107 protein-coding genes and 2 pseudogenes are annotated in these 109,008 nt (G+C 32.8%); 36 read left to right on the top strand and 73 right to left on the bottom strand.

Features of this window, described 5'->3' with window-relative positions; all coding sequences use genetic code 11:
- Positions 1-36: 36 nt before the first annotated feature.
- From PTSHG_RS07825 to PTSHG_RS07800, 6 genes are all read right to left on the bottom strand, one after another.
- Positions 37-3,378, bottom strand: coding sequence for a DEAD/DEAH box helicase family protein (locus PTSHG_RS07825; protein ID WP_019108343.1), 3,342 nt, complete (start codon positions 3,376-3,378; stop codon positions 37-39).
- 2 nt (positions 3,379-3,380) lie between these two features.
- The gene (locus PTSHG_RS07820) at positions 3,381-5,354 is read right to left on the bottom strand and encodes an Eco57I restriction-modification methylase domain-containing protein (protein ID WP_019108342.1); all 1,974 of its coding nucleotides are present in this window, start codon (positions 5,352-5,354) and stop codon (positions 3,381-3,383) included.
- Positions 5,355-5,907: 553 nt separating this feature from the next.
- Positions 5,908-6,387, bottom strand: a complete 480-nt coding sequence (locus tag PTSHG_RS07815) for a hypothetical protein (RefSeq protein ID WP_019108341.1) — start codon at positions 6,385-6,387, stop codon at positions 5,908-5,910.
- On the bottom strand, positions 6,380-6,598 hold the full coding sequence (locus PTSHG_RS07810) for a helix-turn-helix domain-containing protein (protein WP_019108340.1): 219 nt from the start codon (positions 6,596-6,598) through the stop codon (positions 6,380-6,382). Before PTSHG_RS07810 ends, PTSHG_RS07815 begins: the two co-directional genes overlap by 8 nt.
- Before the next feature lie 8 nt (positions 6,599-6,606).
- Positions 6,607-7,077: a DUF2975 domain-containing protein gene (locus PTSHG_RS07805; protein ID WP_019108339.1), complete on the bottom strand. Its 471-nt coding sequence runs from the start codon at positions 7,075-7,077 to the stop codon at positions 6,607-6,609.
- Between the two features lie 190 nt (positions 7,078-7,267).
- Positions 7,268-8,488, bottom strand: a complete 1,221-nt coding sequence (locus PTSHG_RS07800) for a poly(R)-hydroxyalkanoic acid synthase subunit PhaE (RefSeq protein ID WP_019108338.1) — start codon at positions 8,486-8,488, stop codon at positions 7,268-7,270.
- A gap of 367 nt (positions 8,489-8,855) precedes the next feature.
- Here PTSHG_RS07800 and PTSHG_RS07795 point away from each other — a divergent pair, with 367 nt between their 5' ends.
- Complete coding sequence (locus tag PTSHG_RS07795) at positions 8,856-9,449, top strand: leucine-rich repeat domain-containing protein (RefSeq protein ID WP_019108337.1); 594 nt, start codon at positions 8,856-8,858, stop codon at positions 9,447-9,449.
- A 167-nt stretch (positions 9,450-9,616) separates the two neighbouring features.
- On the opposite strand, the gene PTSHG_RS07790 is transcribed toward PTSHG_RS07795, so the two are convergent.
- From PTSHG_RS07790 to PTSHG_RS07705, 18 genes are all read right to left on the bottom strand, one after another.
- Entirely contained in the window at positions 9,617-10,765 is a 1,149-nt protein-coding gene (locus PTSHG_RS07790; protein ID WP_019108336.1) for a 2-hydroxyacyl-CoA dehydratase subunit D, read from the bottom strand.
- 12 nt (positions 10,766-10,777) lie between these two features.
- On the bottom strand, positions 10,778-12,097 hold the full coding sequence (locus PTSHG_RS07785; protein WP_019108335.1) for a 2-hydroxyacyl-CoA dehydratase subunit D: 1,320 nt from the start codon (positions 12,095-12,097) through the stop codon (positions 10,778-10,780).
- 20 nt (positions 12,098-12,117) lie between these two features.
- Positions 12,118-12,936 (bottom strand): acyl-CoA dehydratase activase, encoded by an 819-nt coding sequence (locus tag PTSHG_RS07780; RefSeq protein ID WP_019108334.1) that lies wholly within the window; start codon positions 12,934-12,936, stop codon positions 12,118-12,120.
- Between the two features lie 241 nt (positions 12,937-13,177).
- Positions 13,178-14,947, bottom strand: a complete 1,770-nt coding sequence (locus PTSHG_RS07775; protein ID WP_019108333.1) for an acyl-CoA carboxylase subunit beta — start codon at positions 14,945-14,947, stop codon at positions 13,178-13,180.
- Positions 14,948-14,958: 11 nt separating this feature from the next.
- A complete protein-coding gene (gene gctB, locus PTSHG_RS07770) occupies positions 14,959-15,756 on the bottom strand; it encodes a glutaconate CoA-transferase subunit B (protein ID WP_019108332.1) in 798 nt (265 codons plus the stop codon).
- Complete coding sequence (gene gctA, locus PTSHG_RS07765) at positions 15,756-16,727, bottom strand: glutaconate CoA-transferase subunit A (protein ID WP_019108331.1); 972 nt, start codon at positions 16,725-16,727, stop codon at positions 15,756-15,758. Before gctA ends, gctB begins: the two co-directional genes overlap by 1 nt.
- A gap of 68 nt (positions 16,728-16,795) precedes the next feature.
- Positions 16,796-17,932 carry a sodium ion-translocating decarboxylase subunit beta gene (locus tag PTSHG_RS07760; protein ID WP_019108330.1) on the bottom strand — a complete coding sequence of 379 codons (1,137 nt, stop codon included), beginning with the start codon at positions 17,930-17,932 and terminating at the stop codon, positions 16,796-16,798.
- A gap of 14 nt (positions 17,933-17,946) precedes the next feature.
- Entirely contained in the window at positions 17,947-18,360 is a 414-nt protein-coding gene (locus PTSHG_RS07755; RefSeq protein ID WP_019108329.1) for a biotin/lipoyl-containing protein, read from the bottom strand.
- 42 nt (positions 18,361-18,402) lie between these two features.
- Positions 18,403-18,720: an OadG family transporter subunit gene (locus PTSHG_RS07750; RefSeq protein ID WP_238318752.1), complete on the bottom strand. Its 318-nt coding sequence runs from the start codon at positions 18,718-18,720 to the stop codon at positions 18,403-18,405.
- 419 nt (positions 18,721-19,139) lie between these two features.
- Positions 19,140-19,706, bottom strand: coding sequence for a manganese efflux pump MntP (locus PTSHG_RS07745; RefSeq protein WP_019108327.1), 567 nt, complete (start codon positions 19,704-19,706; stop codon positions 19,140-19,142).
- A 61-nt stretch (positions 19,707-19,767) separates the two neighbouring features.
- Positions 19,768-19,995 (bottom strand): glutaredoxin family protein, encoded by a 228-nt coding sequence (locus PTSHG_RS07740; protein ID WP_019108326.1) that lies wholly within the window; start codon positions 19,993-19,995, stop codon positions 19,768-19,770.
- Positions 19,996-20,091: 96 nt separating this feature from the next.
- A complete protein-coding gene (locus PTSHG_RS07735) occupies positions 20,092-20,442 on the bottom strand; it encodes an ArsR/SmtB family transcription factor (protein WP_019108325.1) in 351 nt (116 codons plus the stop codon).
- A 7-nt stretch (positions 20,443-20,449) separates the two neighbouring features.
- Complete coding sequence (gene rsmA, locus PTSHG_RS07730) at positions 20,450-21,301, bottom strand: 16S rRNA (adenine(1518)-N(6)/adenine(1519)-N(6))-dimethyltransferase RsmA (protein ID WP_026088872.1); 852 nt, start codon at positions 21,299-21,301, stop codon at positions 20,450-20,452.
- Positions 21,294-21,845, bottom strand: a complete 552-nt coding sequence (rnmV, locus tag PTSHG_RS07725; protein WP_019108323.1) for a ribonuclease M5 — start codon at positions 21,843-21,845, stop codon at positions 21,294-21,296. Before rnmV ends, rsmA begins: the two co-directional genes overlap by 8 nt.
- Complete coding sequence (locus tag PTSHG_RS07720) at positions 21,842-22,606, bottom strand: TatD family hydrolase (protein WP_019108322.1); 765 nt, start codon at positions 22,604-22,606, stop codon at positions 21,842-21,844. Before PTSHG_RS07720 ends, rnmV begins: the two co-directional genes overlap by 4 nt.
- Positions 22,607-22,614: 8 nt before the next feature.
- The gene (gene metG / locus PTSHG_RS07715; RefSeq protein WP_019108321.1) at positions 22,615-24,573 is read right to left on the bottom strand and encodes a methionine--tRNA ligase; all 1,959 of its coding nucleotides are present in this window, start codon (positions 24,571-24,573) and stop codon (positions 22,615-22,617) included.
- A 347-nt stretch (positions 24,574-24,920) separates the two neighbouring features.
- Entirely contained in the window at positions 24,921-25,859 is a 939-nt protein-coding gene (locus tag PTSHG_RS07710; protein ID WP_019108320.1) for a phosphoglycerate dehydrogenase, read from the bottom strand.
- Positions 25,860-26,762 carry an alpha/beta fold hydrolase gene (locus PTSHG_RS07705; RefSeq protein WP_019108319.1) on the bottom strand — a complete coding sequence of 301 codons (903 nt, stop codon included), beginning with the start codon at positions 26,760-26,762 and terminating at the stop codon, positions 25,860-25,862. It abuts the gene before it with no gap.
- A gap of 131 nt (positions 26,763-26,893) precedes the next feature.
- On the opposite strand from PTSHG_RS07705, the gene PTSHG_RS10135 reads away from it, so the two are divergent.
- From PTSHG_RS10135 to PTSHG_RS07690, 4 genes are all read left to right on the top strand, one after another.
- Complete coding sequence (locus PTSHG_RS10135; protein WP_019108318.1) at positions 26,894-27,433, top strand: hypothetical protein; 540 nt, start codon at positions 26,894-26,896, stop codon at positions 27,431-27,433.
- A gap of 149 nt (positions 27,434-27,582) precedes the next feature.
- A complete protein-coding gene (locus PTSHG_RS10130; protein ID WP_019108317.1) occupies positions 27,583-28,458 on the top strand; it encodes an SH3 domain-containing protein in 876 nt (291 codons plus the stop codon).
- A gap of 94 nt (positions 28,459-28,552) precedes the next feature.
- Positions 28,553-29,125, top strand: coding sequence for an RNA polymerase sigma factor (locus PTSHG_RS07695; protein ID WP_019108316.1), 573 nt, complete (start codon positions 28,553-28,555; stop codon positions 29,123-29,125).
- Positions 29,118-29,888: a hypothetical protein gene (locus PTSHG_RS07690; protein ID WP_019108315.1), complete on the top strand. Its 771-nt coding sequence runs from the start codon at positions 29,118-29,120 to the stop codon at positions 29,886-29,888. The genes PTSHG_RS07695 and PTSHG_RS07690 overlap by 8 nt, the downstream gene beginning before the upstream one ends.
- 94 nt (positions 29,889-29,982) lie before the next feature.
- Here the strand turns inward: PTSHG_RS07690 and PTSHG_RS07685 are convergent, their stop codons facing one another.
- From PTSHG_RS07685 to murA, 8 genes are all read right to left on the bottom strand, one after another.
- On the bottom strand, positions 29,983-30,831 hold the full coding sequence (locus PTSHG_RS07685) for a DnaJ domain-containing protein (RefSeq protein ID WP_019108314.1): 849 nt from the start codon (positions 30,829-30,831) through the stop codon (positions 29,983-29,985).
- Entirely contained in the window at positions 30,824-31,471 is a 648-nt protein-coding gene (locus PTSHG_RS07680) for a metallopeptidase family protein (RefSeq protein ID WP_019108313.1), read from the bottom strand. The genes PTSHG_RS07685 and PTSHG_RS07680 overlap by 8 nt, the downstream gene beginning before the upstream one ends.
- Before the next feature lie 94 nt (positions 31,472-31,565).
- Positions 31,566-32,357: an ATP-binding cassette domain-containing protein gene (locus PTSHG_RS07675; protein WP_019108312.1), complete on the bottom strand. Its 792-nt coding sequence runs from the start codon at positions 32,355-32,357 to the stop codon at positions 31,566-31,568.
- A 4-nt stretch (positions 32,358-32,361) separates the two neighbouring features.
- Positions 32,362-33,318, bottom strand: a complete 957-nt coding sequence (locus PTSHG_RS07670) for an ABC transporter ATP-binding protein (protein WP_019108311.1) — start codon at positions 33,316-33,318, stop codon at positions 32,362-32,364.
- 1 nt (position 33,319) lies between these two features.
- The gene (locus PTSHG_RS07665; protein WP_019108310.1) at positions 33,320-34,162 is read right to left on the bottom strand and encodes an ABC transporter permease; all 843 of its coding nucleotides are present in this window, start codon (positions 34,160-34,162) and stop codon (positions 33,320-33,322) included.
- Positions 34,163-34,169: 7 nt separating this feature from the next.
- A complete protein-coding gene (locus tag PTSHG_RS07660; RefSeq protein WP_019108309.1) occupies positions 34,170-35,099 on the bottom strand; it encodes an ABC transporter permease in 930 nt (309 codons plus the stop codon).
- A gap of 64 nt (positions 35,100-35,163) precedes the next feature.
- A complete protein-coding gene (locus PTSHG_RS07655; RefSeq protein WP_019108308.1) occupies positions 35,164-36,690 on the bottom strand; it encodes an ABC transporter substrate-binding protein in 1,527 nt (508 codons plus the stop codon).
- Positions 36,691-36,704: 14 nt separating this feature from the next.
- On the bottom strand, positions 36,705-37,952 hold the full coding sequence (murA, locus tag PTSHG_RS07650; RefSeq protein WP_019108307.1) for a UDP-N-acetylglucosamine 1-carboxyvinyltransferase: 1,248 nt from the start codon (positions 37,950-37,952) through the stop codon (positions 36,705-36,707).
- A gap of 156 nt (positions 37,953-38,108) precedes the next feature.
- Between murA and PTSHG_RS07645 the strand changes: the two genes are divergently transcribed.
- Positions 38,109-39,263, top strand: a complete 1,155-nt coding sequence (locus tag PTSHG_RS07645; protein ID WP_019108306.1) for an aminotransferase class I/II-fold pyridoxal phosphate-dependent enzyme — start codon at positions 38,109-38,111, stop codon at positions 39,261-39,263.
- 100 nt (positions 39,264-39,363) lie between these two features.
- On the opposite strand, the gene PTSHG_RS07640 is transcribed toward PTSHG_RS07645, so the two are convergent.
- The 10 genes from PTSHG_RS07640 to sdaAB form a co-directional block, all read right to left on the bottom strand.
- Positions 39,364-40,239, bottom strand: a complete 876-nt coding sequence (locus PTSHG_RS07640; RefSeq protein WP_019108305.1) for a DNA-3-methyladenine glycosylase family protein — start codon at positions 40,237-40,239, stop codon at positions 39,364-39,366.
- A gap of 46 nt (positions 40,240-40,285) precedes the next feature.
- Positions 40,286-40,915, bottom strand: a complete 630-nt coding sequence (locus PTSHG_RS07635; protein ID WP_019108304.1) for a redox-sensing transcriptional repressor Rex — start codon at positions 40,913-40,915, stop codon at positions 40,286-40,288.
- A gap of 109 nt (positions 40,916-41,024) precedes the next feature.
- Positions 41,025-41,207, bottom strand: a complete 183-nt coding sequence (locus PTSHG_RS07630; RefSeq protein ID WP_019108303.1) for a hypothetical protein — start codon at positions 41,205-41,207, stop codon at positions 41,025-41,027.
- Complete coding sequence (locus tag PTSHG_RS07625) at positions 41,208-42,101, bottom strand: arginine deiminase-related protein (RefSeq protein WP_019108302.1); 894 nt, start codon at positions 42,099-42,101, stop codon at positions 41,208-41,210.
- 90 nt (positions 42,102-42,191) lie between these two features.
- Complete coding sequence (locus tag PTSHG_RS07620; RefSeq protein ID WP_019108301.1) at positions 42,192-43,025, bottom strand: bifunctional 5,10-methylenetetrahydrofolate dehydrogenase/5,10-methenyltetrahydrofolate cyclohydrolase; 834 nt, start codon at positions 43,023-43,025, stop codon at positions 42,192-42,194.
- Positions 43,018-43,914, bottom strand: a complete 897-nt coding sequence (locus PTSHG_RS07615; protein WP_019108300.1) for a diacylglycerol/lipid kinase family protein — start codon at positions 43,912-43,914, stop codon at positions 43,018-43,020. The genes PTSHG_RS07620 and PTSHG_RS07615 overlap by 8 nt, the downstream gene beginning before the upstream one ends.
- A gap of 14 nt (positions 43,915-43,928) precedes the next feature.
- Entirely contained in the window at positions 43,929-44,663 is a 735-nt protein-coding gene (gene ymfI / locus PTSHG_RS07610; protein WP_019108299.1) for an elongation factor P 5-aminopentanone reductase, read from the bottom strand.
- Positions 44,664-44,801: 138 nt separating this feature from the next.
- On the bottom strand, positions 44,802-46,040 hold the full coding sequence (locus tag PTSHG_RS07605) for a dicarboxylate/amino acid:cation symporter (protein ID WP_019108298.1): 1,239 nt from the start codon (positions 46,038-46,040) through the stop codon (positions 44,802-44,804).
- 6 nt (positions 46,041-46,046) lie between these two features.
- A complete protein-coding gene (sdaAA, locus tag PTSHG_RS07600) occupies positions 46,047-46,928 on the bottom strand; it encodes an L-serine ammonia-lyase, iron-sulfur-dependent, subunit alpha (protein ID WP_019108297.1) in 882 nt (293 codons plus the stop codon).
- The gene (gene sdaAB / locus PTSHG_RS07595) at positions 46,929-47,597 is read right to left on the bottom strand and encodes an L-serine ammonia-lyase, iron-sulfur-dependent subunit beta (protein WP_019108296.1); all 669 of its coding nucleotides are present in this window, start codon (positions 47,595-47,597) and stop codon (positions 46,929-46,931) included.
- Positions 47,598-47,863: 266 nt separating this feature from the next.
- On the opposite strand from sdaAB, the gene PTSHG_RS07590 reads away from it, so the two are divergent.
- Positions 47,864-49,441, top strand: a complete 1,578-nt coding sequence (locus tag PTSHG_RS07590) for an AbgT family transporter (protein WP_019108295.1) — start codon at positions 47,864-47,866, stop codon at positions 49,439-49,441.
- Positions 49,442-49,977: 536 nt separating this feature from the next.
- On the top strand, positions 49,978-50,232 hold the full coding sequence (locus PTSHG_RS07585) for a hypothetical protein (RefSeq protein ID WP_019108294.1): 255 nt from the start codon (positions 49,978-49,980) through the stop codon (positions 50,230-50,232).
- 366 nt (positions 50,233-50,598) lie between these two features.
- On the opposite strand, the gene PTSHG_RS07575 is transcribed toward PTSHG_RS07585, so the two are convergent.
- On the bottom strand, positions 50,599-51,309 hold the full coding sequence (locus PTSHG_RS07575; protein ID WP_019108292.1) for a radical SAM protein: 711 nt from the start codon (positions 51,307-51,309) through the stop codon (positions 50,599-50,601).
- Positions 51,310-51,422: 113 nt separating this feature from the next.
- On the opposite strand from PTSHG_RS07575, the gene PTSHG_RS07570 reads away from it, so the two are divergent.
- The 9 genes from PTSHG_RS07570 (at position 51,423) to PTSHG_RS07530 (ending at position 59,719) form a co-directional block, all read left to right on the top strand.
- The gene (locus PTSHG_RS07570) at positions 51,423-51,875 is read left to right on the top strand and encodes a MarR family winged helix-turn-helix transcriptional regulator (protein WP_019108291.1); all 453 of its coding nucleotides are present in this window, start codon (positions 51,423-51,425) and stop codon (positions 51,873-51,875) included.
- Positions 51,876-51,935: 60 nt separating this feature from the next.
- Positions 51,936-52,778, top strand: a complete 843-nt coding sequence (locus PTSHG_RS07565; RefSeq protein WP_019108290.1) for a DegV family protein — start codon at positions 51,936-51,938, stop codon at positions 52,776-52,778.
- A gap of 120 nt (positions 52,779-52,898) precedes the next feature.
- On the top strand, positions 52,899-53,048 hold the full coding sequence (locus PTSHG_RS09835) for a hypothetical protein (protein WP_019108289.1): 150 nt from the start codon (positions 52,899-52,901) through the stop codon (positions 53,046-53,048).
- Positions 53,049-53,183: 135 nt separating this feature from the next.
- On the top strand, positions 53,184-54,125 hold the full coding sequence (locus PTSHG_RS07555) for a DUF2232 domain-containing protein (protein ID WP_019108288.1): 942 nt from the start codon (positions 53,184-53,186) through the stop codon (positions 54,123-54,125).
- 11 nt (positions 54,126-54,136) lie between these two features.
- On the top strand, positions 54,137-56,134 hold the full coding sequence (locus PTSHG_RS07550) for a DHH family phosphoesterase (protein WP_019108287.1): 1,998 nt from the start codon (positions 54,137-54,139) through the stop codon (positions 56,132-56,134).
- Position 56,135: 1 nt separating this feature from the next.
- Positions 56,136-56,585: a 50S ribosomal protein L9 gene (rplI, locus tag PTSHG_RS07545; RefSeq protein ID WP_019108286.1), complete on the top strand. Its 450-nt coding sequence runs from the start codon at positions 56,136-56,138 to the stop codon at positions 56,583-56,585.
- A 5-nt stretch (positions 56,586-56,590) separates the two neighbouring features.
- Complete coding sequence (dnaB, locus tag PTSHG_RS07540; RefSeq protein ID WP_187363558.1) at positions 56,591-57,952, top strand: replicative DNA helicase; 1,362 nt, start codon at positions 56,591-56,593, stop codon at positions 57,950-57,952.
- A gap of 89 nt (positions 57,953-58,041) precedes the next feature.
- Entirely contained in the window at positions 58,042-58,917 is an 876-nt protein-coding gene (locus tag PTSHG_RS07535) for an undecaprenyl-diphosphate phosphatase (protein ID WP_019108284.1), read from the top strand.
- A gap of 7 nt (positions 58,918-58,924) precedes the next feature.
- On the top strand, positions 58,925-59,719 hold the full coding sequence (locus PTSHG_RS07530; RefSeq protein WP_019108283.1) for a carbon-nitrogen hydrolase family protein: 795 nt from the start codon (positions 58,925-58,927) through the stop codon (positions 59,717-59,719).
- A gap of 70 nt (positions 59,720-59,789) precedes the next feature.
- Here PTSHG_RS07530 and PTSHG_RS07525 read toward each other — a convergent pair whose 3' ends face one another.
- From PTSHG_RS07525 to PTSHG_RS07510, 4 genes are read right to left on the bottom strand one after another with little or no spacing between them, the layout of a single operon-like run.
- Positions 59,790-61,073 carry a TRAP transporter large permease gene (locus PTSHG_RS07525; RefSeq protein WP_019108282.1) on the bottom strand — a complete coding sequence of 428 codons (1,284 nt, stop codon included), beginning with the start codon at positions 61,071-61,073 and terminating at the stop codon, positions 59,790-59,792.
- A complete protein-coding gene (locus PTSHG_RS09380; RefSeq protein WP_019108281.1) occupies positions 61,070-61,543 on the bottom strand; it encodes a TRAP transporter small permease in 474 nt (157 codons plus the stop codon). Before PTSHG_RS09380 ends, PTSHG_RS07525 begins: the two co-directional genes overlap by 4 nt.
- Positions 61,544-61,557: 14 nt before the next feature.
- Complete coding sequence (locus tag PTSHG_RS07515) at positions 61,558-62,553, bottom strand: TRAP transporter substrate-binding protein (RefSeq protein ID WP_019108280.1); 996 nt, start codon at positions 62,551-62,553, stop codon at positions 61,558-61,560.
- A gap of 2 nt (positions 62,554-62,555) precedes the next feature.
- Entirely contained in the window at positions 62,556-63,407 is an 852-nt protein-coding gene (locus PTSHG_RS07510; RefSeq protein ID WP_019108279.1) for a DUF6282 family protein, read from the bottom strand.
- 218 nt (positions 63,408-63,625) lie between these two features.
- On the opposite strand from PTSHG_RS07510, the gene PTSHG_RS07505 reads away from it, so the two are divergent.
- The gene (locus PTSHG_RS07505) at positions 63,626-64,555 is read left to right on the top strand and encodes a LysR family transcriptional regulator (RefSeq protein WP_019108278.1); all 930 of its coding nucleotides are present in this window, start codon (positions 63,626-63,628) and stop codon (positions 64,553-64,555) included.
- Positions 64,556-64,645: 90 nt separating this feature from the next.
- Here the strand turns inward: PTSHG_RS07505 and PTSHG_RS07500 are convergent, their stop codons facing one another.
- The 3 genes from PTSHG_RS07500 to PTSHG_RS07490 form a co-directional block, all read right to left on the bottom strand.
- Positions 64,646-65,287 (bottom strand): SdpI family protein, encoded by a 642-nt coding sequence (locus PTSHG_RS07500; protein WP_019108277.1) that lies wholly within the window; start codon positions 65,285-65,287, stop codon positions 64,646-64,648.
- Complete coding sequence (locus tag PTSHG_RS07495; RefSeq protein WP_019108276.1) at positions 65,277-65,552, bottom strand: autorepressor SdpR family transcription factor; 276 nt, start codon at positions 65,550-65,552, stop codon at positions 65,277-65,279. The genes PTSHG_RS07500 and PTSHG_RS07495 overlap by 11 nt, the downstream gene beginning before the upstream one ends.
- Positions 65,553-65,692: 140 nt before the next feature.
- Positions 65,693-66,076, bottom strand: a complete 384-nt coding sequence (locus tag PTSHG_RS07490) for a helix-turn-helix domain-containing protein (protein WP_019108275.1) — start codon at positions 66,074-66,076, stop codon at positions 65,693-65,695.
- Between the two features lie 206 nt (positions 66,077-66,282).
- On the opposite strand from PTSHG_RS07490, the gene PTSHG_RS07485 reads away from it, so the two are divergent.
- From PTSHG_RS07485 to PTSHG_RS07465, 5 genes are all read left to right on the top strand, one after another.
- A complete protein-coding gene (locus PTSHG_RS07485; RefSeq protein ID WP_019108274.1) occupies positions 66,283-67,638 on the top strand; it encodes a sodium/glutamate symporter in 1,356 nt (451 codons plus the stop codon).
- An 8-nt stretch (positions 67,639-67,646) separates the two neighbouring features.
- A complete protein-coding gene (locus PTSHG_RS07480) occupies positions 67,647-68,720 on the top strand; it encodes an NAD(P)-dependent oxidoreductase (protein ID WP_019108273.1) in 1,074 nt (357 codons plus the stop codon).
- Entirely contained in the window at positions 68,710-69,273 is a 564-nt protein-coding gene (locus PTSHG_RS07475; protein ID WP_148498688.1) for a hypothetical protein, read from the top strand. Before PTSHG_RS07480 ends, PTSHG_RS07475 begins: the two co-directional genes overlap by 11 nt.
- 70 nt (positions 69,274-69,343) lie before the next feature.
- Positions 69,344-70,096: an IclR family transcriptional regulator gene (locus PTSHG_RS07470; RefSeq protein ID WP_019108271.1), complete on the top strand. Its 753-nt coding sequence runs from the start codon at positions 69,344-69,346 to the stop codon at positions 70,094-70,096.
- A 325-nt stretch (positions 70,097-70,421) separates the two neighbouring features.
- The gene (locus PTSHG_RS07465) at positions 70,422-72,311 is read left to right on the top strand and encodes an ABC-F family ATP-binding cassette domain-containing protein (RefSeq protein ID WP_019108270.1); all 1,890 of its coding nucleotides are present in this window, start codon (positions 70,422-70,424) and stop codon (positions 72,309-72,311) included.
- Positions 72,312-72,590: 279 nt separating this feature from the next.
- On the opposite strand, the gene PTSHG_RS07460 is transcribed toward PTSHG_RS07465, so the two are convergent.
- On the bottom strand, positions 72,591-73,238 hold the full coding sequence (locus PTSHG_RS07460) for an aspartate/glutamate racemase family protein (RefSeq protein ID WP_019108269.1): 648 nt from the start codon (positions 73,236-73,238) through the stop codon (positions 72,591-72,593).
- The gene (locus PTSHG_RS07455) at positions 73,235-74,122 is read right to left on the bottom strand and encodes a diacylglycerol/lipid kinase family protein (protein ID WP_019108268.1); all 888 of its coding nucleotides are present in this window, start codon (positions 74,120-74,122) and stop codon (positions 73,235-73,237) included. The genes PTSHG_RS07460 and PTSHG_RS07455 overlap by 4 nt, the downstream gene beginning before the upstream one ends.
- A 97-nt stretch (positions 74,123-74,219) precedes the next feature.
- Between PTSHG_RS07455 and ypfJ the strand changes: the two are divergent.
- Positions 74,220-75,055: pseudogene (gene ypfJ / locus PTSHG_RS09375) on the top strand (KPN_02809 family neutral zinc metallopeptidase).
- Positions 75,056-75,088: 33 nt separating this feature from the next.
- On the opposite strand, the gene PTSHG_RS07445 reads toward ypfJ, so the two are convergent.
- The gene (locus tag PTSHG_RS07445) at positions 75,089-75,985 is read right to left on the bottom strand and encodes a DUF368 domain-containing protein (RefSeq protein WP_019108266.1); all 897 of its coding nucleotides are present in this window, start codon (positions 75,983-75,985) and stop codon (positions 75,089-75,091) included.
- Between the two features lie 126 nt (positions 75,986-76,111).
- Entirely contained in the window at positions 76,112-76,834 is a 723-nt protein-coding gene (locus PTSHG_RS07440) for a hypothetical protein (RefSeq protein ID WP_019108265.1), read from the bottom strand.
- A gap of 117 nt (positions 76,835-76,951) precedes the next feature.
- Between PTSHG_RS07440 and PTSHG_RS07435 the strand changes: the two genes are divergently transcribed.
- The gene (locus PTSHG_RS07435; protein WP_019108264.1) at positions 76,952-78,298 is read left to right on the top strand and encodes a DUF438 domain-containing protein; all 1,347 of its coding nucleotides are present in this window, start codon (positions 76,952-76,954) and stop codon (positions 78,296-78,298) included.
- A gap of 41 nt (positions 78,299-78,339) precedes the next feature.
- On the opposite strand, the gene PTSHG_RS07430 is transcribed toward PTSHG_RS07435, so the two are convergent.
- Positions 78,340-79,065, bottom strand: a complete 726-nt coding sequence (locus tag PTSHG_RS07430; RefSeq protein ID WP_019108263.1) for a hypothetical protein — start codon at positions 79,063-79,065, stop codon at positions 78,340-78,342.
- 126 nt (positions 79,066-79,191) lie between these two features.
- Between PTSHG_RS07430 and PTSHG_RS07425 the strand changes: the two genes are divergently transcribed.
- Complete coding sequence (locus PTSHG_RS07425; RefSeq protein ID WP_019108262.1) at positions 79,192-79,542, top strand: phage holin family protein; 351 nt, start codon at positions 79,192-79,194, stop codon at positions 79,540-79,542.
- A 46-nt stretch (positions 79,543-79,588) separates the two neighbouring features.
- Here the strand turns inward: PTSHG_RS07425 and PTSHG_RS07420 are convergent, their stop codons facing one another.
- From PTSHG_RS07420 to PTSHG_RS07360, 14 genes and pseudogenes are all read right to left on the bottom strand, one after another.
- A complete protein-coding gene (locus PTSHG_RS07420) occupies positions 79,589-79,894 on the bottom strand; it encodes a DUF4298 domain-containing protein (protein WP_019108261.1) in 306 nt (101 codons plus the stop codon).
- A 123-nt stretch (positions 79,895-80,017) separates the two neighbouring features.
- Positions 80,018-83,689, bottom strand: a complete 3,672-nt coding sequence (locus tag PTSHG_RS07415; RefSeq protein ID WP_019108260.1) for a phosphoribosylformylglycinamidine synthase — start codon at positions 83,687-83,689, stop codon at positions 80,018-80,020.
- Positions 83,673-85,039, bottom strand: a pseudogene (purF, locus tag PTSHG_RS09370) (amidophosphoribosyltransferase). The gene PTSHG_RS07415 and the pseudogene purF overlap by 17 nt, the downstream one beginning before the upstream one ends.
- Positions 85,040-85,112: 73 nt before the next feature.
- Positions 85,113-85,238 (bottom strand): hypothetical protein, encoded by a 126-nt coding sequence (locus PTSHG_RS10240; RefSeq protein ID WP_019108259.1) that lies wholly within the window; start codon positions 85,236-85,238, stop codon positions 85,113-85,115.
- A gap of 274 nt (positions 85,239-85,512) precedes the next feature.
- On the bottom strand, positions 85,513-86,835 hold the full coding sequence (locus PTSHG_RS07400) for a M18 family aminopeptidase (protein ID WP_019108258.1): 1,323 nt from the start codon (positions 86,833-86,835) through the stop codon (positions 85,513-85,515).
- Between the two features lie 19 nt (positions 86,836-86,854).
- Complete coding sequence (locus PTSHG_RS07395; protein WP_019108257.1) at positions 86,855-88,294, bottom strand: APC family permease; 1,440 nt, start codon at positions 88,292-88,294, stop codon at positions 86,855-86,857.
- Positions 88,295-88,682: 388 nt separating this feature from the next.
- The gene (locus tag PTSHG_RS07390) at positions 88,683-89,087 is read right to left on the bottom strand and encodes a hypothetical protein (protein WP_019108256.1); all 405 of its coding nucleotides are present in this window, start codon (positions 89,085-89,087) and stop codon (positions 88,683-88,685) included.
- An 8-nt stretch (positions 89,088-89,095) separates the two neighbouring features.
- Entirely contained in the window at positions 89,096-90,697 is a 1,602-nt protein-coding gene (locus PTSHG_RS07385; protein ID WP_019108255.1) for a potassium/proton antiporter, read from the bottom strand.
- A 109-nt stretch (positions 90,698-90,806) separates the two neighbouring features.
- Positions 90,807-91,088 (bottom strand): hypothetical protein, encoded by a 282-nt coding sequence (locus PTSHG_RS07380; RefSeq protein WP_019108254.1) that lies wholly within the window; start codon positions 91,086-91,088, stop codon positions 90,807-90,809.
- Positions 91,075-92,277: a pyridoxal phosphate-dependent aminotransferase gene (locus tag PTSHG_RS07375; RefSeq protein ID WP_019108253.1), complete on the bottom strand. Its 1,203-nt coding sequence runs from the start codon at positions 92,275-92,277 to the stop codon at positions 91,075-91,077. Before PTSHG_RS07375 ends, PTSHG_RS07380 begins: the two co-directional genes overlap by 14 nt.
- 28 nt (positions 92,278-92,305) lie before the next feature.
- A complete protein-coding gene (locus PTSHG_RS09365; protein WP_238318760.1) occupies positions 92,306-92,983 on the bottom strand; it encodes an ATP-binding protein in 678 nt (225 codons plus the stop codon).
- Entirely contained in the window at positions 92,917-93,261 is a 345-nt protein-coding gene (locus PTSHG_RS10120; RefSeq protein WP_238318749.1) for a P-loop NTPase family protein, read from the bottom strand. The genes PTSHG_RS09365 and PTSHG_RS10120 overlap by 67 nt, the downstream gene beginning before the upstream one ends.
- The gene (locus PTSHG_RS07365; RefSeq protein WP_019108252.1) at positions 93,236-94,246 is read right to left on the bottom strand and encodes a DnaD domain-containing protein; all 1,011 of its coding nucleotides are present in this window, start codon (positions 94,244-94,246) and stop codon (positions 93,236-93,238) included. Before PTSHG_RS07365 ends, PTSHG_RS10120 begins: the two co-directional genes overlap by 26 nt.
- A gap of 3 nt (positions 94,247-94,249) precedes the next feature.
- Positions 94,250-94,822: a GNAT family N-acetyltransferase gene (locus tag PTSHG_RS07360; protein WP_019108251.1), complete on the bottom strand. Its 573-nt coding sequence runs from the start codon at positions 94,820-94,822 to the stop codon at positions 94,250-94,252.
- 190 nt (positions 94,823-95,012) lie between these two features.
- Here PTSHG_RS07360 and PTSHG_RS07355 point away from each other — a divergent pair, with 190 nt between their 5' ends.
- The 8 genes from PTSHG_RS07355 (at position 95,013) to PTSHG_RS07320 (ending at position 102,405) form a co-directional block, all read left to right on the top strand.
- Entirely contained in the window at positions 95,013-95,498 is a 486-nt protein-coding gene (locus PTSHG_RS07355) for an Lrp/AsnC family transcriptional regulator (protein ID WP_019108250.1), read from the top strand.
- A gap of 13 nt (positions 95,499-95,511) precedes the next feature.
- The gene (locus PTSHG_RS07350; RefSeq protein WP_019108249.1) at positions 95,512-96,216 is read left to right on the top strand and encodes a response regulator; all 705 of its coding nucleotides are present in this window, start codon (positions 95,512-95,514) and stop codon (positions 96,214-96,216) included.
- On the top strand, positions 96,216-98,015 hold the full coding sequence (locus PTSHG_RS07345; RefSeq protein WP_019108248.1) for an ATP-binding protein: 1,800 nt from the start codon (positions 96,216-96,218) through the stop codon (positions 98,013-98,015). The genes PTSHG_RS07350 and PTSHG_RS07345 overlap by 1 nt, the downstream gene beginning before the upstream one ends.
- Positions 97,999-99,336: a hypothetical protein gene (locus PTSHG_RS07340; RefSeq protein ID WP_019108247.1), complete on the top strand. Its 1,338-nt coding sequence runs from the start codon at positions 97,999-98,001 to the stop codon at positions 99,334-99,336. The genes PTSHG_RS07345 and PTSHG_RS07340 overlap by 17 nt, the downstream gene beginning before the upstream one ends.
- 10 nt (positions 99,337-99,346) lie before the next feature.
- Positions 99,347-100,189, top strand: coding sequence for a two-component system regulatory protein YycI (locus PTSHG_RS07335; RefSeq protein ID WP_019108246.1), 843 nt, complete (start codon positions 99,347-99,349; stop codon positions 100,187-100,189).
- Positions 100,190-100,236: 47 nt separating this feature from the next.
- Complete coding sequence (locus PTSHG_RS07330) at positions 100,237-101,022, top strand: MBL fold metallo-hydrolase (RefSeq protein ID WP_019108245.1); 786 nt, start codon at positions 100,237-100,239, stop codon at positions 101,020-101,022.
- Between the two features lie 24 nt (positions 101,023-101,046).
- Entirely contained in the window at positions 101,047-101,793 is a 747-nt protein-coding gene (surE, locus tag PTSHG_RS07325) for a 5'/3'-nucleotidase SurE (protein WP_019108244.1), read from the top strand.
- Positions 101,794-101,967: 174 nt separating this feature from the next.
- A complete protein-coding gene (locus PTSHG_RS07320) occupies positions 101,968-102,405 on the top strand; it encodes a DUF4825 domain-containing protein (protein WP_019108243.1) in 438 nt (145 codons plus the stop codon).
- A 70-nt stretch (positions 102,406-102,475) separates the two neighbouring features.
- Here the strand turns inward: PTSHG_RS07320 and mgtE are convergent, their stop codons facing one another.
- On the bottom strand, positions 102,476-103,798 hold the full coding sequence (gene mgtE / locus PTSHG_RS07315) for a magnesium transporter (protein ID WP_019108242.1): 1,323 nt from the start codon (positions 103,796-103,798) through the stop codon (positions 102,476-102,478).
- 229 nt (positions 103,799-104,027) lie between these two features.
- Positions 104,028-104,564: a helix-turn-helix domain-containing protein gene (locus PTSHG_RS07310; protein ID WP_019108241.1), complete on the bottom strand. Its 537-nt coding sequence runs from the start codon at positions 104,562-104,564 to the stop codon at positions 104,028-104,030.
- Positions 104,565-104,948: 384 nt separating this feature from the next.
- Between PTSHG_RS07310 and PTSHG_RS07305 the strand changes: the two genes are divergently transcribed.
- Together PTSHG_RS07305 and PTSHG_RS07300 are read left to right on the top strand one after the other, a co-directional pair.
- Positions 104,949-105,377, top strand: a complete 429-nt coding sequence (locus tag PTSHG_RS07305) for a Dps family protein (RefSeq protein WP_019108240.1) — start codon at positions 104,949-104,951, stop codon at positions 105,375-105,377.
- 145 nt (positions 105,378-105,522) lie between these two features.
- Positions 105,523-106,419 (top strand): alpha/beta hydrolase, encoded by an 897-nt coding sequence (locus tag PTSHG_RS07300; protein ID WP_019108239.1) that lies wholly within the window; start codon positions 105,523-105,525, stop codon positions 106,417-106,419.
- Positions 106,420-106,515: 96 nt separating this feature from the next.
- On the opposite strand, the gene PTSHG_RS07295 is transcribed toward PTSHG_RS07300, so the two are convergent.
- Both PTSHG_RS07295 and glsA read right to left on the bottom strand, forming a co-directional pair.
- Positions 106,516-107,919 carry an alanine/glycine:cation symporter family protein gene (locus tag PTSHG_RS07295; RefSeq protein ID WP_019108238.1) on the bottom strand — a complete coding sequence of 468 codons (1,404 nt, stop codon included), beginning with the start codon at positions 107,917-107,919 and terminating at the stop codon, positions 106,516-106,518.
- A gap of 31 nt (positions 107,920-107,950) precedes the next feature.
- Positions 107,951-108,874, bottom strand: a complete 924-nt coding sequence (glsA, locus tag PTSHG_RS07290) for a glutaminase A (RefSeq protein ID WP_019108237.1) — start codon at positions 108,872-108,874, stop codon at positions 107,951-107,953.
- Positions 108,875-109,008 lie beyond the last annotated feature (134 nt).

Here is a 109,008-nt window from a genome sequence, read left to right as displayed (position 1 = left end):
AAAAAAACTGTCAGAATTAACTGACAGTTCTAAAACTTATTCAAATATTTCGTCCAATTTCTTTTCCAAATTTCTCTCTTTAGCATATTTTAGAGAATCTAATTTTTTCAAATTGTGCTTTTCTATTTTAAGGTCATCATTAAATCCCAAAATATAATTTGTCGCTATCCTATAAATAATTTCTGTAGGCGCAAGACCATAGACTTGCTTTGCAAAAATATGATTAAGCCTATCACTAGCTTTTGGATAAATTTCCTTCATCCTTTCACTTCTATAAAGCCTCTTCACTATTTCAGTAATATAAAGACCTGACTTCATGTATAAATCTATAAAAGTCTTGTCTGGATCGTCAAAGCAGCCAGGATTTTCCTTTTCCAAATAATCCACCATTTCAATTACAATTTTCTTTGGAGTAAAAATTTGATTAGTTTTTTGAGGTGGAATGTAGTCGAAGATATCTTTTTTATTATTCTCGTCAAAATAATTTGCAAGCTCTCTCTTCTTGTTCAAAAACTCTTTAACAGCGTCATCAAAAACAATTTCATCAAATAGCTTGCCCTCAAAATCTTCTTCCTTACCACTTGCCTCGTTAAAATATTTTCCACCGTCACGCAAAAACCTAAATTCATGGAGAGAAATACTTGTAACTTCTTTAAAAACATCATCGGGAATTATTTTATCAAAATTCATAAGATTAGTTTCACTAGAACCATAAGCCATGAGAAAAGATGGAATTGTTCTGGCAAATCCTCTAAGATTATCCCTAATCTCGTCTTCCTTGCCCTTCTTTTCCTCTCTCTTCTTTTCAGTTTCCACTTCACGAGTAATAGTTTCAGTAGAGCCACTTAACAAGTCTGCATCTGCCATTTTCTTTTTAATTTCATCTAACATTTTTTCATTATTTAATTCAATCTTTTTTTCATACTCTTCATTTATTTTTGTAACTTCAGCAGAACTTTTAGCCTCTTTAATTTTTTCATCTTTTTCTGAATTAATTAAGTTGTCCTCAATTTTCCAATTGCTGTATTCCTTTTGGATTATCTTTTCAGTAGAATCATTTAACTTGTTTTCAATGCTTCTCACAGTGGACTTTTTGATTTCATTTCCATAATCAGCCTTTACAGCGTCTATTAAAATACTATTTCTTGGCTCAGCAAAAGTCTTCTTTAAGATTTCGATATCCTTCTTCTCGTCTTTAAAAGACAAAGACCCTTCATGAACAGGACCAAATTTAACATCGCCAATAGTTTCTTTTACATCATCAAAAATCTTCTTGCCAAAAATTTCCCTTGACCTGCCAATAATTTTTTCATCAGGAATATTTACCTCTCCATTTTCATCAAGGTCTAAATCACTGGCAGTATTTTCGTCGATGCTAACAGGTTTAAAGTCGCGACCCTTGTCCATCTTGTCGATAATATTTTTAACTGCCTCTGGAGCGCCAAAAATATTTGAGATGTTTTTAAATAAGAAGTTTGACATAAATCCACAGTTTACAACTTCCTTGGCATAAATCCTTCGTGGAGTAATTAAAACTTTTTCAGCATCAAGAGGAATCATCTCCCCATCTTCATCTTCACCATAAACTGGGAAGAAGTTCAAGAGTTCCTTAACTTGTGATTTTCTCCTATCAGAATCACCTCTGCCCCTTGAAGTTTCAGAAGAAAGATCATTGGCAAACTCTTCGAAAATAGCTAAAGTTCTCGCTGGGTCAAAGTCAAATACATAGGCATTTTCCTTTCTGAGAGTCTTTCCATCTTCCACAAAAAGGCATGGATTTTGGGACCTAAAGGCAGCCTGCATGTATAGAGATGGACTCTTCACATTGCTAAGCATTAAAACACCAGTCCACTCTGGGATTGTGATGCCAGTAGTAAGCTGACCAACAGAAAGAGTAATAGTCTTGTCATTTTCCCTTATAGCTTTTACAACCTTGTCATAGGACTTTTCAACCTCTTCATCGTCATCAAGCTTTCCATCTCCAGCAGCAATTACAATTTCATAATCGCTAAAGACAGGATTTTCTCTAAGCTTTTTCCCCATAGCCTTGGCAGAGTCAACCCTATCCATGAGCCAAAAAGTATGATTTAATTCCTTCCTAAGTTCTGGCGTAGAGAAGGGGAACTTCTCCATAGAAGTCAAGGCATCTAAAAACTTATCAACATCATCTTCATAATAAAACTTGCCATTTTCGCGAGTTTTAAAAAATTCATTTAAATCAAAGGCATAATTTTCCCACTCGCCATCAATTTCTATGCCCTCTTTTATATTATCCCTAACAATTTCTGACATCTGGTAAGTAAAAAGATTTAACTTTGGCAAAGGATAATAAGGATTTTCTTCTTCACTGGCAGTGTCCCAATCCCTCTTTGCCCTTTGCTCATCAGCATAGGTCCAGTTGTAAATAGCATCTTGAGGGAACTTGTCATTGGCAAGAGCCTTAAAAGGCGTGCCAGAAAGATGTAGAGTATAATTTCTGTCAATATTATCAAAGGCAATATCAGTCTTATAAGTATCAACACCCTCGTGGGCCTCATCAATAATTAAAATATCCCAAAGAATTCCTATCCTATTGCCATTTTCATCTCGTCTGTTGCTAAGTTCCTTTAACTTATCAAGACTTGGATCGCCACCAAAGTACTTGGATCCCTTGATATCTTGAAGACTTACAAACTCAATAGTCCCTTTAACCTTATCAATATCAAGACCAACAAAATCTTCTCTTGAAATAACATGCTTTTTGCCATCAAGGGCAGCAACATGGCTGACAAAATAATAACCAGAATTTGCCCCCACAAACTTGAGGTAATCTTCGTACCAAGAATTGGCAATGGCAGGTCTATTAGTGACAATCAAAATATTTTTTAACCCCATCTTCATGCACAAGTCATAGGCGGAAATAGTCTTGCCAAACCTTGGCTTGGCATTCCACAAAAATTCCCCATGCAAATTATTTTTAAAATATTCAATTGTCTTTTCTACAGCATCATCTTGTTCCCTGCGCAGTGCATAGGGTATTGGGTCCTCATTGGACTCAAGGACACCCTTGTTCTCCCTAAAATCATTAAAATAATTTTTGGCAAGATTGGGATCAATCTCGAACCATTCAGTACCAGTCTTTCTCTTTACGCCAAGCTTATTTAAATAACCGTGGAAGTCCTTGTCCGTAAAAGTCTCATAACTCCCCTCATAGAGGGCATTCTTGTGCCACTTCAAATCGTACTTAATGCCAGCAGTTTGAGTTTGCTCCCTAATTCTCGTCTCCACATCTCTTTCAGTAAAGCCAATTTTAGTCCAGCCCTCGTGGTAGGAAATGCAAGGAGTAGTGTAGGCGTAACATTGTGGAATAACTTCTCTAGTAGTTTTAATATTAATCATACCTATTCCATCTCCTTAACATTTTTTTCAATAAAATCAATTTCTTCTTGGCTCAATCCATATTTCTTGTATAATTGTTGATCAATTTCTGGAATAGACTTAGACCAGTCAATGTCAGACTTATTAGTAAAGTCTTGCATTGGCACTTTTGACCAGGTTTCTTTAGTTTTATTATTTTGTGTAACCTTTTTTATTCCTAGCATCGCTCTTGCGAATTTACTTTTAATATACTTGAAACAAGCCTCTGCTTCCGCATAAGTTTCAAAATTCCCGATGCTTATAAAGGTTTGAGTATGCCCGATTAGGGGTTCCCCGATTAGGGGTGTGCTTAAAACCTCACCTATGGCACCTGAGCCATTCGCAGCTGGCAGAATGACCTTGTATACGTGGAGGTTCCCGTTATCTTCTATAAAGTCCTTTAAAACCCATTTATTAACTCTCTCGTTGTTCTGGCGACCAACGATTTGTATATAATCTTTTGACTTTTTATCACTTTCAATTTTATCGTGAAAAATTTCTTCTAATGTATCAAATATCGAGGACACTAATCTTCGTTCTTTTCCATTACTTCCTAATCTTTTTAATAAGTCTTTATAATTATCTTCAATATAATTTAGATTTAGTTTATTTTGAACATACATTAAATCTCCTATTCCAAGATTTTTCTTTCCTTCTTTCGTTTCAACCTTTTTCAAAATTGATCTTAGTTCATCAAAAGGAGTAAAAGTATCAATGCATCCAAAATTCTTATTAATGTCTCTATAAGATATTGCTACACCACCTTTAATGTCAGTTCCAGGAAATATTCTTTCACTATCTTGAATAAATTTTAAAATTTTAAAATGAGGGTCATTTAACATTTTTTCATTCCATACTCTCGGTGTAGATCCAACATTAAATAAAAATCTAGCTGGAGTTATTAATAAATTCCTTTCAGCTATTTTAAATGAATTATCCATAAAGATATTATATAGAGCATCACTTCTATTTCTCTTGTCATTATCTTCTTGATAAGGTGGATTGCCAATTACAAAATCAAATTTTTTCATTTCTTTCTCCTTATAATCTATAAATAAATAAGATTTATTCCCTCTCCAATCTTTTATCCTACAATAAGTTGTTTCTTCTCCATCCTCTTCTTCCAGTCCTCCACTTAAGAGGTCAAAAAAGTTCATCTGCCTTATGTCTTCCTTGGCTGCCCCAAAGGGAACCATGTCCGTCAGTCCGTCCATTTGCCAAATATTCCAAGAAATAATATTGGCAAGATGAAGCAAGGTTTTTTTGTCTACTTCTTCCTTCCACCTGTCTTCAAAATATTCTACAAAAGTCATTAAAATGTTAACTCTGGCAATTAAGAGATTGTCCCCCTGATATTCAAAGCCATAGGTGCTCTCTATTGCCTTTGTCGCCCACTCTATCCATTCATCCTTCCTACATGTATTTTCATTTACGATTCTCAGTTTCCTATCTAGTATTCCAATTCGATTTATTATTTCAATTTTTTCTCCAGTGGAAACATCGTATCTTGAAACTAAATATGGCGCCTCGCCACAAGTTATCTCTAGCCGTCTTGAGTCAACATATTTCTTCCAATTTTTGCCTTCTGGGAATTTTATTTTTTCGATCACCGGCTCCCAGGTCTCGCCCTTTTCTATGTTGAAGATATCTTTTTTTTGGAACCACTCTTGGTCCAGATAGTTATTCATTTCATTTACTATCCAGCCTGGAGTGAAGACCTCAGCCTTTTTTCTCGTCCTGTCAAGCTGTGCCTCTTGGCTCTTTAGGACTCTTGTCATAAGTCGAAAGCCGCTTTGGAAAATTATCTCTGTGATTTCGCTTTTGTCGTCAAATTCTCTGCCAAAGTGTTCGAAGGTATTTGTCGCCCATATTATATTTTTTTTAGTGGTCTTATCCTGTAAAAGTTTTTTCAGTGTCAGCTTTATTGGATAAAGATCGAAATCTATTAGTCTTGACATTTATTTCCTCATTCGTTTGTATTCTCTCTTTCTCTATTGTATCATCTTTGACTTTTAAATTAAATTAAAGTGTAAATCTAGTAAATTTTTTTAAATTTTTTGTGAATTTGTAATTTTTTACGGAAATTTTTCCATTTTTTTCTATTTTTTATGAATTTTTTTATTTTTTTATAAATTTTTTGCCTTTTTTTAGTTTTTCATCAGTCTTTTGGTGGTTTTTTTCATTTTTTTTTGTGATTTTTTAAAAATTCTTATTTTTTCGTGAAATTTTTTTATTTTTTATTGTACTTATGAATTTATTATGCTAAACTTATAACAGATTATTTAATACACTTTTTTAATTAATTTCCTTTTACACGCCGAGATATGCTCGGCAATTTTTTTTGCCCTTTTTTAATTAAAAGTGGTTAACTTATTGTTGCAATTTAGAAAAATTTAATTTATAAAACTCTTCAAAATTTTTGCAAAAAATATGACGTCTTGGACAAATCCACCACGTCATATTTTTAATTTATTTACTTTTAATTTTTGCGAAAACTTTAAGGCTCATCTCTTAAGTGTCCCACTCTAAAAATAATATTTCTCCCTTTTCTTCGTCTATTATTATGGCGACAAAATTCCCATACATATTTTCAAAAACATTATCAGAAGTTGCTTTGAAGTAAATTTCATTATTCAAATCAATAGATGTGTCAAAGCCTCTCTTCTTAACTGCATTGAAACAAGTAGAAATTTGAGAAATTATATTTTCATCATTTTGAACTTTATAATCTTTAAGTTCATTTTTTATATCTTTAATCTCACTTTTATCTACAGAAAATAAAATTGCAGCCTCTCCGTCTCCGTGAAAGTCTGGCTCTTTATAAAGCTCTCTTACTCTCTTCACGCTTTTAGGAAAGCTTATTCCAAATTCATTTTCTACTTCCTTTACTGACTGGTCCCTATTGTCTGAAAGTAAAAATAAAAGAGGAATAGCTGTCAGAAAAATTATAGACATAATAATTAAAATTCTTTTAAATTTTTTATCACTCATCTTTATCTCCTTGGTACCTTAAAATATCTCCAACATCACAATTTAAAACTCTGCAAATTTCTGAAAGTGTGGAAAATCTTATTGCCTTTGCCTTATTTGTCTTTAAAATAGATAGATTGGCAATAGTTATGCCAACTTGATCAGACAACTCTGTAAGAGACATTTTATTTTTTGCAAGTTCCACGTCTAAATCAACAATTATTTTTCCCATAAAACACCTCAAATCGTCAGTTCATTTTCCTCTTTCAGTATAATTCCTTCTTTTATCAAGTCGCACAAAAGAAGAAAAATTTGTGCAATTAGCATTGCAACAATTGCCCCTCCTATAAAAATTAGGTTGGTAATTGAGCCATCTAAGTTAAAATTTGTGTAAATTATAGAAAGAATTGCCAAGAAAAAAATTCCTATAAAGGAGAGGGCAATGACTTGAAGGTCAAATAACATAGATCTCTCAAAAATTTTGTCTTCCCCATATTTTTTCAGTGCAAAAATTCCAAATAAAATTGCAAGAATTAAGGAAAAAATTATTCCTTCGCACAAAAATAACATGGGATACTTCATATTCATAAACATTGGATAAATTTTTGCCATAAAACTAGACATCTTGATAAGTCCATAAAATGCTCCTGCTAAAATTATTATGGCTATAAGCAAAAGTGCTCCAATAAATTTTACTCGTAAAGATTTCATAATATCCTCCTTTGTCACGAGTATAACACAGCGTTTTATGTTTTACAATAATTATTTGTCGTTTTTCAATAAATTATTGGGCTTTTTGAATTTTTATTCTTACAATTTATTTCTTGACAAAAATATTTTAAGACATAAAAAAAGTCTGCAGGAAAACCCACAGACCTTTTTAGGAGAAGATTCTTATGTTTTATTTTGCCTTAACTTGTGCCTTTAAAGCAGCAAGTTCTTTCTTCATTTCTTCAATTTCTTTTTTAAGAGCTGCATCAACTTCAACTTTTGCTTTTTCTTCTTTTAATTTTGCAACTTCTTCTTTAAGTGCCTTGATTTCTTTTTCAGATTCATTCTTTATTCTTGTAACTTTTCTTTCTAGGCTTGACTGAGCTTTCTTTTCATCGTCAAGTCCCTTAGTAAGTCCTTCAACTTCGCCCATGAATTTTTCTGCATCGCTAGCAGTTGCAATTGGAAAATCTTTTAATCTTTCTGCGACTTTTTCCATGTAAGATTCTTTATTTTTTTCCACAATGTCTAAAACTTCTTGTGCTTTTTCTTTGTATTCATTAGAATTTACAAGTTCTTTATAGGCTTTTTCAAAATTGCTCATATAGAATTTGAAGAAGTCTGCGAAGTCTTCAAGTGATGCTTCTGTTTCAAGCCCTTCTATATATGCTTTTTGTGCTTTTATGGCTGCTTCTTGATTTTTCTTTTCAAGGAATAAATTAAAATCTAATAGTTTAAGTTCAAGTTCAAGATAATTTTCTAATTCTTTCTTAGATTTTTCTTTTTCCTCTGGACTAACACCAACAGTTGGCATTTCAAAGATTTTATCCAAAATTCCTTGATAAAATTCCTTTACATCATCAACCAATAGTTCAGGTCTGTTTTTTATTGCATTTTCATAAAATTCAATTGATTTCTTTGAATTTTCAATAGCAGGTTTTATAAATTTTTCTAAATTAAAGTTTTCAAGAATTCTGTAATAGCTATCTGGAATTAGTTTGTAGAAATACTTTTTAGACATTTCAACTAATTCATCGCTATAAAGTTCAAATAACTCAATTAATTTGTTTTGAGCTGAAACAAGATCTAAGTCCTTATAAAAATCGCCATAAGCAAGGTAAAGTTTATTTAAAAATTCCATATTCTTATTGTAGCATTCCAAAGAATCTTTATAACCTGGTACTTGGGCAAAGAAATCTTTAAAATTATTTTCAAATTTGTCGTTAATTTCTCTATAATCCTTGAAAAATTCCATTGGATTTTTGAAATTATTAACAAACATATTTGCACCAAAAGGTTTAAAATCTCCAAACTTAAAAGATTCCATAAATTTGCTATATGCTTCTTTTTGATTTTCAAAAATATTTTTCTGCATCTTCATCATATCTTCAAAAAAGTTTCTATTTTCCATTTTTTCCTCCTCTTAATACCATTCCAATAGTATTCTTCAACAACATTTTGCTTTACTAGATTATAACGAGAAATTTCAATAAGGTCAAATAAGGACTAGCTTTTCCTCTTAAATAAATAAAAATTTTAAATACTTTTTACTTCATCTTGTTTTAAATCTTTTTGTATTATATTATTACCCAAGTAAAGAGATTATTATTTATATTTCGTAACATAATTTACTTTATTCAAACTTTTAGTAAATAAGTTCTTTTTATTTATAAAAAATGTTCATCCTTTGTCTGTTTTACAACCTTCCTTTATTAATCTCAACCACTATGTTATAATGTAATTAAGAAAAAATTTATGTAGGGGAGGACGTACATATTATGGAAAAACCTTGGGAGTTTGACGATTTTATATTTAATGGCGATGTGCTAAAAGGAATGACAAGAAAGGGCAAAGACAAAATCAAAAATGAAGAATTATTTGATATGGTAGTGCCTAGCGAAGGACCTGACGGAACTAAAATTAGAGTTATTGGAGAACAATGCTTCTTCAGAAGAAAACTTAATTCTGTTGTAATTCCTGAAACTGTTGAAGAAATTGGGTACGAAGCTTTTGGTGTTAATAACTTAACTGAAGTAGAAATTCCAGATTCAGTTAAAAAAATAGATGCTTACGCATTTTACAGAAACAAATTAACTGATGTTAAAATGCCTGAAAAATTAGAATTCATTGGCGACAATGCCTTTTCTCTAAATGCAATTGGAGAAATTGAAATTCCTGAAACAGTTGAATTTATTGGAGTAAGTGCTTTCTACAAAAACAAACTTACTGAAGTTAAATTACCTGAAAATATTAAGGAAATTGACATGTATGCTTTCAGAAAAAATAACATAATGGAAGTAGAAGTTCCAGCTGGAATGGAAAAATTAGATGACAGAGCATTTGAAGAAAATGTCCTAGTTAAAAGAGACTAATAAGAAATTTACAAAAGGCTGTTGCCCCTAATGCAACAGTCTTTTTATTTTACATAATTACTTTGGATCTATAATATCTATAAGCTACTATAACCTCCAAAGGATATTATAGATCTAAAAAAGGCGCCGATTATCAGGCGCCTTAAAATTTTATTCTATAAAATTTATTACATTCTATTAAGTTGAACCATTTCGCTAAATGTTTCAAGTTGAGTTTTAACTTGACCGAAGTCAGTCATTTGTTGGTCATAACCCATCTTAATTAGTGGAATGCCAGCTTTTTCATAAGCATTCTTTAATGATGGATATTCCATTTCTTCTGTATCATTAAATGTCATCATGAATACTAGACATCCGTCTGCATCGTTATCAAGTGCTAAGTCAACAACATATTTTGGTCTCTTCCAAATATCTGGGTCGTAAAGAATTGGATCTTCGTCCATTCTTGCAAATTGATCAGCTAGAGCCATGTATGGATCTTCTATTGAAGTATCTACATCAACTTTAAGTCCTCTTGATTCACTTGCAACATCATCTGCGACTACGCAAATGTTAAAGTTGTCAAGAACTTCAAGAAGTGCTGGGTTGTCAGTTATGATACCAGAAGTTACAACTCTTGGTCCTGTGCATTCTTCTTTTGGCATTGCCTTTAATGCTTCGATTAATTCTTTAAGCATCTTGTTGTGTTCATCTTTAAGCATGTGGTAAGAAGCTTTTAATACATTACATCTGTCAGATGCTTTAATAGTCTTTGAATAATCTCCAACTAATTTGATGAATTCTCTCTTTAAAGCTCTATTTTCGTTATATACTTCGAAAGCTTTCTTTAAGTTTTCATCAGTAATTTTAACGTCACATACTTCTTCTAATCTTTCAGCTGCTTGTTTAAAGATTTTAGCATTGTAAGTTTTACCAAAGTCTTCTTTTCTATGTTGAGCGTGGTTTAAAAATACCATTGGAATTTTTCTACCAACAGAAACTTTATAGTTTTGAGAGAATGGTCTTAGAGTATCATCAAGAGTGGTTACCATTGATGCACTAAGTCCGTCAAGAGAACCATCAAGACCCATTTCCAAACATCTTAATGCTAATGAATAGTAGAATGTTGGGAAATATTCTTTTGCCTTGTCAATAGGTCCTTGTCCGCCCCAAACTCCGTAAGGAACAAGTCCACCAGCATAAATAATTTCTTCAGGTGCGTAGTAAGGGAATACTCCGACAACTTTTTTACCTTCAGCAAGGTATTTGTCAATTTGTTCTCTTCCGTTTTCTGCTATATGTTTAAATTCTTTTAATAATTCTTTTATATCAGTCATTTTGCACCTCTATTAAATTGTAGTCTTAGACCAGTCAGTTTCTTTAGTGTTTTCGAAATTAGTGTAGATTTCTTCGCCCTTAGCGATTCTATCTGCTTTTCTTTCATTCATAATTTCTACTAAACCTTGAACTCTAGTCTTGTATTGTTCTTGTGAGAAGTTTCTTTCATCAGCTTGGTCACCGTCAAAGTGAACTACTGGAATGTCAAGGTCTTCTCTCCATCTTCTTTCGATTTCAGGCATTGCTCCTGACCATGGTTTACATGATCTATTGTAGTTAACAAGTGCTCCAGAAACACCATTTTCTTTAGCCATTGTTTCTCTCCATTCAACACCGTCTTCGATACATACTGAACAAGGTGCTTTACAGTAAGCTGCAGCCATTTCTCTAACCGTTGTATATTGGAAACCAAATGCTGGTGCATATACAACTGCAGTTACGTTAACGCCATTTTGTTTTAGTGGTTCAAACAAATGTCTAAGTCCTGGCCAGCAAGGAATTCCTTCAAATAGAATTCTGTGTTCTTCTGGGTATTCCCAAGTAGAAGTTCCTTCTTTAACAGATTGTTCATATTCAGCTGCTAGAAGTTCAAAGCCTTCAGCTGCATCAATTTCACATCTTGCAGCAACGATGTCTGCCATGTGGTTGAATAGGTCAAATCCAGAAAGTGGAGATGGTTCATAAGCCATGTAAGAACAAGCTTTAAGCCATGCAGCAGCTGTTCTATTAGCAATTTTACAAGCTTCTTCGAATTTCTTTTCATCAAATTTCTTACCAGTTAGTTTTTCAAGTTGGTGAATAGCATATTCGAATTGTCCCATTAAATAATCTACTTTTTCTTCTGGTACATCAACAGTATTTTGGAAAGGAATGTCAATCATAATCATTGGAATATTGTGCATTCTTGCAATGTTTTCGTACCATTTAGTCATCATGTTACAGATGTTGTTACAACAAAGAACGAAGTCTGGTTGTGGCATCTTTCTTGAGTCAGTTGGTTCTCCAGCTGCGTAAGCAAGAGAAATTCTTGCGTAACCACAAATATCGTTATCGTATCCCATATCTTCTGCAGTTTGGCAAAGTCTTAAACCGTCTTTTTTAGCTGCAGTAGTAGCTGCGTGGTTTTCTGGATATACTGCGTGTAGTCCAAATGCCTTTGCAAGTTCAATAGGGAATTTAGATGATGACCATCCAACTAATTCTCCTCTTTTTTTTGCATCCCATGCTGCACCATAAACTCTATCTACTACATTTCTAAGAGCTTGAGCAGCAGGAATATTTCCTTCGATTGGTCTTGGTTTTTTACCAGGTATTTTTTGAATTTCAGCCATAGTTTACCTCCTAAAATAAATTATGCATTAGCTTTTTTATCTTTTAATTTTTGCAATTTACATTTTTGATATCCAAATAGCGCCGCTCCAAGAGCACCATTTAGTTGACATAGTGGCGAAGTGTGTATTTTATGTCCCGTGTTTTCTTCAAGAGCTCTTACCATACCTTTATTAAGAGCAACACCACCTGTAAACACTACGTCATCATTTAATCCAACTCTCTTCGCAAGAGAACCTACCCTTGCAGCAATTGAGTCGTGAATCCCCTTAACTATATCTTCAATCTTCGCTCCACTTGCAAGTTGTGAAATAACTTCTGACTCAGCAAAAACTGTACAAGTAGAAGAAATACTTACATCTTTTGTAGATAATTTATCTAACTCTTCAAGCTTAGAAACATCAACTTCAAGAACTTTAGCGATTACATCTAAAAATCTTCCAGTACCAGCAGCACATTTGTCATTCATAATAAAGTTTTCAAGCATACCATTGTCTCCAATTTTTAGAGCCTTGGCGTCTTGTCCACCAATATCAATGATTGTGCGAACATTTGGAAATAAGAAGTAAGCACCCTTTGCGTGACAAGAAAGTTCAGACATTTGGAAGTCAGCTTCTTCAAGAGCTGTCCTACCGTAACCTGTAGCCATTACATAGGAAATGTCTTCCTTTTTCATGTTAGCATTTTTGAGAGTCTCACTAATTGTTCTTGATGGGCCACTTGTTCCAGCTCCAACATCAATAACAGAAGTTGAAATAATTTCCTTACCATCTTTTAAAATAATACTTTTTGAAGCAGTCGAACCAATGTCAACTCCCATTGTATAAATAGCTTCTGCCATACAATCTCCTCTTTATTTTAACATTAATATCTTACTCTTCTTAATTCTACTATACTTATGTATCTTTGTCAAAATAAGCCAAGCTAGAAACTAGAATTTACAAGGCTTGCAGAGCTTTTAAGCTTTACTATTTATTAGTTTTTTATTGTATTATTTACTTATCGTAAGTTAATCAATGACATACAAAAATATTGGATAATCCTTTTTCAGATTATCCAATAAATTGTCATCATTATATAAATTATTTAATATTATTTATTCTGTCGTAATCTCTTATAATTCTTGGAGTAAGCATTTGATGAACTGGACAAATTGAATCTGGATCTTGGTATGCACTTTCAGTAAAGGCAATAATATAATTTCTCCATAGGTTCATGTTTACTATTTCATCTACTAAACCAAATTTAGCACAAGAGAATGGTTTTGACTTTTCTGCATAGTCTTGAATCAAATCGTTCATCTTGTCAATTGTTGGTTGAAGATCTTTTCCTGCTTTCTTATCTTTTGCAAGTCTTCTTGAGTACATTGCAGTAGCAGCAGTTTCTCCATTCATTACATTGATTTCTGTAGCTGCTGAGCCAAGTGAAAATGCGTTAGTATCATTTCCTTGTGGTCCGCCAAGTACATAGTGAGCAGCTGCAGTACCCTTTCTCATTGTGATTTCCATTTGAGGAAGGTCAGATTTTTGAATTGAGTAAATAAGTGATTGACCAAGTCCTAGTAATTCAGCCTTTTCAGCATCGTCACCTACATCGATACCTGTTGTATCTTGTAGCCATACGATAGGAAGTCTGTCTCTAGCACAAAGTGTTACAAACTCATTCATCTTTATTAGACCTTGTCTATAAAGTTTTCCACCAATTGAGATGTGTTTAGGGTCATTGTAGTATTCTGGGTAACCCATTAGTAGACCTTGAACGTTAGCTACAACACCAACAAGAAGTCCATTAACTTTTGCAAGTCCAGTTACCATTTCTCTGCCGTAACCTTTTTTGTATTCCATAAATTCTGAACCGTCAAAAAGTCTTGCGATTACATCATATACATCGTAAGCTTTTTTACCATTTAGTGGAATAATTGAGTACATATCGTTAGGGTCGTAAAGTGGGTTCTTTGGTTCGTCTACTCTGAAGAATTCTCTTTGGAATTTTGGAAGCATTGAAAGATATTTTCTAATTCCTTCAAGCACTCCTTCTTCTTCAACGTAAACTTCTCTCATGAAACCAGTTTGTGCAAAGTGAACTCCAACTGATCCTGGAGGAGTTGTCTTCTTAGCATTTGCAGTTTGGTCTGCGATTTGGTTAGCTCCTTCTTCGTCGATATATCCCTTTGGATTCATACCGCCAAGGATTCCAGCTCCACCAACAGCCATGTTTGAATCTTTATGTGCAACTATAATTGTAGGCGAAATTGAGTGGTATCCACCACCAGCTGGGTTAGTACCATAAATACCAACTATTACAGGAACTCCACATTGGTTAAGTCTTGAGTTTCTATAGAATGGAGTACCGCCTCCACGTCTATTTGGATAAACTTTTTCTTGTTCGTCAAGTTTTACACCTGAACAGTTTAATATATAAACTAATGGAATTCTAAGTCTTTCAGCTGTATCTGATGCTCTTAGTAAGTCATCAGCTTGTCCAGCAATCCATGCACCTGCAAGTTTCTTGTTATCTGATGCAACGATGTAAACCCATCTATCATCAACTTTTGCAAGTCCTTTAACAACACCAGTTGTACCATGGTCATTATCGCCAGGGTTGTAAATTGTGTTTAGTGGGCACCAAGTACCTTCGTCGATAAGTTCAGCAATTCTTTGAAGAGCTGTCATTTCTCCACGTTCATTTACTTTTTCATCTGGTTTACCAGCAGCAAGAGCCTTTTCTGCAAAAACTCTTATTTCTTCTTCAATTTCTCTCAATTGATTGAAGTTTTCTTCATCAACTGCTTTTAATGGGCTTCCAATTGTCTTCATATTTTGGAAATATGAAGCAAGTGAATATTGAGTCATGTGTCCTCCTCTTATTCTTCTACAGGTCTCTTAATGAAAGCTTCGCCTGGGTCTATTTCTTCTCTTATTAATTTAATAACATCTTCGTCTGGTGCTTCAAGTTCAACTGCACGAGATACATCAATATCAAATCCTGTGTTTTCAAGAACATCTTCAGGAGAAGAAGATGGATAATATCCAGCAAGATACATTCTCTTAGTATCTTCATCAAACTTTAATATACCTTTATCAGTTACAACCATTTGTGGTCCAACATTTTCAGGAATACCTACTCTAGTTCTTCCGCCAGGACCATCAATCCAACCTGGAGAAGTAATATAGTCAACTTTATCTATAAATCTTCTCTTTTCGTGTTGCATCATAATAATAGTATTTACATAAGTTGCAATACCATTAGCTCCACCTGAACCTGTAAATCTTGTCTTAGGGTGGTGGTAGTCGCCGATTACTGTAGAGTTAACATTTCCGTATGGGTCAATTTGAGCTCCACCGATAAATGCGATCATTCTCTTCTTGTCATGTCTCCATTCATTAGCTTGGAAACCAACATAAGTTGCATTTGTCCAGTGAACTCCGCAGTGTGCCATAAATCTATTGTCACCAACTGATCTTGGAACTTCAATTGGGTCACAGTCCATAAGTCCTGATTCTACGATTAGATAACAATTAGGAGCATAAACTGCTTTAGCAAGAGAAGCACCAATTAGAGGAAGCCCTGTTCCTACAATTGCTATTTGACCATCTTTAATTTGTCTAGCAATTGTAACTGCTTGCATTTCCTTGTTTGTATAATTATCGTATCTAGTCATTATTTATCTTCTCCCTTCATTAGTACGTCTGTAGCGTAACCAAATCCTGGAACATTTCTAAGTCCGATAAGTCTTGTAGCTCCAAGTTTATTTAGGTATGCTTCATGATCTTCAACTCCATATACCCATTCATCTAAGAATGCGTTGAAGTTTTCTTCAGTCTTTGATTCAACATTGTACATCTTGTAGAAATCAGCATCGTAATCATAATAGTCATAACATTGTGAAGGGTGAGCTCCAAATGGTGCGTGAACTACTGCATCAACACAGAATCCAGGAATTTTGTTATCAGCTGCATCAAAGTTTTTAATGTATTCGTTGCTTACAAGTTCTTCGCAAGTTACGATAACTTTTTTAGCTGCAATAGCGATATCAACATCGTGGAATGTGTTACCAAGAATTCTTGTAGTTCCGTCTGGAGAAGCCATTTGTACGTGGATTATTGCAGTGTCAATTTCAGGAACTGGAGCTGCAACAAGTTTTTCTCCTTTTTTGAATGGGTTTTCTACATATATAAACTTATCATTTGGAAGTTTATCAATTTTTTCCCTTTCTTCTTTAGAGATGCCCCATTCATCAACTAGACCTGAACCCATCATTAATCTACATGGTAGGTATGGAAGTCCAAGTGCAGCTGCGTGAATTCTTTGCATTTCAACGTCTTGAGAGTAGTCTTCCATAAGAAGTTCTCCCTTTTCAACTGCTGCTCTAAATCTTCTTGAAACATTTGTATATCCTGAGTTAGCAGTGTAGCAATTTATGTATGCCTTAACTCTGCCAGCTCCAATTAGTGTGTCCCAATCTCCCCCTGCAGGTCCTGCTTCAACGATAAAATCTTTTTGACCTTGACGCAAAATTTCATTTACTGCTGCGTAAGGTTTTCTGTTAGTTGTAAATCCCCCTAGTGAAATTACATCGCCATCTTCTACATATTTTGCTATGGCGTCTTTAAGTTTCATTACTTTACTCAAGTTAAAACCTCCTTTGTAAAATATAACTTGATTGCATAAATATTCAGCTCACTATGGAGCTGAATTAATTAATGACTAAATAATATTAAGAATACACCTGCTGCTACGGCTGAGCCAATAACTCCCGCAACGTTAGGTCCCATTGCGTGCATTAATAAGAAGTTAGTAGGATTATATTTTCTACCTTCAACTTGTGATACACGTGCTGCCATTGGAACTGCTGATACACCAGCTGAACCAATAAGTGGATTAATTTTTCCACCTGTTACAATATATAAGATTTTTCCAAAAATAACACCGCCTGCTGTTGCAAAGCAAAATGCCATAAGTCCAAGAACAATAATTTTAAGAGTTGCTGGTTGAAGGAAAGTTGTTCCGTCAGCAGTTGCCCCTACTGTTGTTCCTAACATAATAGTAACAATGTTCATTAGAGCATTTTGTACAGTGTCAGATAATCTAGCTACTACTCCTGATTCTTTAAATAGATTACCAAGCATAAGCATACCAAGAAGAGGTGCTACGTCTGGAAGAAGTAGTGATGTGAAAAGTACAACTACAACTGGGAAAATTATTTTTTCTAGTTTAGTTACTTTTCTTAGTGATGTCATTACTGTTGTTCTTTCTTTTTCAGTAGTAAGTGCCTTCATAATTGGCGGTTGAATCATTGGAATAAGTGCCATATATGAATAAGCTGCTACTGCTATAGGTGCTAATAAGTGTGGTGCAAGTTGTGATGTTGTAAATATAGCTGTAGGTCCATCTGCTCCACCTATAATACCAATTGATGCTGCTTCTGGTCCAGTAAAACCAAGTTTAATAGCTACGATGAAAGCAACATAGATACCAAATTGTGCTGCTGAGCCCAATAATAGTGAAATAGGATTAGCGATAAGTGGTCCAAAGTCAGTCATTGCTCCTACGCCCATAAAAATTAGGCAAGGGAATAAGTTTGACTTAACACCATTGTACATTATGGCAAGTACACCTGATGATTGCCATGGGTCTGCCACATCCATTAAACCTGCTAGTGGCAAATTTCTTAAAAGCATTCCAAATGCAATTGGAAGTAGTAATAATGGTTCAAATTCTTTTTTAATCGCAAGATATAGAAGAATAAAAGATACGATAAACATTACCACATTTTGCCATTGTAATGATGCAAATCCCGATTCACCAAGAATCCCCTGTAATGTTTCAATTAACATATTTCGACCTCCTATTATTCAACACTTGCTAGTAATGCGTCAGTATCTACTGTTTCTCCAGCTGTTACTTTAAGTGTTACTTTACCTGCACATGGAGCTACAATTTCATTTTCCATCTTCATAGCTTCAAGAATAAGAATTACATCTCCAGATGCTACAGTGTCTCCATTATTAACATTAAGTCTAAGAACAGTTCCTGGCATTGGTGCTACTACATCTCCTGATCCGCCTGCTGCAGGTGCTGGAGCTGCAGGTGCTGCTGCTGGAGCTGGTGCTGCTGGTGCTGCAACTGGTGCAGCTTGAACTGGTGCTACTGGAGCTTGTGGTGCTGCAGTTAATGATGTTGGAGTAAGAGATGAATATCCTCCTCCAACTTTTTCAACTTCTACTTCAAAAACTTTTCCATCTACTTTAACTTGATATTTCATTAATTTCTCCTTTTCATAAATAATAGAATAATTTAAAATACTTTATTTTTTTTCGTTTATAGAAACAATTCTAAAACTTTCAACTCTTGATCTTTCTTGCATACTAATAGCTCCAACGATTGCTGCTAAAAGAGCAGGGTCCATTGAATTATCAGCTACTTTCTTTGGTGCTGCCTTAGCAGGCGCTGCACTTTGACTAGGCTTTTCATCGTCAGTCTTACCTTGAATACCTCCAACTATTTTACTAATTATTAAAATTGCTATTAGTAGAGAAATAAGGGCCAAGAAAACTACACTAAGTCCTGTCAATGCTACACCAAAGGCCTCTCCCATGGTAAGAGTAACATCTCCTAACATCATCACACCTCCCAATGTGTTTTTCATATTACGGAATCCATTCCAGCTTTTAAGATTATTATAGCAAAGACCTAAATTTAATTCAATTAAAATCTCTATGTATGATTAATTAATCTAAATCTTTTGCAAATTAATTATACATGAAAATATGAGTAAAATAAAGGAAAGCCTTTTTATTTATTTTCTCAAAATAAACAATTTTTATAAATTTTTTAATATTAATTACATTTGTTAAAAAAAGATTTAATTATACTATATTTTTTTAGAAAAAATGCCTTTTAAAGAAAAATCTTTGACTAAATGAAAATTTTAATATTTATCCTTTAATTTTTTTTATAACTCATCCTTAAAAATTTTGATAAACCTATCTAACAAAAAACTCCCCTATCTTTATTGATAAGGGAGTTAAATCAAATTTTAAATTAAATTGAAAGTAATCCAAGGTGCTCTACTAAAATTTTTATACCTAGCAAAATAAGTATTAAGCCGCCTGTTATTTCTGCCTTGTCCTTTAAAGTTACTCCAAATACCTTACCTATTCGTACGCCAAAAAAAGAAATAACAAAAGTTGTTATGCCAATGACAAAAACAGCGAGGGATATTTTTATCTTTAAGAAGGCAAAAGATACTCCAACTGCAAGAGCATCTATAGAAGTCGCAATAGCAAACATGAGTAAATTTTTTAAATTAAGTTTGTCTTCTTCAATTGTACAAGTCTTATCTATTGATTCTCTTATCATATTAACCCCAATAATTGATAAGAGGACAAAAGCTATCCAGTGATCTACTGCTTGTAGTTTTTCTGCAAAAATCGAACCCAATAGATAGCCTATAAAGGGCATTAGCGCTTGAAAAACTCCAAAAAATAGTGCGATAACAAAGGATTTTTCTAAAAAATTTTTTCTAACAGCTAGTCCTTTACATATTGCAGCTGCAAAGGCATCCATAGAAAGTCCAACTCCAACTAAAAATACTGATACTAAATTCATCTTCACTCTCAAAAAAAATAGATGCCCCCATAGCATCTATTTTTCTTTTTATTTTTAAAAATTATTTTAATAATTCGTCTAATCTATTTTTGTCGAAGCCAACGATTTGTTCATCATCAACACAGATTACTGGTACTCCAGTGTATCCCATTGCCATTAATTCGTTTCTTGCTTCTTTGTCAGTTTGTACGTTCTTTTCTTCGAAGTCAACTTCTCTTTCTTTTAAATAATCCTTTGCCATTGTGCAATAAGGGCAAGTGTTACTTGTATATACTGTTACTTTACTCATTTTATTCCTCCTCATTACTTATTATATTATACTCCAATAGTATAAGTGAATCAATTCTTTAAATTTCTTCTGTAAATAAATATACTTGAATTTTAACTATAACCTATGCTTTGCGTGTTCTAGCCCATCTTTAAATATACAAAGTACGTGCTCATCATCTAGTGAGTAGTAGGCTCTTCTTCCTTTTCTCTTTACCTTGATTAAACTCTGACTTCTCAAAAGTGCAAGTTGATGTGATATTGAAGACTGACTCATGCCAAGTAATATTGCAATATCAGACACGCATAGAGGTCCATTCATAAGGGCATAGATAATTTTTATCCTAGTTGGATCAGATAGGGACTTAAATATTTGTGAAATTATATCTATTAAGTCTTCTTCCTTGTTAAAATTAAAAATGTCTTTTTCAATCTCTTTTGAGATTTCATCTATATATTTTTCTTTCATTTTTTTATCACCCCACACTTTTAAAATTTAAGCTCAATAATATAAATTCTTCCAGATTTAGAGTTTCAGCCCTTCTTCTCTCATCAATTCCACTTAGCTCAAGGGCTCTTTTTATATCATCTTTAGTGTAATTTAATTTTGAATTAGAAAGAGAATTTAAAATTGTCTTTCTCCTAGTTGTAAAAGCTGCCCGCACAACTTTAAATAAAAAGTCTGTGTCAACTTCTTCTCTTTTTATCATCTTCAAGTTTACAACTGCCGAATCAACATTTGGCTTTGGCATAAATACCGAACTCGGCACTTGAAACTTGTATTTACAATCTGTGTAATAATTAATAAAAACAGATAGTGAGCCGTAATCTTTGTTGCCAGGCTCAGCCGCAAGTCTCTTTGCAACTTCCTTTTGTACCATTACTGTTATAGAAATTAAATTGACATTAGCTAAAATTAATTTTTCAATAATTGGTGTTGTAACATAATAAGGTAAATTTGCAACAACTTTGAATGCTTCATCGCCAAATTCTTCTTGAGTAAACTTTTTTAAATCTAAGTCCAAAAAATCTCCATAAACAACTTTTACATTTTCTATGTCTAGTGTTTCCTTATGAAGGTCCCTTAACTTTTCGTCAATCTCAACGGCTAGGACTTTTTTTGCTCTTAAAGCTAACTCCTCTGTCAAAGTTCCAACTCCAGGACCAATTTCAAGTACATTGTCATCTTCAGTTATTTCAGCTGAATCTGCAATTTTTCTCACTATATTTCCGTCTATTAAAAAATTTTGACCTAAAGATTTTGTAAATCTAAATCCATATTTTGTAAGGATTTCTGAAAGCTTGCTTGGTTTATATAATCTATCTATGGGAATTCACTTCCTTCATTGCATCTTCAAATTCTTTTCTTGTTATTCCAAAGGAATTTAACTTGTGAAGAGTCTTTTTTCCATTTCCATATCCTATTTTTAAAATCTCAGAGAGTTCCTCTCGCCTTCTACTTGCGTCATCAGAATTAATAAGTCTATTTTCAATTAAATCATTCATTGTATATTCACTTGACGCGTCAGTTTTTGTAGCTCGAGCCGCCTTTAGTGCCTTTAAAATCTCTTCAGGAGAGGCATTTTCTACTCCAATGTCTCCATGTTTTGTTGACACACTTTGAGAAAGGTAGGCGTGTTTTGCACTTGGAATTTCTTCGGCAATCCTCTTTCTAATTTGAGAGCCCATGTAGTCTGAGTCTGTGAAGATTATTATGCCCCTTTTCTTGTCCATCTCTTTTAAAATATTTATTAATTTTCTGCCAAAGGCAAAGCCATGAGTTGTAATAATCTCTGCGTCTACTGCCTTTTTAATGGCAATCTCATCGTCACGACCCTCTGCGACAATTACTTCTTTAATTGTCATTTTCATATTCCAAAAAACCTCTTTGTATTTTCTCCTGTAATTCTTTCAATTTCCCTTGCTTCCATTTGTCTCAAATCTGCAATGTATTGGCAAGTGAATTTAACAAACTTAGGCTCATTTCTCTTTCCCCTATGTGGCACTGGAGTCATATAAGGACAGTCAGTCTCTAATAGAAGTCTATCAAGGTCTACTGCTTTTGCCACTTCCTTTGGAGTCTTTGCATTTTTAAAAGTAACTGCTCCACCAATAGCAATATAGTCGCCCATCTTTAAATATTCTCTCATCATGTCAACGGATTGAGAAAAACAGTGAATTAAAGCTGTAAAATCATATTTTTCGTGAGCTTCTTTTAGAATATCAAAGGTATCCTTAGCCGCTTCACGAGAGTGAATTACAATATTTTTATTTAACTTTGCCGCAAGCTCAATTTGTCTTTTAAAAACTTTCTTTTGAACATCTCTTGGCGAAAAATCATAATAATAGTCAAGACCAATTTCTCCTATTGCTACAACTTTTTTGTTCTCTGAAAGCTCAATAAGCTTCTTCTCGACCTCATCATTATAAGTGCTTGCTCCATGTGGATGCACTCCTATTGCCGCATAAATATTTTCGTTTTTATTTGCAAGTTCCACAGATCTTTCTGATGAAGGAAGATCTGAAGAATTATTTATAACAAGTTCTATCCCATTTTCACTTAAAGACTCGATGACCTCTATCCTATCCTCATCAAAAGCTTCATCATCTAAGTGGACATGTGAATCTATCATAATAACTCCTAACTAACTTTTGCTCCTGATTTAACATCAGATAAAGTTGATGTAAGGCTTAACTTACCATCATCATCTACTGCAGCAAGGATCATTCCATTAGAGTCTACTCCTCTTAACTTAATTGGTTTTAGATTTAAAATCATAAGTATTTTCTTGCCAATTAATTCTTCTTTTTTGTAGTATTCTCTTATGCCAGATACGATTTGTCTATCCATATTGCCAACCTTTAGCTTCAAAACATAAAGTTTATCTGCATTAGGATGGTCTTCTACATCAACAATTTCTGCAACTCTAATATCAAGTTTTGCAAAATCTTCTATATTAATTTCTTTTTTTATATCTTCTTTAACTTCCCCTTTGGCTTCAGTCATAGTTCTTGACTTCAAAAGAGCAATATTTTCTTCATTAAATCTTTCAATTTCTTCTTCAATGTCAAGTCTTGGGAAAATAACTTCGCCCTTATTTACCTTAGTTCCATCTTCAATTAAGCCAAAGACTCTTGCATCATCCCAGTTTATTTCGCTTGAAACGCCAATTTGTTCTCTTATTTTTAAAGAAGTGTCTTTGATAAATGGATAAATTAAAACAGAAACAATTCTAAGACTTTCTGCCAAGTTATATAAAACAGTGTTAAGTCTATCTTTCTTATCTTCATCTTTTGCAAGCTTCCAAGGTTCAGTTTCATCAACATACTTGTTAGATCTTCTGATTAATTTCCAGATTGACTCAAGAGCTACAGAAAATTGGTAGTGTTCCATAGCTTCTTCAACTTCATCAACAACAGAAACAGCAAGATTTTCAAGATCGTCATCTACATCTTCTCTAATGCCCTTGTCCTCGATAACTCCATCATTGTACTTAGAAAGCATAGAAACAGTTCTAGAAAGAAGATTTCCAAGGTCATTGGCTAAATCAGAATTAAGTCTTTGCATGAACTTTTCAATATTAAAGGAACCATCAGAGCCAAAAGAAAATTCTCTTAGCAAGAAATATTTAAGTGCATCAACGCCATAAAGCTTGATAATTGGCTCTGGATAAATAACATTTCCCTTAGATTTACTCATCTTGTCATTGTCAAACAAAATCCAGCCATGACCAAAAACTTTATCAGGAAGAGGTAAATCAAGTGCCATTAAAAGAGCAGGCCAAATAATAACATGGAACCTCATAATTTCTTTGCCAACAAAGTGAACACCAGCTGGCCAATAAGAATTAAACTTTTCCTTGTCAGTGCCATAGCCGATAGCAGTCAAATAACAAGCAAGAGCATCAATCCAAACATAAACAACATGTTTGTCATCAAATGGAACGTCAACTCCCCAGTTAAAAGTAGACCTGGAAACAGAAAGATCTTCAAGACCATCTTTGCCTTCAAAGAAATTTTTAACCATTTCATTCTTTCTAAAGGCAGGCTCAATAAATTCAGGATGATCTTCATAATATTTTAAAAGTCTATCCTTGTATTTTGAAAGTCTAAAGAAATAAGATTCTTCATGAGTTAGCTGAGTTGGTCTTCCACAATCAGGGCAAGTGTGACCTTCCCCAACTTGTGCCTCAGTCCAAAAAGCTTCACAAGGAGTACAATAATAGCCTTCATATTTTCCCTTATAAATGTCGCCCTTATCGTAAAGCTCTTGGAAAATATTTCTGACATCTTCTTCGTGATCCTCATCAGTAGATCTGACAAAATAATCATAATCAATGTCCATCATAGTCCAAAGTTTTTTAATATTTTTTACAATGCTATCAACATATTCCTTTGGCTTCATGCCAAATTCCTTAGCCTTCTCTTCAATCTTTTGACCATGTTCATCAGTGCCAGTAGTAAAGAAAACATCATAGCCTTGCATTTTCTTAAATCTCTTAACACAATCAACTGCAACAGTACAGTAAGTATGACCAATGTGAAGATTATCACTTGGATAATAAATTGGCGTTGTGACATAAAATTTCTTATTACTCATAAAACCTCCATAAAAAAACCCAATCCGCATGGATAAGGTCTTGGCAAAATCTGTCAATATTCCGATAAAATTCTATTATTATTAAAACAATTATAACTGAAATCGCCTTTAAAATCAATTTCGCCAATGCTTTCACTAGATTTTTTCTAAGTTTCATTGTTTATAAAAAAATCAAACAAAAAAGGACGACACTCTATAAAGAGTCTTGCTCACGTCGTCCTTACTCCAAAATGGGAGTACATTAATTATACATTTTTTTAAAATTAAATCAATAATATATTTTGATTAGATGTAAATCTACACATGAAATGATTCTCCAAAAAATCTTAAATTTCTAAAAATAATTTTTAATAACCCTTATCGAAGTCTACTATGTTTTTGAAGTCGCCATCATTTTTTAGTGCCTTTAGGTTTTGGTAGGCTGTTTCAAATTGTCTTCTGCCCAAGTCTTCACAGGAGAAGGAAATGTGTGGATAGATGTAGACATTGTCCATGTCCCAAAGTGGCGATGACTCTCTAAGTGGTTCTTCTTCAAATACATCTAGGGCTGCTCCTCTCACTTTTCCAGATTTCAGTGCCTCTACTAGAGCCTTTTCATCTATTGTTACTCCTCTGGATATATTTACTATAACCACTCCATCTTTTAATTTTTCAAACCTGTCTCTATTTAATATGTGATGAGTTTTTTCTGTTCCTGGAAGACACATTATAATGTAATCCATGTCGGCAAGAATCTCATCAAGTTCTTTTATTGAATAGACGTTATCAAAAGGCTCAACCTTTCTTCCACTTGTGTTAAAGCCATTAAGCTCAATATCAAATCCCTTTAGTCTCTTTGCTCCTCCTATAGAAATTGTTCCTGTGCCCATGAAAAGTGCCTTTTTGCCATACAAGTTGTGGGAAAAGCTCCTCTTCTTCCAAAGTTTTTCCCTTTGATTGTCTATGTTTTTTCTGTCTTCTTTGTCAATTTGAAGAAGTCCATAGACAATCCACTCGGCAATAGGATCATCGTATGCCCCGTTATTGTTAGATAAAATTATTTCTTTTTCCTTAATATACTCTAAGTCTAAAAAGTCAATTCCAACTGATGTAAGAAAAATATATTTTAAATTTTTGTGATTTTTGTAATTTAATTTTTCCAAATTTATTGCGCCAATTAATATGTCTTCGCCATAATCTTCTTTCTCATTTGGATTTTTTTCATCATAGCCAATAACTTCATATCCAAGATTTCTTATTCTTTCGCCATATTTTTTTGCAATGCCTTCCCCTAATAATACTTTCATTTATTCCTCCGCAAATTTCTTTATGATTTTCAAAACACAATTATATTTATCTGTCATTACTGAGTGTCCACAATCATCTAATTTTCTAAATTCTGCTCCTATTTCATTTGCCAAAAATTTCCCATCCATATAGGATATTATTTTATCTTCATATCCATGTAGAACTATAGCTTTCTTCTTAAGCACTCCTCCGACATATCTATAATTTCTCAATATTGCCGCAACTTCGTCCAAGTTCCTCTGCATTGCTGCTGATTCTACATTTCTCTCAAATTCTTTTTCCTCTGGCATTTTTATATTGTAGATAAAAGTTTTAAAGAGAACTCTTATATTTTCTTTTCTTAATTCTTTTCCTGTCATGCCCATGCTGGCAAAAGTATCCTCAATTAGGCTCATGTTAAAAGTCATTAGCCCTTTAAATATTTCCAAATTCTTTTTAGGATTTATAAAGTCAAAATTATTTAGATACTCGTGAAAATTATTTGTAAGAATGTCTGCTCCATTTGTTGAAAAAGATGTGTAGCCAAAGGGTGCCAGTAATATTTGATTTTTTATTCTTTCTCCTATAACTTTATCCTTTGCCAGTTCAAGAGCAACTCCTCCACCCAAAGACCAAGACACCAGTGTAAAGTTTTTTATATCAAGTTTTAAAATAAATTCTTTGATGTCGCTTACAAAGTCATCTATTGAATTAATTTTTCTATTATAGGAGCTCTTGCCATATCCCCTCATATCAGGGGCAAATATGTGACAGCCCTCCAAATTTTTTATGATTTCAATAAAACAAGAAGATGAGTACATATTTCCATGAATAAATAAAATGTTTTTGTCAGCTTTGTTTTCATTTTCCAAATAAAAAAGGTCCTCGCCATTTACTGTAATTATTTTTTCTTGTAATTTCATTTGGCACTCCCCTTGCTAAATTTTTCTATACTTAAATTATATGCTAAAGGCTTAATTTAGTAAATAGAAGCCATATTGTAAAAATTTTTCAAGTAGATTATAATTAATTAATAATATAGAAAGGAGTCTTTATGAGTTTTTTTAGAACTTTGCCAACTAAACTTAGTTTCAATACAAGTGAAAAAATTCAAATTGCAAATGCAGAGCTCACAAGTGGAGACTTTGCCCTTGCAATAGACATATTAAATGGCGAGGACTCTTATGTGACTAACATAGAATTTGCCGTAAAGTTTAAGTCAATTGAGAAGTCTTACTTATTTAACGGAAGAGAGTTTTATTTTTCCCAAGCTGTAAATATTGAGCCTTACACTCGCTACTTCTTGGATCCTTTTTTGTTAGACGAAAGATTTTATGAAGCTAGAGCAATAGATATTTATATTTCAAAGTACACAGCCAATGGAAAAACTTATACCTTGGGCGAAAAAAAAGAAGAGATGAACCTTCCTGTTATCCCTGAAAAGAAACGTGCTCAAATCAAGGAAACTCTTGGCGATGGTATTAAAACTTATGGCGAAAATCAAATTGACTTTTGGCGATGTGCCTGCGGTTTTATAAACGAAAAAAAAGCAGTGAATGTGGTTTTTGTGGCAGAAATAAAAACTTTGTCTTAAACAGTTTAACTGAACCCCTAATAAATTCAAAAATTTTAAATATAATCGAGAACACAAGGTCAGCTTCAGATATAAACTTAAAAACACTAGAAACTCACTTAACTCAGACAAACCTTTCAAAGATAGCTCCAAATACTGAGAGCCTTAAAATGGACAGAACTAACGAAGTGAGCACAAAAAAGCCAAAGAAATTTTCTGCAAAAACGGTATTCTTCACAATAATTTTAATAATTATTGTGTCAATAACTTCAATAATTATATTTAATTTTGCAGTAATATTCAGAAATGAAAATAGAATTGCTGATGCAAAGGGTCTTGCCCTAAGTGGAGAATATCAAGAGGCTCTAAACTTATACAAGGAAGCTACTAAAAACAAGACAAGTCCAGAAATTGCAAGCGAAATGGAAAGTTTAAAAAAATTAGTTCAATCTGATGGATTTTTTAAAGAAGGCATAAACTTATATAAAGATGGAAACTATCTTGACGCTGCCTATAATTTTAAAAAAGTTATTCAAGAAGACGAAAAAAATTATAAGGCTGCCCAAGACAAACTCCTTTCAATAGAAAATATTGTCTTGACTAATGTTAAAAATTTCTACCAAGAAAATAGATTTGAAGAGTCCCTTTCTCTAATAAATTCCTACCTTGTAGTTGTGCCTGAATCTGCAAAGGCGGCAAGTCTAAAAAAAGAAATTGAAAGCACAAAGACTATTGACTTAAATAAAAATACAGAGCAAAAAGAAAATTTTGAAAAAGATAACGACTACACAGATGCCGCACAAACTGCCAAAAAATCTTCTGAACTCCTTCACACTTACAGAAATGTTGCAACAGAAAAGGCAAACCTAAGAAGGGAAGCAAGTGTAGATTCTGAAATTATCAAAATTTTGGAAAAGGGAACTGAACTCTATGTCTTAGAAACAAAAATCGAGCAAGGCGAGAGAATTTGGTGTCATGTAGAAGTCAAAAGCAGTATATCTGGCGAAAATATAAATGGCTGGATTTCAGATAAAACTTTAAATTAATTTCTCCACTTAGGTGGAGATTTTTTTTTGAAAAAAATGAACCTTTTCGCATCCTAAATAGTCTTATAAGTAGATGCATCCAAAGGAGGTTAAAATGAATCCCCAAAAATTTAAGATAGAAAATTTTAAAAAATTAAAAAAGGGCGACAAAGATTCCTTTGATCTCCTCTATGAAGAATACTACTTAAGCTTGTACCGAACTGCCCTTCTAATCTTGGGAAATAGACAGGAGGCAGAAGATGTCCTCCAAGACACCTTCCTTTCTATTTACAAAAACATAAATAACTTGAAGGAATTTAACAAATTAAGACCTTGGATTTTTTCAATTTTAAAAAATTCTTGCTACACTAGATATAACAATAGAAAGAGAGAATTTCCCCATGAATTTGTTTTGGAAAAGGCTGACTCAAAGCTTATTTCAAGTGGAGAAGATGAATTTGTATTAAATAATGAAGTTGAATCAGCCCTCTTAAAATTAAATCCAAAGGAAAGAGAAGTCCTAGTCCTCTTTTATTACGACGACTTCTCCATAGAAGAAATCGCAAAGATTTTGAAGACCTTTACGGGTACAGTTAAGTCTAGACTTTTTAGAGCTCGAAAAAATTTAAAGAAAGAAATAATGAAAGTCGACCAAGACTTTGGAGAGAAGGAGAGTATTTATGAATAATTTTAATAATTTTGATGAGTATATAAAAGACAAATTAGAAAAAAGTGTAGAAAATTCTGCTCCTTCTGCTTACCTCAAAAATAAAATTGACTTAGAAATTAAGTCAACAGAAGAAAAAGGAGAATTTAAAATGAAAAAACGATTTGTATTAGTGGCAGCTGCTGCCCTTGTACTTTCTGTTGGTGTTTTTGCAGCAGGAAAAATTACTGGAACAATTTCATCTTCAACATCATATTACAACTACACAACTTACACTGATCTGGCTAAGGCAGAAAAGAAGGCTGGCTTTGACGTAGAAGCACCAGAAAGTTTAGGAGATTATAAGTTTGATGGAATCACAATGGATAATATAGCAGATATTGATGATGCTGGAGCAAAACTAAATAAGAGAAAGGCAATTGATGTAGACTATAAAAATGCTGATGGAGATATAGTAATGCTCTCAATTGACAAACGTCCCGACAATATAAAAACTGTTGATGAAGAGTTTTATCATGAGATGAGGGATATTAAGGGCGTGCCAGTTTATTACTCAAGACTGGAAAGTGTAGTTTTACCCGATGAAAAAGATGCAACAAAAGAAGAACTCGAAATATCAAAAAATGATCCTTTCTTTAACCTAGCCATTGGATCAGATAAAAGAGAAGAATCAACTTCAAAGCACCTAATCTTTGACTACAAGGGAGTCCAATATGCCTTAATGGCTGGAGATGATATGGACATAAACGAATTTTATAGGATGGCAGAAGAAATTATAAAATAATTTTATTGGATAACAGATAGTTTTATAAAATTTTAAAAATCTAAAGACCTACAAAAAAAGGACCCGCTCGGTCCTTTCTTTTTGTCTAAAATATTTAATTTGCACCAGACATTTTTTTATACATATCAATGTTTGAGTCATTTAAAAATTCGTAGGCTGCATTTATTTCTTGGAATTTTTCCTTGGCGCCCTCTTCTTTGTTTAAGTCAGGGTGATATTTTTTTGCCATCTTTCTGTAGGCAAGTTTCACTTCATACTTGTCTGCAGAATAATTTACACCGAGAGTGTCACAGGCTTTTTCATATTGATCCTTAAATCCGTAGCTTCCTCCTTTTGATTGATTTCCATAAGATCCACCATAATTATTTCCGTAAGAGCCTTGATTTTCATAAAATCCGCCATAAGCTTGCTGTCTAAAAAATTCATCAAACTGAGAAAAGTCGTCGAAGGTCGTCCAAGTAAATCCTCCAAAATCTTGAAATCTCTCTCTAAACTCTTCCTCTCTCTTTTTTCTTCTCTCTTCTTCTTGTCTAAGTCTTTCCCTTTCTTTTTTCTCCCAATAAGCTCTGCCATAGCCAGAAATACTTTCGAATTCATTAGCCTTACCAAGTAGATAATGATCTGCCCTATCGTAGAAAAATTCTGTTACCATATAATGTATGTATTTCAAAAAAGATTCTGACACATTGCCAAGTAGTGGCACGATTATAGCAAGCATTATTATAGTTGAGAGCCACTTATTTCGTGCAAGACCCTGCCAGGCAAAGGGATTTAAAAGTAATATTATTATTAAACATCCACCCATTGAAATTACATACAAGAAAAATCTTCTTATTGCTGAAAATAAATCAACAGCAATATTTACTACTACAATTAAAAAAGTTAAGATAAGGTCAAAAAATTTGCCCAAACCCTTATAAAAATATCCTAAAAATTTATTCATTTTGCTTCCTTTTTCTGTATTCTTCTAAAAATTTATTGTCTTCAATGACAAGTCCCCACTCGTTGGCAAGAAACTCCAAGTGATGAGTAAACTCGTGGAGGAGAACTTCCTCTAACTTTTCTTTTAAAATCTCCCTTGATGAGTAACGATATAACTCCATAAAGGAGCCGTAATAAATTTTTATCATATTCCCAAGGATTGATCTTTGATACTCGCCCAATATGATGAGATCTTCCGCATAGGCTTCATCGTGAAACTTTGTCTCTTCTGTAAGAATTATACCACCATTAAGATGCTCGTAGGCGTAAGATGGAATACTTTCACAAATTTCCTCCAAGATTTCCTGCACTTCATCAATCCTATCCAAGTAGTAGGAATCGTATTTGTCTTCACTGTCTAATTTTTGTTCTTCTCCTGCTTCTTCTTTGTTTTCTTCTTGTTTATCATCTTTATTCTCGTCATTAGTCTCATCTATTAGATTTTCTTCTTCATTTAGCTTTGGAAGTTTATCATTATCACTTGAACTTAATTCTATATCATTTTCTTTTTTATAATAAAAATCTTCAATTACTTTAATGGGAATCTCAATGTTATTTTCATTATCACTTATATAAATTTTTTTACCATCTTCATCAAGCATCTTTTCCCCTCCAAAAATAAAAAACTGTAGAATTCTACAGTTTTATCTACATTTATTTAATTATAATACCCCGAGAGAAAAATTTCTACACATCTTACACTTTAGCGAGGGTCTTGCCTGGAACTGCTGACAATAATTTTTTTGTGTAGTCTTCTCTTGGGTTTTCAAAAATTTCTTCGGACTCATTGTACTCCACACAATTTCCATGATACATTACAAGAACTTCTTCAGCAACATGCCTAACAACAGAAAGATCGTGAGAAATAAAAATCATTGATAGGCCTAAATCTCTTTGCAAATCTTCCATCAAATTAATTATTTGTGCCTGAATGGAAACATCAAGGGCAGAAGTTGGCTCATCTGCCACAATTATTTTTGGATCAACTGCAAGAGCCCTTGCAATAGAAATTCTCTGTCTCTGTCCTCCAGAAAATTCGTGGGGATACCTCTCCATGTGATATTCTGATAAGCCACAAATTTCCATAGTCTCAAGAACTTTTTTGTAAATCTTTTTCTTGTCTTTTTCGCCCAAAAGATTTCTTATCCCCGATGCAATTATGTCCTTACATTTTTTTCTTGGATTAAGTGAAGAATAGGGGTCTTGGAAAATCATCTGCAGGTCTTTTCTATATTTCTTTAGCTCTTTTTGATTTTCCTTTAAAATATTTTTGCCCTTATAGATTATTTCTCCACTTGCATCTGGATAAAGTCCCATGATACACCTTGCAAGGGTTGACTTCCCTGAGCCACTTTCGCCAACAACTCCAAGTGTGTGAGAAGTTTTTAAGTCAAAAGAAATATTATCAACTGCTTTAAAGCTTTTGCCGCCGCTAATTTTAAATTCTTTGTTTAAATTTTTAACTTGTAAAATTATTTTGTCGCTCATTCTATCACCTATACAAAAAGCAGGATACCTTGTGACCATCAATGTCAATTTCTTCAGGAATTTTTTCCTCGCAAATTTTCATCTTCTCATCACATCTGTCGCAGAAATAACAAGACTCAGCTAAATCAATTGGATTTGGAACTGAACCTCTTATTGTGTATAGCTCGTCTTTTTTCTTGTGGACAGTAGGTATTGCCTTAATTAGTCCTCTTGTGTAAGGGTGGAGAGGATTTTTAAATATGTCCTCTGCCTTCGCTCTTTCCACAACTTTACCTGCATACATTACATTTACATAATCGGCAATATCTGACACCACACCAAGGTCATGAGTAATAAAAATAATTGAAGCCTTCATGTCTTCCTTTAACTTTTTCATTAACTCCAAAACTTCCTTTTGAATAGTAACATCAAGGGCAGTTGTAGGTTCATCTGCTATTAAAAGTTTTGGCGAGGAAGAAAGAGCCATTGCAATCATAATTCTCTGTCTCATACCTCCAGAAAGTTCGTGAGGGTAAGAGTTGTAGACGTCCTCTGCCCTATCTATTTCAACTTTTTTTATCATTTCAATAGATTTTTCTTTCGCTGTCTTCTTATCTATGTCAAAATGTGTCCTAAAAACTTCAGACATTTGGTAGCCAATTTTTAGGGCTGGGTTAAGGGAAGTCATTGGTTCTTGAAAAATCATAGAAATTTCGTTGCCTCTAATGTGTCTTAATTCTTCTGGCGAAAACTCTAAGAGATTTTTGCCTTCAAAATTTATCTCTCCAGAAATTTTTTCGAGAGAGGATTTGTCAAGAAGACCCATAATTGCAAGTGAAGTCACAGATTTTCCTGAACCACTTTCTCCTACTATGGCAGTTGTCATTTTTTCACGAGTATTTATATTAACTTTATTTACAGCTTTAACTATCCCTTGTGAGCTTTTGAAAAAAACTTCAAGGCCTTTTATTTCTAATAACATACTACCTCCTAAATTTTGGGTCAAAAGCATCTCTAAAGGCATCGCCAACAATATTTAATACCAAAATTGTAAGAGCTATTGCCAGACCAGGGAATAAGGTTATGTGTGGATAATTTCTTATATAAGCTCTCCCTTCAGAAAGCATTTGTCCCCACTCTGCTTCTGGCGGCATAATTCCCATACCAATAAAGGAAAGTGATGCTGCAGACAAGATTGCAGTTCCAACACCAATTGTCGCTTGCACAATTATTGGTGCAAAACAATTAGGAAGAATTTCTGCAAAAATTAATTTAAAAGTTTTTACACCAGCAAGCCTTGCCGATTCAATATATTCTAAATTTTTCACAGACATAACTTGACTCCTCACAATCCTTGCATAGGAAGGAATTGAAGATAGAGAAACTGCCAAAATTAAATTTTTCATTCCTCCACCTAGCGCTGCTGCAAGGGCGATGGCAAGTACAAGCTGTGGAATAGATAAAATCGTATCCATAACTCTCATAATTATGGCATCAAAAATCCCCTCATAGTAACCTGCAAGGGCACCAATTATTACTCCAACTACTGTTGAAATAACAACTGATGTGAATCCAATCTTAAGTGAAACTTGTGCTCCATGAAGAACTCTCGAAAAAATGTCTCGTCCAAAATTATCTGTTCCCATTAGATGTTCACTACTTGGCTTCAAAAAATTATCCTTGGGAAACTGCTCTGTGTAGTCATAAGGCGAAAGTAGGTCAGCAAAAAGTGCAGCAAAAATTATGAGGATTAAAATTCCTAGTGCCACCACAGCAATCTTATTTCTACTGTAATATTTAAAAAATGTTTTTAATCTCTTTAACATGTTTCACCTACTTGTATTCTGCCTTTATTCTTGGATTTATAAAGCCGTAGAGGATGTCAACAATAATTGAAATCACAGAATAAACTATGGCAATAAGCATTATTGCACCAAGGATTATCGGATAGTCACGAGTTTTTATGGAGTCTACCATTAACCTTCCAATGCCTGGAATAGAAAAAATTGTTTCTGTCAAAATACTTCCACCTAGAAGTCCGCCTGCTTGAAGACCAATGGTTGTTACTACAGGAATCATCGCATTTTTAAGGGCGTGGACAAAAATAATTTTTGGCTTAGAAAGTCCCTTTGCATAGGCAGTCCTGATATAGTCCTTGTCAAGAACATCAAGCATTGCAGATCTTGTCATCCTCATAATTACAGCAGATGATTGAAAGCCCAAGGCAAACCAAGGTAGTATCATGTGTTTTATGGAAGAAAAACCTGAGGCAGGAAAAACTTTTAGCTTTGTTGAAAATACAATTATAAGTAAAAGTCCTGACCAAAAAATTGGCATTGCAAGTCCAATCATGCCAAGGGCTGTAATCATTGAATCAATAAAAGTATTTTTCTTTAATGCTGCTATTACTCCAAAAATTATGCCAAAAATTATTGCGATGACAAGGGCTCCGCCTGCAAGTTTAATTGTAGTCGGAAAAACTCTAAGTAAGGCTTCAGACACCGACCTGCCAGAATGATAACTTGTGCCAAGGTCAAAGTGAAAAATCAAATTTTTTAAGTAGTTTAAATATTGAACCAAAAAAGGCTCATTAAGTCCCAAATTTTCTCTTATGGCATCAACTGCTTCCTTTGTTGCGTTAGGTCCTGCCACTGCGAGAGCAGCGTCTCCTGGCGACAGGTAGAGGAGCAAGAAGACTATAAAGCTCACTCCAAGAAGTGTGGGTATCAATATTAAAAATCTCTTTAATACATATTTAGTCATATCTAATCCTTTCTCTGTAGAAAAGACAAAATTCACCAAAGAAGACCTTGGTGAATTTTAAAAATTATTTTTCTAAAAGTGTTACATCTTTAAGTTCTTGTGGATATTTTGGAAGAAGATCAAGACCTTCTACTCTATTAGAACCAGCAACAAGTGTCTCGCCATAGCAGATATATAGCCATGGATATTCTTCATTAATAAGCTCTTGAGCTCTCTTATAAATATCAGCTCTCTTTGCTTCATCTATTGTTGAAAGACCTTCTTTTATTAAATTATCAAGTTCTTCATTGCCAAAGAATGTGACATTTGGCTCTTTTCCTTTATTTTCAGAATGGAAAGGTTGGAAAAGTTCATAATGTGCATCTACAATTGATGGGTTCCAACTCATGATAAACATATCATGTTCCTTATTTCTAACAGCATCTACAAAGGCACCCCATTCAAGTCTTTCTACGCTAAGTTCAATTCCATAATCCTTTAATTGGTCTTGCATCATAGTTGCAACATTAACTCTTTGTTGGTTGTCAGAAGTATAAATTTTAAGATTTGCTCCCTCTCCAAGACCTGCTGCAGCAAAAAGTTCCTTTGCTTTTTCTTTATTTACTTCATTTGCTTTTAGTGAATCAGCAATAGAATACGTGAAGTTAGGGTTTATTGGACTTGTTGCAAGTTTTCCACTGTTCATGTAGACAGTTTCAAAAATTGTCTTAGTGTCAATTGCATTTACCATAGCTTCCCTGGCTTCTTTCTTATCAAAAGGAGCCTTAGCTACGTTAAATCCAATAAAGTGAATTGAATTATCTAATCTTCTGTAAAGCTTTAAATCTTTATTTTCTTCTATATTTGAAATTTCTGCAGGGTCGATTTTATATGCAAGGTCAACTCCACCACTTTCAAGCTCAATAATTCTTTGTGAAGCTTCTGGTATAACCTTCATTTCGATACCAGAAATACTAGGAGCATCGCCCCAATAATTTCCATTTACAGAAAAAGTTGCGTGGTCATTTTGAATCCACTCATCTAATACAAAAGGTCCTGTTCCCATTGGTGCATTAGTAAGATCTGCTCCACCTTCTACATAGGCTTTAGACACAATAGACACAGCTGGATGTGAAAGTGAATTTAAAAATGCTGCATCTGGTTCACTTAGTTTAAAGGAAAAAGTTAAATCATCTTCTTTGTTATAAGAATTAGCATCAATTTTCCCATAAAAAGATTTATATCTGTCACTTGCTGCTGCTCTTTGAAGAGTAAAAATTACATCATCAACTGTAAGTGGGCTTCCATTGGAGAACTTAACTCCATCTCTAAGTTTAATTTTAAAAGTTTGTGGGTCTGGGTTTTCAATTGATTCTGCAAGTGAATTTACAAGTTCGCCCTTTGCATTTCTCTTTACCAAAGTGTCATAAACTTGAATTAAAATATTTTCTTCATAGTCATCAGAAAGTGCAGTTGGTTCAAGTGTTGTAGTATCTTCTGAAACTGCAACTTTTAAAACTTTACCTTCAGCACTCTTTTCTTCCTTGTTGGAGCAAGCTGTCATAAAAAGTGCAAGAACTAAAAGCATTCCTATAATTATTTTTTTCTTCATTACCATCGTCCTTTCTATATTCTCCTTATATCTGCTCCAAGATTTCTAAATTTCTCTTCGATTTTTTCGTAACCTCTGTCAATGTGATGAATTTCAGAAATTTCTGTTTCTCCTTCGGAAACAAGTCCTGCAAGTATAAGAGCAGCTCCTGCCCTCAAATCAGTTGCAGCAACCTTGGAACCATATAATTTACTTTTACCCAAAAGAATAGCTTCTCTATCTACTACTTTAATTTTTGCACCCATTTTCTTTAGCTCCTCTGCGTGCATAAAGCGATTTTCAAAAACTGTCTCAATAATAGAGGATTGTCCATCAGCTTGAGTTAAAAGCGCCATAAATTGTGCTTGTAAATCTGTTGGAAAACCTGGATGAGGAAGAGTCTTTATTTCAATTGGTTTTATCTCATCATTACCAATTACTCTCACAGTATCATCTTCTTCAATTACCTTTGCCCCAGTTTCTTCTAACTTTGCAATGACTGGTTTTAAGTGAGAAGTGATGATGTTTTCGATTGTGATGTCTCCGCCAGTAATTGCAGCTGCCACCATAAAAGTTCCTGCTTCAATTCTATCTGGTATTACTTGATGAGTGCAGCCACCAAGTTTTTCAACTCCTCTAATTCTAATAGTGGAAGTTCCTGCTCCCATTACCTTAGCACCCATTTTATTTAAAAAGTTTGCTAGGTCAACAATTTCTGGCTCCATTGCACAGTTTTCCATAACAGTTTCGCCTTCAGCTAAAACTGCAGCAGTCATAATATTTTCAGTTGCTCCCACTGATGGGAAGTCCAAGTAAATTCTTTTGCCAACTAATTTGTCACACTCTGCCTTAATCTCGCCGTGAGTCATCTCTATGCTGGCGCCTAGTGCCCTAAAGCCCTTTAAGTGCAAGTCAATTGGCCTTGAGCCAATGTTGCAGCCACCAGGCAGTGAGTTGTAAGCCTTGTTTAATTTGGCAAGAAGTGGTCCCATAACAAGGAATGATGCCCTCATCTTGCTCATGAGTTCGTAATCTGTTTTATAAGAATTAAGTCCACTTGGGTCAATAATAAGTCTACTTCCATCTTTTTTTATCTTAAGACCAAGTTTTCTCAAAACTTCTGTAATTATTTCAACATCTTTAAGAGCTGGAACGTCTTCCAAAATTATTTCTTCTGTGCCAAGAATTGTGGCAGCTAAAATTGGAAGAGCAGCATTTTTTGCACCTGATATTCTAACATTTCCCTTTAAAGGGCCATTTGGTTTTACTAAAATTTTATCCAAAAGGATGCCTCCTATGTTTTTATTTATAACGATTGATATTTTATCTATTATTGATTTTATTATATCATAGACATCTTGAATATTTAAGGAATTTAAAAGACTGCTCTTATTAAAAAAATAATTTATGTTAAAATTAAAAACAAAAGGGAGGCAATTATGAGAGAATTTATTCAAGAAAAATATAAAAACATCAAAGATTCAATTTATTCAACTGACTATTCAAGCATATATCCTGACTTTATAAATTTTGCCTTGGGCGACCCTGACATAAGAACTCATGAGATGATAATAAAGGAAGCTTATGACTCACAAATGAAGGGCTTCACTCACTACGAAGACCCACAAGGCTACTTTGGACTTAGAGAAGAAATTGCCAAGGCATACTGGGAGGACTACAGAGTAAAATGTGACCCAGAAGAAATTTTAATTACCATGTCTGGCACAGAAGCCCTATATATAATTTTAGAGGCAATCTTAAATCCTGGCGACAAAGTCATTGTGCCTTCTCCCTACTTTAGTGTCTACCCTGACCAAATTGAAATGACAAAGGGTCTTCCTGTAATTTATGAAACAAAATTTGAAAATGATTTTAACCTTGAGCCAAGAGAAATTGAAAAATTAATCACTGCAAAAACTAAGGCTATAATAGTTAACACACCTAATAATCCAACGAGCGCTGTCTATAGTGACGATACACTAAAAGAAATTTATGAAATGGCAAAAAAATATAATATTCTTGTAATCTGCGATGACATCTACACAATTTATTCCTACGAGAGTAAATTCAAGCCCATGATTGCCTACAATAAAGAATTTAAAAATGTAATTTCAATTTCATCTATGTCAAAGGACTTTGTCATGACTGGTTGGAGACTTGGTGCCATCCTCGCCCACAAAGACTTAATCAAAGCCATGACCTATATCCACGAGAACATAGTCTATTCAGTGCCAACAATTTGCCAACACGCAGGAGCTCTTGGCATTGCCAATAGAAAAACAATTTGCCCACCCCTTTATGAAGAATACAAGGAGAGGATGTATCTCGCCTACGAGAGGCTAAAAAAATTAAATCATGTAGAAGTCTTAAAACCTAAGGGAACTTTTTATATCTTTCCAAAAATTTCTGTGCCTGGCATGACTACAAAGGAAGTTGTAAGAGAAATTTTAGAAAAGGCTCACGTTAATTTAATTGACGGAGAAGCCTTTGGACCAGCTGGCAAAGGATTTATAAGAATTGCAGTTACAGTTAATAAGGAAAAGATAAATGAAGCCTTCAATAGAATTGAAAATTTAGAAATTTTTAAAAAATAATACTGAACCGAAATTCAGTATAACAAATGCAAAATAAAAGCTCTTAGAGGAATTTTTATAATTTATATTCCTCCAAGAGCTTTTTTATTTTTAATCTTTATTACTTTCCCAACTTGTTTTCTCTGCCGTAGTAAAACAGATATTGATTGGCAAAGCCTGCATTTTTGCCAAAGACTTCACGCCCACGCATTGCTATTTTTGACTTTGGAGTAACTTCTTTTAAATAAAGTTCCTCCATAACTCTCTTTATCCAAACATCAACTGGAAAGGATTCCTTTCTGTCAAAGGCAAAGAGAAGAATGCAATCGGCAACCTTTGGACCAACTCCTGGAAGTTCTTGAAGAGTACGTCTTGCATCTTCAAGCTCCATATTGTCAATTTCATCTATATTTACTCTTCCATCCTTTATTAAATTTGCCGTCTCTACTATTCTCACGTCGCGAAAGCCAACTCTTGCAAATTCACGAAGGTCCTCTGGTCTTGCGAGGGAAAGTTTTTCGGCACTTGGGAAGGAATAATATTTTCTATTTTCGTCTTCTCCGAGATAATCTCCATACATTTCAGATATTTTTTCAATTGATTTTTTTATTCTTGGAATTTGATTATTTGCAGAAATGATAAAGGAAATTATTGTCTCAAACTTATCTTGATTTAAAATTCTTATGCCCTTGCCATAATCTGTTGCATTTTTCATCACTTCGTCCTTGGCAAGTTCTTCAATGACATGTTTGTAGTCGCGTGAAAGGTCAAAGTAATTATAAAAGATTTCATCAAAGGAGTTTTTATCAACTCCCTTTAAGAAAACTTTATCGCCAACTTTTTTTGCATTGGCAACTTTCCCATGCGTTATAAAAGTGAAAGAACCGTCAGCTTCTTCATACCACCTAAAGGCTTGACCACAAGTGAAAATATCTCTTGGTTCAAACTCATTTAATTCACTTATAAGGCAATAATCTTCATCAAAATTTATCTTCATAAAAAAATTTCTCCCATAAATAAAAAACCTATTAATAAATAATAGGTCAGCTAATTTCTTTCATAAAATAAGAAAGCGTTAGAAGAGAATCATTGAGTCTAATATTTTCAACAACTACACCTTCTGGTCCCTTTAAATCGTAGGGGGCAAAATTCCATATTCCCTTAACGCCTGCATCTATAACTTTTTTTGCCACCTCTTGGCAAAACTCCTTAGGCACAGTTATAATTGCAACATCAACTTTCTCATCTCTTATGTATTTTTCCAAGTCCTTCATATTTCTGACTTTGATTCCACTTATATCTTCAATGTTTTCCTTTACATCAAAAAGAGAAATTACATTAAAACCAGAATCCCTAAAACCATTGTACCTTGCAATAGCTTGTCCCAGTCTGCCAGCTCCAATGACAATACTCTTATAAGACTTATCAATGCCAAGAATTTTATCCACTTGCTCCTTTAATGCCTTTGTGTTGTAGCCATAACCTTGTTGACCAAATCCACCAAAGTTATTTAAGTCCTGTCTAATTTGCGATGCGCTAAATCCAGTTAGACCACTTAGCTCTTTGGAAGAAACTCTCTCAACTCCACTGTCGATTAATTCTTTTAAATATCTATGATAAACTGGCATTCTCCTTATAACAGCTTCAGAAATACCCCTTGAATTCTTAGGCAAATCAACACCCCCAATTTGTTTATATTATAACAATCTTTTATCTTTTTGTAAATTAAAGGTAGATTTAAAATTAATAAGTCTTTATAAGAGAAAGACAGGTCCTATAAAGTTACTCGCCTATAAAATATGCAATTACCAAAATTATTGCGGCTGGAACTATAATTAGACTCGATAAAAGCATAAGCAAATTTTCTAAATTTTTTTCTTTCTTATAATTCTCTAACTTCTTTGGAATTTGAAGTCCAAAGCCAAGAGCTATAAGTAGATATGCAAAAGATCTTAATTTATTCATCTAAGCCTCTGTAAAATTTTCTGCAATCATACATCTTATAGAACCGCCACCATACTTTGCTATTGTTCCAACATCAATTGGAAGAAGTTCATCGTATTTTTCAATTGTCTTTTTGTGTTCATCAGTCAATGAATCATAAGCCGCCTTTGAAATCACTAAAATATTTTTATCTTGTCCCTTTAACTCAATGGAGTTTGCTACAAAATTATTGAATTCATCTTCTGAAAGAGAAATTATTTCCTTGCCAGATTCTTGTAAGGACTTTATTACATCCTCTCTATTTTCAATTATTAAATCATCTGCAATTATTGCAAACTTTTCAGCAATCATCATAAGTACATTTGTGTGATAAATATCAATATTCTTATCCTTTGACATAAAATAAACGGGCTTTAGGTTGAAAGTCTTTGCAAATTTTAAAAATTCATCCTTGTCACATCTTTTTGATAGACTAGCATAGGCAATATCATTCCAGCTATCAATTACTATAGCGCCTGTCCCCTCCAAAACTTTACCTTCATTATTTCTAAAATCTACTACTTCCATTTTCTCGAAATCAATAATTTTTTTAAGCTGTGGCAAAATTTTCTCATATTCTTTGTTTCTATTCTCTGCATACATTTCTGAAATGAAAATTTTCCCTGGAAAAGTAACAAATACATTATTTGGGAAAATTGAATCTGGTGTAGTATCGTCAAAATCTTCTATAATATCAACATGAATATTATTTTCACGAAGAATATTAACTGCATCATCAAATTCCTTTAAGGCTTTATTTTTTATTTCATCTTCTGCACTTTCTTTAGGACGCTCTTGGTAAACATTGTCCTTTGCTGTTTCTTTATTAAATTTAAAGGCATAAGGCCTAACTAAAATTACTTTATCTGTTATCATTTTATGCTCCTTTTCTTCATTATAACAAATTTTGAAAAGAAAAAACTCTCCAAAAATTTGGAGAGTCACAAATTTATTAATCGTCTTAACTTAAGCTTCATAAAATTTTATTACATTTTCAATTAAAAGAAGATTTGTAATATTACCTATGCCTCCTGGCACTGGTGAATATGCCTTGATTTTTCCATTGACAGACTTCTCATCAAGGTCGCCACGATATTTTCCATCTTTATTCTTTGATGTGCCAATGTCAATTACAATTGCATCCTTATTAAAATAACTTTCATCCAAAGTTTCTGCTCGTCCCATGGCTGTAAAAATTATTTCTGCATTCTTAGTATGCTTTTTTAAATCCACTGTCCCAAGATGGCAAATTGTAACCGTAGCTAAATCTTTTAACAAAAACATGGCAAGAGGTTTGCCCACGACATTGGAGTGATTAATTATAACGGTGTCTTTACCCTCTAATTCATAGCCATAAAATTTTAAAAGTTCATGAGCCGCTTTAGGTGCAAGAGGAGTAAAACCGCTAACATCTCCACTGTAAACTCTCGCCCTATTTAAAGGATGCATACAATCAACATCTTTTTTTGGCTCAAGAGCAAGAGAAATTTCTTCTTCGTCAAAATTTTCTGGCAGAGGTCTAAAGATAAGTATGCCACCAATTTTTTCATCTTCATTTAATTTTTTTATTCTCTCTATAACTTTGTCTTGACTTACATCTTTTGCAAATTCATTAGAGTAAACTTCAACGCCAAGTTTTTCCGCCGTCTTTTTTATTCCCTTTTCATAAGCAAGACTACCGTAATCATCGCCGACTCTTATAGTAGAAATAATTGGTTTAGATTTTAATTTTTTTACTTTTTCAATTAATTCATGGCTTTTTTTATCAACGTAATTCTTTGCATATAAAATTTCAGTCATTACTAAACTCCTTTGGAAGGTAGACTTCCACAGCTTTCTTTAATATTTTTATTTCAACAGGCAAACTTGGTCCCTTGTCTCCATCAATATCAATGGTAACTTCTTTATCAGATAAAGATGAAATTTTCACTTCTTTTACTGTGAAGTGTATAACATTTTTACCTTCCTCAACTTCTCCTTCTATTGAATCCCTTAATACTTCAAGCCTATCCTTTATGGTGTCCTTTGTTAAAATAAATAAATTTGCCTCGCCACTATTCATCTCTTCATTTTCAGAAGTGAATTCTAGTTTGCCAATTTTATTTGTTAATCCAACTATCAAGTGGTCCACTGAGCCAGAATAATCTCCGCCATCTGACTTTATATGGAGATTATATTCTTCTGATATCCTTAATTTTTCGATTGATTTCCTTATATAGGCAAGTCCTCCAAATTTTGACTTCTCTTCAGAGGAAACTTCGTGGATTGCTTCTGGCACTGCACCTATTGAAGCAAAGAGACTAAAAATTTTATCATTAACTTTCCCCAAGTCAATCTTTTTTGTATTTTTAAAATCAAAAGACTCTAAAGCTTTTTCCTTTTTTTCAGGTATATTTAATTTTTTTGCCAAGAGATTTCCTGTGCCACCTGGCAAGATTAAAAGTTTAGCCTTTGAAGAAATTCTATTCATCCCAAGTAAAACTTCATTTACAGTCCCATCGCCACCATAAACTCCAATGGCATCAAGGTCTTTTGTCTCTTCAACAAACTTTGTGCCATCGCCTGCTTTTTCTGTCTCCTTAATAATAATTTCGTCAAAATATTTTTTAAGCTTTTCTTCAACTTTTCCAATAAACTTTTTTCCACTTTCATTTCCAGAACTCGGATTGTAAATAAATAAAATTTTCATTTAACACCTCTCTATCAATAAATTATCATTCCACCATTAGGAGAAATAATTTGCCCAGTCATATAAGAATTTTTTTCTGAAATCATAAAGGCAACTAGCTCTGCAATTTCTTCTGTCGTGGCAAGTCTCCCCATTGGTATTTCTTCAGATAGAATACATAAATTTTCTTCGCCGATTTCCTTTGTCATTGGTGTATCAACTGCACCTGGAGCAACTGCATTTACTGTTATACCAGAGTAGCCAAGTTCCTGTGCCAGTGCCTTTGTAAGTGCATTTATTGCACCCTTTGTTGCCGAGTAATGACTCTCCATTGAGCCACCTACTATTCCCCATATAGATGACATATTTAAAATTTTCCCTGAATGTTTACTTAACATATAGGGTAGTGCTGCATGAATGGCATTATAGACACCCTTTACATTTACATCAAAAATATTATCCCAAGTTTTTTCGTCAATGTCTTGGAAAAGTGCATAGCTAGAAATTCCTGCATTATTTATAAGTATGTCAACACCCTTAAATCTTTTTGCAACTTCATTAAACATATCTTCCACTTCAGAAAAATTTGTCACATCTGCCTTTATTGCAAGGGAATCTCTACCCATTTCTCTTATTTCCTTTTCTAATTCTTTTGCTTCTTTTTCTGATTTATTGTAATTTATTATAATTCTGTATTCTTCTTTTGCAAGCCTTTTGGCAATATCTCTGCCAATACCTCTTGATGATCCAGTTATAAGTACAGTCTTCATGTCACACCAACCTTTTATCTTATTATACCAAATCTCTTAGTAATCTTTAATTACATAGCCTCTTTAATAATTATTTTATGACGCAAAAAAGCTATGTCCTTCCTTAGACATAGCTTTTTAGGTAAATATGCTTTTTTATTAAATATCTAATCTTGCTTCCTCGTCGAAGTTTTCTTCTGGAATTGGTTTCTTTACAATGTGTTTGTAATAGATTTTTTCAACTGCCATAGAAATAGCGTTATCGCCAGTTACATTGGCTGCTGTACCAAAAGAGTCTTGAGTTAGATATAGTGAAATTAAAATTGTTGCAAGTGTTCCTGATGAATCAACTCCAACTACTGGTAAGAATGGAAGTGCACTCATTACTGCTCCACCAGGTGCTCCTGGTGCTGCTACCATTGCAACTCCTAGGATTGCAATAAATTTAGCTATTAATGTAAATGAATTATCCATATTAAACATAGTTAATAGAGTAAATACACATGATGTCAAAGTAATCATTGACCCAGCTAAGTGAACTGTTGCACAAAGCGGAATACAGAATTCTCTAATTTGTCTTGTTACTCCCATTTTTCTGTTACAAGCAACATTTACTGGAATTGTAGCTGCTGATGATTGAGTTCCAACTGCTGTTAAATAAGCTGGTACTGCTGCTCTCAAACATTTGAAAGGATTTCTTCCTGTATATCCTCCAGCTACTACAAATAGAATTACCATATAAATTAGGTGTAGAGCAATGATACATAAGAATATCTTCCAGAAAATTCCTAAGATTGCAAATACAGAACCTGAATATGATAGGTTACAGAAGTTACCAAAGATAAAGAATGGTAATAGAGGTATAACGAATTTTGATAATACTAAATTTATAATTTCGTTGAATTCGTTAATTCCCTTATAAAAAGTTTCTCCGCTTCCCTTTGCTCTTAATGCTGAAACTGTAAGACCAAGCATAAATGCAAGTACAAGTGCTGCTGTAACATCAATGAAAGCTCCTAGTGGAATTTCAAAGAAAGGTGCAACTTCGTTTGCTGTTGCTTTTTGAACTTGTTCTGCAAGCTCTGGTTTAATAAAACTTGGGAATATTGTTCTTGCCATAGTGTAGGAAAGTGATCCTGCAACTAATGTAGATGCGTAAGCAAGTCCTACTGTAGCACCTAAAAGTTTACCAGCACCTTCAGATAGGTCTGCAATACCCTTAGATACAAAGGCAATAATCATTAATGGAATAATGAAGTTTAAGAACTTTCCAAATAATCCTGAGATTGTGATTGCAATTCTAGTTACTACTGCTGGACAATATTGGCCAACAAGAATACCTAGTGCAATTGCTATTATAAGTCTAGGAATAAGACCTATTTTTTTCTTTTCTTTCATTTTGATTTAATCCTCCTTAATATTCAAAAACTTAGCCCTGATACATTGACCAGTTTTTGTTCCTGCTAGCCCGCCAAGACCAGTCTCCCTAATTGATTCATGTAATAAGTGCCCAACTTCACCCATTGCCTGACAAACTTCGTCAAAAGGTACAATTGATGTTACCCCTGCAAGGGCCATGTCAACTGATATGAAAGAATTCATAACACCTGAGGCATTTCTAAAAGTACATGGATACTCTACAAGTCCTGCTATCGGGTCACAGGCGAGCCCCATTACATTAATAAGTGTAATGCTGGCTGCATTTAGTGCTTCTTCTACGCTTCCACCAAGCATTTCTACTAGAGCAGCTGCTGCCATAGCACTAGCAGAACCACACTCTGCTTGGCATCCACCTTCAGCACCGGCGAATGTTGCATATTTACCAATAATTTGCCCTATTCCTATTGATGTCAAAAGTCCATTTATCAAAGTCTCATCATCTAAACCATACTTATCTCTTGCTGCCATTAAGGCTGCAGGTATAATGCCAGAACTTCCAGCAGTTGGCGCTGCTGCAATAGTCCCCATATTTGCATTGGTTTCAGATGTGGAAAAGGCCATAGCCATAGTCCTAACTAGAAATTTGCTAGTTAAGGGCTCTTTTTCTTTTTGATAGTTGTTCATTTTTTTTGCAAAACCGTCTATCATTTTATATTCAGTATCATAAGTTTTGTCTAGAGTTTCATGAGATGAAGCTTTCATGACATCTAAAATTTCTTGAAGCTTTTTCTTCATCTCTTCTTCAGTCATCTTGAGAGTATTTGTCTCTGCCTTTAAGACTAAATCATAAAAGTGAAGATCTTCACTTTTACATACTTCTATAATTTCTTTAGCAGTATTTAGCATTTAAACCTCCACATATTTTGAAGTTAAATATCTAGAATTATTTAACAATTTATTTTTCAAATTTTCATTGGCATTTTCATCTAGCTCAACAGTTAGAGTTACAATATTAGTAAGCTCATCCTTACTTGTATTTATAGATTCAATATTGTAATTATCATCAGCTAAAGCTGTTGAAACCTCTGCTATAACGCCTTTTTGTTCATTGTATTGGAATAAAAAAGTAGGGAATTTTCCATCAAATTCAACTTTTATTCCATTTATATCAACTATAATCATGTTTCCTCCACCAATAGAGGAGCCAATTACATATTCACTTTTTCCATCTTCATAATTAAATTTTATCTTTACTGTATTGGGATGATACTCTTCTCCTAAATTCATTGGGATAAATTTATAATCTATTCCCCTCTCATCTGCAATTTCGTAAGCATTGCGGATGGAATTATCATAGGTTTTAAAACCCATTATCCCACCTAAAAGAGCCCTATCAGTGCCATGTCCCTTATATGTGTATGCAAAGGATCCATGTAAGTAAAATTCAACACTTTCATAATTGTTAGGACAAATCTTTGCTGCAACTCTTGCTATCTTGCAAGCACCTGCAGTGTGAGATGATGATGGACCAACCATTATAGGTCCAAGAATCTCAAAGGAACTGTATTCTTTCATTGATTGACCTCCCTCTTTCTAGTATATTTTAGCATAAAGTGATAAAATTGTGAATAAAATTTATAGTTCACTATTCCCGTCATTGACAAATTTATAGACATATTAGCTATCATAAATGATTGCATATTGTGTTAGAAAAAGTCATTTAATTTAATCTATTACAGTAATATAAAAAATAGTAATATTCTTAAATAATTGTTGCCAACATAACAAAAATACTATAATATTTAGTAGAGAATATTATTTTATTAATGAGGAGGATTTGAATGAAAGAACAAAACAAAAAAATTAGAGACAAAAATGATGTTGGCGGCTTTCTGAAAGGCGTAGAAAGAATTGGTAATAAATTACCTCACCCTGCCATGATTTTTGCAATACTTAGTGTAATCGTAATCATAGTATCATATTTCGCAGCAAAATCTGGCTTGAGCGTTACATATTTCGACGCAAAAGCTAAAGAAGAAGTAACTAAAGAAGCAGTTTCTTTACTTAACTGGGAAGGTCTTGCTTACATCTTTAACTCTGCAACAGAAAACTTTACAGGCTTTGCTCCACTAGGAACAGTTCTTGTGGCTATGCTCGGTGTTGGTGTTGCTGAAAACAGCGGACTTTTTAATGCAGCTTTGAAAAGGCTTTTATCAAATGTAAACCCTACACTTCTAACTGCAACAGTTGTATTTGCTGGTGTAATGTCAAATATCGCATCTGATGCTGGATACTTAGTAGTAGTTCCACTAGGAGCACTTATATTTGCAAATGCAGGTCGTCACCCACTTGCTGGTATAGCTGCAGCTTTTGCAGGCGTAAGTGGCGGTTTCTCTGCCAACTTAGCTCTAGGTACTACTGACCCACTATTAACAAATATTACAAATGAAGCCCTAAAAGCTGGTGGCATAGACTTGACTCTTGCAGCTACTTGTAACTGGTACTTCCTATTTGTATCAACTTTCTTAATCACAATCGTTGGTACTTTTGTAACTACTAAAATTGTAGAAAAGAACTTGGGAGAATATCACGGTTCTTATAAGGCAGACGAAACACCTGTTACAGATCTTGAAAGAAAAGGTCTTAGAAATGCACTTATAGCACTTATTATATTCTGCGCAATAATGGCATTTTTGATGTTCCCTGCAAACGCACCATTTAGATCTTTTGAAGAATCTAAAAATGCAATGACACTTAAAAACTTCTTAGGTCACGGACTTATACCTGGAATGCTACTACTTTTCATGATTCCTGGTATTGCTTATGGTAAAACTGTTGGAACAATAAAAACTTCCCACGACCTTGTTGATGCAATGACAAAGGCGATGAAGGGCATGGGTGGATACCTTGTACTTGCCTTCTTTGCAGCACAGTTCGTAAAATATTTCGAACAAACAAACTTGGGTCTAATTCTTGCAAAAAACGGAGCAGATTTCTTAGAGTCAATTAACTTAAAGGGCCTTCCACTATTAATTATGTTCATCTTGCTTTCAGCTTTCTTAAACCTATTTATGGGATCAGCTTCTGCAAAATGGGCGATTATGGCTCCAATATTTGTGCCAATGATGTATAATCTTGGACTTTCACCTGCACTTACACAAGTTGCCTACAGAATTGGTGACTCTTCAACAAATATTATCACACCGCTTATGTCTTACTTTGCAATGATCGTAGTATTCATGCAAAAATACGATGAAGACTCTGGGCTTGGAACACTTACATCAATGATGCTTCCATACTCAATGTTCTTCTTGGTTGGTTGGACACTTCTAATGATAGTATGGTACCTAGTTGGACTTCCTGTTGGACCAGATGCACCACTTCATGTGCAAGACATGATAACAATGTTATTTATCTAAAATAAAATATTCTCAAAAATAATCCCGGTGGAAGATTCCATCGGGTATTTTTATTATTTTTAATGTTGACATTAGCTGTTTCTTATGTTATTTTTTTATTGTTAATTTTTAATTAATAGGCGGTTTACATGAATAAAAATTTTAAAAAAGTACAATTATTTTATTCTCCGTTTCTATACTTGCATCATCCATACCTGTTTTTGCACAATCCAAAAATACTGAGGCTCTTCCTGAAATCAATGACTGTGTTAACTTCAAAGAAAAAAATTACAATGGTTCTCTCGCAAATTCAATATTAGAAAAAAACTTTGATGAAGATCTTCTTACAGATGAAGAATCTAAACTATTAGACTACTTAGTATCAAAAGAAACTAAATCCACAGAAGAAAAAGAAGAAATTTTAGAAGTTCTAAAAACTTTTAACGATCCTTATTTAAGAAGTGTAAAAAAGGTTATCTCTGTTGATAAAGCTGGAAAAGCTTTGAATATTGTAATAGATTTAGCCTTATTGGCTACTGGTGAAGGCGGATTAGCAAATGCAGGAATTAAAAAGCTCAAAAAAAATATGGCGTAGAAAAAGCAAAAGAAATAATAGAAAAAAAGTTGTTGCGAAAGTTGTAAAAAAGCTTTCTGACTGGGGTTTAAAAGGAATGCTAGCTCATGCTGGTAGATTCGCTGGAATTATAATAGACAATATTTTTGATCCCGGAATTGCAGTAGCTAAATTTATAGATAACCATCTTGATGCTAATAAAGGGAATGGCTATCTGAATGTTAATGTACCATGGTAAAAAATAAAATTATATTTATTTTATATTTTTTAATATTCATAACTTTTGGATGTATTAATTTATTTTATCCCTTAAATAAATTAATTGTACTCGCGTATAGCTTATTAACTACAATCATTTTAATCAAATGTGAAAGCATGTTTAGATTTAAAATAAATAAAAATATAAAAGACATTGCAATAATTTATATTATTTTAGTTTTGATAGATTTCTTTATAGAAGACTTTATTTCTCCCATGACATCTAACTCACCACAAAATCATGTTTTTATTTTTCTTAGTTCCTTATCTATTTTAACTATTTATAAAATATTAAAATATAATAAGTATGAATGAAAAAAGGCGCTGTTTATCTACAGCGTCTTTTTCAGCCCACACCAAAGTCTGTTATTTCAAATAAAATATCTACATTAAGGTCATCTTCTAAGTATTTATATTTTTCCACGAACCATGCTACAAGCTCATCATCTCTTTTTATATTTGTGGAGTTGTTTATAAAAATATTTACTGTTGCGTGAGAGAATTTTTTTATAATCTCCATGTCCCTATCTATCATTTCTCTTGTCTGACCTTTTATGCCTACCATGACGCAAGGCGAATCAAAATATTTTTTCACTTCTCTATAATCTTTAAAGTCTGCACCCTTTTTTAGGACTCTTTCTCTAAAATCATTGTCAAAAGTTTCTATGCCAGTTTTAAAAGTTATGGGAACTTTAAAAAAGTCTCTCATTTCATCAAGTCTATTTCTATAAATCCAGTGGGCTTCAAAAAATAATCTCTTAATATTTTTTTCTTCTACAATTCTTTTTATTTCTCTAAGAGTATTTTGTGTCAAATCAAAAACCGATGCCGAGTCAATGACTTCTAAGACTCCAAATTCTCCTGTTACATTTTTTAAGACTTCAAGATTTATATCGTCAATTTTTTTATTGTCCACTTCGTTATCCTCTATATAATCACAAAAAGTACACTTGCCCCACTTGCAAGGTTTAGCCTTTAAAAGGACGATTTCTCTTTTTGTCTTATTTGTAATTTTTGAATATCTATTAATAAAATCATCTCCTTTAAGAAATTTCATCTTTTAAAATATCTTAACACAAATATTTTATAAAATTTTTAAAAAATCAAATGTTGACATCTCAACAAGTGTTATTTATACTAAAATTTGTATCATAATATAGTGGGGTGTTTATGCTCGATAGATTTAATTACTTTTCCAATGAAGTCTTTACTATTGTAAAAAACTGGCAAAAGATAGCAAGCCAAGTCATGAGAGATTTTGGTTTAAACTCAAGTCAACTCATCTATATGCTTGCCCTATATGATAACGAAAAGCTTAATTCTAGTGAACTTGTGAAAATAAGCGGTAAAGACAAGTCTGATGTTTCGAGAAACTTAAATCAAATGATAAAATCAGGAATCGTTGAGAAAAAATCAAATAATAAAAACAACTACGGCGGATGCTTCTATCTAACAGAAAAAGGAAGATTTATGGGCTCTCAAATTAGCGAAAAAACAATAAGTTATATGGAGCTTGCCAATAAAAATATTTCAAAGGAAAAGAAAAAAATTTTTTATGAAGTTCTCGATACCCTTTCAGAAAATATTGGAAAATTATTGATAGAAGAAAATAATTGCAAATAATTAATTTGAATAGTTTTTTCAAATTTAGATAAATATTAGTTTTAAATTGCGAGGTAATATATGGCAGTAAAAATAATTGTAGGATCAACTTGTGACATAGAAGAAAATATTAAGAAGGACTTAATTGTAGTGCCCCTTCACGTAACTTTTGGAGATGAAGACTTTTTAGATTCAGTAGATATTACAAAGGACGAATTTTATGAAAGGCTTGAAAAAAAGGAAGAGTTCCCAAAAACAAGTCAACCAACACCTATGGCTTTTATGGAAGCCTACAAAAAAGTTATTGATAATGGCGATGAGGCTGTTGTCATTGTCCTATCAGCAAAATTATCTGGAACTTATCAAAGTGCAAAACTTGCAAGCGAAGGTCTTGAAGATAAAATTTTTATTGTGGACAGCTTAAATGTTTCAAACGCAGAAGGTGCTCTCGTCGAATATGCATTAAGACTTGTAGATGAAGGAAAGTCAGCAAGAGAAATCGCAAATATTTTGGAAGATGCAAAAAAGAAGCTTAGACTTGTTGTTTTAGTAGACACTTTGGAATATCTTGAAAGAGGCGGAAGAATCTCCAAGGCATCTGCTCTTCTAGGCGGAATTTTCTCTGTCAAGGTTCTCCTTTCCATGGAAGATGGTGCAATAGAATCTGTTGGCAAAGCAAAGGGAATAAAAAATGCAAACAACTTATTTATTAGCGAGATAAAAAAACATGGCTCTATTGACTTTTCAATGCCACTTAAACTTGGCTACACAGGAAGAGATAGTGAAAAGATTGAAAAGTATTTGAGAGAGACTAAAGATTTGTGGGAAGACAAGATTTCTTCTCCAGAATTTATACAAATAGGAAGTGTAGTTGGAACTCACACAGGCCCAGGTGCTCTCTTCTTAGCATATTTTAGAAATTAATTGTATTTTATAAAGCTCCTAGATTTAGGAGCTTTTTCTCTATATAATTTTTTCTCATTTTAAGTTATCTTTTTATATGTAAATCCTATAAAATTGCTTTGAGAAATAAAGGAGAATTCTATGAAAGAAAATAAAATAATTATATCTGGCATTACATTTCACTATGAAGATTTAGAAATAACATATGAGGTTATGGAAAATATAAAATACTTTATAAAAGACTTAGAGGAAAGCCAGGATGGAATTTACAATAGTTTCTTTATGTACTAAGATGATGGAAACTTAATTATCTACTAACTTTTAATGCTAGGGTTTACTCTGGCATTTTTATTTTCTACCATATAATATAAAATTTTTACCACAAATTAGATTTCTTTATCAAATTATAATTCTGTGGTAAAATGAATGAAAGAGACTGGAGTTGATTTATTGGAAAAAGAAACTGATTTTAAGGGACTCTTTAGACTTTTTACAAGGTCTATAATCATTTCCATGCTTGGAATGATTTTTCCCTTTTTTTATATTTTATTTCCTTCTATGTATGTAACTGAGTCCATCAAAGAAGGAATTATAAAAGTGATGGCTACATTAATTGCTGTTGTCCTCCTAATTGGTGTCATCTTAGGACCAATGGAGGCAATAATTATTTTTACAATTTTTGGACCCTTTATTTTGATTTTTCACTATATGATTACTACAAATAGAAGTGTTGCAACTACAATTTTCGCAACATCTCTTATATTTTTTACATCAATAATGGTTCTATTATTTGCCTTTGGCATAAATAGTGATGTACTAAATTCAAGAGAAACTATAAATGCAATTACAAGTTTTTATACAAATATTGCTAAGGAAGCTGGCTTTTCTCAAGGTGACTTATCAAATTTTACTCAAAGTGCAGAAATTTATTACAAGAGTTTTCTACAAACTCTTCCTTCTACTTTAATAATAATTTCTCTTGTCACTTCCTATATAACTTACACCACAGCTGGTAGGACTCTACTTTCAAAGGGAAGATTTATAATCCAACCTTCCTCTCTTGAATTTTTAAAATTTCCAAAAGAAATTATTATGCTCTCAATTGCTACTATTGCAGTTTTTACTTTGACTGGAGATTATTTTGGTCCTAGCGGTCAAGTTTTTATGATTAATTTAATGAGTCTAATTTATTTTATGCTCTTTGTAGCGGGCATAAGCGTCCTTAAATTTTTTATGACAAGACTTGGCTTTAAGAGTTTTTTACAGTATCTATTAATTGGTCTTTGCCTTGCAATATCAACACTACAAATATTTGTGATGATAATTGGTGCACTTGACCAAATTGTTAACTTTAGAAAAATTAATTAAGTGGGTATGCTATGAAAGATAAATACAAAATTAGTGATTTTCTCCCCTATCTTATTTTTGGACTTATAGTAGTTATAATCTTAATGATACTAAAACCAATTCTTGGTTTTATTTCAGCTTTAGCTTTGGCTTATGTATTTTATATAACTTATTCTGAGATCAATAATAAGAATGAGGAGACTATTAAACACATTGAAAACTTAAATGAAAAATTTGATTCTTTAACTAAGAAAGCAATTTTTGATATGCCCTTTCCCCTTGTAGTTACTGACGAAAAGGCAAAAATTCTCTGGTATAATACTCCTTTTATTAGTTTATTTGATGAAAAGAGTGTCATCGACAGAGACCTTGAAAATTTAGTTAAGGATATTGACGTCTCAAATATCTTAAATAGAAGTGGAGCTAATACACTTCCCATAGAGATTAACAAGAGATTTTTTAATGTCTACACAAATGTTGTGGACAACAAATCTGAAAAGGGCGATGGCAAATCTGTTTTACTTTACTTTGTAGATGACACTGCCTACAAAAATTTAAAGGACAAATACAAGCTTGAGTATCCAATTATTGCAAAAATTGAAGTGGACAATTTTGATGAGGCAGTAAGCTCTGCTCCATCAGAAATTAGACCTCTTTTAATTGCAGAGATTGACTCAACTATTTCTCAATACTTTGAGGAATATGATGCTCTTGTGAGAAAAGTAGACGAAGATTTATATCTTGTTGTCATGAACTTTAAATCCTTAAATTCTATTAAAGATAAAAGGTTTGACATCTTAGATGACTTGAGAGATTTAAACAAAGGAAACTCAATTCCTATAACTTTATCCATTGGGGTTTCTTCCTTTGGACTAAACTTTAAAGACGCCTATATTGAGTCTGACTCATCGCTTGACCTAGCACTAGGTCGTGGCGGTGACCAAGCTGTTGTAAAGGTAGATGATAATTATGAGTTCTTCGGCGGAAAGTCAAAGGCTGTTGAAAAGAGAAATAAGGTTAAGGCAAGAGTAATTGGCGAAGCCTTAAAGCAACTTATTGAAAGATCCGAAAATGTCTACATCATGGGTCATCAAAATCCAGATATGGATGCTATTGGGGCTGCTATCGGTTGCCTTCGTGCAACTTTAAACAGAAACAAAGAAGGCTTTATCGTTCTTGAAAAGTCCAATCCATCTATTGATAATTTAATTGACAGAATGAAGGAAGAAGAACCCGAACTTTACGAAAAAGTAATTTCAAGAGAAACTGCTCTAAATAAGATAAAGCACTCTTCTCTAATAATTTTGGTGGACAACCACAAGCCTTCCTTTACAGAATGTCCTGAACTTTTAGAAAAGACTGGTCAAATAGTTGTAATAGACCACCACAGACGTGGCAAGGAATTTGTTGAAAATCCAGTTCTGAGTTATGTAGAACCCTATGCCTCTTCAACTTGTGAACTTATAACAGAAATGCTAACTTATATGTCTGATGACTTAAACTTGACTCACTTTGAAGCTGATGCTCTCATGAGTGGAATTGTTGTAGACACAAAAAATTTCTCCTTCCAAACTGGTGTGAGAACTTTTGAAGCTGCTTCAGTTTTAAAAAGAGCTGGTGCCAACATGATAAAAGTTAAGGCGCTATTCCAAGACGATTTAGACACCTTGCTTTACAGAGCAGATGTAATCCACAACACAAAGATTATCCACGACAATATTGCTGTATCTCGTTTTGAAAAAGAGGCAAATAATTCTGTCCTCGTTGCGGCGCAAGCTGCCGATGCCCTACTAGATATAAATGGTATTGATGCATCTTTTGTACTCACAATTAAGGATGGAAAAACTCACATTTCGGGCAGATCTCGTGGAGAAGTTGTTTCAGTTCAACTAATACTTGAAAAAATTGGTGGCGGCGGACACTTAAATATGGCTGGTGCACAACTTGATACTGAAGACTTAGACAAAGCAGAAAAGATTTTAATAGAAGCTATTGAAGAATATTTAGAAGATAATAGAAACGAGGAATAAGATGAAAGTAATTTTATTAAAAGACGACAAAAACTTAGGCACTAAAGGAAGTATAGTTAACGCAAAGACTGGCTATGCTCGTAACTTTTTAATTCCAAGAGGAGTTGCCATTGAAGCTACTCCAGAAAATATGGAGACATGGAAGAAAAATAAAATTGAAGAAGAAAAGTTAGAAAAGGAAAATCGTGCAAAGGCTAATGAAGTTAAGAAAAAAATCGAAGAAATAACTTTAACTATTAAGGCAAAAGCTGGCGAAGGCGGAAGACTTTTTGGTGCAATAACATCACAAGATATTGCAAAAAATTTAAAAAGCGAATACAAAATTGAAGTTGACAAGAAAAAAATTGATTTAGCTGAAAACATTAAAGAAGCTGGAATGAAAAATATCGACATAAAATTATACTCAGACGTGACTGCAACTTTAAAGGTTAATGTTAGACCGGAATCTTGATTGATATGGATGTAAATGGCGAATTAAATCTAAATTCTGTTGAAAATTTAAAAATGCCTCCTCACAGCTTGGAGACAGAGGAATCTGCCCTTGGCTCTATGATGTTATCAAAGGAAGCTATCACTGCATCAATTGAAATTTTAAGGACAGAAGATTTTTATCAAGACGCTCACAGAAAAATTTACGATGCAATCTTAAATATCTATAACAGAAACGAACCTGCTGATGTAATCACAATTGCAGAAGAGCTGAAGAAAACTGACTCATTGGAAGAAGTTGGTGGCATAACTTATCTTGCCGATTTATCTTCTAATGTTACTGCTGTATCAAATATAAGGTCTTACTGCAAAATTATTAAGGAAAAGGGAATCCTCAGAGAATTAATAAATGCCTCTGACAAAATTATTTCTGCTGCCTATTCATCAGATGCAAAGGCAGACCTTATAATTGAACTTGCAGAAAAATCTGTATTCGATATTACGCAAGACTCTACAAAAAATGGTCTTGTAAACATAAAAAATATTGCACTTGAATCCTTTTCTGATTTGGAAAAGAAGGCACAAAATCCTAATGCCTTAACTGGACTTACTACTGGATTTGTGGACCTTGACAGGAAAATTTCTGGTCTACAAAAGTCAGACTTAATTCTTCTTGCAGCAAGGCCTTCTATGGGGAAAACTGCCCTCATGGTAAATATTGCCACTAATGCAGCGCTAAGAGGTGGAGCCTCTGTAGCAGTTTTTTCTCTTGAAATGAGTAAGAACCAACTTTTCCAAAGAATTATTTCATCAAATGCCCATGTAGATTTACAAAAAGTTATTTCTGGTAACTTAAATGAAGAAGAGTGGACAAAAATAATTAATACAATGCCTATTGTCTCAAATTTAAAAATGGAAATTGATGATACAGCTGGAATCTCGCCTCTTGAATTAAAGGCAAAGTGCAGAAGAATGAAATTGGAAAAAGGGCTTGACTTAATAGTAATAGACTATCTCCAACTTATGCAAATGAGCTCTAGAGCTGAATCAAGACAACAAGAAATTTCTGCCATCTCAAGAAATTTAAAGGCAATAGCCAAGGAACTTGAAGTGCCAGTTATTGCACTTTCTCAACTTTCTCGTGCACCAGAGCTAAGAACTGACCACAGACCAATCTTGTCAGATCTTCGTGAATCCGGTGCAATTGAACAAGACGCTGACATAGTAATGTTTTTATACAGAGATGAATATTACACAAAGGAAGAATCAGAAAAGCCAAATATTGGCGAAGTTATTATTGCAAAACATAGAAACGGACCTACGGGAACAGTTGAGTTGATGTTTAAGAAAGAATTCACAAAATTTTTGAATTTACAAAGAAGTGAATAAAATTTTTAAGGCTCTTGTCTTTATGGCGAGAGCCTTTTATTTTTTTTGCCACAAATGTTATAATATCTTTGATAAATTTGGAGGTAAATATGATTTTAGATTTAATAAAAGTAATTTTTCTTGGAATAATTGAGGGACTTACAGAGTTTCTTCCAATTTCTTCTACAGGACATTTAATTATAGCTAACACTTTTCTAAAGCTTGAGCCACAAGCTTTTTCCAACGCCTTTAATGTAATTATTCAGCTTGGTGCAATACTAGCTGTTGTTTATTTATATTTTTACGATGTAAATCCAATTGCAAAAGGCAAAATTGTGCCAGTAATTGGCGAAGAAAATTATGAAAGTTTAAGTTTTAAAGAAAAATTTAAGTACCGAGATATGGAAACTATGAGACTAATTGCAAAGATAATCGTAGGATTTCTTCCCGCAGCTTTCTTTGGATTTTTGCTAGATGACTTTATCGACGCTCACTTCTTTAATACTACTACAGTTTCTATTACACTGATTTTTTATGGCCTAGTAATTATTTTCATGGAAAAAAATAATAAAAATAAAGTTTTTAAATATGAAAATTTAGACGAGATAACATTAAAAACAGCCTTTTTAATTGGATTTTTCCAATGCCTTGCCATGGTGCCAGGAACATCTCGCTCTGCTGCAACAATTATCGGTGCAATGTTACTTGGCTGTTCAAGGACAAGCTCTGCAAAATTTTCTTTCTATCTTGCAGTCCCAACTATGCTTGGTGCAACTGCCCTTAAAATTTTTAAAATTGGCTTTTCCTTTACAGCTTGGCAATGGTTTTTGATTTTATTTGGTGGTGTGATTTCGTATATCGTTGCATTAATAGTAATAAAAAAATTCCTTGGCTATGTTCGTGAACATGACTTTATTCCCTTTGGTTATTACAGAATAATCCTTGGACTTGTAGTTCTATGCCTTGGCTTTTTTAACATGATTTGAGGTAAAAATGAAAGATTTTAATGTAGGAATAATTCAGTTGCCAGCCACTGGCGATAAAAATAAAAACTTAAAGACAATGGAAGAATATGTGTCTCGTGCAAAAAAGGAAGGTGCTGATGTAGTTTGTCTTCCAGAAATGTGGAACTGCCCCTACCAAAATTCTTATTTCACAAAATTTGCAGAAGAAGATTTTGGCGAGACTTACAAAAAAATGAGCCAAGTTGCAAAAGAAAATGGCGTCTACTTAATTGGCGGCTCAATACCAATTAAGTCTGGCGATAAAATTTACAATCGCTCCTATGTCTTTGACAAAAGTGGCAATGAAATTTACAGATATTCAAAAATAAATCTCTTTGACATTGAAGACTACAAGGAGTCTGACACAATTTCCGCTGGCAAATCTCTTGGCGTTTTCGAAACAGAATACGGAATCTTTGGTCTCGCAATTTGTTTTGACCTCCGATTTCCTGAACTCTTCCAAAGTTTTCGTGATTTTGGTGCAGAGGTTATCTTTGTGCCATCAACTTTTATGAAAAAGACTGGAGAAAGACACTTCCACTTATTAAACCAAGCTAGAGCTGTTGACACACAATGCTATATAGTCTCCCCTGCAATAGCAAGAGACCATGAACTTTCAAAAAACGCTTACGCTCACTCACTATGTGTAGCACCAGGTGGAGAAATTGAAGTAGACCTTGGCGAAGAAAAAAATCTTGCCATAGTTAAATTAGAAAACGAAAAAATAAAAAGAGAAAGAGAAAAACTTCCCCTAGAAGTCTCAAGACGAAATAGAAAATTTTAAAATTTTTTACAGATAAAAGCCTCTAAGTTATATAACTTGGAGGCTTTTTCCATTGATAATTTTTTAAATTTTAAAGTCCCAACATATTTGGTACAAATGTAATTATATTTGGAACAAAAGCAAATAATAGTACTGATACTAGTTCAATTATTAAGAAAGGTATTACACCCTTAACTATATCGTTGAACTTTAATCCTGTTATTGATTGTGCTGTAAACAAATTATATCCAAAAGGTGGAGTAACATATCCTATTACCAAATTAATTACAAATATCATTCCTAAGTGAAGTGGATCTATACCAAGTTCTATACCAAAAGGAACTAGTACTGGTGCTAATATGATTATTGCTGCTACTGTATCCATCAAAGCTCCAACAAAGAACAATAATATCATTAAAACAATTAAATAAGAATATTTAGTAGTTATAAATGACCCTAAGGCATTAGTTACCATATCTCCAAAATTATTAACTGACATAATCCAAGATAATAGATTTGCAGCACCCATTATTATTCCAACCATTGCAGCTGTTTCCATAGCTTTAAGTAATGCATCCGATAGATCTTTTACTTGTATTTCACGATATATAAAAAATCCAAGTAATAGGGCATAAACAACTCCCACTGCAGCAGCTTCCGTTGGGGTAAACACACCTGAGTATATCCCTCCTAATATTATAATCGGTAACAATAACGCACCTAATGCTGACCATGTACTCTTTAACAATCTTTTAAAGCTGAATTTTTCTCTATTTTTTAATATTTCTGGTTTATTTTTTGTGAGAATAAAATTAACGAATATTAGTAATAGCATCATAACTATTCCTGGAATAATACCAGCAATAAACATTTTAGGAATAGATAATCCCATAGTAACTCCATAGATAATCATAGGGATACTAGGTGGAATTATAGGTCCCAAAGCTCCACCTGCCGCAACCATGCCTGCTGCTGTTTTTTTATCATATCCAGTATTCGTTAATGATGGTATCATTATTGAACCAATAGCTGCTACAGTTGCTGGACCAGATCCAGTTAAAGCAGCAAAAATAGCACAAGATACAATTGTTACTACTCCTAAACCTCCAGGCACCCATCCCATTAATGAATCTGCCCAGTCTATCATTCTCTTAGAAATCCCTCCTCTATCCATTAATTCCCCCACTAATACAAAAAGAGGAATGGCTAATAACGGGAAAGAATCTAGCCCTGTTGTCATCCTTTGACTAACTAACAAAAGTGGTTTTATTCCTGTCGCTATTAAAAACATACTTCCTGATCCTAAGATTGACAAATATACTGGAAGTCCAATAAAAATCAAAGCAAACATTACAATAAACATTATACCTATCATTTGATCACCTCATTATTTTTTGAAGAACACATATCATACACACAATAAAAAATTAACAATGCTCCAAATATAGGTGCTGCGCCATAAACAAAGCTCATGCTAATTCTAAGTGCAGGACTTAATTGAGTTCTAACTGCCCATGCAACTCTAGTTCCATAAAGCAAAAGTATCAGGCCTATTAATATGGATAGTACATTAACAATTTTTCTTAATATAACTTGATTTTTAGCACTTAGGTTATCCGTTATTACACTTACTGTCGCATTACTTTTATTCTTAGTACATAAAATTGCTCCAAGCATATTAGCCCAAATAAAAGTATATCTAGCCAATTCTTCTGTCCAAGATAAAGAAGAGTTTAGAACAAATCTAGTAAAAACTTGAAGAACGCAAGATGCTACTAAAACACTAAAAACAATTACTATTGCAAACTTTAAAATTTTTGTTACAATATTGTATGCTTTTTCCATAAATTTCTCCTTTCTTAGAAATTAAGTTCTTTTCTTAATTCATCTAAATATTCTTTACCTATTCCTTCAGCTCTCTTGTCATAAAAATCTTTAAAAGCTTTTTGAAAAGCTTCTTTATCGACATCTCGAACAATTGTCATGCCTTTTTCTTCCATCTCATCAAGCATATTAGGTTCTAAGCTTGCATTATTTTTTCTTGTAGCTTCTCCTGCTTCAATTGCAGCTTCTTTTAGAATCTTTTGTTCTTTTGAATCTAATTTATCATAAACACTTTTTGAAACACATAGAATCAAAGGAGAATAAAAATGTCCTGTCATATTTAAGTCTTTTGCAATATCAGCAAAACCATTTGTATAAATTACACTAACTGGTATATCTAAACCGTCTATAGTTCCCTGTTGCAAACCAGTTATTGTTTCTGACCATGCCATAGGCACTGCGTTCGTACCAAGTTCTTGATAGGTTGCTATATAAGTATCTGTTTCCATACATCTTATCTTCAATCCATGAAAGTCTTCAGGTTTCTTTACTTCATTTTTTAAAGTTACTAAATGTCTAAATCCTCCTTCGCCATAAGCAAGACCTTCTATACCATACTCTTCATATCCTTTTAATATTTCATTTCCAAGTTTCCCACTTAAAACTTTAGCTGCTTCCTTTCCATCTTTGAAAATAAAAGGTAAATCAAAAAGTCCCGCTTGAGGTATGTAACCACTTATATAAGCATTTGTCATTATAGCCATATCAGTTGTTCCTATTTGCATTCCTGTAAACATTTCTCCTTCTTGACCCAATTGTCCAGATCCTTTTATGTCTATTACTATACTTCCATTTGTTTTTTCTTTTACAATGTCAGAAAAAGTTTTTGCAAAAATATAGTATGGATCATTTTCAACTGGTGCAGTTGTAAATCCAATTTGAAAAACTTTTTTTCCATCATCTCTTTTCGAACACCCTACTAAGATAAAAAAACATATTAGTACTAAAGATATTTTTATTATTCTTTTCATTTTCATACTCCTTCCACTATAATTTTCGGCGTTATTTTTAATATCTTTTCAATATTTCTACCGTCAACTCCTTTTTCAATAAGAAATTCTATACAATCTACCAAAGATTCAAATGGTGGCTTTTTTGTGTAATATCCTCTGTCTGTAGTAATAAATGTATTGTTAAAATCCAATTTATTCATTACCTTTAAAAATTCATCTGAACTACAATCTCCATCATCCAAATTTGCCCATACCTTTTCTATAAAAACTCCTTTTTTACCCAAGTCAATTTGAATGTCCATAGGTATTTTAGTTCTGCTCCAGTCAGGATGAGTTAAAATGACTTTTACATTTTTTCTAATGGCATAATCACATACTTTTAAGCTCTCTTCTAGGCTAATGTGTCCTGTAGCTAAAGTTGCATCATATTTTTTAACAACTTCTACAACTTCTTTGAAGCTTTTAATAAGTTTCCCTTTATCATCAATAACAGATATTCCTTCTCTGTTAAAAAAATCACCTTTCATATTTCCGTATCTAAGTGAATTCTCTGCATCTCTAGTTGGCAACCATACAATTTTCGCTCCCATTTTAAGTGCACTTTCACAAGCATATGGATTAATTCCACCAACTGTACTATTTAAAACAACTCCTCCATAGGCTTTTGTAAAAAAATTAAAATGTGTATTTATTAACTCAGCTCTTCCACTTGTTGCTTCATAATGATTTTTAATTAAAACTCCTGCCATTTTATATGTACTTGCTTTCTTAATTAAATCAATATCATCAATTGTTCTTTTAACATGAGAAGGTGCTGAATGAATATGTAAATCAAATGAACCTTCAATAAATTCTTTTATTGAGTTTTTCATACAAATTCAAACCTCCTTATCTAACACTAACTTTAGCAATCCTTTTTATAAAAATAAAACAAGTATATTTTTAAAATTAACAATATTTAACTTGTTTTGTTATGCTTTATATTGATATAATGATACTAGATGATTAAATTTTTTATTGTATAATATTTAATTCAATAAAATAATTGTTGTTTTCTATTTTGTTTAATATTTTTATTGTGAGGTGTTTTATGACTCAAAACCAAAAAATTTTTTTGTTAGTTGCAGAAACTTTAAGTATAAGTAAAGCTGCGAAAAGAGCTTTTGTTACTCAACAATGTGTTAGTGATCATATTAAAAGAATGGAAGAAGAATATGGTACAAAGTTGTTTCATAGAAACCCTTATATGCATCTGACACCTGCAGGGGAAGTTGTTTTTAATTCTTTAAATAATATAGAATTGATTGAAAAAAATCTTATGAAAAGTATTTCGGATTTTTCTAACGAAAGAAAAGGTTCTTTTTCTGTGGGTATGAGCACTACAAGATCTAAATTGTTAATACCATTATTACTAAAAAGATATCATGAACTTTTCCCAAATGTTGAGATTTCATTTTTTAGCGGTGATACTAAAATTCTTGAAAAAAAATTATTGCATAATAAATTAGATATTTTTCTAGGAATAAATACCAGTTTAAATTTAGGACTTCATATTGAACATGTTTGTGAAGATTATTTATATCTTGTAATAAATAAAAAAATGTTTATAAATAATTTCTCACAATATGATTTAAAAAATTTTAAAAAAGGTGTTGATCTAAAATATTTTCAAAATATCCCAATGACTTTTTATAATGAAACTGGAGCATTAAATACACTACTACAGCAGCACTTAATAACTCATGGAATAGAATTGAATAATGTTGTGTGTCATACTAGCGAGTGCGATGTACAGATTGATTTATGTTTAAATAATGTTACATCTGCTATTGTCCCAAGAATGTTAGCAAATAATTTTTTACAAAATGATGAAATATACTTTTTTCCTATTAAAGATTTTAACTATCCTCTCCGTGTTGACATTGTTTCTAATCCTTATTTGGAAAAACCTTTATATTTAAAAGCTTTTATCTCATTATTAAAGGAAGAATTGCTAGAATTTTCTAAAGATACTTTATAAACAAAAAAAGTTACAAATATAAAATAATATTTGTAACTTTTCTTTTTAATATATGATAAGTTGTAAAATTAAATGCAATATAAATTAATGTTATATTCCCTTAGTGTAAAGATAGTATGAATAAATCATTGGAAGGACTACAACTATTGTCAAAGGGATAAAAATTATTAATTCGCTTTTTACAAAGGGTGCTGCAAAGAAAAATATCCCCATAAATATAAAGCAAATGCCACCAAATCTGTGAGTCCTTCTCCAATTCTCGTCGCTATTTAAAGTCCAAGGAAGTTTTATGCCCATGGTGTAATTTCTCTTGACCTTTGGCATATAATTTCCAATTGCTATAAATAGAATTCCCATTAAAAGAGCTATGATGACAGATGTATTTACATCTCTACCAAGTCCAGATAAGACCGTAATAATATAGACTACAAACATGATTATTGGCATGGACATCTTGCCTATAATCATTAGAAAATTATTCTGTCTCTCATTTTTGGGATCATTATCAAGCATAAAGCATAGGAATAAATTCATTAAGACTAAAAAACCATGAAGCATTACCATGGCATGAAACTTTGAGCTGTAGTCATCCGCTTGACCCTGAAAATTCCAGTGAGTTGGAAGCTCTGCTGGCATTTTGTTATAAAATAGGGCATTAAAAATTATCATAATTAAGATACATGCTATTACTGAAATTATACTGTTTTTCCTAAATCTAAATTTATTTTTCATTGTCTTCTCCTCTAAATTTTACAATCCAAGTAAGTATATCTTCGAATACTGAAGTGTTTAGTTCGTAATAAATAAAATTTTTCTCTTTAGTTTCGTAAATCAAATCCTGGTCTTTTAGCATTTTTAGATGATGGGATATTGTCGCCTTTGATAAGTCAAAGTTATCGGCAATCTCTCCTGCGTTCATTCTCCCATTTTTTTTCAACATATTTAAAATTTCAAGCCTTACAGGATCTGATAGGGCTTTAAAAGTTTCAGAAAACATATTGCACCTTCTAATCTATTTTGATAATTATCTAAATGTTTAATTTAATTATATAAAATTTTTATTAAAAGTCAATTCTATTTTGAATTATTTCGAATTAGAAATAAAAAATCTACAGACTAACTGTAGATTTTCATATATTATTTACTTTTTTCTTTAGCTAATTTTATTTTTATAGCTGCTTTATAACCAAATTCAATAAGATCTTCTATGAAAGTTTCGTCATTCAAAAAAGTTCTATCAATATCTTTTTGACAAAGTATATTATAAATTTTATTTTCTTTAAATGAACTTTGATCTTCCATAAAAACATGATTATTTTTAGAATTTTTTCTACCAAACATTTCGTCTATGGAAACATCAAACAATTCTGCAAGTTTAATTATTGTTTCTTTATCTGGAAACCTTTCATCAGTTTCATATCTCCCAATGGTTGGTCTGGATAAATTTAATTTCCCCGCAAGATCTTTTTGAGTCAAATTTCTCTCTATTCTTAGACTTTTAATATTATCTCCAAACGTCATAAACTCACCTAATATAAAAACTAACTAAAATATATCACAATAATTTTTTTATTTTACCTTATGTTCCGTATTGACGATTATTTTTGATTATTCCCTTGACAAGTTCCATTATGTCACATTATAATAGTTTTATAGAATTCTATTCTTTATCTAATTAAAGATAAAAATTATAAATATCCGGATAATTTTACTTTTGAGGTGAATTTATGGAATTTTCATTATGGGACTTATTGCAAGATGCTGCTTTACTAGGCTTATTAATGGTAATTGGTCAATTTTTAAGGGCAAAAGTAAAAATTTTCCAAAGCTTACTTATGCCCGCATCATTGATTGGAGGATTCATAGGATTAGCTTTAGGCCCTAGTGGCTTTAATATTTTACCTTTCTCTGATCAATTGTCTAAGTACTCTGGTGTACTTATAGCAATCGTTTTTGCTTGCACTCCTATTGGAGATGATTCTTTTACAAAAGAAGACTTAAAAGGAGTAGGAGGATTCTTTTATCAAAATACAGGCATTCTAATCCTTCAATATGCAGCTGGTATGGCTTTAACATTGGGCATATTGAATAAAATATGGAATCTACATGATTCTTTCGGTCTCGTTTTAGCTACAGGCTTCTATGGCGGTCATGGAACTGCTGCAGCCCTTGGTGCTATGTATAAGGAAATGGGATACCCTGAATTTTTGGATCTAGGCAATACGTCTGCTACCGTTGGTTTAGTTGGCGGTATTATTGTAGGAATGATGTTAATAAACTGGGGAACTAGAAAGAAGTATACAAACTTTGTTGATTCTCCAAAAGAACTACCAGAAGAAATAAAAAAGGGTTTAATTCCTAAAGATAAACAAAAATCTTCTGGAAATCTTACTGTTTCTAATATGTCATTAGATTCATTAGTTTTCCACTTATCCATAGCATTATTTGCTGCATATTTGGGAAGAGTTGCTTCTGTATTCATTAAAAGCAAGATAGATTGGTTGTCAATTCCTGTATTTGTTCTAGCCTTAGCTGCTGGTTACTTAGTTCAAGGAATTATTAAAGTTACTGGAACTCAGGAGTATGTGGACAGACCTACAATGCAAAGAATTAGTGGTTCTTCTACAGACTTATTAGTAGTTTCTGCTGTTTCTTCATTAAATCTTGGTGTAATTGCATCAAATCTAGCACCACTAGCAATTACATTTATATTTGGATTTATTCTAAATGTAATGTGGTTCTTATGTGTTAGTAAATATGCTTCATCTAAAAATTGGTTTGAAAGAGGAATATTAAACTTTGGTAGATCAAATGGGGTTGTTGCTACTGGTGTTTTATTAAATAGAGTTGTTGACCCCGATCAAAAATCTAGAGGTTTGGAAGATACTGGGCTTACTGATTTATTAAATCGTCCAATAGCTATTGCATTACAAGTTTTGCCACCACTTTTTATAAGTTTTGGTGGAAGATACCCTATGTACACAACTCTAGTAATGTGGGCTGCCTTTATTGTGCTTACGGTTATTGCTCTTGTGTTTAAATGGTGGACACCAGGAAAAATGCAAGGAAATCAACATAAATGAGGTGCCCTATGAGTTATGATATTATACATTTTGAAGCTTTGGGAAAAGAAGCTAACTATCTAGAAATAGAAACAAATAATTTAATTAAAGAAAATATTTTGCCCAAAAATTTTAACTCGCTTATAACTCCTTTAACAGTTCAAGAATATTTATCAGAAAATAATATTGAGTTACCTGAAATTATAACTACAAAAACACACTCAATTTTACCTGAGAAATATATTAACAGTACACATAAAAATAATATTATTACAAGAAGTGCTGGGTATGATCATCTTGAAGAATATCAAGACAAATTGAATATTGCATCTCTTCGAGAATATTGTGTCAATGCTGTTGCTCAAACTGCTCTAAAATTTGGACTATGTACTTGCGGTTTGTTAAACGAATATATTAAAAATACTCAGTCTTTTGAAAGGAATAAAACTAATTCATTTATTGAAATTAGTAAAAACAGAATTGTAACAGTTTATGGTGTTGGTAAAATCGGTTCTAAAGTATACCAATACTTTAAAGATATAGGTTTTACTGTTCAAGCCGTAGATATTAGAAGTGAAGAATTAAAATCTATGGAAAAATATAAAGATTTTAATTTTGTATGTAAAGAAGATGCCATATTAGAATCAGATATTATAGTAAATGTAATGAATTTAACAAAAATAAAAGATTCTAAATTTTACAATGTAAATTATTTTAATGAGGAATATTTGAGAAAAAACAAAAAGAATTTTATATTTATCAATGTTACTAGAGGAGAAATCGCTCCTGAAAATGTTCTTTTAAAATTATATAGAGAAAATAAAATACTCGGTTTAGGATTAGATGTTTTTAGTCATGAAGCTGAATTAACAGAAGACTTAAGAAGTCAAAATACATCTAATAATATCGATGTTTTAGCTGCTAAAGAAATTATTAACAATTCAATTTCGTTACAAGAAAATTTTTATGTACAAGCCCATCAAGGGTTCAATTCTGATTTAGCTGCAAAATCTAAAGCTCATGAAGCAATAGAACATTTAAAGTATTGGTACCAAAATGATAAAAAAGGATTTAAGGAACAATTACCTTATTATGAAGGATAAAAATAAAACTTTTTTATTTTTAACTTTAATTATCTTACTAAATTTTTTATTATTACCAATAGATTCTTATTTTCAAAATAACTATATTTATAGACTTTTAAATTTAAAAGATAAAAAATCTTTAATATTTGAAGATAAAAAAACTTTTTATCTTTATAATACTTCAGATGAAATAAATATATTTGAATTTAGAATTTGCGATAAAAAAATATACAATTCTATCAGTTCTTTTGATAAAAAAGAATTAGATAATTTGAAAAAAGACAACAACTTTATGCTAATATTGTCCCATCTAAATCTACAATCATATTTAGAAAATAACCTTCAAGAAGGTTCTCTAATAACCTTATTCTTTTTGAATAAAAAGTTAAATACAAATAACTATTGCAATAGCTATATTAATGGATGGGACTTTATTATAATAGACAAAGCTAAAAATAAATTGACACTTGTCAATTACGTTAAGTCGCGTGTTAACCTTTCTATATTAAAAGATATGCTAGATTATACATCTGGCATATCTTTATATTTTTTTATAAAATATTACTATTAAAATATGCTTTTTATTTCCTTTAGTGAAATACTTTCCATTATATGATATAATTTTATTGGAAGGTGAAACAATGATTCAAAGTTTAGTTAAAGCAGCAAATGTTTTAGATATATTAAAAAATGAAAATCGCGAACTTACAATTGCAGAAATTTCTGAATTTTTAAATATACCGCCAAGCACAGCCCACAGAATTTTATCTACACTTATTGATGTTGGATATGTCTCAAAGGACGATAGGACTCATCTTTATGCCCTTGGTCCATCTCTTATACCCCTAGGCATAAAGGCATCCTCAAAGTTGGACCCACAAGCTGTTGGTAAAGATGTCCTTGAAAATTTATCTGACATAACTCTAGAAGATTCTTTTTTCATAATAAAATCTGGAGACAAGGGACTTATGCTTTCCAAAGCAGAAGGCAAGCACACTCTAAAAATCGTAGAAAATTTTGGCATTGAGATTGATCTTCACAAGGGTGCAATTAGAAAGACAATCTTGGCTTTTCAACCCAATGATTATATCAACTATTACTTAAAAAAGGAACTCTCCGACTACCTAGATGCTCCTGTTGATAAGGAAATCTTGCGAAAAGATTTAATGGACATTAGAAACAAAAAAATTTCTGTGTCCGATTCAGAATATATTGAAGATGCCATTGGCATTGGTGCTCCTGTCTTTAATTATAAGGATGACTTAGTTGGAGCAATTGGAGTAGTTATTCCAAGAGAAAGAGTTACAGAAAAATCAAAAAAAGAATATATAGAAGCAGTGAAAAAATGCGGTATTGAATTTTCAAAAAATCTTGGATATTCTGAAGCTCAATAGTTTTTCTTAAAGTTGTGCCATTATGACACAGCTTTTTTTATTTGCCTAAAATTATTTTAATATTCTTAAATTTTTGTAATTTCTTAATTTTTTAATGAGATATTTAAAAAATTAAATTAAAATTCTCCTGTTTTTTGATTTTTCTATTTGAAAATTTCATAATAAAATCAATATTTTGCATTTTTTTGATTTTATTTGTTAGAAAACACAAAATAAAATCAAAATTTACTGTTTTTTTGATTTTATTTCCTTAATAAACTTCTTCAGCCATCTATCTACCTTTTAAAGATTTTCATTATTTGTTAAAATGTACTGGGAGGTCATTATGCCAATACTTAGCTTAACAAATATTAAAAAATCTTATGTTGACGAAGAAACTATTAGAGATGCAAGTTTAATAGTGGAAGAACGCGACAAAATTGGCCTTATTGGAATTAACGGCAGTGGCAAGTCCACTCTTTTTAATATAATTACAGAAAATCTCTCCTATGATGATGGAGAAATTTTTAGAAAAAAAGATTTAAAAATTGGTTACTTAGAGCAACAGCTAAATCTTCATCAAGAGGGCAGCATTTATGACAATTGCCTCTCTATTTTTTCTGATTTAATTGAGCTGGAAAAAAGTTTGAGAGAGCAAGAACATATTATTGCTGAAAATCCAGACAATTTGGAAGAAGAACTAAATAAGTATCAAAGGATGCAAGACGAGTTTCACAAGAGAGATGGCTACTCTTTTCATTCAAGAATTAGGGGAACTTTAATTGGTCTAGGCTTTAGTGAAGATGATTTTGATAAGGACATTTCCACCTTATCTGGTGGACAAAAATCTCGTGTGGCTCTTGCTATGCTTTTACTTGAAGATGCAGATTTGCTTCTCTTAGATGAGCCAACTAACCACTTGGACATTGATGCAATTTCTTGGCTGGAAAAATATTTAAAGGATGTTGACAAGGCGATTATTATAATCAGTCATGACAGATACTTTTTAAATAACATTGTCTCAAAAATTGTTTTACTTGAAAAGGGCGCTACAAAAACTTATTCTGGCAACTACGATAACTACATGAGGCAGAGAAAAAAAGATTTTGAGGTTTTGAAGAGACAATATGAAGACCAACAAAAGGAAATAAAGAGGCAAGAGGAAATTATAAAGAGATACTTATCCCTTGGTCGCGACAGGTTTATTAAACAAGGCAAGAGCAGGAAGAAAATGCTGGACAAGATGCAAAAAATCGAAATGCCTCAATCAAATAAAAAGACAAATTTATCTTTTTCTACAAAGAAAACATCAGGAAAAGATGTCTTGGAAATAAAAGATTTGTCAAAATCCTTTGATGATCACTTAATTTTTCACGACTTAAATGCCTCTGTATACAAAAATGACAAAATCGGCTTAATTGGTCCCAACGGCGTTGGCAAGTCCACTCTCTTTAAAATTATTGCAGGCGAGTTAAGTCCAAGTTCTGGTGCAGTAAAAATTGGGTCTAATGTGGACATAGCCTTCTTCTATCAAGAGCTTGACAACTTAAATTTGGACAATACTGTCATGGACGAGATTTGGGACGAATTTCCAAAGCTTGAACATTTTCAAATTAGAAAATATTTGGCAGAGTTTCTCTTTGTTGGCGATGACATTTTTAAAACTGTCGATGAACTTTCCGGCGGCGAGCGCGGAAGACTGTCTCTATTAAAAATTATGTTAAAGGGTGCAAACTTCCTTGTACTTGACGAACCAACAAACCACTTGGACATTGACTCAAAGGAAATCCTTGAAGATGCCCTCTTAAAATATGAAGGCACGGTCCTTTCCATTTCTCATGACAGATACTTTTTAAATAAAACTGTGGACAAAATTTTTGAAATGAAAAGTGACGGCATAAATGTCTTCTTGGGCAATTACGATTATTATTTGGAAAAAACCGCAGAAGTTGAAAGTCTTGATGATGACTACAAGTCAAAGACAGAAATAGCAAAAGAAAAGCGTGAAGAAAGAGAAGTCCGCAAAAAAAATAAAGCCCTTCGCAAAGAAAAAGAAAAATTAGAAAATGAAATTGCTGACATAGAAGAAAAGTTATCCACAATTGATGACAAACTGCAAGACCAAGATACTTACAGCGATTATCAACTAGCCAATAATTTATCAATAGAGCGTCAAAGCCTTGCAAATACTTTAGATGAGCTCTATGAAGCTTGGATGGAATTAGAAGAAAATTAAAAGATTTCAAAAAATCTTTTCCACAGGACTTTTTGTGATAACTACTTTATCCCCAATCTTATGCACATTATCCACAGGCTAATAAACATCTGTCTTGAAAAATAGTGCACAATTCATGCACATTTTGAAAAAATTATCATTAAACACAAAAAATGTCTATATTTTCAAATTATTAACTGAATTTCTACAAAAAATATACAATCTTATCCACAATTTTTTAAAATTTATCAACTTATGTGTATAAATTACAAAAGAGCTGCCTAAAAACAGCTCTTTTTGTTATCTATCATTTAGTCTTTTTATCATGTTTTCTGCAGGGTCTAAAATTTCTATTTCTGTCAATTTTTCAAATTCTTCCTTCATATAAGGAAAGTGAGTGCAAGCGAGTATTATCCCACTGGGCTTTCTTTCCATCCTGTTAAAAAAGTTAAATAAATCTTTAAGCCCAAGCTTATTCACAATTTCTTCTGGTGGAGTTTTCCTTTCGATTTCTTCTACAAGAGCAAGAATTCCAATTGCAATTGTGTTCCTAAAGGTTTTTTCTGACAAAATTTTATCTATGCCATGAGCAGATTTTGAATTTGCCGCAAGAATAACTATGTCCTCATACTTTTTATCCAAAGTCCTATAAAAGTCCATTGGCGTTACTATTTGGATGTCCTGGCTATGAGATATAGCATCCACATCAATTGATGCAGAAAGGGAATTGCAATAGAAAAAAATTTTTTCTGCCCCTTCTTTTTTTGCCTCTACAATTTTTTCTTCAACGATATTTGTCAGCTCTTCTTTTGAGTAATATTGGAGGCATGACTGTTCTTTGGGATTTTTTGAAATTGGATAGCTTAAAGTTTCAAATCCTCTGTCCCTTAAAATTTCTTCTCCCATTTTTGTGTCCACAAAAGTTCCAGCAAATACTCCTACCTTCATTTTCTCACTCCTTTAAAATAAATCCACTTCAAAGCCTTGGGCAAAATCTTATATTCAATTTCCTTTGCAGAATAGATTTCTCCATCAATGTTATATAAAAATTCTCTGTCCGATAAAATTTTTCCTGACCTAGTTAAAACTTCTCTCACGCCACTTTTCCCCAAATGATTTCCCTTTCTGTACGATGTAAATAAGCTTGCTATCCTAAGAGGGCTCATCTTCTCTGCCAAAATTAAATTTAATAGACCATCGTCAATCTTGCCTCTAGGAGATGGATTAAAACCATTGCCATAGTAGGAGCCATTGCAAAGAGCTGAAATTAAAAATTTGCCAGATAAATTCAATTCTTCATTATTTTCATCTAAAGCTGAAATTTTTAAATTCACATTTTCCAAATTCATTACAGATTTTATAACTCCATAGAGATAAGCGACCTTGTCATTTGCTTTTTTATTTTTCAAAAGCTCATAAGTGTATTTCAAGACATTGGTGTCAAAGCCAAGGCTAGTGACATTTATACAAGTTTTTCCATTTACTTCTATGAGATCAATGGGAGAAATTTCATACTCGAAAATATTTTCTAACTTAAAGTTATTGTAGGAAAAATTTTTAGAAAAGTCATTGCCTGTTCCACCTGGTATAAGTCCAAGAGCAGTTTCACTTCCACAAAGGACACTTGCAACTTCAGATAGAGCTCCATCGCCACCCTTTATGTATAAAATATCGCCACCACTGTCTTTAAATTCTTTGGCAAATAAAATTGTGTCCTCTTTTTTCTGCGTTATTTTTATTTCGTCTTTGTCAAAATATTTTAAAAGTTCTCTTTCAAATTCTCTGTCATAATACCTTCCAGATTTAGAACTTATTATAAATAGTTTTTTCATCTTTTCACCACTTACATTTTATTATATTAAATATAAAAAATTATTCCAATAGAGTTCTTTTGTTTATTTTGGGTATGAAATTAAAAGGAGGGATATTATGAAATGGAGAGGACGAAGACAAAGTTCAAATGTCTCAAGAAGTAAGGGCGGCGGAGTAGCCCTTGGTGGCGGTGGACTTATCATTGCATTAATAGTTTTTTTACTTACAGGAAATCCACGAGATGCCATTCGCTCTGGCTTTGGAAGTGCAGAGCCTTCAAGGACACAAAATTATGAACTTACAGAAAAAGAAAAGACTTTATATGATTATTCAGCAGTAGTCCTTGCGGATACAGAGGATGCCTGGCATGAAATATTAAAAAATGAAGGAATTGATTATAGAGAACCCAAACTTAAAATTTTTAAGGGTCAGGTAAAGTCTGGCTGTGGACTTGCAAGTGCAGGAATGGGCCCTTTTTATTGCTCAAGAGATGAAGCTCTATACATGGATTTATCTTTTTATGATTCACTAATAAGAGACTTTGGGGCAGACGAGGGAGACTTTATCTTGTCCTATGTAATTAGCCATGAAGTTGGCCACCATGTCCAACAAGTTACAGGAATTATGAGCCAGTACCAAGAGATGATGGGAAAATTATCTGAAAAAGAACAGAATGCACTCACAGTTAGGCTTGAACTTCAAGCAGACTACCTTGCAGGCGTAGTTGCAAGATATCAAAAGGACAAGGGTTATCTGGATCCAGGAGATATTGATGAGGCAATATCAGCTGCTTGGTCCATTGGCGATGACACCTTGCAAAAAAATCTCAAGGTTATGTGAGACCAGAGTCCTTCACTCATGGTTCAAGTGAACAGAGAACTCGCTGGTTCAAAAAGGGTTATGAAGCAGGTAACCTTTCAGCTTGGGATACTTTTTCTGCAAAAAGTCTTTAAATTTTAATATTTTACAGAAAAAAAGGCTGTGGATTAATTTTCCACAGTCTTATTTTTTTTGACATCAGTCATCATCTTTATTATTTCTAAAATAAATAAAATTCCTATTCCAACAACAAAACCAAGTAGGCTAAAAGTGTCTCTACTTAATGGCAAATTTCCTCCGACAGTAGTTGGACCCATGACTATGGCATAAAGGGAGCCCACAATCATGCCAAGAATAAGATAGAGCATCTTGTCTCTACTTTTTCTCATCTTGTCCCTTATTATCCTAATTGACATAAAAATTCCAAATAAAATTCCAAGAGACATTACAATGAGTGGCAAAATTTTTTCAAAATTAAAGCGAAGGACTTCCCCCACAGCTTCCACTACTGGAATGTAAACTCCTGCTATTAGTAAAATCGAAGAGCCTGAAATCCCTGGCAGAACCATGGCAGAGATTGCCACAGCACCAGATAAAAATAAATAAAAATATTCGAAAATATTGGGATTTATTAAATCAAAATTTCCAATGAACTTGCTTTTGCCCTTAAAATAAACTAAGAGAACAACAATTATTACGCCAATAAAAATAAAATAAAAATTATTTTTATTCTCTCTCAAAATTTTCTTCTCATCTTTTATTAAAAAGGGAAGAGACATTATTGTAAGCCCCAAAAATACTGATGACATAAAATAAATTTCACTTTGAAATAATTCTGACAAGAAAAAAATGCTTAAAAATAGTCCAAAGACCCAACCAAGGCCAAGTTTTAAGAGATAAAAAAAGGCTGAGTTTCTCTCTTTCTTTTCTCCTTCAAAAAACTCGTGTAGAGCTTCAATAAATTTATCATAAAAACCTAGTATAAAAGCAATGGTGCCGCCGCTCACTCCAGGTACAGAATCGGCAAGGGCCATTGTCATACCGTGAAAAATATTAACTAACATACTTCCTCCATTCCTCTATAATAACATTAAATCAAATACTTTTTTATTAATTTATGGTAAACTTTCTTAAATTTCTATTAAGAATAAAAAAATCCACTACATTAAGCAGTGGAAAATTTATAAGCCTTATATAATTTCTGTATCTTCTCTCATGTCATCGTAAATGCCTTCTATATTGTCCAAGTATATATCAGAGAGCCTTGCAATATAGTTTGGTCCCATAATAACAGCTGCTAATGATGCAACCATTATGGCAATAACGGAGATTGTTAAAAACTCTGGCATAGACTTTGCAGGAATTATCATAACAAGTGCCACAATTAAAGAAATAATTGTAACCTTAAAAACTTTTACGCCCATTATAAAAGTTTCAGAAAATAATTTAAAGCCTGCCTTTAGAATAAGTTTTAAGCTAGTAAAAAAGGGAAGGCCCCTATATCTCTCATCAGCCATGACAAAATTTAAATAGGCAAAAATAATAGAAAAGAATGCTGTTACTAACATATATAAAATTGAAATGAATATAAAACTTCTCATGCCAGAATCAGTCAATACAGCAGCAGTTCCTGAAGTTATAGTTGAAAATATAAGTCCAAGGGCACTTATTGCTCCAACTAAAATATTCATCAAAAAAACTTTTCCCGTAATTGTCTTTATTCCTCTAAAATATTCACTAAAACTTCCTTCTCTGTTGTATAAAAGACCTCTACAGATTATGTAATTAATAATCCAAGTAAATATTATTCCAATTATAGAAAGATTTCCATCATAAATTTTTTCAAAAACCCCACTAATAATTCCACTTAAAATCATTAAAAGAATAACTGAAGCGTAATTAAATTTTCTCATAGTAACCTCCTATCTATGTATAACTTTATTTTATCACAAAAGATATTTTTAAAAAACTTTTTTACATTAAGACTCCCTTTGGGTATATAAATTAAAAAATAAATTATAGGAGGAAGTATGAAAAATATAAGTATAAATGAACCTGTGGCAAGTCTTGTGGAAAAATATCCTGACTTGAAAAATATTTTAAAGGATATTGGTTTTAGTGAGATTACAAATCCCTTGGCACTTTCTAGTGTCGGAAAATTCATTTCAATAAAAAAGGGAGCTGGAATAAAAAATATTGGCCTCGACATAATTAGGGAAAAATTGAAGGAAGGGGGCTTTAATATCATTGAAGATGAAGATTCTCAAGATAATCCTTCAGATGAAGGCAAGAGGCTTGAGCTTTTAAAGTCCTATATTGAAAGAGTTTCCAAGGGCGAGGACCTGGAGGCTGTTAGAAGTGACTTTGTTAAAAATTTTAAGGATGTTTCTTCAAAGGAAATTGTTGCGGCAGAAGAAAGCCTAATAAAAAGTGGTCTTCCCCTTGAAAAGGTTCAAAAACTTTGCGACATCCACTCCGCCCTCTTCCACGAAAGCAATATTATAGACGAGAGCCAAAAGGACCTTGAAAAAATTCCTGGCCATCCCTTAAATATTTTAAGCCTAGAAAATAAAAAAATTAAGTCCTTGGCTGATGAGGTTAAGGAAGGTGAAGACAAGATAAAAAAGATAAGTGACCTTTTAAAAATTAATTCTCACTATGGAAAAAAGGCTGGACTTATCTACCCTCTTTTGAAGACAAAGTACAAGATAAGTGGCCCAAGTGATGTTATGTGGGCTGTTGACGATGAGATAAAAAGGGACCTATCAAAGATTATTAAGGCAAATTCTTATAATCCAGAGGACCTCAATAAAATTTTAGACAGGGTTTATGAAATGATTTATAAGGAAGAAAATATTCTCTTCCCACTTTTAAAGGAAAACTTCACAGAAGAAGAGTGGAATAAAATTTATGGTGACCTTGGGGAGTATGGACTAGACCTAGTGGATGAGCTTCCTCTTTGGAAGGACTACAAGCCTCAAGAAATTTCCCCAAAAGAAAAAATTTCTTCTGGAAGTCTAGACTTTGAAACTGGAAGTTTAAAGCTAAATGAGGTCATGCAAATTCTAAGGACCCTTGATGCTGAGCTTACCTTTATAGATAAAGATGACTTGGTTAGGTTTTATTCTGAGGGCGAAAACAAGATTTTCCCTAGGCCTAAGTCCTGTTTAAATAGGGATGTAACTTCTTGCCACCCACCAAAAGTTGTGCCAATGGTTAAGTCCTTGCTTGATGATTTTAAAAACAAGAGGAAGGACCGTCTGGTAATGTGCAGGAATATTAAGGGGAAGAAAATCCTTGTTAAGTACCTTGCAGTCTATGAGGATGGGGAATATATAGGCACCTTAGAAACAGTTGAAGACATAAGCCAATACTAAGGATATAAAAAAAGAAGCCACTATCAAGGTGACTTCTTTTTTTATAAATCTTCTTCAACTGACTTGGAATAAATTCCCTCATTGTTTTCTTCATAAATATCAGCTAGGCTTGCACGAAATCTTGGTGTGCAAAGGAAAAAAGCGATAGCAGCAATTCCACCAAATAAAAATGTAAATATAAGCCCTGATGGACTTTTAAGAGATAAAATTCCTGTGACAAGGGCTACGGGCCCTGTTAATAAGGAAATCTTATAGGCTCTAAGACCTGCCATAAAACTTTCCTTAAATAATTTTAAACCTGCCCTTATAATGAGCATAAAAGAATCAAAAAATGGAAGGTCCCTGTATCTCTCATCTGCCATAAAAAAGTTCACATAGGCAAAAAGAAGAGATAAAAGAATTGTTATTAGGACGATTAAAACTATTGCGATTATTAAAACCCTTGTATTATTTATTGCAAAATGCGTAAATAAAAATCCTGCTCCTGATATAAGTAGGGCAAACATAAGTAAGATGACAGTTATAACTCCCACTAAGATGTTCATTAAAAAGACCTTGCCTGTCATGGTTTTTATTCCCATAAAATATTCAGAAAAACTTCCCTCTCTCTTATAAAGAAGTCCCCTGCAAATTATGTAGTCAGTAATAAAAGTGACAAAGCCTCCAAGAATTGACAAGTTGCCGTCAAAAATGTTTTGCAAGATTCCAACAATTATTCCATTGGCTATAAGTATTAAGATAATAGATCCGTAATTGTACTTTCTCATTGTGACCTCCTCTTGTTCCTCTTGTATCTTGATTACATTTTAACACAAAAAATACATTTTAAAAAATTTTATATTAAGTAGACTTTTTGGGTATATACTTAAAGAAATACGATAAAGGAGGAAGAAATGAAGAAGATATTTGGAGTTCTAGTGGCAAACTTTTTGTCCTTTTACATATTAGACATGATATTTGAAAATATATATTTTTCAAAACCAAGTGCCTTTATAGGAATGGCAATAATTTTCTCACTTGTAAACTTGACAATAAAGCCAATATTAAAAGTTTTATCATTTCCAATAACAATAGTAAGTCTTGGACTATTTTCATTAGTTATAAATGCAGTAGTCTTAGAAATTGCCTTTAACCTTGTAGGTTCTGCATCTATTGGAAGCTTTGGCACAGCCTTTTGGGCAAGTATAGTTTTGAGTTTTATAAATAACTTTATAAGAGAAATAATAAACAAAAACTTTAAGTAAAGGTAAAAAGCCACAGTTATGAATAATCATCACTGTGGCTTTTTAATTAACGATATTTTAAAACTTCTGTGGCAAGTTCAAGCATCTCTATTGCAACATTGAAATTTTCGCCAAAAAGATCAAAGACAGCATCTTCAGAAAGAACACCACAAGGTACATCCTCTGGAATTTCGCCCCTATCATATCTTTCCAAATCATCAAAATAAGTTTGTGAAGAATAATAATCACTTAGTTTTTTGTATTCATCTTGATGAGCTTCAAACTTTTCTATAGCATCTCTCAAATTATCAATGACACCATTGTGGTCATTTAAAATCTTTTCCATTTTACTAATTCTTTTAATAGGATCCATAATATCCTCCTTATAATTAATTACATAAACCTTTATACCCTTAATTATAGAATAAAAAAATAAATTGCAAAAGAAAAAGATAGGACCTAAATCCTATCTCTAAATTATAAATCTAAATTTATTTTAGTCTTCCTTAAAAAATTCTACGCCTGCTGTGAAGATGTCTTCTATTTCTATATCTGGTATGTTTTTAAAGGTTTCCTCTATTACTCTTTCGCTGTGACCCATCTTACCAAGGATTTTTCCGTCCTTTGACATCAAGGCTTCTACATTTAACATTGAGCCGTTAGGTGCATCTTCATAACAAATTGCCACTTGTTCATTGGCAAGAATTTCATCAAGTTTTTCTTTGCTTGCTATAAATCTTCCTTCGCCGTGAGAAATTGGCACCTTGTAAGTTTTTCCTACTTCAAGTTTAGCTAGCCATGGTGAATTATTTGACATGACCTTAGTGTCTGCAATTCTTGCAATGTGTCTGTTGCAAGTATTAAATGTTAGCGTTGGGTCAGCTTCTTCCAAATCTTTTATTTGACCGTAAGGCAAAAGTCCTGTCTTAATTAGGGCTTGGAAGCCGTTACAAATTCCAAGAATTAGTCCGTCATTTTCGCCAAGTAGTTTTTCGATTGCTGCCTTAACTTTTTCAGATCTTATTACATTTGCTATAAATTTACCTGAGCCACCTGGTTCGTCTCCAAGTGAAAATCCACCAGGAATTGCTAGAATTTGTGCATGAGAGATTTTTTCTGCCAATTCTTCTATGGATTCTTTAACTTTCTCATTATCTTTATTCTTAAATACAAGAACTTCTGCCTTTGCTCCAGCTCTTTCAAAGGCTCTTGCTGTGTCATATTCTGAATTTGTGCCAGGGAAGGCTGGTATAATTACCTTTACTTGGTCCACTGGTTTTTTGGACTTCATCCTTCTCTTTGGAGCTTCTTCTTGTTTAACTTCTCCCAATTTATTTGAGCCCACTGGCTTAAAGATCTTATCCATTGTATTTAGGTAAGCCACAGATAATTTTTCCACATCTAATTTTTTGCCATTGACATACATTTCAAAATCATCTCTAAATTCGCCAATTTTTTCTATAAAGTCTCTATCTTCCTTGTATTCAACGATAAAAGAACCGTAAAGTGGAGAATATAAATCTTCCACTTGAAGATCAAATCCAACATTATCTATTGCCATTTCAAAAATTTGTGGAAGTGTGCCCTTGTGGTTTATGGCTGCGGCAGAAATTATATTACCCTTCTTTATTTCATTTTGTAATTTTATAAAATTTTCCTTAGCTTCTGCAAGGTTAAGTGTGCCAATGTGGTCTCTATCTGTCCTTATGATACCAATTTTTCCTATGCCCTTAAATTCTGGACTGATAATATTTTTTGCGTCCACAGTATTTACTGCAAAGGAAATAAGTGTCGGTGGCACATTTATATCTTCAAATGTTCCACTCATGGAGTCCTTACCTCCAATTGGTGGTGCGTCAAAATATCTTGATGCAGTTAGTGCTCCAAGTAGTGATTTAAGTGGTTTTGACCAAGCATTTTTGTTGTCCATTTTTTCATAAAATTCTTGGAAGGAAAGTCTTATGCCAGCAAGTGGTGCTCCTGCTGCCACAAGTTTTGCAATGGATTCTATAACTGCATAATAGCCGCCAAGATATTGCGACTCAACAGACAACTTTGGATTGAAGCCATAAGACATTACTGATGCAGTCTTTGACTCGCCATCATCTGTTGGTATAAGAGCTGCCATAACTTGGGCTGGTGTGTTTTGCTTTTTGCCCCCAAGTGGTTGAAGGACTGTTGCTGCTCCAACTGATGAGTCAAATCTTTCTATCATATTTTTCTTGGAAGTAATATTTAAGTCAGATAAATATTTTTCTAAGTCTTCTACGCCATCTTTATTTTCCAAAAATTCTGGGAAGTCTTCAGAAATAACTTCAACTTTTTCTTTTCTCTTTGCTCCAGTTTGGTTTACAAAGTCATAGCTCATGTCGCAAATAATTTCATCTTCGTAATACATCTTTAGTCTATTATCGCCAGTTACTCTCGCAACTACTGTGCTCTCCAAGTTTTCCTTGTCTGCCAAGTCCATAAATGTATCTACATCTTCTTTGGCAACGACAACTGCCATTCTTTCTTGTGATTCAGAAATTGCAATTTCTCTTGGCTTTAAACCCATGTATTTTAGTGGAACCTTGTCAAGTTTTACTTCAATTGAGTCAGCAAGTTCGCCTATGGCAACAGAAACTCCACCTGCACCAAAGTCATTACACTTTTTAATTAATTTTGCTGCCTTTGGATTTCTAAATAATCTTTGGATTTTTCTCTCTTCAGGTGCATTTCCCTTTTGCACTTGGGCAGATTCAGTTTGAATAGAAGAAACCTTGTGAGATTTTGATGAGCCAGTTGCTCCGCCAATACCATCTCTGCCAGTTCTGCCACCTAGAAGAATTATTATGTCGCCTTCACTTGGCTCAATCCTCTTAACATTTTCAAGAGGACAAGCTGCTATAACTGCACCAGTTTCCATTCTCTTTGCCACATAATCTGGATGGTATAATTCATCAACAAGACCAGTTGCAACGCCAACTTGATTGCCGTAAGATGAATAACCAATAGCTGCTTCAGTTACAATTTTCTTTTGTGGAAGTTTTCCCTTTAAAGTTTTTTCAATTGGAGTGAAAGGGTCGCCTGCGCCAGTAACTCTCATTGCTTGATACACATAGGATCTGCCAGAAAGTGGATCTCTTATGGCACCACCAAGACAAGTTGAAGCCCCACCAACAGGTTCAATTTCTGTCGGATGGTTGTGAGTTTCATTTTTAAACATAAGTAGGTAGTCACGTTCTTCAACCTTACCATGAACTTCTACCTTTGCCTTAATCTTAACTGAGCAGGCATTTATTTCTGATGAAACTTCTAAATCTTCAAGCTTGCCATTTTTCCTAAGTTCCTTAGCAAGAATTGTGCCAAGGCTCATTAATGTAATTGGCTTCTTGATGTCTAGTTCTCTTCTCATTTCAAGATAAGTATCAAAGGCTCTTTTTATTTCCTTATCAAGTTCAGTTACCACATCAAAGTCAATGTCAAGTTCAGTGTTAAAAGTTGTGTGTCTGCAGTGGTCTGACCAATAAGTGTCGATTATTGCAACTTCAGTTTCATTTGGCTCTCTATTTTCAGACTTGAAATAATCTTGCAAAACCTTTAAGTCTTCTGGGCTCATGGCAAGAGATTTTTCCTGGGCGAATTTTTTTAAGCCTTCCTCATCTAAGTCATTAAAGCCATCATAGACAAGATTTTCATGATTTTTCTTAGCATCTTCACGCAAAAGAGTTTCTGCATAAACATCTACCTCGTGAGAATCGACAGGATTTATTAAAAAGCTTTTTATTTTTTCAAGCTCTTTTTCATTTACGCCGCCAATGTCATAAACTTCTGTCACTTTTGCCCTAACTTTTTCCTCTGTGAAAAGGGCAATAGTTTGAACAAGTCCATCTTCTCTGTTGTCAAATTGTCCAGCTTGATATTGGATGCCTATTGGATTTTCAAAAGAATCTTCCAACTTTTTGTAGTCTTCATAATAAACATCTTCCACTGGCCCTTCGTAAAAGACAGATGCCATTGTCTTATCAAGAGTTTCATCTGATATGTCTACATCGTATCTTCTGTAAGTTTTTAAGTAGGTAGCATCAATGCCCAAAGAAGCTTTTATTTCTTCTCTAAGAGCTCTTGATTCATGATCGAATTCATCTTTCTTTGCAATATAAATTCTCTTAACATTGTTTTTCATCTTCAACTAACTCCTTTGGCTCAACTGCATAATCTCCATTAAAGCAGGCTTTGCAGAAAACATCTTCTTTCATCAAAGTAGCATCTAACATACCTTCCATTGAAATAAAGGCAAGTGAATCTGCGCCAATTCTCTCTCTCATTTCTTCAACAGAATAATTTGCCGCAATAAGTTTTTTTCTTGATGGCGTGTCTATGCCATAGAAACAAGGATATTTTACTGGTGGAGAAACTATTCTCATGTGAACTTCCTTGGCACCAGCCTTTTTCATTCTCATGATAAGATTTTTGGAAGTTGTTCCTCTTACTATTGAGTCATCTACCAAAATAATTCTCTTGCCCTTTAAAACTGTTTCTAATGGATTTAATTTTAGCTTAACAGAAAGTTCCCTCTCTTCTGCTGTTGGCTTTATAAAAGTTCTGCCCATGTACCTATTCTTTACAAGACCCTCAGCAAAAGGAATACCTGATTCTTGTGCATAGCCCATTGCTCCAGGTGTACCAGAGTCTGGAACAGCAATTACAATATCAGCATCAACAGGAGCTTCTTTAGATAAAATTTCTCCACATCTTCTCCTAAAGTTGTAAGAGTTTACACCGTCAAGTGTGGCATCAGTTCTTGCAAAATAAACATATTCAAAGATGCAGTGTTCTTTTTTTCTTTTTCAAAAAATTCAGAATGAATGCCATTTTTATCGACAACAATAATTTCTGAAGGCTCAACATCTCTTATGGCATCAGTGCCAATTATTTCAAGAGGTGCATTTTCAGATGCAATTATAACTTCTCCATTTTTTGATCTGCCAATTAAAAGTGGTCTAAATCCATAAGGATCTCTAAAGGCAACTAATTTGTCTCCAAAGAGCATTACAACGCTGTAAGCCCCCTTGATTCTTGCCATAGTTTCTTTAACGGCTTCGATTATGTCGCCCTTATAATATTTTGCAACTAGAGATAAAATTACTTCTGTGTCAATTGCAGTTTGAAATAGCATACCTTCATTTTCAAGTTCTCTTCTTATTGATTTGTGATTAACTAAGTTTCCATTGTGAGCAAGGGCAAACTCTCTATTCTTTGAGAAGGCAAGTAGAGGTTGTGAATTGTATTCATAGGAGCCACCTGCTGTAGCATAGCGAACATGACCTATACCAATATTTCCCTGTAATTTAATAAAACTTTCATCGTCAAAATTATCGTAGACAAGTCCCATACCCTTGTCTAACACCATATTTTTCCCGTCAAATACACATATACCACTGGCCTCTTGTCCTCTATGTTGAAGAGAATTAAGTCCGTAAAACAACTTTTTGCTCACGTTACTTTGTGAGTAAATACCAATAACTCCACACATTAGTTTGACACCTCTTTATTAAATTTAAAATTCCCAACAAAGTTATAATAAAAACCTTCCATTCTTCCTCCAATTAAAAAAGCTCATCAAAAGATGAGCCTAAAAAACTTTTAAATAAAAAATTAGTCGCAAAAATTGCGTCGTCAAGTCCATTGTCCATGTCTATAAAAATATTTGTTAAAGCAGGGCAAAAAAGCATACAACTAATCCTCCAAATCATAATAGAATTATTATATCATAAATTTATTAAATTGTACTAAAGCTAAACTTATTTATTCTTTAAATTTCTCTTATTATCCTTGGCTGCATTGATATTCACAATAAAAATTGAAAGCATAATATAAAGTAGCCGAGATTTATTTAGATCCAACAAGTTAACTCTCTGTCAAAATAAAATTTTTACAAAGAAAAAGAGCAAGCCAAAGCCTGCTCTCTTTCCAAAAAGTATTTATTCAAATGTTTTTAATACTCTATTATTCTTCGACAGAAATTTTTGATGCTCCGTCAATTTTTATATTTGAATTATAATATTTTGTAAGTGCCTTAATCATATAAACTGGATCCATTGCTCCTGCTGTCTCATAGTTTGAGTGCATTGCAAGTTGTGGAAGTCCAATATCTACTGCATGAAGTGACACTTGTGTGTTTGATAAGTTTCCTAGTGTTGAACCACCTTGCATATTGCTTCTGTTAGCAAAATGTTGTACTGGAACTTCTGCTAAGGCACAAATCTTTTTGAAGACTGCTTGTGAAAAAGCATCTGATGTGTATTTTTGATTTGCAGCTTCTTTTACAACAATTCCCTTGTTCATGAAAGTTCTATTTTCATCATCAGTTAATTCTTTGTGATTTGGATGAACTGCGTGAGCATTGTCTGCACTAACAAGGAATGACTTTGCAACTGCCTTGTGATATTCTTCTTCATCAAAGCCAAGGGATGCGTTAAGTCTTTTTAGTGTATCATGAAGTAGGGTAGACATGGCACCTTGTTTTGTATTTGAACCAACTTCTTCATTATCAAAGCAAGCATATACATTTACAGCTTTATCATTGTCTCCTGTAATAAATGCCTTTAGGGATGTGAAGGCACATTCTAAATCATCAAGTTTTGGCGATGAAATAAATTCATCTTTGTAACCCCAAACTTTTCCATCTTGTCTATTTACTAGGAATAAATCTTTGGAAATAATTTGACTTACTTCAACTCCAAGTTCTTCTGCTATCATTTTGTCATAGTCGCCTTTTTTCATTGCGCCTGCTGTAAATAATGGAAGTAAATCTACTTGTCTATTAAATTCATAGCCCTTATTTACTTCTCTATTCATGTGAATAGCAACATCTGGGATAATTAAAATGTCTTTGTCAATGTATAAAAGCTTTGATACAATTGAACCATTTTCTTCTACTAATACTCTTCCTGCTAGAGTAAGCGGTTTGTCAAACCAAGTCCAATCAATTGGTCCACCGTAAACTTCTACATTTAACTTAATATAATCTCCTGCTCCTTCTAATTCTGGCAGACTCTTAACTTTAAAAGTTGGAGAGTCAGAGTGTGAAGCAACAAGTTGATAGTGGTAATCTGAAAGATCTTTGCCCACTTTAAAGGCAATTATTGAAGAATCATTTCTTGTTGTGTAATAATTCTTGCCTTTTTCAATATTCCAGCTTTCGCCTTCTTTTAATTCTATAAAGTTTTCTCTGTCAAGATATGACTTCACAGTATCAATTGTGTGAAACATACTTGAACTCTTTTTAATAAATTCTAACAATTCCTTTGAAGTTTCTAAATAATTCATACTTCCTCCTTTTTGGAATTTAGCTTAATTTTCTATCTTCCTTTGCTCTAATCATTGGCATTATTACTCCAAGTGCAACAAGTACAAGTGGTGTAATTACATTAAGTGCCATTTGCATTGGGTCATCTGAAATCATTCCTAGCATACAACAAGCAGCTGTAACTATAAAGCACCAGAAACCAAAGAATAATGCAATACCTTGGTTACGAGTAAAGTAGAATTCTCTTTCTACATCGCCCCTGTTCTTTCTCAAGAAAATATATGCCAAGAATACCCATAGATAACGTAGTGGCATTGTAATTGAGTTAAGTTTTGTTAATTGTCTTAAAACAGTTGCAGCACCTGGAACTAGGATTTGTGCAAGAATAATTGAACCTGCAAGGACAATTATAAGTTTAATACCATTGATGTAAGCTCCATACTTATTTTTCTTTAAAAGCTTTGTAGGTATATATTTATTTGTTCTATCATCGTCAAGTAACATTCTTAGTGGAGCGTCAATACTTACAACAAGTGTTGAGAATTGTCCTATCATGTTACATAATGCGTAGATAATCATAATTGCATTGCCAACGCCATAATATTCTCCCAATCTTTGGAAAGCCCAATAAGCACCATTAGCTGCATAAGAGTCGAAAGTTGCTTGGTCTGCATTAATAATAGCAGGGTCAAACATCATACCCATTGCAATAGTACCAAAGATGGCTGAAATAATTACCATTACAGCAGCAAAGATCATCGCCTTAGGGAATTCCTTTGAAGAATTTCCTTCCATGTGGTTTACATAAGGACTCATCTTTTCAATACCACCAACAGCAAATACAAGGATTGATAAACTTGTGAAATACTTCATATCAAAAGTTGGTATTAAATTATTAAGAGACCAGTCCATAGCTTGGTAACCACCATTTGGATTAATCTTTGGAGCAGCAAGCATCATTAAGATGTAAAGAATGCCCATTACAAACATACTTGAACCAGCAATAGTTGCTAGGTTTTTAAGTGGGTTAAGTCCTCTACTAGCTACCCAACAGAATATTAAGAACACTGCTAAAGTTGCTAATTGAACATAAAGAGTAGGCATTGAATCATAAACTTCTGCATTTTGGAAGAACATCCAGCTCATTGCCTTTAGTCCACCAGAACCCTTAGAAGCGATATATGTGATGTGACATGCCCAATAAGTCCAACCAGCATAATAAGCTAGCTTATCGCTTGAAGTTGATCTAATCCATGAAGTAACTCCACCACCTTCGTCCTTAAAGGATGAACCAAGTTCTCCTACCATAAGTGCATTAGGAATAAAGTAAAGTGCGAACATTAGGATCCATGAAAATATTACTTGGATTCCGTTAAAGAATACGAAACCGTTAACAACATTTCCAAAACCCCATAAAGTGGAAAATGCCATAAACGCCAGCATGGACCACTTAATTTTCTTTTGTTGTGAATCTTGCATATTTTTCTCCTCTCATAATATAATTGCATGATTAAATTAATTATAACCTTAAAAAAATAAGCCGTCTAGTGCCTTTAATAAAAATTGAAAACATTTTTACAAAGATAATTATTTTTATTATCACTTTAAATTGCTTGGTAAGTAAATTTTAGAGTCTTGTTAAATACATGACTATATCCTTTTATAGTAATTATGAGATCTTTTTCTTTATAAAAAAACCCTTAATGATTTATATTAAAAAAACAATTTTATTGCCTTGGTCCTTCTATCTTATGGGCTTGGATTTTTATCTTAACTATACATATTTTCTATGAAGAAAAATTTTTGCAAAAAAAATCCTCGACCAATCGAGGATTTTACTTTAACTTTTCATTGTTAATTTTAAAATCTAATTTAATTTTTTTAAAATTTCTTCAACTCTTTCTCTAAGGACAGATAAATTTTCCCTTATCTCCTTTATTTCCCTATTTACTCTTAGGTCCGTGAAGATGTTATCAAAAACTACGTCTACAAAAAAATCATAATCTGTGTCGCTGATTTCTTCATCTAAATTTATTCTCACATCGCCAAGTTCCTTTTTGGCAATTTCTAATTTTTCGCGAATAATTTCTAAGCCAGAGTTGATGTCCTTTATCTTTCCTCTTTTTACAAAGCCAACTAGACTTGAGTCTGCAAAAATGTCAAAGATGCCCCATCTACTTGCACTTTCTGTCTTTTTTATTACTGAGTCAATTTCATCTTGCAAATCTAAAAGTGCCTCACGTGCTTCCTTTATTTCTTTTAAGTCAGACATATTTCCTCCTATTCTGGGTCTTCTATTTCATTTGATTCCTTGGATATAACAGCTCTATCTCCTGGATTTAAAATCGTATTTCCTCTTGGCACAATAATTTCTCCAGAAGGTGTCTCTACCATAATTATGAGTTCGTGTTTGTCCATTTTTATATCTCTTACTCTTTTGCCAGCCCACTTGTGGGTCTCAGAAATTTTTATCTCTAAGAGGTCTTCTCCCGTTGCATCAAAGTAAGCTTCGCCACCCAATACTACTACATCTCCATCTCTTAAATAGGTGCTTCCTCTTGGCACAATACTCTTGTCATCTCTTTCTATCTTTGCAATTATTACATTAAAGGCAATTTCTATATCAGATATTTTTTTGTTTACCCAAGGGGAATTCTTTGTCACATGAGTTTTTATAAATTCCAAATCTGTCTTATCTGAATAGTAATTAAAGGTCCTTAAAACTGTATCGTTTGGATTATACATATCCAGTTTTTTTGTGGCAAAGGGAAGTGCTGTTCCCTGAATTAAAAGTGAAAATATACAAATTACAAATACTATGTGGAAGATATCAATGGATAGATTTACGCCTCTATTTACAACCATTATGGCAAAGGCTATTGCAGCTGCTCCCCTAAGTCCTGCTAGTGAGATAAGTGTTAGCTGGTTTTTTTTCATCTTAAAGGGCAGCATAAGTCCAAAAACTGTAAGTGGTCTTGCCAATAAAAGCATAAATATTGCAATTACAAATCCAATTGGCAATGCATCTAGTATAAAATGTATGTCTGATAAAAGTCCCAAGAGGAAAAACATTGCTATTTGAAAAATTGTAGAGAGCCCATCATAGAAAAATACTACGTCTCTCTTTCGTCTAAATTCGTGATTTCCTATATAAATTCCAAGTATATATAGTGCCAAGAATCCATTGCCACCAGCAAGTGATGTGATTGCATAAGTTCCTATCATCATAGTTGCAATAAAAACTGAAAAAAGTCCATCTTCGTCAAGAGATAATTTTTCTATAATCTTTATAAAAATATATCCCAGCAAAAATCCTCCAATTATGCCAAGGACAACTTGTTGCAAAATTATTATTGGAACGGAGACGCTATAACCTGATAGAAGTGACAAGAAGACCATGGTCATGGTATAGGCTGTAGGGTCATTGGAGCCACTTTCGATTTCAAGTAGCGGTGCAGTTGAATATTTTAAATTTAATTTTTTTGAAACTAAAATATTTGATACTGAAGCATAATCTGTTGATGCAACAACTGAACCAAGTAACATTGATTCTAAAAAATTAATCTTTAAAATATAGTGGCAGAAAAGTCCTGTAAGCATTGCTGTTGCAAAAACACCTAGACTTGCAAGAGTTATAGCTTCTTTAGCAGTGCCTTTTCCCATTGTCCAGTTAGTACCAAATCCACCATAAAACATTATTATCATAAGTGCTATTGTGGCAATATTTTCTGCAAGTTTAAAGTTATTAAAATCATAACCTAAGGCTGAAAAAATAACTCCCAGTGCCAAGAACAAAAGCAGGGCAGGAAGACCCGACCTATTTGAAATTTTTGTGGCTATTATGGCTAATAAAAGCACAAGAGTTATAAGTAATAAATTCATAATTTATCCTCTACTTTTAAAAAAGGGGCTGTCCATTAACAGTCCCAAATTATTGTGTTTATTATAACATCTTTGTTTATCTAATTAAAGTATAAAATAATCAAAAGGCTTAAATTCTATTTGCAGATTTAAAGACAAAGAAAAGTAAAGCAGTCAAGGCATAAAATCCAATTAGGGTAAAAAATAATCCCTTATTTTTACTTATAATAGCCATAAGAAGTGTCAAAATAACTATTAATACAGCTAGGACAATTTGTGCAATTCTCAAACTTTCATTTATAGCTCCTGCACTTGTCTTTATATATTGGTTGGCAAGAACTGAAATCATTATAAGAGTTACTAGAAAAATTATAACTTTTTCTAAAATTTTTAAAATCTTATCTCTTTTCATTTTCACTCACATAGGCCTTAATGCCTTCTCTCAAGATTCTCATGCTCTTTTTTATGGCATCAATATTTAATATAAAGGCAAGTCTTACCATTTGCTTTCCATCTTCTTTATTCTTAAAAAATCCCCTTGCTGGCGCAAACATAATAGTTTCGCCGTCTATATCAAAATTTTCAATCATCCAAATTGCGAATTTTTCTGTATCGTCAACAGGAAGTTTTGGCATTACATAAAAGGCTCCTTTTGGTTTTTTTACTGTAACTCCAGGTATGCTAATGAGTTCTTCATAGATTACATCGCGCCTTTTTTTGTATTCTTTATTCACTTCTTCAAAATAACTTTTATCAATTCCATATAATTTTGCAGCAGCTACTTGCTCTATAGTTGATGCAGCAAGCCTGCAGTTGCAAAGTTTGTTTATCCCGTCATTAAATCTCTTATTCTTTGATGCAACTGAGCCAACTCTCGCTCCGCAAGCTCCAAACCTTTTTGAGATAGAGTCAATTAAAATTAAATTCTCTTCTATTCCTTCAACTTCTCCAAAAGACTTATAGGTGTTTCCATCGTAAACAAACTCTCTATAAACCTCATCTGCAACTATATATAAATCGTGTTTTTTTGCAAGATTTACTATTCTATCTATTTCTTCTTCTGAATAAAGTGCTCCCGTTGGATTAGTTGGGTTTGAAAGCAAAATAGCAACAGTTTTGTCGTTTATATGCTTTTCAATTTCTTCTTCTTCTGGAAGAGCAAACCCCTTATCAGGATCAGTCTTAAAGGCATCAAGTTCAACTCCAAGTTGATCAAAAACTGTCATGTAGTTTGTATAAAAAGGATCAGTAGTTAAGACTGCATCGCCTTCATTTGCAATAACTTGGAAGGTAAATAGTATAGCTTCACTCGCTCCGCTAGTGATGTAAATATCATCTGCGTCGAATTTTATATTTCTATTTTTATAATATTTTGCAGTGGCTTCTCTTAATTCAGGATGTCCTTGTGCATTAGTATAAGGAAGGGGTCCCTTCTTAAAAGTTTTAAAAGTTTCATAATAAACATCTGGTACATCAGTATCTGGAGCACCAATATTTAATGCGTAAATCTTTTTTCCTTCTTTTCTTGCCTTGTCAGCATAAGGTGTAAGTTTTCTAATAGCTGTATATTCTACCTTTTCAATTCTTTTTGATAATTTCATCTTTTCTCCCTCCATTGCTTGGTCGCAATTATTGCCATCTAAGGTCTGGTCCAAAAAATCTAATTGGCACAAATTTTTGAAATACACGAGAAAAAACTCTATCAGTATAGGTTTCTGAAAGTTCCTTTGGCGATAAATTTGTAGAAATTAATGTCTTTTTGCCTCGCAAAAGCCTCGTGTTAATAATATTAAATATTTCTGAAGTTGTAAAAGAATTTACAAACTCAATCCCCAGATCATCTACAATTAATAAGTCAGACTCAAAGTACAAATTATACTTGTCATCATATATATTTTTAAATTTTCTATCTTCAATTGTCTTTAATATTTCATAAGCTGTCTGATAAATAACTAGGGCATCTTTATTTATAAGTTCAGCCGCTATGCAGTTGAGTAAGAAAGTCTTGCCCTGACCAGTTGGTCCCCAAAGAAGTAAGTTCAAATCATTTTTCTCATCAAAAGTTTTAATAAAATTTTTTGAAAGAGCAAGAATGCTTTTCATATTTTCCCTTGGCGACATATTAAATTTTTCATAAACTTTTTCGGAAAATACATTCAAATCAAATTTGTCAAAATTCTCCTTGTCAAGCATATAGGAAATAGAGGACATGTCATATAATGCTGATACAATTAATTTTTTCAAGCAGTGACATTTTTCGTTATCCTCATTAATTCCTGTGTCATGACAATCCTTGCAAGTATATATTTCTTCAAGATAATCTCTAGGATAGCCTTTTTTTCTAAAAAGTCCATCTTTTTAAGCTTGAGTTTATAAATTTTTTCTGACTCCTCAAAAGATTTATCTTGATTAGGATCTTTTATCTGTTCAATAGCTGCACGAAGAGCAATATCCCTAATTAGACCATCAATTTCTCTTATTTCAGGAATTGTTTTATTTATTTCTTCTACTCTTTTTTCATGAATATCAGTATTTTTTCTTCTAAGATTTTCATAATAATTACTTATCTTTGCCGTCAGTTCCATAATCAACACCTAATTTTTTAAAGCCTTCGCGCTGTTTTCTCATTGCTACATCAAAAAGTTCATCTTCAGAATACTTGTCGGTTATCTGTTTAAAATTGTGAAAAGCTGTTGGCTTTCTCTTTTTGTTCTTTTTATCCTTCTCTTCAATTTCTTCTACAGAATTGATGTTAAGATCCTTCCATTTTCTAAGTATTGCATCCACATAGCTGACATTTGGCTTAGAAATTTTTGAAGTTCTGTTGCAGGCAGCGAAAATCAAATCCTTAGAAAAATTAAATTCATCAAACCAAGAATTAATAATATTAAAATCAGCTTGATTAAATTTCTTGTCAACTCCAATGTATCTCATGACTTTTTTATACCTATAATATTTAAGGTCATGCTCAATATAGGACTTTTCCACATCTTCCATAGTTCTAATGTTATCTCTTGACCAATTTCTCACAACTTGTTCAACGTAGGAAATATTGTAAATACCCTTGATTTCAGTTGTATAAAAAAATGCCTCTTCAATTAAATCAGCTGGCATATTGTATGAAGTAATCCAATTTATTATGTCGATTTTTTTCATTGGAGCGATTGGCTCTCTCATCAAAAACTCAGCTCTAGTAAGTAAATTGGCATAAGTTGGGTTTTCCACAATTTCTGAATAACCCTTCTCTTCCTTTTTTTCTTTCTTTAAGTTGTAGACATTGTTGATGTAAAGTTCTTTTAAATTTATAAACTTTACTTTCCCATCCTCAAGCTCAACTATACCCATCTTTTGCCAATATTCCCAAGCTCTACTTACATCAGACTCCAATATGCCGAGGTAATCTGCAAGTTTTTCATTAGTAATATCCTCTCTAGCTTCTTTGGCAAATTTGTAACCTAAAATATAAACTTTTACAAATTCTCCATTAGCGCCAGGCATAAAGTCATTTATAAAAATATTTTCAATGGAAGTCTCTCCAAGGTCATATTTATTTTTTTCAAGTAAAAACATTTCTCACCAATCTCTTTCAAGGTCTAATTCCATTTTTATCGCGCAATTAAAAGTTTTATTAAAAATAATTTTAAAGGAGTCCCTGTGCTCCTTAAAGTCAGGATTATTTTCCTCATAATCTCCATTGGGGAATTTCATCAAAAATCTGTATTTTTCTTTAAATCCAAGGCTCTTATAAACTTTTATGGCTCTATCATTGTAGCTTGCGGCAAATAAAATTATCTTTTTAAACTTTCTTTTCTTTAAATAATCTAAAAATAACTTCAAAGTTTTTTTGCCAAAGCCCCTATTAATATAAGAGGGGTCTAGTACAATCCCAAGCTCTCCTCTTTTTAAGAGGTTGTTTATATTTTTTAAGGAGATATAACCAATAATTTTTTCTCCCAAGAGGATAACATAATATTCTGAAAAGGCTCTGTGGGTCTTCCACTTGTACCAATCTATAATAGATTCTTCTTCCTCCTCAAGAAAATTATATTCTAAAAATAATTTTGAATCATGTCTTCCCCAATTTCTAAAAGTAAAAACATCCTCTAATTTCATTTTTCTAAAACTGAGCTCTGAAAAGTTTTCCATAGGAGCCTCCCTGCAAGTTATTATATACTATTTTCTCTTCTCTATAAAGAATTATCATCTCATAAAGTTTTTTGCTATAAATTTTCTATAATATTTTACAAAGTTTAAATTTCTTTAATTTTTTTAATTTATGTTAAAATAAAGTAAAGTTAGTAATAAAATTTATACAATTCGTAACAGGGAGACTTTTATGAGAAAAAATGAAAATTTAGATGAAATTGATATCGAAATTTTAGAGCTCTTGAGAAAAAATGGTAGGATAAGTCACGAGGATATTTCAAAAAAATTAAATCTCACAAGACCTGCAATTCATAGAAGAATATATAAAATGGAAGATGCTGGTTTTATTAAGGGATACAATGTAATTATTGATTGGCAAAAAATTGGCTACAATGTAGACACTTATGTCCTAGCTAAAGTCAATACAAATGATTTTGCAAAACTTATATCTAAAATCATGGATATTAGAGATGATAAGTTTAAAATTTTTGAATGTTATAGAGTTACAGGAGAACATTGCATAATGCTTCGCATAAAAACTGTAAATACTTCTGATTTAACTAGATTTTATGATATGATTTTAAAGATAGATGGAATACTTGACACTAAAACTCTATTAATTTTATACTCAGAAAAGGGAAATGACGAAATTTTTGCAAAAGTTGATAAAGAATAAAGGGTGATTTTTTATGGAAGAAAAAATACTGGTAGTGGACGATGAATCTGCAATTTCTGATATTATAAAATTTAATTTTGAAAAAGAAGGATATTTTATTGATACTGCAGACAACGGCAAAAGTGCCATTGAACTTGCTAGTGAAAATAACTATGATTTAATTTTACTTGACATAATGATGCCAAAATTAAATGGATTTGAAGCACTTAGGGAAATTAGAAAATCTTCTGATGTGCCTGTTATTATGCTAACAGCCAGAGAAGATGAGGTTGATAAAGTCCTTGGTCTTGAACTTGGTGCAGACGATTACGTTGTAAAACCCTTTTCTATGAGAGAGCTACTTGCTAGAGTTAAAGCTGTTTTGAGACGATTTGATTCCCAAGAAAAAAAAGAAGAAGACACAAAGATTTTAAAGGCTATGGATCTTGAAATTGATTTGAATAAATACCAAGTAAAAAAAGATGGCGAAAGTATTGAATTAACTCTTCGCGAATTTGAGCTTTTAAAATATCTAGCCTCCCATCCGGGCGTAGTTTTTTCCAGAGAAGAATTATTAGAAGAAGTATGGGAATATGAATATTATGGAGATATAAGGACCGTTGATGTAACTGTTAGACGCCTCCGTGAAAAAATCGAAGATGAAAACAAAGACTTTAAGTACATCAAAACTAAAAGAGGAGTTGGCTATCTATTCGCATCAGACAAGGGTGAATCCTAATGAGTCACTCTATTAAATCAAGGTTTATTTTAATTTATGTTGTACTTGTGCTTATTTCCATGTTTATCGCCTCAACTTTTATAATTGATAGACTTGAAAATGTGCAAATCGAAACTGCAACTTCTTCCATGGTAAAAACTATGGATACACTTGCAACTACAACCTCCGCTTTTTTAAAAGATAATAATACAAAAACCTTACCCCAGCTTGACCAAACCCTAAAAGACTGGGGTATTTCCAGTGAAGAATCTGCTTATGTTATCTCATCTGATGCAGCTCCACAAATTATTGCAAGCACAAAAAATATTTCTTCTGAATATGTAAAAGATGCTTATTCCTTAAAATTCATTGAACCAAAACTTGTCATGGACGCACTAAATGGCAAAACTCGTGAAAAAATTGTGGACTATAAAAATGAAGACAACATAGAAAAACATATTGCAAGGCCTATTTTATCTGGCGACGGAAAAATTCTTGCAATTATTTATATGACTAGAAACCTAAATTCTATTTATTCTGTAATTGAAGATTCCAAGGTAATAATTACTTACGCAACTATAATCTCACTTATTACAACTTCAATTTTAGGTTATTTTATAGCAAATTCTATTACAAATCCCATTCGTGCCCTCACTAAAAAGGCAAAGGCTATGGCAAAGGGTAACTTTAACCAAAGTGTTGAGGTAAAAAGCGATGATGAAATCGGCGAACTTGGTCTTATGTTTAATTTCCTCACTAAGGAGCTTCGCGAGACTATTGGCAAAATGGATTTGGAAAAGTCAAAGCTTAACACAATCTTTAATTATATGGCAGAAGGTGTCATTGCCATTGACAGGAATAACAAACTAATACATGCCAATTCCATTGCTAAGAAAATTTTAAATATTTCTGAAAAAGACTTTAATCGTGAAATTAATTTAAAGAGTATAAATCTTTACAACATTGACTACAAAAATGAGGAAACTCTAAAGGGCGAAGAGCTGACAAAAATTTCTGATACTTTTTACAAAATCAAGTACGCTCCTTATAAGTCTGATACCTTTGTAAATTCCGGACTAATAATTGTGCTTCAAAATGTAAACAAGGAACACATGCTTGATATAATGCGCAAGGAATTTGTGGCAAATGTAAGTCACGAACTAAAAACGCCTATTACAACTATTAAATCTTATACAGAAACACTTTTAGATAGCAATTTAGATAGAAGCTCTGAAAAGAAATTTCTAAAGGTAATCGACAGAGAAAATTCTAGAATGTCAAGAATTGTGACAGACCTTCTTTCTCTATCAAACATTGATTACAATAAGGACAATCTAAATCTCGCAAAATTCGACACTTATGAATTTATCGACGAGGCAATTGAGTCACAATCACTACTCATCACCCAAAAAAATCACAAAATTGAATTTGATATTGCCATGGACATAAAGGACATCTACGCCGATAGAAATGGAGCTGACCAAATTCTTACGAATATTATTTCCAATGCCTGCAAATACACTCCTGACAATGGAAAAATTTCTATTGAAGCAAAAAATGTAGGCGACTTTGTTGAAATAAAAGTATCTGACAATGGAATAGGAATACCAAAGGAAGACCTTCCAAGAATTACAGAGAGATTTTACCGCGTGGAAAAGGGTAGAAGTCGTGCTATGGGCGGCACGGGCCTAGGCCTATCTATTGCCAACGAAATGATAAAATCCCTTGGTGGAAGTTTAAAAGTTGATTCAGTATTTGGTAAAGGTACAAGTATTAGTCTCCTATTTAAAGCAGGTGAAGACAATGAAGAAGCATCATAAATCACTGTCCACCTTATCAATAATTTTTTTAATTCTTCTACTTGTCTTTCAATCAAAAAACCTTTGGCTCTCCTTTGATACAAGTGACGAAGACACAATGACAATAGGAGATGTTAGTGAATTTTTGGAAGAGATTTTAACTCCCCAAAGAATTATTGCAAACCTTGGTGACAGAGAGCATTACATGACTACTGACCTCCGTGAATATTGGAAAATGACTGCTGAAGATATTTCTGAAAAACTTCAAAGGGCAACTTCAGATAATTTAAAATTAATTAACACTGAAGAATATTTGAATCTTCAAAAGGAAAAGTCCATAGTTTTTAAATTTAATTCGCCCTTATCTGGTTCTGTTTTTGTGAATTTAATTGGCGACAAAAGAAATTCCAATGACATAAACCTAAGCGTGGATTCCATTTATATATCAGAATTGGGAGAGATTTATATCTCTGGCAGCAAAAGTTTCTACAAGTTAATGGACATTAAAGTAGACTTCGATATTGAAAAAATGTTAACTGAAGTAAAAGAAAAGGGACTTCATGCCATAAACTTTTACGAAGCCTATGGAATAAAAAAGGACATCTACATTCCCGATGATGATTATGTTTCTCTCCAAAAGGTTTCTTATGTGTCTGGACTTTATAATCTAGAAGAAGACAAAAAATCAACTCTAGCTGAAAGATTTTTAAATGTTCCCATTGACTACATTAGAGAAATTACTGTTGATGGCAAAAATACTTATATCTATGAAAATGAGTACCTCTCACTTTCCTCTGAAGGTGTAATTGAATACTCTCTTGAATCACTTTTTGATGTGAAATCAAGAGACTTAAACAAATCCTTAGACAGAGCTGTAGAGTTTATCGCCCAAAAAACTGGCATAAGTTCAGGCATTTATCTTGAGAAGATTGAACCTTGCGACTACAACGGAAACCTTGGCTACAGATTTTTCTTCAACTTAAAAGACGGACAAATTCCTTTAGTCCTTCCTTCAAAAGACCACAGTTTTATAGAAATTGATGTCTATTCTGAATTTGTGAAAAATTACAGAGAGTATTACATTAGAAAGGATAACAACCCAATTTATAAGCGAGAAAAAATTTATCTCCAAGACATTCATAGAATTATAAATAAAAACAGAGACCTCTTTAATAATGTAACTACTATGGATGTTTTAAGTGCCGTAGAAAATCTAAATTTAGTCTATTTGAGCTTTAATAATTATGAGGCTGAAGAGCCAATGTTAGTCTACGAGATGGCATATATGGGTAATATTTATTATTTTAATACCGAAAGTGGAAAGCTAATGATGATAAGGTAGATATTATGGATTGGAAAAAAATAAAAAAATATTAATAATCGCCCTCTTAGTTGCCAATTCAGTTTTATTTTTCTACACAAAATACAATGATTTTAGGTTGAGAAATGAATCTACAAGAAGAGATTTTGTAAGAGAAGTAACTGCACTTTTGGCAGAAAAAAATATTGAGTTAGACACAAAAATCCCAAGACAAACTAAAAAACTCCCTTCAGTCTTAGTTTCCTTTGAAACATCTTCAGAAGAAGACATAAATGACAGATACTTCAAGGGAGCAGGCAATGTGGAAAGACCAAGTACAGACTTGGCGGAAATCTCTCTTGGCGACGAATATATAAACTTGGTAAATGGCAGAAGAGCCTTTTACGAAAATAGGAAAAAAGAAAATAATTTTAAAATAGACAACCTTGAAGAAGCACAAAATATTGCCCAAAATTTTTTACTAGACAAAAAGTATGACACCAGAGATATTTATTTAAGCTACTACAAAATAGATGGCGACAAATATATTTTAAATTATACAAAAGTTTTTGACAGCATTCCCGTTGAGTCTTCCTACACAAATTTTGTCATTGACGAGAGAGGTGTCATGTCTATGGATAGACTTTGGCTAGATGTCTTAGATAAATCTGAGCAAAAAATTTATCTATCGCCAGCTCCTCGTGTGCTCCTTGGCCTTTTAAATAAGACAGAATACTACAACAAGACCATAGAAAAAATTATGCCTTGCTTTTACTTTAACCCAGAAGACCAAGGCTATATAGAAGACATCACTCGAGCAGTAAATGGTCGTGCCATACCAGCTTGGAAGGTTAAGTTCACTGATGGAGAATATACAGTCCTCTCTAATTACTAAACTTAACAAATTTTAGAGCCTGTGTTAAAATAGCCTTGGAGGTTTTTATGAAATTTTGCTCATTGGCTAGTGGCTCATCAGGTAACTGCCAATATATTGAATATAAAAATACAAAAATTATTATAGATGCAGGACTTTCAGGTAAAAAAATCGAGGAGAACTTGGAAAAAATTGGGATAAAGGCAAGTGATATTGACGCCATTTTTGTCACTCACGAGCACATTGACCACATAAAATCTGTGGGTGTCTTATCAAGAAGACATAATCTAAAAGTTTTCTCCAACAAGATGACCCTAGATGGAATGCTTCCCATAGTGAAAAAGTTAGATGCGAAGAACACTTTTATCTTTGAAAATGGAAAGAGCTTTACCTTTAAAGACTTGGAAATAATGCCTGTCTCCACCTTCCACGATTGCGCAAATGGTTGTGGTTTTGTAATAAGCGGAGACAAAAAAGTCTCTCTATTGACAGATACAGGTTGGGTAAATCAAGATGCCATGGAAAAAATGGATGGCTCAGAACTTTATTATCTCGAATCCAATCACGATGTGGACATGCTAATGAATGGGACCTATCCCTATGCAACAAAACAAAGAATACTATCTGCCAAGGGACACCTCTCCAACGAAAATGCAGCAGAAGTCCTATCAATGATATTAAAAAAGAAAAAAGAAAAAATTCTCTTGGGTCATCTTTCCTCTGACAACAATTTACCAGAGGTGGCTCTACAGACAATTACCAATATTCTTACATCAGAACACAAAGAAGAAAATGTAGACTACACAATTGATGTTGCACCTAGATTTTTGCCATCAAAAGTATTTGAACTTTAAGAAAACTTTAAAGGGAGGAAAATATTGAACATATTAGTTACTAATGACGACGGAATAAACGCCGAAGGTATAGAAGTCCTTGCAAAGGCACTTATAGATGAAGGGCACAAGGTTACAATTGCAGCACCAAATGTAGAAAACTCTGGTAAGTCTCACGCAATAACTTTCAAAAACCCCTTAATGGTACAAGATGCCAAACTTGAGGGACTTGAAAATATAAGAAGCCTATGTGTCTATGGTACCCCAGCAGACTGTGTGAGAGCAGCCGTACATTTACTTGACGAAAAATTTGATTATTGCTTCTCTGGAATAAACTCTGGCTACAACACTGCCACAAATGTCTTGTATTCAGGCACAGTTTCAGCCGCTATCGAAGCAAATCTATTTAACATACCAGCAATAGCAGTATCAGCTCAATGGGTAAAGGGTCATTCAAAATTTGACACTGCAGCAAAAGTTGCCATGGATGTCTTTAATAAACTTGAAGACTTTAAAAAGCTGCAAGTATTAAATATAAATGTTCCCTATCTTGACTACGAAGAACTAAAGGGAATAGAAGTCTGCAAGGTTGGTGCCGATGTAATGTCTATATATGACATATCAGAAGATGGCGAAGGCTACAACATGAAACTAAGGGGCTTTCCAAAGGAAAATAACGCTGATGACTCAGACGTTTATTATCTTGGACAAAACTACGCAACAGTAAGTCCCCTATTGTACGATGTGACAAACCTAACCCTAATCAATGAGTTAAAAGAAATGTTAAAATAATATTGGAGAAGGAAAACCGTGAACTACAAATTTACTTTAATCTTTTTAATTATTTTGATTTTTGGAATATTTTTTAGAACAATAATGTAATACTAGAACATAATTAATGCGAGAATTTAAAAAGTCCTAGAGACTTTTTATTTTTTTGCTATAATTTAGTAAAGAGGTGATGATATGAAAAAATTAATCCCTATAATCTTTGTAATTCTTTTAATTTTTTCTTCTTGCAATAAAAAAGAAAAGAGCCTATATGATTTTAAAACAGATTATGTTGGCGACAACTCAAAGGTCTCACAAATAGTTTATGGACAAAAATACCATAAAAATTTTCAAACAGGAGAAATAAAAATACTGTCAGAAAAAGAACCCTTTGGCTTAAAAGTTTTCTGCAAAAATTATGAAGACGTAAAAAAAGAAGAACTATTTAAAAACGCAGCCACAACTTTTGCCCTAATAAAAAACTTGGACAATTTATATTATGTAGATGAAAGCGAAAGAGAAATCTTTAGCTTTACTCGTGATGAGGTAGAAGAAAAATTAAAAATAGAAGATACCAATCTTGACAAAATATCAAAAAATCAAGAAAACTTAGAAAATTTTATAAATAAATAAAGAACTCTCTCAGAATTTTACTGGGAGAGTTTTATATTGAAAGTTATTCAAAAAATAGTCTTTTTAATTTTTAAACTCCTATTAAAGCTGTTGCCACTTCAAAATACACAAAGAGTACAAGGGTATCCACTATTGTTGTGATGAGTGGGCCTGCCATAATTGTTGGGTCGATTTTTAATTTCTCTGCAATAAGCGGAAGTATTCCTCCAATCATCTTTGACAAAACTATTGTAGTAAGAAGTGTAACTGACACCGTAAGTGTTACCCCTATATCCACTTTGTCAAATATTGACATTCTAATTATGTTAACAATGACAAGTATTACTCCAACAATAAGTCCAATGCGGAGTTCTTTAAACATTACTTGCAAAAATTCTTTAAATTCAACTTCTCCTGTGTAAATGCCACGAATTATAGTTGTAGAAGATTGAGTTCCTGCGTTTCCGCCTGAGTCCATTAACATTGGGATGTAGGCTGCAAGAGCCACGCTTGATGCTAAAAGTGTCTCATATCTTTTTATTATAAAGCTAGTAAAGGTTGCTGTGACTAGGCAAATGATAAGCCACATTGTCCTATCTTTTGCTAACTTCAATACTGACTTATCCCAATAATGTTCTGGTGATGATTCACTAATACCGTGGATATTGGCAAGGTCTTCTTCATATTCATCGTGCATAATGTCAATTGCCCATTCTACTGGCACGATACCAACGAGTCTTCCTTCGGAATCTGTTACTGGTATTTCTGATAAGTCATATTTTTGAGCCAGCTTTGCAACAACTTCTTGGTCATCTGTTGCATATACACTAGAATTTATTTGGTGCATAAATTCTTCTATTCTTTTATTTTTGTTACGAAGAAGGTCTGCCAAGTTCACGTAACCTATTAAGACAAGAGATTCGTTAGTAACCCAAACTTGTTCAAGTCTATCTGCGTCTAAATCTGAGTGAATAATTTTTTCCAAGGCTTCTGTTGGACTTGTAGTCTTTTTTACAAAGATAAAGCCAACAGACATAATTGAGCCCACAGATTCCCTTTGGTAGCCTAAGAGTTGATTTATGACTGGTCTTCTGTCCTCGTCAATGTAGTGGTTCATGAGCTTTCTAACCATGTTGGCTGGCAATTCTTGTAAAGTATCTACTACTTCATCTTCTTCCAAGTCTTTCATTAGGCTAGCAATTTTTTCTTGGGAAAGTGAGCCCATTACTTCAATTTTTTTATCTCTTGGCAAAAGGGAAAAGGCATCTGCCAATAAATCCTTATTTAAAAGTTTTATCCAAATTGCTAAATCTTCCTTGGGAAGGTCTTCTAGTTTTTCTGCGATATCAACAGGATCCATTCTGTTGATTAAATCTTGAGTTTTTAGTATTTCTTCTCTGTTGTAATTTTTCATAAAGCCTCCTTAATTTTTCCATAAAAAAAGCCGCTGTCTAGGCGGTAAAGAGGCATACTTAAATAGACTTAGCTTTTGCTAAATCTTCGAAATTTCTCCTTTATCGCATAGACTAATACATTTTTCCAGGGTCGACTGGTATCCATGTAAACACCTCCATATAAAAACATTTTAACATATCCAATTACCTAAATCTATTTTAAGATAAAAAATCCACTGATTATTGGACTTAATCTTTATTTTTAAGAATAAAATATAAAACAATTATAGGAGAAAAAATATAAATTAATGGCAAAATAACTTTAGAAAATAAATTGTAATCTAAATTTTCAAATTTCTTTTCCAAATCTTTATACCCTTGAGGAAAAGAAAACACGGCCAAAATCATATAAACTGTAAAATATAAAAAAGGAATTTCCTTTGGATTTACTTTTAAAAATTCTTTCATAAATAAAAAATAATAACTTGCAAAAAATAAAAAACCTAAAATACTTAAAACAATGTAAACAAAAATGTCTCCCATTAAATTTAATTTACCATCTTTATTTTTTCCTTCTACTTCGTTTTTTAATTTTAAATTCCCAATAAAATATGTAATATCAACTTCAAAAATTTCAGAAAGTTCCTTCAAATTTGTCATTGTTGGCGTTGCCTTTCCAGTTTCCCACTTTGAAATAGCCTGTCTAGTTACACCAAGTTTATCCGCCAAGTCTTCTTGAGATAAATTTAGTTCTCTTCTCTTAGCTTTAATTTTTTCTCCATACATAATTTTCACTCGCCTTAATTTTTTATCTTAATTTTCTAAATTTTTCTTATAAACTTTCTATCAAAGATTTATAAAAAATTATTTCCTATAAAAAGGATAGCAAAAAAGTAAAATCATAACAAGCAAATAGAACGCAACTTTTGGTTGCATAGTGATTTGAATACAATTAAATTTAAAATTTTATCTTCAATTTATTAGTCTCCAAATAATCTTTGAATTTTTAAAAATATAATGATAAATTGTTTAAAATAAAAACTTTATTTTATTTTTTTAAATTATTGTTTATAATTTTATACAGTGGGTATTTTCTATATGAAATTAATAAGTTAAATTTTATGTGATTTAATTTATTAATATTTAAATTTTATAAAATAGGAGAAATTTATGAAACAAATAAAAATTTATCTTGCAGATCTTTGGGCTGCAAATATAATGCTACACAACTTACACTGGAATGTTGTCGGTTTTAATTTTAAAGGAGTACACGAATATACTGAAGCACTTTACAATGAGCTTTTTGAATACTCTGATGAAGTTGCTGAATATATTAGACAAAGAGGAGAAGTTGCTTTCGGTAATATCAAAGAATATTCTGAAACTACAAGCTTTGAAAATCTTGAAAACAAAGAAATTTCTTGCAATGACGCTGTAATAAAAATTTTAGAAATTATTAAATTTTTGAACAACTCTGCGAAAGAAATTGCAGACTCAAGCGATGATTTCCTACTTTCAAATATAATGGAAGACCAAATGACTAATTATATAAAACAAATTTGGTTTATGGAAAGTATGCTTGCTAATACAAATAAATAATTTTTTAAAATAGGGCTTTGGCTCTATTTTTTTATTGCTTTCTATTCATATATAAATGAAATTCTAATATGAAGTTTTGCGAATAGTAATTTATATAAAATTTTTTGTAATTTAGTGATAAAATTTACTTGGATTGGAGGTCGCCATGAGTTTTACTTATAAAATTCTTGAAAAATTTGTAAAATTAATTAGATTTAAAAAAATATTTTTGCTTCCTAAGGATAAAATTTTAAATTACGCTAGAAGGCAAAATCAAAAACCAAGTTTTAAAATTCAAAATGAAAAGGATCTTTATTTTGAAGATAAAACATTTTTATCTCAAAGATTAATCATTCTTCATTCAAAAAATAAAAGGCCTGGTGCAATTTTATATTTATTTGGCGGTGGTTACATAACAAATCCCGACAAGAGAGATCTTTCTCTTGCGAAAAAAATTTGTCGCAAGACGGGAAAGGATGTCTACTTTTATTTTTATCCTCTTTGCATAGAAAATAGCATAGTTAAAACTTATGCTTCAACAGTAAAACTTTACGAGGAGATGACAAAAATCTACGACAAGGAGTCTCTTTCTGTTATTGGTTTTTCTTCTGGAGCCTCTCTTGCCCTTGGAATTTTTCTTTACATAAATGAAAATAATTTAGACATAAGAATGCCAAGAGAAATTATCGCATCTTCTGCAGGTGGCTGTCTATGTGATGAGCTTGACATGGATACTCTTAAAAAATTAAATGAAAAAGATATTATAGTCGACTACAAATATTTTGAAACTGCAAAAAATATTATGACAAAGGATGAAGATGTGCCAGACTATATGCTTTATCCCTTTAGGGGAAACTTTAAAAATTTTCCTATGACCTATCTTTACTATGGATCTTATGAAGTGATTTATGCCTTCGCCCCACTTTTTGAAGCTGCCCTAAAAAGTTATGACGTAAAATATAAATTAATTGTTGGCGAGGGACTTTGCCACTGCTATCCACTTCTGTCAATCTTTAAAGAAGGAAAAGTGGCACAAGGGGAGATAGTAGATATTCTAAAATAAATAATTTGTTACAAAAAAATGGACCTAAGTTATAAACCAAGGTCCAAATTTTTTATTATTTATGAATCAAATTTTTCAAAATTAATTTCTAAGACATTATTTCCAGTAATCTAATTTTGATGTGTCAATGCCAATTGTTTCTGCTTTAAATACTGGGTTTTTGCCTTCGCTTCTTTGCTTCTTATAGTCTTCAAGAGCTTTAAGAGCAACGCTTCCAAGATAAATTATTGATGGAATATTGATTAAGCACATGATTCCCATTAATAGGTCAGCTACATCCCATGCAAGTGACATTTCCATTCCAGCTCCTACAAAGATTAGGATTGTTGCTATAATTCTGTAGCAAAGCATAAATGTCTTTGAAGGTGTTTTTTTGTTTAGGTATGTCAAACAAGAGTCTACATAGTATAAGTTTCCAAGTAATGTAGTGAATGCAAATAATGCAAGGGAAACTGTGATAAATAGGTTTCCATAAGATCCAAATACTGTTGAAAGTGATGCTTGTACAAATGGTGCTCCTGCTAATTCTTCAGTTGGAGCAATTCCTGATGCTAGTGCCATAAAAGCAGTTGCTGAACAAATTACAATTGTGTCTAGGAATACAGAAATCATTTGTACTAGACCTTGTTTTACAGGATGAGAAACTGATGCTGATGCTGCAGCGTTTGGTGCGGAACCCATACCTGCTTCATTTGAATATAGTCCTCTCTTAATACCTTGTACTAGAGCTGAACCTGCAACTCCACCAAAGATTGCTTTGAAGTTAAAAGCATCTTCAAAAATCATTCCAAACATTGAAGGAATATTTTTTGCGTTTAAAACTATCATGATAATAGCCATGATTACAAATATAACGCCCATGATTGGTACTAATAAAGATGTGAATTTTATTATTCTCTTTCCACCACCAAGGATACAATATCCTGCTATTAGTGCTAAAACTGCACCTATCATCCAAGAAGTTTTTCCTGGTACATAGAAGTCATATACTCTAAAGGAGTCTTGTAAGTTAAAGGATGCAAGCATATTAAATCCAACTGCATAAGTTGCAATAAGAGCTACTGCAAATAGAACTCCAAGTCCTCTTGAGCCAATGGCATTTTCGATGTAGTAAGAAGGTCCACCATAGGATACTCCGTCGTCTCCACGTTTTTTATAAATTTGTGCAAGTGTTGATTCAATAAAGGCTGATGCACCACCAATAAGTGCTATAATCCACATCCAAAATACTGCACCAGGTCCACCAAGGCAAATTGCATTGGCAACACCAACTATATTACCAGTACCTACTCTTGATGCAGTTGATACCATAAGTGCTTGGAAGGAAGATACATCGTCTTTGCCTTCTGGTTTTTCGCCTATAACTTTAAAGGCTTCGCCTAATAGGCCAAATTGTATAAATTTTGTTCTTATTGTGAAATAAAATCCACAAGCAAGCAATACTATAATTAATATTGGATAATATAAAACACCATTAACGGCTGATATTAATTCTCTCATTTTTCCACCTCTCTATTTTTTTTAAGATTTTCTAATAAATTGATAAGTCTAAATTTTCTGATAAATATTCTAACATTCTAACTCCAGAATAGGAGTTGCCATGAGAGTCAAGTCTCGGCGAATAAACTGCAAGTCCTCTTTTACTTTTCGATGCAGTAACTATACCTCCACCAACTCCAGATTTTGCAGGAACTCCTACTCTTATGGCAAAATCGCCTGAATAGTCATAAGTTCCACAAGTTGCCATAAGTGACCTTAAAACTTTCGCTTCTTTTGCTGTTATGACTTTATTCCCATTAGTGTCAATGCCACTATTTGAAATAACATAAGACATGTGAGCCAAATTTTCTGTGTTCACCAGAATTGAACAAGCTTTAAAATATGTATCCAAAACTTCTTCTACTTTCGTATCGCTTGGCAAAATTCCCTTAGCCAACATTAAATAAATTAGAGTTCTATTTGTAAAGGAAGATTCCTTTTCTGACTGTGCGATTTCTCTGCTGTAGTCAACATCTTCTCCCAAAAACTCGCTTGCCTTTTTAAGTATTACTTCAAAAGTTTTTTCTCTATAAACATTATATAAAATAGCTACTATAATAATTGCTCCCGCATTGATAAAGGGATTTACTGGAATTTTCTTTTCAGAAAGTTCTAACTCTATTACGCTGTTAAAAGGCTTTGCCGAAGGTCTAACTCCTACATATTTTTTTAATTCCGCAACCTTGTAATTTTCCATAGCAATGGCATACAAAATTACCTTTACTATTGACTGAATGGAAAATTTATTTTTTGAGTCGCCAACACTAATTGTATTTCCATCTTCGATTGTAGTTATTGCAATCTTATTTGGGTCAACTTTAGCTAGCTCAGGAATATAATCTGCAACAGCACCTTCGTGCAAGTATTTTCTGCCAATATTTAGGGCCTCATTAAGAATTTCTTCATTATAAATCATTGTCTTCACCCCCCTCTTTTTTAGATTTGGAATTGTTTTCCCGTGATAATAGATTACCATAACCTAAAACTATTTTCAATGTAAACTTTAAAGCTTTGACGATAATTAATTTTTATGAAATCATTTTTATTTAT

It is taken from the genome of Peptoniphilus senegalensis JC140, from assembly GCF_000321025.1.
Taxonomy (GTDB): Bacteria; Bacillota; Clostridia; order Tissierellales; family Peptoniphilaceae; genus Peptoniphilus_A; species Peptoniphilus_A senegalensis.
Note: the sequence above shows the minus strand (reverse complement) of the source record. Positions and strands in the feature narration are given on the sequence as shown.

Coding starts and splice junctions, on each gene's coding strand:
- PTSHG_RS07825 (WP_019108343.1), bottom strand. CDS start 3,378: ATGATTAATATTAAAACTACTAGAGAAGTTATTCCACAATGTTACGCC.
- PTSHG_RS07820 (WP_019108342.1), bottom strand. CDS start 5,354: ATGTCAAGACTAATAGATTTCGATCTTTATCCAATAAAGCTGACACTG.
- PTSHG_RS07815 (WP_019108341.1), bottom strand. CDS start 6,387: ATGAGTGATAAAAAATTTAAAAGAATTTTAATTATTATGTCTATAATT.
- PTSHG_RS07810 (WP_019108340.1), bottom strand. CDS start 6,598: ATGGGAAAAATAATTGTTGATTTAGACGTGGAACTTGCAAAAAATAAA.
- PTSHG_RS07805 (WP_019108339.1), bottom strand. CDS start 7,077: ATGAAATCTTTACGAGTAAAATTTATTGGAGCACTTTTGCTTATAGCC.
- PTSHG_RS07800 (WP_019108338.1), bottom strand. CDS start 8,488: ATGGAAAATAGAAACTTTTTTGAAGATATGATGAAGATGCAGAAAAAT.
- PTSHG_RS07795 (WP_019108337.1), top strand. CDS start 8,856: ATGGAAAAACCTTGGGAGTTTGACGATTTTATATTTAATGGCGATGTG.
- PTSHG_RS07790 (WP_019108336.1), bottom strand. CDS start 10,765: ATGACTGATATAAAAGAATTATTAAAAGAATTTAAACATATAGCAGAA.
- PTSHG_RS07785 (WP_019108335.1), bottom strand. CDS start 12,097: ATGGCTGAAATTCAAAAAATACCTGGTAAAAAACCAAGACCAATCGAA.
- PTSHG_RS07780 (WP_019108334.1), bottom strand. CDS start 12,936: ATGGCAGAAGCTATTTATACAATGGGAGTTGACATTGGTTCGACTGCT.
- PTSHG_RS07775 (WP_019108333.1), bottom strand. CDS start 14,947: ATGACTCAATATTCACTTGCTTCATATTTCCAAAATATGAAGACAATT.
- gctB (WP_019108332.1), bottom strand. CDS start 15,756: ATGACTAGATACGATAATTATACAAACAAGGAAATGCAAGCAGTTACA.
- PTSHG_RS07760 (WP_019108330.1), bottom strand. CDS start 17,932: ATGTTAATTGAAACATTACAGGGGATTCTTGGTGAATCGGGATTTGCA.
- PTSHG_RS07755 (WP_019108329.1), bottom strand. CDS start 18,360: ATGAAATATCAAGTTAAAGTAGATGGAAAAGTTTTTGAAGTAGAAGTT.
- PTSHG_RS07750 (WP_238318752.1), bottom strand. CDS start 18,720: ATGATGTTAGGAGATGTTACTCTTACCATGGGAGAGGCCTTTGGTGTA.
- PTSHG_RS07745 (WP_019108327.1), bottom strand. CDS start 19,706: ATGAATTTAGTATCAGTATTTTTAGTTGGAGTTGGACTTTCTATGGAT.
- PTSHG_RS07740 (WP_019108326.1), bottom strand. CDS start 19,995: ATGAGTAAAGTAACAGTATATACAAGTAACACTTGCCCTTATTGCACA.
- PTSHG_RS07735 (WP_019108325.1), bottom strand. CDS start 20,442: ATGAAAGAAAAATATATAGATGAAATCTCAAAAGAGATTGAAAAAGAC.
- rnmV (WP_019108323.1), bottom strand. CDS start 21,845: ATGAAAATGACAATTAAAGAAGTAATTGTCGCAGAGGGTCGTGACGAT.
- PTSHG_RS07720 (WP_019108322.1), bottom strand. CDS start 22,606: ATGATAGATTCACATGTCCACTTAGATGATGAAGCTTTTGATGAGGAT.
- metG (WP_019108321.1), bottom strand. CDS start 24,573: ATGAGTAATAAGAAATTTTATGTCACAACGCCAATTTATTATCCAAGT.
- PTSHG_RS07710 (WP_019108320.1), bottom strand. CDS start 25,859: ATGAAAGTATTATTAGGGGAAGGCATTGCAAAAAAATATGGCGAAAGA.
- PTSHG_RS07705 (WP_019108319.1), bottom strand. CDS start 26,762: ATGAAATTACAAGAAAAAATAATTACAGTAAATGGCGAGGACCTTTTT.
- PTSHG_RS10135 (WP_019108318.1), top strand. CDS start 26,894: ATGAGTTTTTTTAGAACTTTGCCAACTAAACTTAGTTTCAATACAAGT.
- PTSHG_RS10130 (WP_019108317.1), top strand. CDS start 27,583: ATGGACAGAACTAACGAAGTGAGCACAAAAAAGCCAAAGAAATTTTCT.
- PTSHG_RS07695 (WP_019108316.1), top strand. CDS start 28,553: ATGAATCCCCAAAAATTTAAGATAGAAAATTTTAAAAAATTAAAAAAG.
- PTSHG_RS07690 (WP_019108315.1), top strand. CDS start 29,118: ATGAATAATTTTAATAATTTTGATGAGTATATAAAAGACAAATTAGAA.
- PTSHG_RS07685 (WP_019108314.1), bottom strand. CDS start 30,831: ATGAATAAATTTTTAGGATATTTTTATAAGGGTTTGGGCAAATTTTTT.
- PTSHG_RS07680 (WP_019108313.1), bottom strand. CDS start 31,471: ATGCTTGATGAAGATGGTAAAAAAATTTATATAAGTGATAATGAAAAT.
- PTSHG_RS07675 (WP_019108312.1), bottom strand. CDS start 32,357: ATGAGCGACAAAATAATTTTACAAGTTAAAAATTTAAACAAAGAATTT.
- PTSHG_RS07670 (WP_019108311.1), bottom strand. CDS start 33,318: ATGTTATTAGAAATAAAAGGCCTTGAAGTTTTTTTCAAAAGCTCACAA.
- PTSHG_RS07665 (WP_019108310.1), bottom strand. CDS start 34,162: ATGTTAAAGAGATTAAAAACATTTTTTAAATATTACAGTAGAAATAAG.
- PTSHG_RS07660 (WP_019108309.1), bottom strand. CDS start 35,099: ATGACTAAATATGTATTAAAGAGATTTTTAATATTGATACCCACACTT.
- PTSHG_RS07655 (WP_019108308.1), bottom strand. CDS start 36,690: ATGAAGAAAAAAATAATTATAGGAATGCTTTTAGTTCTTGCACTTTTT.
- PTSHG_RS07645 (WP_019108306.1), top strand. CDS start 38,109: ATGAGAGAATTTATTCAAGAAAAATATAAAAACATCAAAGATTCAATT.
- PTSHG_RS07640 (WP_019108305.1), bottom strand. CDS start 40,239: ATGAAGATAAATTTTGATGAAGATTATTGCCTTATAAGTGAATTAAAT.
- PTSHG_RS07630 (WP_019108303.1), bottom strand. CDS start 41,207: ATGAATAAATTAAGATCTTTTGCATATCTACTTATAGCTCTTGGCTTT.
- PTSHG_RS07625 (WP_019108302.1), bottom strand. CDS start 42,101: ATGATAACAGATAAAGTAATTTTAGTTAGGCCTTATGCCTTTAAATTT.
- PTSHG_RS07620 (WP_019108301.1), bottom strand. CDS start 43,025: ATGACTGAAATTTTATATGCAAAGAATTACGTTGATAAAAAAAGCCAT.
- PTSHG_RS07615 (WP_019108300.1), bottom strand. CDS start 43,914: ATGAAAATTTTATTTATTTACAATCCGAGTTCTGGAAATGAAAGTGGA.
- ymfI (WP_019108299.1), bottom strand. CDS start 44,663: ATGAAGACTGTACTTATAACTGGATCATCAAGAGGTATTGGCAGAGAT.
- PTSHG_RS07605 (WP_019108298.1), bottom strand. CDS start 46,040: ATGAAAGAAAAGAAAAAAATAGGTCTTATTCCTAGACTTATAATAGCA.
- sdaAA (WP_019108297.1), bottom strand. CDS start 46,928: ATGCTAAATACTGCTAAAGAAATTATAGAAGTATGTAAAAGTGAAGAT.
- sdaAB (WP_019108296.1), bottom strand. CDS start 47,597: ATGAAAGAATACAGTTCCTTTGAGATTCTTGGACCTATAATGGTTGGT.
- PTSHG_RS07590 (WP_019108295.1), top strand. CDS start 47,864: ATGAAAGAACAAAACAAAAAAATTAGAGACAAAAATGATGTTGGCGGC.
- PTSHG_RS07585 (WP_019108294.1), top strand. CDS start 49,978: ATGCAGGAATTAAAAAGCTCAAAAAAAATATGGCGTAGAAAAAGCAAA.
- PTSHG_RS07575 (WP_019108292.1), bottom strand. CDS start 51,309: ATGAAATTTCTTAAAGGAGATGATTTTATTAATAGATATTCAAAAATT.
- PTSHG_RS07570 (WP_019108291.1), top strand. CDS start 51,423: ATGCTCGATAGATTTAATTACTTTTCCAATGAAGTCTTTACTATTGTA.
- PTSHG_RS07565 (WP_019108290.1), top strand. CDS start 51,936: ATGGCAGTAAAAATAATTGTAGGATCAACTTGTGACATAGAAGAAAAT.
- PTSHG_RS09835 (WP_019108289.1), top strand. CDS start 52,899: ATGAAAGAAAATAAAATAATTATATCTGGCATTACATTTCACTATGAA.
- PTSHG_RS07555 (WP_019108288.1), top strand. CDS start 53,184: ATGAAAGAGACTGGAGTTGATTTATTGGAAAAAGAAACTGATTTTAAG.
- PTSHG_RS07550 (WP_019108287.1), top strand. CDS start 54,137: ATGAAAGATAAATACAAAATTAGTGATTTTCTCCCCTATCTTATTTTT.
- rplI (WP_019108286.1), top strand. CDS start 56,136: ATGAAAGTAATTTTATTAAAAGACGACAAAAACTTAGGCACTAAAGGA.
- dnaB (WP_187363558.1), top strand. CDS start 56,591: ATGGATGTAAATGGCGAATTAAATCTAAATTCTGTTGAAAATTTAAAA.
- PTSHG_RS07535 (WP_019108284.1), top strand. CDS start 58,042: ATGATTTTAGATTTAATAAAAGTAATTTTTCTTGGAATAATTGAGGGA.
- PTSHG_RS07530 (WP_019108283.1), top strand. CDS start 58,925: ATGAAAGATTTTAATGTAGGAATAATTCAGTTGCCAGCCACTGGCGAT.
- PTSHG_RS07525 (WP_019108282.1), bottom strand. CDS start 61,073: ATGATAGGTATAATGTTTATTGTAATGTTTGCTTTGATTTTTATTGGA.
- PTSHG_RS09380 (WP_019108281.1), bottom strand. CDS start 61,543: ATGGAAAAAGCATACAATATTGTAACAAAAATTTTAAAGTTTGCAATA.
- PTSHG_RS07515 (WP_019108280.1), bottom strand. CDS start 62,553: ATGAAAAGAATAATAAAAATATCTTTAGTACTAATATGTTTTTTTATC.
- PTSHG_RS07510 (WP_019108279.1), bottom strand. CDS start 63,407: ATGAAAAACTCAATAAAAGAATTTATTGAAGGTTCATTTGATTTACAT.
- PTSHG_RS07505 (WP_019108278.1), top strand. CDS start 63,626: ATGACTCAAAACCAAAAAATTTTTTTGTTAGTTGCAGAAACTTTAAGT.
- PTSHG_RS07500 (WP_019108277.1), bottom strand. CDS start 65,287: ATGAAAAATAAATTTAGATTTAGGAAAAACAGTATAATTTCAGTAATA.
- PTSHG_RS07495 (WP_019108276.1), bottom strand. CDS start 65,552: ATGTTTTCTGAAACTTTTAAAGCCCTATCAGATCCTGTAAGGCTTGAA.
- PTSHG_RS07490 (WP_019108275.1), bottom strand. CDS start 66,076: ATGACGTTTGGAGATAATATTAAAAGTCTAAGAATAGAGAGAAATTTG.
- PTSHG_RS07485 (WP_019108274.1), top strand. CDS start 66,283: ATGGAATTTTCATTATGGGACTTATTGCAAGATGCTGCTTTACTAGGC.
- PTSHG_RS07480 (WP_019108273.1), top strand. CDS start 67,647: ATGAGTTATGATATTATACATTTTGAAGCTTTGGGAAAAGAAGCTAAC.
- PTSHG_RS07475 (WP_148498688.1), top strand. CDS start 68,710: ATGAAGGATAAAAATAAAACTTTTTTATTTTTAACTTTAATTATCTTA.
- PTSHG_RS07470 (WP_019108271.1), top strand. CDS start 69,344: ATGATTCAAAGTTTAGTTAAAGCAGCAAATGTTTTAGATATATTAAAA.
- PTSHG_RS07465 (WP_019108270.1), top strand. CDS start 70,422: ATGCCAATACTTAGCTTAACAAATATTAAAAAATCTTATGTTGACGAA.
- PTSHG_RS07460 (WP_019108269.1), bottom strand. CDS start 73,238: ATGAAGGTAGGAGTATTTGCTGGAACTTTTGTGGACACAAAAATGGGA.
- PTSHG_RS07455 (WP_019108268.1), bottom strand. CDS start 74,122: ATGAAAAAACTATTTATAATAAGTTCTAAATCTGGAAGGTATTATGAC.
- PTSHG_RS07445 (WP_019108266.1), bottom strand. CDS start 75,985: ATGTTAGTTAATATTTTTCACGGTATGACAATGGCCCTTGCCGATTCT.
- PTSHG_RS07440 (WP_019108265.1), bottom strand. CDS start 76,834: ATGAGAAAATTTAATTACGCTTCAGTTATTCTTTTAATGATTTTAAGT.
- PTSHG_RS07435 (WP_019108264.1), top strand. CDS start 76,952: ATGAAAAATATAAGTATAAATGAACCTGTGGCAAGTCTTGTGGAAAAA.
- PTSHG_RS07430 (WP_019108263.1), bottom strand. CDS start 79,065: ATGAGAAAGTACAATTACGGATCTATTATCTTAATACTTATAGCCAAT.
- PTSHG_RS07425 (WP_019108262.1), top strand. CDS start 79,192: ATGAAGAAGATATTTGGAGTTCTAGTGGCAAACTTTTTGTCCTTTTAC.
- PTSHG_RS07420 (WP_019108261.1), bottom strand. CDS start 79,894: ATGGATCCTATTAAAAGAATTAGTAAAATGGAAAAGATTTTAAATGAC.
- PTSHG_RS07415 (WP_019108260.1), bottom strand. CDS start 83,689: ATGAAAAACAATGTTAAGAGAATTTATATTGCAAAGAAAGATGAATTC.
- PTSHG_RS10240 (WP_019108259.1), bottom strand. CDS start 85,238: ATGCTTTTTTGCCCTGCTTTAACAAATATTTTTATAGACATGGACAAT.
- PTSHG_RS07400 (WP_019108258.1), bottom strand. CDS start 86,835: ATGAATTATTTAGAAACTTCAAAGGAATTGTTAGAATTTATTAAAAAG.
- PTSHG_RS07395 (WP_019108257.1), bottom strand. CDS start 88,294: ATGCAAGATTCACAACAAAAGAAAATTAAGTGGTCCATGCTGGCGTTT.
- PTSHG_RS07390 (WP_019108256.1), bottom strand. CDS start 89,087: ATGTCTGACTTAAAAGAAATAAAGGAAGCACGTGAGGCACTTTTAGAT.
- PTSHG_RS07385 (WP_019108255.1), bottom strand. CDS start 90,697: ATGAATTTATTACTTATAACTCTTGTGCTTTTATTAGCCATAATAGCC.
- PTSHG_RS07380 (WP_019108254.1), bottom strand. CDS start 91,088: ATGAAAAGAGATAAGATTTTAAAAATTTTAGAAAAAGTTATAATTTTT.
- PTSHG_RS07375 (WP_019108253.1), bottom strand. CDS start 92,277: ATGAAATTATCAAAAAGAATTGAAAAGGTAGAATATACAGCTATTAGA.
- PTSHG_RS10120 (WP_238318749.1), bottom strand. CDS start 93,261: ATGGAACTGACGGCAAAGATAAGTAATTATTATGAAAATCTTAGAAGA.
- PTSHG_RS07365 (WP_019108252.1), bottom strand. CDS start 94,246: ATGTTTTTACTTGAAAAAAATAAATATGACCTTGGAGAGACTTCCATT.
- PTSHG_RS07360 (WP_019108251.1), bottom strand. CDS start 94,822: ATGGAAAACTTTTCAGAGCTCAGTTTTAGAAAAATGAAATTAGAGGAT.
- PTSHG_RS07355 (WP_019108250.1), top strand. CDS start 95,013: ATGAGAAAAAATGAAAATTTAGATGAAATTGATATCGAAATTTTAGAG.
- PTSHG_RS07350 (WP_019108249.1), top strand. CDS start 95,512: ATGGAAGAAAAAATACTGGTAGTGGACGATGAATCTGCAATTTCTGAT.
- PTSHG_RS07345 (WP_019108248.1), top strand. CDS start 96,216: ATGAGTCACTCTATTAAATCAAGGTTTATTTTAATTTATGTTGTACTT.
- PTSHG_RS07340 (WP_019108247.1), top strand. CDS start 97,999: ATGAAGAAGCATCATAAATCACTGTCCACCTTATCAATAATTTTTTTA.
- PTSHG_RS07330 (WP_019108245.1), top strand. CDS start 100,237: ATGAAATTTTGCTCATTGGCTAGTGGCTCATCAGGTAACTGCCAATAT.
- PTSHG_RS07320 (WP_019108243.1), top strand. CDS start 101,968: ATGAAAAAATTAATCCCTATAATCTTTGTAATTCTTTTAATTTTTTCT.
- mgtE (WP_019108242.1), bottom strand. CDS start 103,798: ATGAAAAATTACAACAGAGAAGAAATACTAAAAACTCAAGATTTAATC.
- PTSHG_RS07310 (WP_019108241.1), bottom strand. CDS start 104,564: ATGTATGGAGAAAAAATTAAAGCTAAGAGAAGAGAACTAAATTTATCT.
- PTSHG_RS07305 (WP_019108240.1), top strand. CDS start 104,949: ATGAAACAAATAAAAATTTATCTTGCAGATCTTTGGGCTGCAAATATA.
- PTSHG_RS07300 (WP_019108239.1), top strand. CDS start 105,523: ATGAGTTTTACTTATAAAATTCTTGAAAAATTTGTAAAATTAATTAGA.
- PTSHG_RS07295 (WP_019108238.1), bottom strand. CDS start 107,919: ATGAGAGAATTAATATCAGCCGTTAATGGTGTTTTATATTATCCAATA.
- glsA (WP_019108237.1), bottom strand. CDS start 108,874: ATGATTTATAATGAAGAAATTCTTAATGAGGCCCTAAATATTGGCAGA.